This is a genomic window from Oligoflexus sp., assembly GCF_035712445.1.
Classification (GTDB): domain Bacteria; phylum Bdellovibrionota_B; class Oligoflexia; order Oligoflexales; family Oligoflexaceae; genus Oligoflexus.
On record NZ_DASTAT010000081.1, the window covers coordinates 1 to 97,555 of the forward strand.

The following is a 97,555-nucleotide window of genomic DNA, read 5'->3' on the forward strand; positions in this document are numbered from 1 at the left end:
GGAACCACCAAAACCCTCAACAACAACCCAACCACTATCCAACCTCCAACTCCACCCGGGCCCATCTCGAAAAGCCCTCAACGACCCACCGCATCACACCAACAACACGTACAGCTACAAAATGACAACTTGGCGGGGGGCGAAGAAAGAAGCAGGCCGATCAGGAAACATTTCAAATAATTCAATATTCATTTTATTTACTACTCTAGAACTTTTTCCTTTAAATACGCATTACTATCGACAATAAACCAGAATAGAGGCATATAATTTTATATTCATTTTTTTAATCAAGAGGGATATTATGAGGCTATGAATTGATAACGAAGGAGTTTTCAGATGTCTGCAACTGTGAAAAAGCAAATTTTCTTTGACCAGCAAAAGCTTGTAGACAATGCCTTCCGACCATCCTCCGAACTATTCCGAACAAACCTGGAACTATACCTCGTCGAATGGCACGAATATCTTCTGGAGACTGAGAAATGCGTCAATGCCTTCAAGAAGGAGCTGGATTACTATCAGACGCTCGCAGAACAGGACGCTTCCAGCTCGAGAAAAATGAAGCTTGCATCAGCACGCACAACACTATCAAAAGTCGCAAAGGAGTATAATGATCTTAACGGTGGATTTGCTCCACACTTCCATGATGCCTTCGCCGGATTCAAGAGCCGGCATCACAAATTCTCCCAGATTCTGAGTTCAATGAAAGTTTCTTCTCCTAAAGCCTTCAGCGAGTCTCTGGAGGTCGTGTCCAAGAAGCTTCCACGAGAGCTCATTGAAGAGATGAAACAACTCCCCTACCGCCACCCTGCAACTCTCTTCCTCAAGCTCTCATCAGCTCAGTACGAAGAGCTTAACCGTGCGGCTATCAAAGCTACTTCGGTCAAGTCGTCCGAATTTGAGGCTCCTGTCCTGCTGAGGCTCCTGTCCTGGTCGCTACCAGGATCAAGTGCCATGGCGCTAACTTCGGATCAGCGCACAAAGCGAAAACCAAGCGATTCAGCCTCAAAGCCCTGCTGAAGATTTTGAACCCATTTAACCTATGGAAACTTCTGACTCTCGGAATTTCCTGCAACTGATTCATAAATTCCAAGGAGGATACCCGAATGATTTACGCAAAAATACCCGCTTCGTGCATCGAACTGTTCGATAAAACCATTCGAGACAGCTACCTCGCAAGTGACGGAGATATTGATCGGGAGGGCATAGCGAGGGATTTTGGCTTTGAGATTGGGTCAACACCCAGGTTTTCAGTGCTACCGAAGGAGCCTGGCTACCTGTACTATCATGTGGCCTCTGAGCCGTGTGATGAGCAGTCTGACGATTCACTTGCCCATGTAACCGCCTAAGTTCCACCATAAGGGAGCCGGTGTGAGCTGGCTCTCTCTTTCCGCTCAGACATTGTCAAGGTCTGTGAAGTGATGGTATAAACAACTCAGAGGCTACTGAATCTTCGCCAACGTCGCAGCTCGCGTAAGAATCCAAACCACCGGAAATTGAATATAAGGGATGCTCGTGGGGGCATAGATCCACTGCGTTTCCTACACTTCTAAGGAAAACGTTGAAACCGAAGTCTCTGAGAGGTAAGCAAAAATATCTGCCTGAGCTGCATACTGAGTTATGCATATCCAAATTCTCGAAGCAGAAGCAATAATAAACAAATCGTGCTGGAGAACCCGCCCGGGATCTTACTCCCGAACAGCATCTCTGATCAGCTATCTCGTGTGACAAAGGCCAGCTTGCACATCTCAATCCCCATCTTTAATTGACTGTCATTGCCATCACGCTTGCCGAAAGCCCTCTTCCAACTGAAGAAAACGCCTCTGAAGGCGGCAGAACTTAACTCTAGTCGACGCAAGGACTCCTCTCCAAGGAATCCTGGAGCCCTGAGCACATCATGCTAAAGTCGATATTTGATCTTTATTGCGATAGCTTGCAAATATGGCCTTATGGAAATGGCTTCCTATAAAATCAACGGTTTGACATCTTATGACGACTTCATGACGTTGGCAGACAAGAGCTAAACGCCTTTGTCACAACCTCACAACCAACAATCACCGCTCCCAAACTTCACCGAAACCTTGCTGGGACAGCCTTTGACGATAAAAAACTTTCCATCCCATCTTGACGGCTGTCGCAAGGACCATGTAGAATTCAGGCTGCGAGCGGGCTTGCCGCGCGCAACGTGTGTGTCATAATGCCGTTATGAAATGGAAAAAAATGGAAATGAGGAGGTACATGACCTAAAGAAAGGAGAGTGAAATCCATGATCGAAACCATCAAAGCAGCCATCCGCTCGTTCATCCTGCACATTAGTTACCGAAGCAACTTTCAAAGCATACCGCGCAACGTTAAACGCAACTACGATCAAAGAGTTTGCGGACAAAAGCAAAAGATTGCCAAAACCAGAATTGGCAAGGTTCTTCCCGACTTGATTTTGGACAAAGTCGCACGAAATATTGCTTATCGCAAGGTCGTCCTCAGACATCTTCAACAGCAACTCCCTGGTAACAACGAAACACATCTGCTGGCCACACCAATCACTGTCAAAGCCGCCGAAGCCTATAAGAAAGAAAAGCTGATACTGATCGGACTCGAGTTGATTATCTATCTCTTCATCGCGGCTGTTTCAACTTTTGCGCTTGGAAAAACTCTTTCAAACATTGTCCCAGGGAACTGGCCAGTGATCCCAAATACCAATCTGAAATGGTCGATCATCCCCGGGTGCATCATCACAGTGCTCGCTGAAATTGCAGCCCTATGGATTTTTGATATCGGCCTAAACAAAACCTTGATCGCCTTCACCAATCACAAATTGTTCAAACCGTTGATAACCGGACTCTTTCTGATAGGTGTATCAGTAAGTGTTCCGATTTTTGGAATCAGAACAACTCACAATTATACATCACTCAATGCTGCAGACATACAGCAGAAAAATGCTGATGAAGAGGCTAATTGGAACGCCCAGCATGATACCTGGAAGCAAGAGCAGAACGAGGCCAAGCGCCGCAAGCAGGCTGCGGAAGACCAGATCCCAGGTCTAAACGAATCATATCTGGCTGAGCGATGGCCAACTGTCGACATCAAGGATAGACAAGGATGCGAGGATAATAAGCCATTGCCCGGTTTTACATGCCCAGAACCCAAGGCGGGGAAAAGAGTAACGAAGGCTTTTGGGTTGCTGCAAACTCAGAGAAACATCGTCGAACGGGCAGAGCAAGTGCTGGCCAAGGAAGAGCCGAAAAAGCCAGCAGGCGAAGCAATCCCGAATACCAAGGCGACAGACAATCTTTACCTGCTGTGGATCGGAATCGTTATAGCCAAGCTAACCCGGTTGATCGGGTTAAGGTTGGCTGACTCATGATAATCATAGCGAGAGAAGAATCAGCCAACACACGTGACATGCATGAATTCAAAGTTCAGCTTGTGGTTTACTATCTCTGCGAGTACCGGCAAACCAGCACCGCACTACTTGCAAGACTTCTTGATCAAAGCGTTCATTCAGCGTCCGGCTTCATAAGTAACCTGCTGAAAAAGGGCATCCTTAGGCGCCTCAAGAATCCCCACACTAAACACTCCCTGGTCGGGCTTTACGAAGGCGCTAAGCCTTACATGCCTGAGTCCGTGGATTGCTCACTGATATTCAAGAAAACGGTTCGGAAGAATATTGCCCATCATCTGGCGATCCAGGAGGCCACTTTTAAGTACATGCATCAATGCTCACGCATAACCTATTCCTCTCTCCCTAGAGCGATCAGAAAAGAGCATACGCGCAAGCCATTGACCGAAAATGATGTACCGTACCGGCCACACACCATGGAACTCGTGCCCGACACACTGCTGGAGCTGAAGAGCGGGAAAATTGCGGCCCTCGAAATGGAGCTTACAGATAAAGAGTCGCCCAATTATATCTATTGGATTTTTTCACAGTACGCGCGCGAAATCGCAGGCAGCAATCCACTCTCAGCGGTCGTGTTCGTATTTCCACCAGATGAAAAGGGTGGGGAAACTTCAAAAACCATGGACGCCTATAAACGTCTTTTAGCCCAAGAACATTGGCCTGTTATCCAGCGAAAGCTGGTTCCAGGGCACATAATCTACAAGCGGACTGGCGACTATTTCACACCTGATAAAGGGATCCGTAAATGCTTTCTCTTCGATATCCTGTGACCTCATAGCACAACGCATGCATTTTTTTGGCGGAGGGAAAGTAGAGATGCGGCAACTCCAGAAAAACTTCTGGTTTAACGTTGACGAGCGAATGATTTCTACAAAAAAATAGCATCGTCAAAGTATTCCGCGTAAATACCTTGACGATGCTATTGTTCATTTATTTAGATGTTTCGTCATCCGCCTCCGAATTAAGCCGAGACGCGAATACACAACCATCGTCAAACCCGTCGTTGTAGGTGGCATCCATCTCACTCTTGATGGTATTTATTGCCTCTGCAAACATATCCAACAGATACTCGTAAAAAGCGTTAGACATCGAAAAAACCTTTCTTTTTATTGTATGCGTTTTAAAAGCTTGCTTCGCGCAACGGCATACACATTGCTCGCGCAAAGTCGCACATGCAAACATAATCTAATCAAAACACTTAAAGGATTGTCGTTACAAAAGGATGGCTAAAGAAGAATAATGAATAACTGAAAATAGTTACAAGAGGGATGGCTAAAGAAGATATTTATCAACGTAAAATAATCACAAGGAAGCCTACCTGTTCTTTATACCGAAGTCGCATTTCAGCGTCAACTCCCCTGCGCAAACTTTTTTTAAAGCACAACGCCATGCAAAGCGACCAAACTGTTCAAATTTTTTAACACCGAAAAGTTGTCTGTCGACAAAGGCTTGGATGGGTCGATTTTGCGAACTAATTTCAGGCAGATCTCGCCACAGCGCTCGCGCGCATTTTTTCTAAGCATCAAAACCTGATTATCACTGCAACCCTCCACCCAATCCCATTTTTCGGTGCGACCTGCGTAGTTGATAACCTTGGCGATGACCTCTCCTGAATCAACACAAACGAAAAAGATGACTTCCATCACAGCTCCTTTCGTGCGCGGCTCTCTGCCAACTGTTCAATGAGCATGAGAATCGACCATGGAAGCAAACCTAGCGTGGTAGCAAGCCCGGAAGGCAATGATGTGCCACTGTTCATGAGCCACAAACCTCCTCCGCAGTATGTGATGAACACGACCGGGACAAAAAGCTGAACTCTCGAAAGGCGCTTCTCTGCGCTGGCAAGCTTCCGTTGTATCCTCTCATTCTCCTGCTTGGCATCTGCCATCTCCCAGAGAAGTTTCTTAGTTATCGTCAACGATGCGAAGGTGTGTCATAGCCTTATACCTTTGATCCGTTTTATTCATAATCGGCTGCGAAAGATTCGGTTTGATGAAGAGGCGATAAGCCCCAGCATTGATGCATTACTTGGACATCTATACTGGCCGTAAGAAATATCCCGGACTTGTGCTGAGCGGTCGATGCGAGGAAACGAACTCCTAAAATTGGAAGGGGGCCATGGTAAAGACCATGACCCCCTCTGAATTAAGACTTACTTCTCATCAGACTCCTCGTATCGGGCCTCAAGCCCATCGTTGTAGCCTGCTGTCCACGCCTGCTCGTGAAACAGTTCAATGGACTTTGCAAGCTGGTTAACAACACGAAGAAGCATAATGATGCAGTCAACATTCAGGTCACGCATAACGCGTTCCTCTTTCCCCTCGACAATCGAGGCATTGCAGCCTTTTGGCTTTCGCACCCAAGGCGAAGCAAAGGCAAGTTGGTGATGCCATTTTTTTGGGGAATTTTATTGCCATCTTGTTTGTCATCAAGGGCACAAGGCAGGTGATGACATTTCCATTTTTTTGGCCGCGGAAGCTGAAGGGTCGGCTGCGGCCATTTCAATCTACCTGCTCGTCAAGTGGGGTACGAGCAGTTCTCCATCTCGGGTTCATTCTCTCATAGCAGGGCCAGCATGTTTTGCTCCTATGAGCGCGCGAGTAAAAAAAATTGGGAACTCCACCTGACTGAGGGCCCAAGCCAATCAACGATAGGGAGCCGCGACAATCGAGGTCGGCATCTGGTGATCAGCGCCCCCGCCAGACCCAGACGTTTCAGCTGAAGCTTCACCGTCCCACTCATATTCCAACAGCTTCTCCATATAGTCACGCCCCCGCTGAACCATATTCTTCAGCTCGAGGAAGGCTGGAGATGGGATCGTCTGCCCACTCGTCTCACTCTGGTAGCGCGAAAGCGTCTCAGGCTTCATTCCCAAAAATACCGCCACATCTTTGTTGATGATCTTGTGGCGACGCTTGATGAGAGATAGCAGTTCCTCGACGTTGCCCGGAAGTGAGGCTTCCAGACCATTATCGAGAGAGTAGTCTTCCATCTCGATGACCGCTTCACCGCACTTCTTGCAAAGAGGAACTTCGACGTCCTTCAGAAGCTTGACCTTCCCGAACTCGGCGAGAGAGAAGAAACGGCCTTTGGCGTTCTGCCTAGTTATCCTGCCACCACATTCGCAAGTCATTGATTTCTCGACCATTAGGAACACTCCGAGGTGGTCGTTTCAGGAAAGGACACATAGTCCTATCGGCTATTTATGGGGAAAACTTGACGGTCTGTCAAGTTTTTATGGTAAGTATCCAGCATTACTTATCTTCCTTATCCATGATCTGGACTTCAGCCTTCTCACACACCACCTTTCCAGTGACTGCGGACGTCATCGAATGCAGGGGCAGATGGAAGCTAAGGTTGTAGACCGAGCCATCTTCCTTGAGCCTAAACTTAACGTACCAGTCCCAGCCCCTATACCCAGGCAGACCATAGACATCATAGGGCACCTTTTCGCCAGACTCATCATCCTTGATCCAAACGGTCTGGCAGAAGTTTTGAGCCTGGAGCTTCGCGAGACCTTCCAGGATTTCCTTTCGGACCCTTTCCCTGTCCGACGAGAAGTAGCCCATCCTCTGGCGATACATGTCGAGAGCACTCCCCCGAGCCGCCGAAACCTTCCGGGCTCGAACCGCTGCAAGTACCTGTTTCAAGTCGTAATGTGCCATCCAATCCCCCTGGTCCGTGTCACGTCCACCCCAGTACCGTCCGGCAGCAGACCTGTACCTTATCGGGGATCGAAAAAAACAGGCTGGGATTTGTCGAGACGTCGAAGAAAAATCAAAGCCGCCTCTGTCCGGACTGGCGCCGGCCATCTTTATCCTCAGCCGCCGCGGAACGTCATGCGGTTCGCTCGATCATGGCTGGAACGCGGATTCGCCTGCCAGGCGCCACCTGCCGTAAACCAAGTGACTGTCCGGCCTTCCTGGATCGACTGGTTGCCAGGAAGGCTTCTGCGGCCACAATTAAGAATTCAAGCCCCAGAGCGCGCAAATGCCTGCATTTCAGTGGAGCCTCCTCACATATCAGCTGCTCTGTAATATCAGGCATCGGCATCGAGCGGACCCGCTTTCGATCGAAACGCTCGATCCGCGCCACGCGATCGTTGCTAATGACCAGGGTGAAGGAACCCGAATCGAAAAGATGGGTAATTTGAAGCAGATCAAAATAGCTGTAATCGACTTTACAGGCCCTGCAGCGTATGCCCCCTTCCGCCGCGCAGACCGCACACTTTTCCAACACCTTCGACCGGCTACTTTTCAAGTGCCGAAAGCTCACCAGCCGTCGCTCGGGTCCATTAACGATATCGAGGTAGAGCCGGTTTTTGAGCTCGTAGAGCCGCCCGCGCTTACTGGGATCAGCCACGACCTTCGCATGGGCCGAAATGCTGACAGCCAGCAGCATTTTTATCGCCAGGGGACGCCTTTCATCCGGGAAGGAGTTGATGGCTTCAACCGCCCTGACAAGCGGCCCGAATTTGAGCGCGTCCGCCCTGGATTCACTGCCGAGGGCGATCCTGCTTGCGCACACAGAAATCGAAAAGACGCTCATTCTTTGCTGTCCCCTCCAAATATTTAGCAAAGGTTTGCCTGATGACCTTACTAAATTGACCCGGATGAATAGCCTGCAATTGCAGGCTCGTAGAGGGAACATTCAAGTTCACTTGCGGACTTGACGAACCCTCCTATGTCCCCTGGAGGTTAATATTAACATCTTCCGGAGGATTGCCCCATGAACAAGATCACCCGTGAAGACTGCGAACCCATATCCAACCTCACGATTTTCCGCGCCATCTCTTCTGGTCTTCTTCTTCTTGCGCTTGCAGCCCTCTTCATCGTCCCTCCCGTGTTGGATTTTAGAGCTACACTTCAGGAAGGACGCAATCTGACCCCGGAGCAAACTGACGATTATCAGAGGCTGGTGGCCAATCCAACAGACATCGCAATCTCCATGGCCGCCCACAAAATGCTCGAGCGGCCTGACATTGCAGCAATCTATGTTCAGCGCGGTAAAGAAGATTGGCCTGAATACAAGGTGTCGCTTCGCAAAGATGTATCTCCAGTGGACATCAGTCCATCTGCAAATATTGAAATGAAAGGCTTTCAAGTCCAAATCAACTACATTGCCAACAATAAAGTTGAACTCTGGAAAGTCTTTAACTTCATTAAATCAATCGGCTGCTTCATGTTTGGGTTGATAATTCTGTTTTTCCTGCACGATGCTGGACTGAAAACCTGGAGGAATTGGACCCGGAGCCCCGCCCCTCCCGCCAATGATCAGGCCCCCTCACCCGGGATTCGAGTTGTACGGTGAGCTAATGCGGGGCGGCGGTAGCTCATTTACACATCTTGCCAAGGGTCGCGCGTTAATCTTCGTGGATTTTCGTTTACTCCTATCAACTTTCATTGATTTCCGTCGATTTTCGTTTACTGACGTCGATCGGCACTGAGGACAGGGTTCTGCCGCGAAAACGGCCAGTGACATTACTCCGCAGATACCGCACGTAGCATGAATCTCAATGGCCTCGACCAGCCTCGACACCTGACTCTCATTCCATTTCTGACGTTTCATAAGACATCCTCTTGATCAGCGTTTGGCCCGACATTATCCGGCGCCCTGCGCGTGGGCCAGTGACATCGCTCTGGATAGGATGTCACCCGAAAGGAAGGGACGGCGGCGGGAGCCCCGTCGCAAATCTTGCCAAGGATTCTTCGCTTCCTTTCGCCGATTGGGCCAGAAGAGGATCGGAACGGACCGGATGCGCTCCAAAGCGGCAAAAGCGCCTACGCGTAAAGAACCGGCGTTTGGCTTATCCTGCACTAGCCCACTCGAGGCCCGAAAAATTGCGATCCAGCTGTCTCGCATCAGCCCTGCCTTTTTGTTGGGCTTGACCAACAACCGCCGAAGAAGTGCCCACTGGCTTGAAAACAACCCCTTGGTAGTCCAAATAAGCGTAATTTTAAAATTACTAGAATTACCAAATTACATCGTATACACAAAGCAGTCGCTGAAGAGGAGTATTGCGATGGCTCGATATTTTCTGAATCTGTTTTCCCCGGAAACCTGGAATGCCTTTAAGGCCGGTAATAGTGACACTACCGGGTTTAGTATGTCTCGCGAAACCCGCGCCAAATACCTTGTTCCGGGCGATCGCTTCATCTGCTATTTGACGAAGGAAAGTAAGTTTGTCGGTGTTCTCGAGATCGTCTCATCAAGCTTCATCGAGGCCAAAGATATAGGCTGGGGCGAGGGTTCCTATCCTGTTCGATTTCGCGTGAAACCGTTGGTAATCCTCGAGAGCGGCACAGAGGTCCCAGTAAAAGATCTCCTCCCAAGGCTGCTTGAGTATCAAGCTCTTACCCATAAAAACAGATGGTCATCAATGTTTCGCGGAAGCCTTAAGAGGTTCAGCGACACGGACGGTCAAACTCTTGAAGAAATGATTCGCGACGTTTCCGGAGGGAAACGGATCTCACGTCCCCTTGCAGCACAGGAACCGTTGACGTCGCCGTCTGCACCAAAAGTCAGCGATGAAGCTTCAGAAATCCAAAGACGCCTCAAAAAGCTGAAAGAGATGAACGACGCTGGCAAGATATCGCGAGAAGCATTCAGGCGCCACGAGGATCGCCTGATCAATGAGTACCTCAGCCTGCCTGATTAATTAAGTTCATTGAAGCACGCAAAAAAACATTACGTCGATGGAAGTCGAACGTTATCAGAACCAAGGTCCACGGAAGTATACATGGATTTTATCGCGAACGTCGCCAATGGAAAATATTTCATGAATCTCGTCGCTAATCTAGCGCGTTTTGACATTAGCGAGGTGTTATGCGCCGTGGCGTATGCCCAAAGAAAGATGGAAATTTTCGACTACTGCCATCAGAATTCAATCAAACTGAAATTTTGGGGCAGATATGATCACACTGTCCCCGTGTCGACCATGATCCTGGAGTCATTCATCAATCGAAGCTCTGATCTATACAGGTGCTATCTCGTCAAAGAACTTTTCCACCCTAAAGTATACTGGTTTCGGGGTTATGGCGCCTATATAGGTTCCGCTAACATCGGCGACAAGGCTTGGTTCAACAACGTGGAAGCGGGACTCTTCCTGACAGAAGATGATTTGCTGCAAACAGGTATGGGAAACGAGCTTGAGAATTTTTTCGCGTACCTGTCGAAGCCTTCTGTTTCAACCATGCTTAACAGCGACATATTGAAGGAAATCAAGCAGCAGGAAGCAAGGTATTCTGAGGAAAGAAAGCAGCTCGATGCAAAGGCACAGGACCGTGTTTCGCTTATCCCTGACTTCAGACCAGAAATCCTGACGGAAAAAAAGTCATCAGAACGTCGAAAAGATGAGTTCCTGAAGGAATGGAACGCGACGCTTAACATCATTCGCGAAGTAGCAGCTGAGGTCATAAAAGACGAGAATCGCCCCAGCTGGATTCCCAAGGACATTCCTGCTGGCGTTCAGGTAGATCAATTTCTCCACTCCTTTTATTATGCCCGAACCCGTGCAACTGAAGGTCGTAACAAATATCTCTACGAGGAACACTTTGAAAAGAACAAAGGTTCGGTAAAAAATGCTCTGTTACGCGAAATGTCCTGGTGGAAAAGTACAAAGACAGGGCCTGTCGGCGAAGAAAGCTTTATCAAAGACCGATCTCCCCGGCTCAAAGAGCTACTGAGCAAGGAGAAAGTCGCAAGGTTAACCGAGACAGAATTCATAGAACTATGTTCGCTTTTCCACGCATTCAACAACGTTTCGAGGTATTTCCCGCCCAGAGATCTTGGCCTATCGGGCAAGGATGCCACTCTCGAAATTAAAAAGCCTTTGGCTGCGAGATTGGTCTATAATTCTATCGCATCCAACGGTCTCAAAGTCCCAGAGATCCTGTATTTTGTGCTTTATGGAGGGCCGACTGAGCAGGTCGTTCATCGTCTCTATGAAGCATGGAATAATAAGGAGTACCGTATCCCGAGATTCGGCCGCAGCTGTTATGGTGAGCTGGTCGGCTGGGCATTGCCTGAACATTATCCACCTCGCAACGATAGAACCAACAAGGCACTTCGAGGTCTCGGCTATGATGTGGTGGTATGGAACCCATCAGCAACCGATGGAGAATGATCAAGGAAATATGGCAAGCAGTTTGCGTCCAACAGACCGAAGCCAGGACAAGCCTTGACGCTCGTCCCGGCAGATCCTTGCACTGACGCTATTTAGGATGGTGGGCTTTGCCCGTGAACCGGGGATTCTGCCTCGGGGGGTATACCGCTATCTTCCCCGAGAGTTCTCCTGGCTCGCTTTGTAGCGAGGCCCTTCGCGACCCTCCTCGCTTCCTTTTCCAGGTAGGCGTCTCTATATTCTGGATCCTCCTGCATCTTGCGCTCGTGCTCCAGTTTTCGCGCCGCCTTTCTCTCCTCGTTCTCCTGTTCCCTTTTGATCCGCCGTTCCCGTTCCTTTTCGCGTCGTTCGGCTTCTCTTTCCTCGCGTTCCCTTTCCTCCCTCTCGCGCCGTTTTTTGGCCTCTATCTTTTTCTGCTGGGCTTCGTCCGGAGCCAGCATAGGAATAGTGACCTTCATGAAGTGGGCTGGCTTATAGGCAATGTAATACGGGGAGCCTTTTTTGCGACTTTCCGGGATCAGCTCGTCGGGCACTGCTGCGATCAATCCTCCTTCATCAAGAGTAACCTCCTCAATCCGTTCGTAATCTCCAGTCCAGAGTGCCACCTTCTCCTCGTGATCGGTGTATTCCAGGGTGAGGTAAACATTCACCGCCTTTACCCGGACATTGAGAGGGAGATTTTCACGCACCTGACGGAGGGCCGTTGCTGCGAGGATCGCGCGATCCCCCTTGGCCCGGCATTTCTTATCAATAACAATTCTCATGACAAAAAAACTTTCTGGCAGAAAAAATTCTGGATGGGCAGGAGCATAGCACGCGTCAGCCATCGAATCATCTCTCTCGATCCGGGAAGACGAGGCTCGGGTTAAATGGGACGATCGCGCCCAAAATGCCATAGTCTTTTCCTGGTGTTTACTCCGTCGGCTGAAGGAGGTGGACCCGTTCAAGTTCGGAACTCGACGTTTTGGAGGGCCCTTGCATGGACTATGAACGCGTATACGGAATCAAACGATTTCCAAAAGTAACCCCACCGTTTCGGCCCAAGCCGAGTGAGAGAGATTACAAAGAGATCGGGGACTACAATGTCCCCCCTTTCAATGACGACAGGAGATTGTCAGGTCTCGACGATCTTGAAACAGCGATAGCAATCGACCGTCAGGAGTCTGGACAGATGTTCGATGGGGCGCTTCTCTATGAAGTGCTTGAGAAGAAGCCGGATGGAACAGTCGAAATCTGGGAGTATGAGCATGAGGTCAAATTTGAGCTGAAGCGCGTTCGGAAGGTTGACAAGGTGATAACGGAAGCCTGTCACCTCTGTGGGACGAATGTTGCGGCCTGGACCAGATGCGAAAGGATTTCCGACTGTCCAAATTGCCGCAAAGCAACCAGCCATGTCCAGTGTCTTAAATGCGAGCACGAGATTGAAAGTGAACTCCTGAACTAAAATCACGCAACCCAAAGCCTAAGGATAAATCATGGAGACATGTGCAAGATGCGGAGCCATCGAATTTGAAGGCAAGGACTTCATGGAAGTTAAAATGCCGCTTTTTTCGCTTCGTAGCGAAAAAGCCCGGCTTTGGCCGGAGCATATTCTGAAGGTATTTGCCCTGCAGGCCGCCGGCAATGAAATATCCGCGAGTTCGATGTGGCTCGCGGTCTACCTCGCCAGTCATACCTGCTTTCATGCCCCTTCAGGCGATGGCTATATTGCTCTGAAAGCGCGACGAACATTCACTGAGATCAAAAGCCTCGGGATGACAGAAGAAGGTATCAAGCGTGCGCTGGATGAACTCTATGCTTTGGAGTTCGGCAAACTAGGAAAGGATTTCTATGTCTGTTTCTCCGACGAGTTTCTTGAGCAGGAACTGCCTGAGTATCGGGCAGATCTGAAAGCAAGATGGATGCAGGAAATGAGCGAGTGATGGAAACGATCAAGTCAACCTAAACAGCGGAGCATGCCATGAGAGAAGCTAACCTTGAATTTCTTGAATGGATGGAAAAGCAGGGCATTTCCTTCGAGACGGGCGGACATCAGTTTGAGCGGATCTTTGACCATCTGCACCTCCGCGAGTGGAATACGTCAGTCGAAGCGGTATGGGCTCTCCTCAACCACGACTTCGAGCAATATATGGCTCTGCGGTTTTCCTGGATACTTTCCCCAGGCCAGATCAAGGCTATTGTGAAGATGTATCATGAGCTTCAAAGCAAGGACTCACACATTCATGGCTACTACTCAGACCAGCTTGTGCTCGATAGGGACGGGGCTTTTCATCAGACTGCCAAGGCCCTTGGCTGCCAGGGCATAACCACCAAGGGCAGACGCTGCGGCAATAGCCTTGTCGCAAACCCGGAGCAGACATTTCTTAACTGCGGTGCGTTTATAGAAGGAGTGGATGTTCCGGCTGGAAGTCTTTTCCGGTGGTTTTGTGAGCATCATGAGCATCAGAGGAATGAGCTTCGCCCTGGCCCAAACTAACCCGGACGCGGCGTTCGTATTTGCACTTCTCAGCACTCGTCTTCAGAAACTGATCGTTATCTTATAGTTCACTGATAGTTTTCTGATGCTTCTTTCAGCCTTTTCCCTGCACGTTTCCGAACATTACCTAGCAAAATCGCTACCTATCTTTGCATGAAATTGAATTTTAATTGATTAAGAGAGCCGATGATGAAACGATATTAGTGTCTAAGAACACAAAATACGTCTCACGCACGGTGCCGATATGACCAAAGACAAGAAGATCAAGACGAAGATCCCCTCTTTTCGCGAACATCTTTTTACGCCGAATCAACTTGTCGATCTCACTGGTCTCTCCCGATCCACAGTTTGGAGAAAGGCTATGCCCGTTCGCCAAGGGGCTACAGGTGCCAAGACCGAGCTTTCGTGGGAAGATCTGGTTGAGCTGTATAAAGTGGCGGGTCGAAAACGTCGCGAAAGTGACAATAAGATTCTGGTCTTTGGCAACCTCAAAGGCGGAGTGGGAAAGTCTTCTCTCTCGTCGCAGGTGGCAATGCGCGCAAGCTCGCTTGGCCATAAGACTCTTCTGATTGATCTTGACCCACAGGCGCATGCGAGCATGGCTCTTGGCTTCAGCAACCTCGATGAAGATACGCCTACAATCATGGATTGTCTCATTGGCAAAGGCTCTGAGAAGCTGCCAATCAGCGACGTTATTCAAGAGGTCACCCCGTTCCTGTCGATCATTCCTGCCAACCTCTCTCTGAACTTCCTTGAAATTAAGCTGCAGCCGGACCACCGGAGGGCTGAACGACTCCGCTCATTACTCGGCCCTATCCGAGACGAGTGGGATCTGATCATTATCGACACCAATCCGTCGGCCAGCACGGTCAATATCAGCGCGTATTTGGCTGCGGATCAGCTGCTGATTGTCTGCGCCACTGACTATCTCTCTGTTACCGGCCTGCGGCAGCTGTTCGAGATCCTGAAGGATCTTCAGGGCGACTTCGAGGACTTTGCTCCCGATATCAAGGTTGTTCCGAACCTGTTCGATGTACGCGAAGCCATGGCTCAGACGAGCCTTGGTACGCTTAGGCAGAGCTATGGCGACTACCTTTCCAATACGGTCGTGCGGAAGAATGTTGACCTCAAAGAAGCACAGAGCCTCGCCCAGGCCGTGTGGCTTTATAACCGCAAATCGCCCGCGAGCGAGGATATTGTCTCCCTCACCGATGAGCTGCTGGCCGATGGAGCGCGTCAATGACCATCAAAACACGGGAACCTGATGATCGCTTCAAGGCTCAGGTCCCTGACTTCAAACTGAAGACGCGGTCCAAGTACCGCACCTGGAGGGGCGACCCGGACCAGGAGCCGCCGATCGTGGTCCCCATGGAGGGAGCGCCTGAAGCAGTGGCACCGGCAGAACCGCAATCACTCCCAAAGGCTCAGGAACCATCAGAAAACGATCAGAAAACAGTCAGCAATCAATCTGAAAACGACCAGATAACGAAGGTTAAACCATCAGATAACGACCAGAAATATATCAGTGAACGATCAGAAAACGATCAAACAAAAGTCGTTTCGTCAGATAACGGCCAGAAAACTATCAGCAAACTGTCAGCCAAAGCATCAGTGAGCGATAAGAAAGCCACAAGAGAACGATCAGAAAACGATCAGAGAACAACCAGAACAATTGCGTCTGATCGACTTAGCTACTCGTCGCTTGTAGGGCTTCAAAAAATGCTGGTGGATTACTATTACGAGTCCATTCAGGCAAATGGCGGTGAGGTTACTCACGAGATCAGGTCAAAGGATCTTCAGGAGCTGACAGGAAGCAGCCCACAGACGATTATTGATGCCAATTATCAGCTGGCAAAAAGAGGGTATATTCATCGCGCAGAGCGCAAGGATGGACGTGCCGGCTGGACCAAATTCAGTATTGATCGCTCCGTCAAGGAAGAGATCCACAAACTGTTAATGATCAGGGAACGATCAGAAAACGATCAGGGAACGATCAGAAAACTATCCGCCAAACCATCAGACAAACGATCAGATGGGGCCCCTAGTAGTAGTAGTCTTTCTTCTTACTACTCTGAAGACGTTCCAAATCAATCCACCACCCCAACAACTACTACTGGCGAGAGCCCCCGCGGTTTGTCGACCGACTATGGATGGACGAGCCTTATCGACATTCCGACGGAGGTATCGCATCTGATCAATGAAAGCCATCTGCGGCAGCTGGCAAGGCACGGATTCACGACAGACGACATCGAGGTGGTGCAGTCGTCGCTCGACAACCTAGCCTTTGCTCTTAACATTGGGCAGCAGTACAAGAACCCCGCTGGCCTGTTCATGGCTGCGATGAAGCGAGACGGCTACCTGTCACCGGTCGAAAGCCCTGAATTTAACCGATTGCGCGCACGGCAGTTGATGGAGGCAGACAAGGCAAGGTTTGAGGCGGCAGTCCAAAGCGAAGTTCAGCGACTGGCCCACGAGAGGGCAGATCGGAAAGGTGCCAGCCTGGATGACGTGCCGTTCTAAGGCTCAAATTCCGCCGTGGAAGCCTCCACTTGTCAAAACTAGGCGAGAAGGCGGTCGATACCGAAAGATAGAGCCTAAGGGGCGTTTTGGATCTCAAGAGCACACTTTAAAGCCAGTTCCCGCTACAGACAAACATGAGGAATGCATGGCCATTCTTGAGGGATCTGATCCCAAAATTGAGGGTCTGGTCTTCAAAGCCTGGACGACGAAGGGCTGGGAAGACACAGGAATAGTGCGGTGTTTTAAGTAAGGCTACCGCACTATCCGCTAGGACCGCTAGAAAGTAACTTCGGAAAACACTGCGAACGCTTGCATGGGAGGCGTTGCCAAGTAGTCTGGCAGCATCTCTTGAAGCACCTGATCAAAAACTGAACGGAACTCGACATTCTCTCTGGAAAGTCTGACAAGTGCCTCTATAGATCCGCCGCTTACTGCCTTCTTTCGGTTCCACGTCCCCATGCGTCTTGTCGCCAAGCAACGGGTCAGGACTTCCTGGAAATCCAGTCCGAGGATTGCCTGGTCTCGAGCCTCCCTCAGTTCCTTGGCTTTTTGAATCTGAGCCTCTTCAGCGAGCCTTCTAGCCTCCTTCTCAGCCTCAACCGCAGCAAGATCGCGCTGGAACTCTTCCGTGGATCTGCGGGCCTCTTCCGCTCTTTGTTCGATGATATCTGGATGCTCTGGAGACTCACCAGATGCCCAGCGAGAAACCAGGGAAGACCAATTTTCGAGCAGAATCCTCTCGCCTCTGTTCTCACGAAGAGCGGAAAGCCATGTCCCAAAATCAGCCAGCTTATTGGGACCGTGCTCATCAATAAATCCTGCCGCGAGCACTTGAATTGTGCGGTACGAGTCAGGACCAGGGATGTGGGTTTTGCCGTTGCGATATCGGTAGGTAAAAGCAGGCTCCACAGTCTTTTTCACCAGCTCAAGGAGGGTATATTCAAAGTCCGCCCTGGTTGGATCCAAATCAAACGCTGATCCACCTACCTCAAACTGGTGGATGGGTGCCCGGCCCGATTGTTTCACACACCCACTTGTTTCATTAATAGCTGTTTCACTAAGAACTGTTTCACCGGCAATTTTTGCACCCTGGATAGCAGAAGGGGCCAGGCTTTCGGACCCCCTCCCGAGGTTCCCGTTTGGGGTCTGCGAGGTTCCCGTTTGGGGTCTGCGAGGTTCCCATTTGGGGTCTGTTGATATCGTTGAGTAATCTACGAGGTTCCCGTTTGGGGTCTGTTGATATCACAGAGTATTTTGCAAATCGCAGTGCCGGGCAGTTGAAGTCTTTGACCACTTCCTTGGTGTAAATTATAGAGTCAATATGGCACCATCCGTAGCTTTTTCGGGCTATCAGGAAGCGCCACAAGCCTACATCAACTGTATGATGTATCCGAAGGAGTCTGGTTTTCTGGAAGCGGAAGTCTTCTGAGCAGATCATTTGCTTTGCACGAAGAAGCTGAAGATATTTACGTGCTGAGTCAGACTTAATGTCCAGAGCAAAGGCTATTTCAGATTCAGTAGGATGCTCAAAAGTGCAGAGGGAGGCTAGGTAGAGCCAAAGAAGCTTTGCCCTGTATGGAATATCGAGATCCAGTAACAAGCGCGGTGCCTCAACATACCCATAATCCTCTTCAGAATAGGCGTGAGCATCATTGATTCTCGAATCAAGGCAAGCAAGGACTCTGGATTCCCATAGATGTGGCTTTATGATTGGGTTATGCGGGATATTGTAGCTTTGAAAAACACCCTTCCAGTAGTACGGGTCTGTGATATGAATCAAGACCTTCTCATTCAACGGATCTGTGCTAAGGAAGTCAAATACAACCATTCCCCTGACCTGGAGTGAATTAAGAAGCTCACTCACATTCTGCGGACTCATTTTTGCAGTCTTTGCCAGCTCCTTTTTCGTCGGGTTCTTCCTATCACCAATCAAACACAGGCAGATCATAAGCCATTTTTCATCAGCCGGTATTTTTGCTGTAATAAGGAAGTCAAAGATTTTTCCGTAACGACCAAGCGGGCGCCCATTGGAACCTATTCTTCTGAAGGCTTCCGCATGCTCTCGGATACGCTTATACGCTGGGTTCGTTATTAGTCGGACCCCGTTAGGTCCTACCGAGGCGGCCTCATCATTACGGACATCTGAATTTTCACTCTCTGACATACTCCGCGCTCCTTGCTCGGTATAGCATGTTGCAGCGGGAGTGGCTTTGTTATATCCTCAACCTGTAATAGTTGTGAGGTTGGAGCCACTCCTGGCCACGTTGCTGGGTTTAAGGTTTCAACCTTTAGTTTTTGTGTCATTCTCGAAGCCTCGCATTTATTGTTTCGTGTTCCTAAATCGCCAAACTTTACCGCTGAACTAGGAAGCTCCTGACCAAGCAGGATTCGTAACCGATATGCCCTTTACCTCCTTTCGCTATCGTTGAATGCCAAATCTGTCAGCGGTATGAGCGTGAACTTTATCGAAACACCCGAGGTCGCTAATCTCTATGAGATACGCACCTGCCCAACTTTGAGAGTTTATGCTGAGTTCTTTCACAAGCTCTGCGGACGCGAATGCGAGACGGGACGCCATAAGCACTCCAAGAAATGATTCCATAGATGAAGACAGTTTCCGCCATTATAGCGGATTTCCTTGCCGTGGAGATCACTTTTTGTGCGGAATAGTGTTCTCATCGCATCCCGCCTAGCTTGCCCCAACCTGGGCGCACGAACTCCTTTAAGTGACCAAAGGCCACTCGAGGGTTGGTGTCAAAATGGCATTAAACAGCGATTGATGATTTACGGCTTGAAAGCAGCACTGGAAGCGCTGCAAAGAAACCGTGAGCGCACACGATAGCTAGCAGGACCAGCCCGATACGACGAAGGTCTTCGATGTCCCCAAGCCGCTCAACAACCGACGCTGATTTGGAATCAGCGACCAGTCGACGCTCGGCCAGCAGCTGGTTTTCCAGCTCTGTGACCTCGCTTTCGAGCGCTTTGATATCGTTCTGGACCTTGGCGCGTGCAGTTAAATATGTGGCGGGAAGCTTGTTGCGTTCCGTAACAAGCGCGTTCAGAGAGTCTTTCTTTCGCTCGATCTGCGATTCCAAAGTTGTGACACTCAGGGCATTGCTGACCCGGGTTTCAACGAGCTGGGTGGTCCCTGACTCGATGTCGATATGCATCACTAGAAAGCCAAGAACAATGAAAAGGGTTCCGAGCACGCAGAGACCGAGCTTTCTGAGGCCCGCTGCCGGGAACGCCCAGAGCACGACGCCCGCAACTTCGCTCATTATTGCCCAGAAGATCGCGTCAACCGTCATATGCCCAGCTCGTGCCTGGAATATCACCAACGCCACCAAGCAAACCGCCAACCCAACGCCTGAAAGCACCCCCTGCAATTGGGCTTTCTCTGTGCTCATTTGCACTTTTTTCGGTGCGGGAGTCGACGACCAGGAGAACCGGGGTTTGTAACCAGTTTCGGTTAACGTGACGGCCGGGGGCGCAACAAAACCAAGTGGTGGCGCAACATCGGTAGCGGCCGGCGGTGTGACGATCAGAGCGGCTGCGGGTGCAACATTTACGGTCGTTACTGGGGTGGGCGTTGCGGGCGCCGTAATATTATCTATCTGGTCATTTTTATCCTGATACAGCTCTGAGGCCAGACCGGTAGGGACCGCATCTTGTGGCGCCACATTTAAGCCTGTTGCGGGAGCATCGCTTGTTACGGGAGCTATATAGGCATCGGATGAGGCGCCGGCATCAGTATGAGCGACCTCAAAAGTGATGTTGTTTTTTGGACGGGGAAATTCGATCACGCGCCCATAGCTATCCGACCCGGTCTGGGCTACTGGTTCCATAACTGAAACTTCATCCGTAGAGGACGCATGAACTTTGGATTTCGCCCTGGTCTTGCGGCGTGGATTGAGGACGTCGTGCAGGGCTGCTGCGTGAGCTTCTTCCGGAGAGAACTTATGTTTATTGATGTACCGACTTTTGTATGTCCGTAACTTACTTTTTTGTGACTGCGTTAAACCTTGCTGTGAATCCGCGTGATTGCTAGACTTTTCCATAGCTTACATTTCCTTTTCTGTAGAAAAAGGTTTTGTGAGTTAGTTACTGCGAAAGTTGGCGCTTTCGCAGTAACGCTACTAACAATTGTAACACACCCGTTCAGAAATCCCACGACCAATCGAGTTAATTTTTCAATTCCGTAACAAAAAAATCACCCATGAACATAAAATATACAAGAAACAAAATTTCGGATGCGAAACTTTGAAATTTCACAAATGAAACAAAAAAATTTCATTTACGGATCTTGCCTGATATGACACATAGCTATAACATAATAGATAGCACAGGAGAAAGATTATGCCGCGACACAAAAACCGAATCACGATAGGAAACAACAAAGGTGGTGTCGGAAAAACTACAACAACTGTTGAATTGTGTGCGCATGCGGTATATCAGCGGAAAAAGACCCTAATTGTTGATGCAGATCCACAAGCCAACGCCAGCCGCATCTTTCTTGGTTACAAACCTGGTGCAAAAGATACAACCCTGTTCGACGTGCTTTTGGGAGAAGCCGATGTCACAGATGCTTTGAAAAAAGCCACAGATAACTGGCCGGGAGTTTATGTGCTACCCGGTTCGCAAAAGCTGGAGTCGGCACATAAATTCCTCGAGTCGGAACCCGGATGGGAGACCGCCCTGGATGAGATAATTGAAAGCATCGAAGATAACTTCGACCTTATTCTAATCGACTCCCCACCCGCGCTGGGACTTCTGACGAAAATAGCGATCCGGGCAGCTAATAAGGTTTTGATCCCGACAGATACATCCATCTACGGCGAAGAAGCTGTAACCAAAATGTTTGCCCTGATCGAACACATTGAGAAGAAGACCAAGCACAAGGTCGAGCTCGTGCGGGTGGTCCTGGCAGCCATGCAAAAGGGTGGGGCGTATGCGACACGCGAAGCTCTCAGTAAGCTGAAAACCGAATACGGTGACTCGTTTCTGCCAATCGAACTTCCACATACTGTCAAAGTGATGGATGCGCAAAGAGCAGCGGTTCCAAAAGCTGCTGCACAAATCCTGCAAGATGATCACAAATTATACACCGGATATAAGCAACTGCTTGAGTCCATAATCTAAGGAAGGGTCCAGAATGTCTGACAAAGAACAAGCGAAGGAACTGTTCGACGCCGAAGACAACTTCACCATCAAGAAGAAGAACGTCAAATCAGGAGCCCTGGCCCGCTCTAACGAAGCGGAGAACGAAGGAGCAGACTCGGACGACGACTCAGCTGAAGGTAAATCATCGAGGTTCGATGTTAAATCGCTGTTCAGCGAGGAGGTGCCTGAAACTCGCAGTGAAGTTGTTGGATCGGTGCGTCTGAAGCCTTCCACTCGTAAGAAGCTAAAGAAGATCGTGGCGGATGAAATCCGTAGGGGCCGCAAGGTGTCCGAAACCTCCCTAATCTCAGAAATTCTCGAAAAAATCCTCTGAAACGGTGGCAGGTAGCCGACTACAAATAATGCTGGGTGGTATCGAATTTTGAGCGGCAATCAAACTGAGGCTTTGGGTTTGACGTTGATGATGCTATCCGGAGGGCTACTGATCTGGGGAGGAAGGTATAAAGCTGGACTCGTCATCTACCTTATTTCAGCTTTTGCCCTTCTTTGGAAGGTGTCAGAGCGGATACCCATGCCTGCGACGATCGTGTCCATTGTTGGACTCATTGTGTTCAGTCTGTTCATTCTTAGACGCGAAAGACGGGCTCGCAGCAACTAGCTCTTTATTCGAGAAGAGGGCGCGTGGAGTCTGATTCGGATCTCTGCGCGCACAAAAAGATCATTAGTATGGATAAAGGGCATTCCGGGGCTGCCCCCTTCCGGGCGAACACGAGTTTTTTTCAAAACGGCTGCCACGCCCCGGAGCCTCCCCACTTTGATCTTTGCGATCAGGAAAAACACCAACTTTCCAAGTCTAAACACAGTAACGCCAAGAAACAGAAGGGCATACAAGGCCAGCATCGTCCGGTTGCAGGTCATGACCCACATAGTAATTTCCTCATAGACTGTTTTGTTGCATATCTTCTGCGCGGCGAAGAACACTTAGCGCTCGCCGATAAAAGACCGCACGCCTTGCGCGCTCGCGCGACTGCCAACGTGATTTCAACATGAAATGGAAAGCCCGAAGAATCAACTTCTTCAGCTCACAAATCACGTATTCAAGCTTTAAGTCCAGGATGAGGGCTTGCTGCGTGCGTTTCTGTTCAATGCGGGGAACGAGATTAATCACATGCATGGCTTGTCTAATGCCTCATGTCACAGCTGGATGGGCGCCGCAGGTGGATCAAAGTTTGCTTCATAAAAGCATCCGGTTTCGTGCCGGTCAAGCGTTATAAGTTACAAAGATTTACGCTGTTTAAATCGAGACTTCAGCCGATGTTCGTGGTGCGCGTTTTGCTGGCTTTCCTCGCGCATCATCGAGGAACGTCTTGCAGCTTTGAGAGGTACAGAACCACCCATGGCCGCCTTTAGGTCTGCCTGTTTCTTTGTCTTTCCTCTGATACCGTCTTAACGGTGCCGATTGACAGTTAGGGCAGATATGGACTGGAGATTCGACAGGTTGTCCATTGTCATCGTCCATGAAGTGCTTGCAGCCTTCGGTGGAGCAGGCCCAAAGATATCCTTTGCCTGTCTTGCGCTTGTAGCGGCGCATCAAACCCGTTCCGCATTTGTGGCAAGCAAAGTTTTTTCGTTCGACAGGTCTATTGTCGGCATCGTCCATGAATGTTTTGCATTCAACCTTTGTACAACACCAGAAAGGGGATTTTCCCGCAGGAGAATAGCGGCGCAAACCGCTCTGACATTTAGGGCAAGGGAATCGGGGCTTAACCGCGCCGCGGCTTCCCAATGCTTGCATATCGGCCTGCAATTGCTTGAAGGATGGCTCAACTACATTAATGTAACTGCATTTGCCGCTGGCGATGACATCCAGTTTTTCCTCGAGATTGCGTGTAAAAGCGAAATCCATAAAAGCAAATCCGGCATTTACGAGCTGGTCGACGAGCAGCACGCCAGTCTCGGTTGGTTCCAGGAGTCGCTTCACTTCAAGAAGGTAGCCTTTACCCATTATGTTCTGCATGATTGACGAATACGTTGCGGGTCTGCCGATCCCTTCGACTTCCAGTTTGGCTATAAGGCTCGCCTTTGTAAATCGTGGAGGTGGCCTGGTTTCCTTGCGAAGCAGCCTGCCGGAATCAGCTTGCTTCGCCGATCCGATGCTGAGCAAAGGCACCTGGCCATTGTCTTCAGAGTCGCTTTCGGATCTATCCTTCACCGCATCCCTGGCTGTCAGAACGAGCCACCCTGGTTCGATCAATTTGCGGCCCCTGGCTTTGAACTCAAAGGTTTCGGTGCCTTCAGTTGCTTCGAGTGTGACAGTATTCACTTGGTATTTGGCGTCGGCGAGCTGCGAAGCGACGGATCGTTGCCAGATCAGACGATAGAGAGCGCGCTGCTGGTCGTCTTCGCCCGCTTCTCGAACTTCGATGTGAGTTGGCCTGATAGCCTCATGAGCTTCTTGCGCATCCTCCTTGGCCTTAAAGCGGCGCGGCTTTTCTGGAAGCAGCCAGCCCTGGCTCTGTGCGAAGACCCGAATTTCTCTAACGGCGTCTTCGCTGAAGTTCACGCTGTCTGTTCTGATGTACGTAATCGCGCCTTGTTCAAAGAGTCTTTGAGCGAGCCTTGACGTTACCTCTGGATCAAGTTTTAAGCTCACGCTTGCTGCCTGCAGGAGGAGCGATGTTGAGAATGGAGATGGCGGCGGCTCTTTCATCTGACCGTTCCCGGAATCTATGACACGGAAATGGCGGCAGGCAGCCGCTCGAGTCGCCAGAGCTTCATCGAGAACGTAGGGCTTTTCCTCAGCTATGAACGGTTTGGTATTCCACTCAGCTTTCCACGCCTCGCCATCAAACACTACGACGGCTCCGAAATGAATCGTTTTTTTGAACGACTTGATACGCTTCTCCTGGTCGACGACCAGCCGCACCGCTGGGCTTTGGACGCGGCCAGCCGAAAGGGACATGCCGAGCATGTCAGAAACCATCGGCGATACCAAATACCCGTAGATGCGGTCGAGAGCCCGTCGAGCTTCCTGTGCATGCACGAGTTCATAGTCGAGCTTTCGAGGCTTGGCGAGTGCTCCATGAACCGCACCGTGCGTGATTTCGTCGAATGTGATGCGTAGGTACTTTGATTCAGTGAGCCCTAGAGCTTCTTTCAGGTGCCACGCAATCGCTTCGCCTTCGCGATCGGGGTCTGTTGCAAGGTAGACCATCTCAGCATTGCGCAGCTCCTTTCGGATGCGGTTGACACGCTCCTCGCCACCAGGGAACGTGCGGCCTTGAATGGAGGCTGGTGGGATAAATTCGTAGTTGAGCTTGAAATTATGCCGATCAATTCCCAGGTCATTCCGAGGAAGATCACGGATGTGACCCACGCTTGCCATGACCTTCCAATCGCTGCCAAGAATTGATTCCAATTTTTTAATCTTGTTCGGACTTTCGACCACCATGAGTTTCATAAGCATTCCCTTCCGGTCAGAAAACGATAGCTGGGTTGCTCGTTACGGTTTTATCAACAGCGGGCGCCGGACTCTCGCCGGAGGAATTGTTACCAACGGAATTCGGAGGAAGAAGCAGAACAGGCGCATTTTCCATTGATCGCTTGGCCTCTCTTTTGGGTTTCAGAACTTTAAGCGTGACCGGTTCCGTGGAATCGGCTGCCTTGTCGAACTCGGGCTTGGGACCGTTCCCGATCTGAATTGAAGGAACAACGGGGATTGCTTTCGCATTTGCCTCAGCACTAGCAAGAATTTTCTCAACATAACTGGGCTTTCCTGTCTGATCCGGCTTGAATCCGCGCGTAAAGTTTCCTGAATAGTAACAGGAGAAAGCCGCGTTCAAGGCTGCTTGCTGCTCAGGAGTGCGTTTGGAAGCGCGCACATAGCAATCTTCGAGGATTTTTGAGCCTATGCGAAGGCTTGTGCATGGGTCAAATGCCTGCTCATAAGTGATTTCGTATCTCGGGAGGTTGTAGCGGTTGACTTGCGCAATGCCTACGGAGAAATTCCAACCGTCCGAAGCAAGCTGCCTGGCCGTGGCCAAAGCTTCATCAAGACTGCCAGGCTGCCGAGCCAAGCGACCGCCTACAACGCCTATTGCATAAGGGTTGTAATCAGATTCCACGTTAACGACTGCCGCCATAGTCTGTGGGGATACGGTTGGGGCGCACTCGTGCGCGAGTGCTAGGAAATCCAGCATATGTTCGTACCTCCTTTTATTCAGAAGCTTCTAAAACCAATGCGGCATTGTCCAATGAAAATGCGAGACAAAAAAAATAACTCTGACAGTGTCAGACCGAGAGAGGGTGGGCTGAGCGTTTTTTTCGGGAAAAAAGTGATATTTCATCTGAGGCAAGATTCGGTAATTTCGTTGTTTTGCAGGTAATAACTTGATGTCCATAGAAATGGGAGTCGAACAAAAAAAACCATGACAGTGTCAGAAGCCAAGCCGGGGTTTGGATATCGCGTGCAAGTCTTGAAGAAAAGTGGTTGTTTTATACTCTGTTTTGCTGCTGTTATATAGGTGTGAAATCCTTGAGGCGCGTTGAAGTAAATAGACCCCGCAGAATATTTTCGCCAGGAAGGTGATCATCAATGATTCCATCCTCTCAAAGATGGACGAAGCGCAATTCGATCGCGTGGCCGTAAAGTGTAGATGGTCAGAGCGGTCGCTGAATGTTGCAAAGGCTTTGATAGTTGAGGCCGCGTCATTATCCGAAGCGGCGGCGGCACACACAATGTCGCCTCAGCAGGCAAATGTGATTCGCGCCCGATTCCTGGCCAAGGCTGAAAAAATGCGCGTGGAAGAATTCATGCAGCGCGAGAAGCCGAGGTTTGGGTCGGCGTTTTTACCTTATACGAAAGGGATTCAGACTCTTCGAGACTGCGGTTACACGATTAAGCAAATAATCTCCTTTCTCGAGGAAAACGGTGTTTCTGTCTCGCGGTCGGCTGTCGAGGCATTTTTCAGGCACAGGAGCAAGCGATGAAATCCCAGGTTCTGGCAAATCAAAAGGGAGGGGTGGGAAAGTCTGCGGTCGCTGTTCAGATGGCGTATTTCTTTTATCTCCTTATGAACAAGCGTGTTCTTGTGGTTGATCTTGACCACCAAGGCAACACTTCAAAAGCCATTGCAAAGAGCGGCCTTGCGGCTGTATCCCGCATCTCAGCCAGTCAAATTTTGACATCCAAAGACGTTTCGATAGAAGACGGAGCATTTGTCGTAATCTCAGCTGACGATGAGCTGCGGGATTTGGAAAAACAGGGAAGCAGGCATAATGAGTTTGCAAATAACTTTTACTCTTTTCTAAAGGCCATGGACCAGAAATTCGATATTTGTCTCATTGATACAAACCCTAACCCGGACATTCGGCAGCTTGCTGCCCTCGTTGTTTGCGACTTTGTATTGTCACCTATTCAACTGAACCAGGAAGCGATTGACGGTATCGGGGATCTTTTGAACCATGAGCGGACAGGCATCCGCAAAATCAAGGCAGCGATCAATCCAAAGCTCGAGCTCATCGGCATTCTGCCAAATATTGTCGAGCCTACACCGTTCCAGCGTGAAAATCTCACAGAGCTTTCTGCCCATTTTGCTAGGCTTCTGATTCCGCTGCAGAGCGGCGGCTTCGCAGCGATCAAGAAAACTACGGCCATACCCGAAGCCCAGGCTGCAGGCTTGCCCGTCTGGAAGCTTGGTAAAACGTGCGGTCGGGAAGCGTGGACGCATATCAGGCCAGTGTTTGAGAAAATCGCCGCAACTATGGGAGTTCACTAATGGCACTCGATCTTTCGGCACTCAACGAGAAACCTTTTGCGCCGGTTGGTCCGGCCCTGCCGCCATCGTCGATGGGCAAGCCACTCGATATTCCACTGGCCGACATCGAAGAAGATCCAGACCAGCCTCGTAAGGAGTTTTCCGAAGAGGCCATGGAGGAGATCACAGCCAGCATCAGGGTGCGGGGGGTGAAGACGCCGGTATCCATACGCTCTCATCCAAGCAAGCCGGGGAAGTGGATGCTGAACTATGGCGCCCGCCGGTATCGGGGTTCTCTTGCTGCAGGTCGCAGGACCATACCAGCGTTCGTCGATGACGCTCATGACGATTATGACCAGGTTATTGAGAATATTCAGCGCGATGACCTAAAGCCTATGGAACTCGCTCTGTTTATTAAAAAGCGCCTCGAGGCCGGCGACAAGAAGCAGGAGATCGCGAAAAATCTAGGCAAGGACGGTGCGGCAATCACCCACTATCTGGCGATGATTGACCCGCCTGGCTGCGTGGAAGAGGCATACAGGAGCGGGAAATGTGTCTCGCCCAAGACGCTGTATGAGCTCCGTGCTCTGTATGAGAAATATCCTGCTCAGGTTGAGGCGTGGTGTGTCGATGCCCTTGAGATCACCCGGAAGTCGGTCGCTGATTTGGCAGCCGATTTGGCAGACAGAAACGGCCAAGCGCCTGGAGTTGCAATAGACGCTGATGACGGTCCTGGGGTTTCCGGCAGGCAAAGGGCCGAATCAGGCCAGAACCGAATCCCTGGATCGGACGAGTATAAGGGAGCCCAGGAATCAGGCAGCAGTGTCTGTGGCGATCCAGAGAGCACCACGCGAGTCAGGAAGGGTGAGGACGGAGAGCGCGACGGCAGCCCTAAAAAGGGTCTGGAGAAGCCCACATTCTCGCCGGAAGGGCGTCCGTTACTTGAACCAACCCGTATCAGCAAACCCCTTCTTGTGATCGAATACGATGGACGAGCGGCGAATGTGTTGTTGAATCTTCGACCCAGTGCACCGGGCCTTATACACATCCGCTTTGAAGATGGCACCGGGGAGCAGGAAGTCGAAGCCAGGGCCTGCAAAATCAGCTGTCTAACAGAGGCCCCCTGACCGCACGCCTAATCGAAAGGGGACGATGCTCTCCTGTCTCCCGCGATCTCATGGAAGTTTGTCCTTTGCTCCTCAAGGAAAAGGAGCACGGATTTGGTCATGACCAAGAAATTTGCAAGTTGAATGGGTAGCGCAGGATAGGCCAAGCGCCGGTGAATTACACGCGTAGTCGGATTGACCCCTTATTTCAGGTGTCGACTTATGGAGAAAGAAAGCCCTTATCTGAATGTGTACCTCGGTTCCCTCAAAAAGCCGTGGAGTGACTACTGTGAAACCCTCGGAAAAAAACCTGGCGCAGCTTTGAAAGAGGCCATACAGAAACAGCTCGAGAATGTGAAATCGCAGCCCGAGCCCTTGCGCCAGGTCCAATCGTCTTCAGATGATCAAACCAAGCTGCGTGTTGAGATTTTGCTGACCCCATCGGAAAAGACTGCAATCAAATCTCGAGCAAAGCTCGAGCGTTGCTCACAGCGCCGGTGGATCATAGACGCGATCCGCGCGGGGCTTACGAGGGAGCCACAATTCGAGATGAAGGAAATCGAAGCGCTTGGCGAGTCGAACTATCAACTGCTTGCCATCGGTCGCAATTTGAATCAGATGACCAAGGCCATGAATGAGGGATGTCGTGACCCCTCTGTTCTCGAGTCCATCCAGAGCTTGCGAAGGCTCATCGACGCACACACAGCAAAGGTTAGCGATGCCATCCGAGCAAGCCTTGAGAGGTGGAACATTGAATGACAAGGTCAGAGATTGAGCAAATCATTATGACTTCGGGTGAGCGCCTTTATTCCCGGCCATCGACTGGCAAGAGGCAGCGTAATATCCGTAGTGGTGAGCATACTGCTTCGTTGAAGCCAGTGCCCAGGAGAGACCCCACAGGCATACGGGAGATGATTTCTCGAACGGCAAGAATGTCGCCCGAAGTCATGGTTAAGATCTCGGGCGGTGGCCGGAATATGAGGCATATCAAGGCTCATTTCGACTACATATCGCGCGACGGGAAAGTTGCAATTGAGGATGAAAATGGTGATATCTACCTTGGCAGGGAGTCTTTAAAAGAGCTCAGGGATGCCTGGGCCAAGGGAGGGATAGGCATTCCTTTGGAGGGTGAAGGACGGAAAGAGGCATTCAACGTTGTCCTGTCCATGCCTCCTGGTACTGACAGGGAAGGCGTAAAGGCTGCCGTTCGTGGCTTCGCTTCTGAGCAATTTCGGAATCACCAGTACGCTTTTGCTGCCCACGAGGACGAAGATCACCCCCACGTTCACCTAACGATTAAAGCTATGGATCGCCATGGTATTCGGCTGAATCCGCGCAAGGGTGACTTGCGATTCTGGCGCGAACAATTCGCCAGGAAACTGCGCGAGCAGGGGATTGAGGCAAATGCAACGCCACGGCGGGCACGCGGCGTGGTCCAAAAGGCCGAGAAACAGGCACTCAGGCACATGGAAAACGAGTTCAAAGAAGGAAAACGGCAGGTCCCCCCCCGTTCGTTTCAGGCTCAGAGGCAGGACGCGGAGCTGGAAGCAGATATCGGGACGAAGCATCTAAACCCGCTGCATGATCGCATCAGCTCGGTACGGAAGCAGACACTAAAGGCATACGGGGAGATTGCCAGAACATTGGCTGCAGGGGATGATGAAGACAAGCGGCTGGCTCTGGAGATCGTGCGGTTTGTACAGACCATGCCGGCGACCATAACAAAACACGAAGAACTTGTGCAGAGGCTGCGGGAGAAGAAAAACATGCATGCCGAGCCCGAAAAAACAGGAATTCCAGGACACGACAGAACAAAGCCCGGCGTTGATTATAGTCGATGACGAGGAAGGGAGGGCTTAGCCCCCCTTGCCCCTTGGGCTATTGCAGGGATTCAGTTTGGTGGATGGAGCCGTTCCTGCTGTAGTCGTTGTACTCGGCCTCAGCAGCCGCGTACCTGTCAGCTTCAACCCAGAAGCCGCCGCGTTCGGGAGTGCCGACATAGCGAGGCGGTTTGATGTTTGTGGTCTCATAGTAGCTTCTACAATAGCCTGGAAGCTCGCCCCTGATATACCTATCCTGAGCCTCCGCCCCTTCCTTCCAGACGATGAGATTCGCATTCAGGGCTGCATAATCGCACCGATCGGTGCCATTGGTGATGGAGTCCACAAGCGAGGCCATTTTAGGGTCTTCTGTGGAGGAAGGGCAGAGGTTCAGAAAGTTTTTGCGTGCTTTCAGCGTGTCAGAAAGCTTCCACCTTTGGATGCTGAAATAGCGTCTGATAGCCGATCGGCATTCTCTCGGGCGCTTGCCCGTGGAGAGACAAAGAATTGCCTCACATGCGGCCTTTGTATCACCCGTGAACATGGATAGGGCTGGTGCCGAGGCGAATAATGTCGCGGCCAGAACGGAGCTGAGTGCAAAACGATTCATAACCACCTCTTATCTTTGAAAAATCTCGATGTCCACCCTGCGATTGGCTGCCTTTCCCATAGCTGACACGTTATCCGCAACGTAATCACCGGCTGACACATAGTTGACTGAAATGATGGCTGGCGACACTCCCTGGCCGATCAGGTAGCGCTGCGCATCCAGGGCGCGAATTAGCGCGACTTTCTCGTCAACGGCGCTGGGCCGCTTGCCGTCCGTTCGTCCACGCACTTCAACTCGGCGCGCTTTAGCGAGGAGGGGTAGCAGGCGAGCCTCCTCATCAGGGTTCAGCCGGAACCTCGTGCCCTTGGATGGGAAATAGATGCTAATCGTTTGCGACTCGGGGGCAGGTTGCATAGCGAGCGGATCCAAAACGGGGCGGGACTGTTCCTGGCGCAGCCTAGCTTCCGTCTGTGCCAGCTGCTGACGTAGAGCAATAACCTCCGCAGTTTCTGCATTATTGATCGGTTGCCGATTCGAGCCATCAACAACCGGCGGCTTTGGGGCCGAAGCGCATGATGCCAAAAGAAAGAAACCTGCTAGAGTTGCTGTGGTACGCATTATCAAACTCCTATATTGAATATTCTTTGAATCAAGATTCTCGTTGAGCACCGAGTCATCGGGTGCGTTCAGCGGTTCGCTCGACGACAGGCCGTGCAGGTTCCTGCTGGGTTTTGGATGGAGCAGACTTGTCGTACATAGGCACGACAGGAACCTTGTTCGCTCGCTCGCGAAGGGCTACGCGCTCGCCCACGGCGGCTTTCAACGCTTCCCGCTGTGCTGGGTTTTTCACCTTTGCATCAATTAAGGATGAGGCAACTGCTTCCACAACCTTGGCTTTGTCGGACTTCTGAGCCTCCCAGGTATTGCGCATGGTCGTGATTTCTTCTTTTCCAACCACTTTGCCGGCTTTGTCGCGCACCAACGTTTCAACGGTGACCGGGGTATTGCCTTTAAATTCCAGCTTGATTTCGTCTCCGCTTTTCACGTTTCCTTCGGACATGGCACGCTTCAGGTCAATGCCCCAGACAGTTTTCTCTCCCTTGGCCGTGGCCAATGTTACAAAGTAGCTCTGCTTTTCATCTGGATCGTGATTGAAGTTGGCCTGGCCATGATCCAGAACCTGCCCTTCATAAGCGCGAGAAGGGTTTTTACCCTTAAGACCGGAACGCTGAGCCTGGGCATGCTCCCTGGTCTCGGTGTCCTTCAGGCTTTTTGAGTGCGTCAGTTCTTGATTATCACCCACATGCGCAATGCTATTCTGGAACGTGCGATCACGCCTGCCTTCGAGAAGTTCCAAGTCCTGTTCAGTTGGCTTAAAGCCGCGGACGTCGATGCCGCGAAGGGTTGCCTCCATCCAGACCTGGCGTTTGAAATCCGGATGACCCGAGACGCTGATTGTTTTCCATCCCTTCGCATCGGCCATAGCCGCCATAGCCTTTGCAACGCGCTCATCATTCGATGCAGACACGAGAGATTCGCCTTTATCCTTAAATGCCACCTTGGACGGTTGTTCTTTGAAATAGAACCTGGAGCCGGCGACACGAAACTGGTTATGGACCTGATCCATCAGCTCCACTTGGCGACTTTGCTCATGTGCGTCGACAGCCTGGTTTTGAAGATCACCGACTTCCGGCTCTCTTCCCAGCACCGATGTGACGACGTTTGTTTCATCTGGAGTGTCGAGATTCAGCGCGGTTTTCCTGAGCGTTTCCTTGAGAGTGGAAAGGCGCGCATCTTCCTCCGGCGCCAGGCTTTGTTCATTTACAAGAATTTCGCCGTGGTTCATGGCTGCTCTCGTGTTCCTGGTTTCAGCAGAATCATTACGTTCATTCATGATAATGGCTCCTGAAAATTAAATGCGGACTCTTCAAATCTAAATTCACTGCGCGGCTGCGCTTTTGGTTGAATTTTCTGGTTTGCCAAGAACGCTCAGGTCCAGCGCAAACTCACTAGGGTAGGTGTCTTCAGACGCGGGAGTGGAAGACTCTATGCTCTCGAATTCCAAAGCTGCGAACACTTCCGACTCATCCATTATTCCGTCGTCGGGTGCTGAAAACTCCTCGATCATTGCCACCAGTTCGTCTTCAGAAGGCTCGACTTCATCTGGATCCCCTGTATCGGATATAGGGACTAGCTGCCGAGCTAAACCATTATCCTTATAGGAGACGAGGTCACTGACCGGACTGACGCCAGTAGAGGGTATATCCTGCTTGCTATCCACGGTGGATTGCGCACCTGTTTCTGCTGTCCCGAGCCCGTCCCCTTCACTCTCCTCGTAGTCATTGACCGCATCGAGAGCGTCAAAGAAGCCATTTACGAATGCTTCGACCTGCTCTGGTTCAATACCGTCGCCATCTGGCAATGGCACTTTGGAAAGATCCAAAGCCAGCGTGCTCAGGTCTATGCCTTTCGCCACGTCAGCCACTGTCGTTTCGCGCGAGCGGTCCTGCACAATTGCCTCGTGCAGATCAAAGTTCAAAGCAGGAATTGATACGGCGCATTCACCAGATCCCCAAGCGGCTTCAAGCTGCGCTTTTGATGGCAGCCTCCTGCCAAGCTTTGCGAGTGAAGGCGAAACAGACTTCAGGCGATCAATAAACACAGGGTCTGAAAAGTAATTGATCTTCGTACAGCGAATGGCTTTGGTGTTCTCGAGATTGATGATTTGCTCACGCTGGCTCATTTCCTTGAGTTCCTGGGGCATCATGAGAGCCCGCCTCTGATCGGATTCAGACTCACTGCGGCTGCCATCCGTTTTTCCGCCCAGCTGGCGGCTTTTTCCTTTGGCCTTAAACGTATAGTAGCCGAGCGCTTCTGAATATTCGTTCGCGTCACGCTGCTCCCGAGGGGTAAAGAAAATCTGACACGCATGGTTTGTGACAAGAGTTCGAGCATTTTCGCGCCCGTATCCTTTCGGGGGCTCAGCCTCAAGTTGTCCTGGCGATTGAATAATGGTCAGCATTCGGAGTCCGTAGCCGGCCATATACGAATTCGCCTTATCAATGATCCCGATCCTGCCCGGGGCGGTAAATTCATCGTTCAGCATGAGGCAGGTGTATTTGAGTTCAGGCGTTGAGTGCAGCAGCCGGTTGGTGTTGAGGTTCACAAGCTGAGTATAGAACATATTCAATAGCAGCTTGGCCTCTGCCAGCTTGTTGGCCGGAATGCCAAGATAGACCGACATTGGCCTTTTGCGGACGTCTCGCAAGTCGAAGTCATTGGCGCTGGTTGCCGCGTCTACGATAGGGCTGGCCCAGATGGTCAGTGGGACATTGAACGTCGCCATGATGCTTGAAAGCGTGTTGTCGGAAGTTGAAGTGAATCGGTTCAAAGCATCAACACATTCCATAGTCAGCGGAGGCAGGCCAACTCCATCCCATTTGGTGACTGGCACCAGCTTTCGTGCCGTTTTAATGTTGGCGCCAGCTCCTTTGAGAAGTGTTTCGACCCGTTCGATATTGGCCTGGGGAATGTCCTTTAAGATCACTCCAGGTGCTTGATTGCAGAGGGTATCTGCTTCTTCTCTAGTGGTGCCGGAAGCCTCCATAAGGGCTTTTGAGACTCTGTCCCGATTTTTTCCGACATCATTCAGAGTGATTTCACCGAATTCCCTGTAGTTGCGGGATTTTACAATGTTTTGGATGTGGTCTTTGACCGGCAAACCTTTTCCAGATGACTGACGCAGCAGCTCGCCCATGGTACGCGGCAGGTTCGGCGTTTCGCAGAGATATAGAGTTAAGCCGAGGAAAAGGTTGCGTGCGGCATCATCGAAAAAAGAGTCCTTGCCCTCGCCAGGATAGAGCGAATAGCCAATTGCGAGAATATCCGTAACTCGAAGGCGCGGATTGTCGCTGATATATCCCAGCGGATTGTAACGATGCGTCCTGCCCTCGACCGGGTTGCCATCGGAATCCTCAGTGATCGAGAAAGGGTTGAATAGGTAAATCTCCTGACCCCATTTAGCACGGAACTTTGAGGTGATCAGGAAGTTCTCCAGTTTGACATCGAGGGCGACCACCGATTCGGGCCAGGCGAGCAGGTTTGGAATTACGATGCCGACACCTTTTCCGCTTCGAGTCGGAGCTGACAGCAAAATGAACTGCATGCCAGGGAACATCAGAAAGCGATTTTTCAGTTTGCCAATGATGACGCCCGTTGAGCCTAATAGTCCAGCTTCGCTGATCTCGCTGGCATTGGCGAATCGTGCTTCTCCATGCAGCGAGCGGACTTCCCGCATTGATGCGATTACGGCCGCGAGGGTTGACCCATGCACTACCACCGTCGCCACAATCGCAGAGACTTTGAGACGCTTGGCTATCGCGATATCGGCTTGATAGTGTTGCCAGTAAGTCATCCAAGTCCAGAAATCAGTTTTGCCGAAAGGGTTTGCCTTGCTGAACACGAAGAACAAAAACCCGGCAAGCCAGATGGCAGCTGCGGTGGCAACGATGAATAGAGCGATTCCAAGAACCCATTTCAGCCAATTTGGTGCGATCATATTCCGCTCCCTTAAGCTTTGAGCGTCCGCTTTTTCATGGGGTCATACCAGAGTTCCGTAATATGCCGACCGGAACCACCGGCAACATCGTTATGGACATGCACAATGACATCGACGACAAGGTAGAGCAGGCGGCGAACAACTTCATAGGGAAGCGTGCGCCCCTGACGATTCTGTAGGACCATCAAAGCGAGTCTTTCAAACGTCAGCTCGCACGACCCTGCGTGACAGCTGGTTATGCTGCCGCCGTGGCCAGAGGCAGCTACATTGATAAAGTCGAACGCCTCTCCGCCGCGCAACTCGGCAAGCAGAATGCGTGTGGGTTTCATTCGCAGGCAGCTTTTGAGCAATGAGGCGGCTGTAACCGCCGCATTGTCTTCCTCCTTCGCTTCGCTTGGGTAAAACAGGTGGACGTGGTTAGGGTGGCTTGGCAGAAAGAGCTCCGGAACGTCTTCAATCGTGATAATGCGCTGATCACTCGGGATTTCCTGCATCAAGGCTTTCATGAAAGTTGTCTTGCCGGAGCCGGTTTCCCCTGCGACGACAATGACCTTTTCCAGTTGAACAGCACGGCGCAAAAATTCAATGAAATTGCCTTCCTCCTTGAGATTTAAAAGCTCGCGTTCCTGCTTCGTCAAATCCCCGGTCAGAGGCTTGATGTGCTGGAAGAAGCCCTGCTTCTCATAGTCGCTCAGGGTTCGGATATTGAATGATGGTTTGCGGATTGTGATTGAAACCGTCCCATGCTCACAGGCAGGCGGCATCACAATCTGCACGCGCTCTCCAAGTGGAAGAATGGCAGATAGAATCGGGCGGTTTTCTGAAATGTCATTATTGGTAAATTTAGCCGTGGCCGTTGCCAGCGAGATCAGGTGGTCCTGAGTAAGACCTGGAGCCTCATGCCGTTCCCATACGCTTTGGCGCTCGCAGAACACCTCAAAGGGGCGGTTTACGCAGATTTCGGTAATTTCCGGATCTTCCATCCACCTTTTTGCAAATTCAAGGTGATAGTTGACCGAGGCGGCCCGGTTTATTCCAGCGATGTATTCATTGGGCTGCGACATCGTACACACTCGAAAAATCAAGGTCACGGGCAACGTAAATACCGACCTGCTCGCCCTGATTTTTGTAAAGGGTTGGTGGAATGTTGATCGTGTTCTTCAGAGCTTCCGCAGCCATGTCCTGGCCCGCTTGGCTTGTGCTATTGAAGTTGATTTGATTGTTGCCGCCGCCGGTTCCGTTGGATGTGACTCCCCGGGCCACGTCGTCGATCAGGCTCAACATGATTGCAGCACCAAAGCGCTCCCAAAAATGGGTATCAATGTAGCCAGGAACGCCTGCGCCTCCGAGCTGGTCAGTTCCCCCAGAGTCGAGGTTAATAAGGACGCCGTTGGGAGTTTTGATTCGGGTCCAGAGGACGCCTATCCGTGCCTGACCCTGCCGCATGTTCGACTTATACTCGCCAGAAGCTGTAGACCCGCGTTCGAGCAGCAAAACTTTGCCATTGTCGGAGTAAATATTGCGCGTGATAACGCAAGCCGTCATCCCAGGCACAGTTGAGTCAATGCGGGTTTGTAAGGCGCAGTCTATGAAGCTCCCTTTCGCAAGGATAAAGTTCCGATCGCCAAGCATGGTGGCTTTACGCATGGGTGTGCGTGTGCCAGAGAGCATTTCAGCCATGCCACCGCTCTGCTGGCTTAGTTCGTCGCCATTCGACGCCTGACCTCGTTGCGGGCCTTCGCCGCTACTCACACCACCGGAGGCGACTGGCAAAACGGGAGTTTCCTGTCTTCCTCCAATAGCCATAAGTGATGATCCTGCTTTGTCTAAAATTTGTGCAGAATTCCCATTCCCCATAGTCATGGAGCCGGGAAGGGCTGGGGCAGCAGCCAAGGCGTTCGCCGATCCGGGGAGCGGGTCGGGTGAGGTTGGCTGCGGAAGTGCAGGGGGCGGCTCGGAGAATGTGCGGGCCGGCACAGCGCTCGTGAGGTGCGAAACGTTCTGCTTCGCAGTCTCATTCTCCCTGGCTGAATTCGCTTTGTATTTCCAGTAGCCGACACCTATGGATGCACAAAGAAGAAGCAGCAGGCCGAGCACGATCAGGCCTCGCTTTGGCGTTGATAGCCCCGTGTTATTGACGCTTGGCATCCCGCGCTCTTCACCCGGCAGCGCCGAAACAACTTGCTCGTAAGCCTGGTTGGTTGCCATCAGTTATTCTCCCCCGATTTCAGAATCCGCTTCACTCCAGGAACTGTGGTCCCGCCTTCGGCTGGGATTCCATCCGGATCGAAAGAATCGTTGTAGACCCCCACAACGGCTTTCCCGAGGCGTAACACCATTTCCTTGGAGACTCGCTGAAGAACCAAAGTATCTGGAAAGGCTGGATCTATATGACTATTGACGAGGCTTTCCGTCTTGTCAGCGGCCACCAGGAAGGCTGACGGAAAATCGCGATTGTTGGGAAACTTCAGATAGGTAAAACGCCCGTCATCGTAGGCCATCGTCGGGGCGATGTTTTCAGACGCATCGCCGATCTGCATCGAGTAGTTCCAATTTCGCGGCTCAGCTTTGGTGTCAAGGGCAGACCGTGTGCGCTGCTTGTCAGCCAGGCTTCTTTCAGCCGCCGCCTCATCGCCTGGATATTTGAACTCAACGCGGTAGGAGATTTTTTGGTTGGATGGAGCTTTGCCGCTGTTATTCGAGCCAGGCAATAGATAAAGATCCAGGTCATACATTCGCAAATTGGTCGTTACCATCAGGTTTGTGTCCCACTTGCCGGGTTCAGGCGCCATAGCTGGTTGGCCTTGTTCGCCCTTGATCGACTTGGCCTTGATATAGAGGATGTTGCGACGATCTGAAAATTCCCATCCCTGAGTGAAGCCGGAAGCGACATCCAGGATAGTTTCGTTTGGTGCGAATACGATTCGCGTTCCTATTCCGGCGACAGAGCGAATCACAACAACATCGCTGGGATTGTAATTTACATACTGGATACGGTTATCGAACCTGGAACTTTGCGGTACGTCTGCTGCGTATGCTGTTCCGGTAAGCGCAAGAAACGCCACTATGATGGAATGTTGCCTCATAGCGCACCGCCTGCCATTTCAGGGTCAACGCGGTATGTCAGTACCTGAAATCCCAATGGGTTTACAAGACGGGTACTTTCATCGGCAAGTGCGGTCGTGCGATATTCATAGCTGACAGTGGCTATCCAGCTCTTCGTTTCACCTTCCGAATTTTCTGCATCCACTCTCTTGACAGTCTTGCTAAAGCGCACTGTAGCAACGTGATTCGAGTCGGGGAGCACACCAGCTGAACCAGGAATCACGCTAAGAATTTTCACTGTCGCCCGAACTGTTTTCCCGTATTGCTTGTCGAGCGCATCCTTGCCGTCGAAAAGCTGGGCATATTCCTTGCCTGCATTTGCTGAAGAAAGCAGGCCGACAGTATCATAATCAGTTTTGAGGGTGTACCAATCATAGGTTTCGCGGGCGCGCACATACTTGGCTAGCCAATACCTGTCCAGGACTTCATCACCTGTAACCTGCTTATCTTTAAGCGCCGTTACAATATCGACAGCCCCTGTAGCATTATCCACGCGTATTAAAAATGGCGTCGATTCCTTGAGAGGCATCATCAGTGCGATGGCCAATATGGAGAGCGCGGTCACGCCTAGCGCTACTTTCGCAACGGTCCATGCCCGACGCTCCGACTTTTCAAGGGATTCCATCCGCGAGGCTTCCCAATCCATGGCTGCTTCAAAGATCTTTTCAGTGTTTGGTGTTTCCAGCTTTGGATTTCTTGCGAACATGCTTGGTACTCCCCTTCGTATCTTTGTTGTCAGGCGCATGATTCTCAGCCGGAGCCGCGTCCAAAGGCTCGTCGATCGCCAGATTCTGTGGCTGATCGTTAATTTTGACACGCGGTTTCCCGGCAAGCTCGGGCACGATCGGCTTGGTTGTCACGCACCCGGTGAAGCCGGCGATCAGAATGACGAGAAATGTATTTTTCATGGTTCGATCCCCGTTAACACCGTTACCGCTTACTTCGAGACCCTGCCGCCAGAGGCTTTGCCCCAGTTCTTCCCGATATTGGAGATTACATGCTGGCGATAAGCGGGATTCCACATTGTATTACCGGCTATTAAATGACTGCCGCGCCGCGCGGTGACCATCATGCCGGACTGCATGTCGCGGCGTGTTGTCATTGGGTTGGCGTTATTTCGGACGCCGCCGGCGAATTGCTTGGCACTGCTTACGGGTGCCAGCATGTGGCGGATACCCATTGCAGCCATGGATATGCCACCAGCCAATCCGGAAGCCATCGAGGTGGCTTGCAGGATGATCCAACATAGAACCCCTGTAAGCGTGCCGATCTGCATTGAGACGAACATGGGGTTGAGAATATCGGTTCCTGAGAGATCCGCAGAGGCGACGAAGACGTCAAAAGATTTGGTTGCGAAAGTCATGATAAAACCCATTATCACGATCGTCACGATGTAGTTCATCACCTGTGAGAACCAGCTATCAAAAAAGCGGGCTGTTGCGGGAAACATAAGAGAAACGATGAAGAGAGGCCCTAGTCCAAACATTACCGCCAGCGAAAATTTTGCGACGATGACAACCGCACCGCCGAGCAACGCCATGAGGATGGTTCCTGTGGCAACGATCAGTCCAGCAATGGCCCACCCGATGGCAGATCCGAAGCTAACGCCGGCGTCATCCGACTTTTGAAAGCACTGTGCGACGATATCAAGGCCCTTGCCCAGAGATTGATCCAATACTTGGTATATTGACGCAGGCTGGTTCGTGCTGTTCAGCGCTTGTGAGAGACCATTTTCAAGCCCATTGATTGCATCCACGACTCCACCGAGATATCCATCAATTGTGAGAGCAAAGGCCGCGATAATGATGATTTTCAAGCATTGCTTTGCAAACGTCCAGAACGCAGACTCGATGGCGCCAGTCATGATCATGTAGCCCGTGATTGTTATGTAAAGGGTTACGCCGGTAAGAACGAGCATTTGCAACGCAAAGATCAGGTTTGTCGCCGCAGGCTGAACAAACGCGTCTGTAGCATTTTTTACCGTCTCGCCAATAAACTGGAAAACCATCGGGTTCGTGTCCATATTGGGCCCTGTTACTTTTTGTTAATTTCTTCAGAAGTCAGCGGCTTGACTGGGCGCATGCCACTTCTTGAGCTCCATGTCATGGACGACTCGGCGCGATTGGCGTTGAAGCAGTTTGGTGTTGCAATGAGTTCCCCAGGATTGTCATTGCATTTTGCCAGCATTTCTCTGCGCTCTTTTTCGTGTTCCTTGAACCATTCCACGGTTTTGACATCTTTCTCTTTCTCACAGCCGGCTGCAATGAAACTGGTGACGACTATCAAAACTGCAAATTTCTTCATGACGTGTACTCCTGCTTAATTGAAGGTAAGGGGTGCAACCTGAATACCTTTTCTTGAGCTCCAGGTCCTGGCCTGTATTTCACGTTGTCGCTGGGCGTGAAGCTTTTCTTCTGCCGCCACAGCCATTTCGTAGAGCTGCAACTTGATCTGTTCATTATGAATATTTGCCTGCTCTGCTGCGATGCGGCCTTGCAATTCCGCCATGGCCTTCGGGTCCTGCGTGTCGTTAATTTTTCTCATAAGTTGATCAATCTGGTTAATTCGACTGCGAGCGGCCTCGTATGCGTCGAGAGCAAAGGCTTTATTCTGAGCGGGTCTTGCCGCCCCGGCTTCACAGGCTGTGCGCTGATCAGGAACCGAAATATGAGCGCAGCTGTCGAATGCTTTGTTCTCATCGTAAATACTCTTGCCACGAGCGTCGAGGCCGCTATAGCCGCCGTTCCTCACGCCGTCATAGACGGATTTCCAGTTTGGCGGAAGGTAGTCTCTTAGCGCAGGATCGTTCATGATCGTTCCGAGATTGCGTGATCCGGTGAGCGATTCATACTGGCGCTTGGCCTGGTTTATCTGTGCCATCATTTGATCGTATTGGAGTTTCCATTTCGCCATTGTCTCGATTTGGTTCGTCACCTGGGTGGTGATGCTTCCTACGTCGGTTACCGGGATCTGGGCAAGCGCTAGGCTGGATGATAGGGACATCATAATTGCGATGCTCGGAAGAATTGATTTCATATTCACCTTCCCCTTTGGAGTCTTGAAGACGTTGAACGAGCCCGGCGTCGCTCGTGGAAGACTGGAAGCCAGTTGTCCGGATTGTCGCCAACTTCTGAGATAATTTCATCCAGCAGTTCGTTGTTGTCAGAAGATCCTGATAGAACTGCCAGCTCGTCATCGAACCCAGTAAGATCAAGGCGGCCAATCATGGAGGTGTGGCCTTGCTTGATCAAAAACATTCGGCTTTCTTCGCTCAGGCTTTTGATGATCTCATACTCAGCCGAAGAGCATTTGAAGTCTTCTGTGTACTCTTTGAAATCCGCCTTTGGGTTTGGGAGATAAATTTCGGTCGCGACTTGTTGTACCAATGCCGATGCGATCTTGGATTCCAGCAATTGGCTTGGCATCTGTGTGGCAAATACTCCAAGGCCGTTCTGCTTACGTATTGTGACCTGCTTGTCGCCAGCGAAGTCAGCGAATGCCTCATCATCAATCCATTTCCATGCTTCATCCATCCAGTAGATGAAGCGGCGTCCGTCGATCACCGATTCCATGCGATGCAAAAGGTACATTGAAATTGGGGTGCATACGTCAGCGTTATCCAGGAAGTCAGTGCCATCAAAGCCGTAGGTGGAATGAGTGGTAAAATCAATTTCGTCACTAGGGCAATCCAAAACCCAGGCAAACGGTCCTTGTCTACCGCGTCCATCATCGTAGCACCATTGCGAAAGGCGCTTCGCCACGCTGTTTTCCCGCTCTTCCCTATTCGTTCCCTCGGTGATATTTTGCAGGACTGTGGATAAACGGCGCAGCTCCCGCGGCATCCGCATCACAGTGCGAACTGCATGACTGATTCTTTGCTCATCATTTGTAGTGAGGTCTTTGTGCCTTCCGGAAACAAGAGTGCGAACCAGCTTCTCGAGGAATAGAATATTCTCCTCAGTTGGGTCCATTTGCATCGGCTGGAATCCGGTAGGTTTGCCGTTTTTCACCGAGAGATACTTGCCGCCCATAGCCTTAATACAGATCTTTGCGCCTTCGTCCTTGTCGAAGTAAATCGTTGTGAATCCAAGCGGAGCGCTGGTTTTGTATTTCTGGGACTGTACCATCAACGTAGTCATTAGAGCAGTTTTGCCGGCTCCCGACTGGCCGATCACGCGAGTATTTCCCAGCAGCTTTTTGTCAAAGTTGTCTTCGTCACCTTTCGAGTAATGGAAGTTGAAATAAAGCGGCTGGCCTGAAGGGGTTTTGAACAGTGTTACAGCATCGCCCCAGGGGTTGCCGTCACGCTTGCCTGCTGTGAAGTTGTGAAAGCTGGCGAGGCACGCGAAGTTCTTGCTCGTAAGGCCCGCAATGCGGGGGCGATAACGCCAGTTACATGGGAGTTGAGCATAGAAAGCGGCATCGGTCGCCGTCGCGACAAGAGCTGCAAGAAAACCACGATCCTGAATAATGGCCATGGCTGAAGTTGTGTTCCGGCGAACCTTCTCGACCGATTCACCAAAGATGAGAAGCGAATAGTGATACTCGCCCATCGTGAATTCGCCTTGGATCAGCTGGTCAATCGCTGTGCGGATCTGCTCGATCTGGGTTGTGCTGCCGTCCTCCGTGTTCATAAGCTGCTTCATTTGTCTTTCCAGGAACTCCTTGCCTTGTCGCTTGGCCATGAAGCTGAAAGACTGGGTAAGTACGTATTCGTAATCTTCGTACATCAGGCCGTTCAGTATGCCCGGCTCGGTGTGCGCCGTATAGTCTTTGAAATCCAAACACTGAGCAAAACGGGTCTTTGTCGCCGATCGGATTTCGATTGTTTCTGTGCCAACGAATATCCAGGATGTGCCGAGATACTCGTTCAACGGAATCGTCGGCACTCTTACCTTCTGCCATTCACCGGAAAGGAGAAAGTTTAGGAATGTGAGAGCCTGAGAGCACAGAACTCCGTTCTCATCCGTGTAGGTGCTCAGCTCTTCAACACCATAGCGGCGCATGCTCGACTCTATTTGATGTCCGATCTCGTCAAGCTTGCGCATCGAGTTGCGCTGCTCATTCAGGATTTCCGCATGTGTACGACGGCCAATTTTCGCGATTGCCCTGGCCAAGCGGATTGGTTCAGGTCGATAAACGACCGTCAAATATAGTTCGTTTGCCATCATGCGATAACCGGCAAAGCTGCTGAAGTATTTTTGGTCGAAGTCTCGGCAGAAATTATTGTCAAATGTCGAAAGAAGTCTGTCCGAAGTTTGACGGCGAACGTTGTGAGTCCATAGCGCGACGTGGTTTGAGCCGATTGAGCGAAAAAGAGTATTCAGCTGATCTTTGCGCAAAAGCATGTCTTCAGCATCGGATGTCTCGAAACTGATTCCATTCAGCTTCCAGATACGCACAAGGTCACCATCCTTGGTGATCAACGTGTTTGCCGAGATATGGCTGCTGTACGGAACAAAGGGAGCGACAGCACGCTCGTTTGAGACTTGTCGGCGGTATTTCGGCTGTGCAAACATTCGTGCCTCACTTGCGCTTTTTGAACGCCAAAGGACTATAAGCGGATGCTTTCCAGAAACTGCGGTTGTGGTTGTAATTCATTGTTCTGAAGAGCATTTTGAGCCCAAGTAGTCTGAACTGCTGATCATCTGATTTGGCGATTTGCCTCATAATGAGGACCACCGGAAAAAGCAGAGCTGAGAAAAAGATGGTCGTCCAGATACTCACAAGGATGATGCTGCCACTCGCAATAGCCAGCGGTATCAGCGGAACGCCGAAGATCATTGCTGGTCGGGTGCAGCCTTTAAACAGCGGATCGCGTGGGTCGAGATCATGCATTAGTGCTGACATGGTAATGATCCCTTTTGGTTAGCTCAAAAGATAAGCAGCGAGCTCGGCTGCCCCACCGATCAGAAGGCCTCCACCAAGGATTTTGCCCACCTCGGTAATCTCTGCATGTTTGAATAAAAACTTGTAGCCGGCCCACATAATGGCGATCGTCACAACGCTGATTGAGATGCCGCGCAGGACAAGCAGAACGTTCTGAACGAAGGTATTCACTTTCTGCAGACCGCCTTGTGCAAAGACCGGTGAAGCCATCATCAAAGTGAGACATGCCACAAAGGTTAAGAGGGAAAGGATCATTGCGTTGTTTGTGGTACTTTTCTTCATAATGATTCGCTCCAAAAAAAGTCCGCTCGTTCCATTACTGCCAAGGCTTTCAATGGTGTAATTTGTTGACCATTGACTGCCAAAAAAGCTAAATTAGGGATTAGGAAGCACCTAGAGATCGAATTCAGGCAATAGGTGTCCTGCCAGTCTTCCAACTGACCAGCAGGACTGAGACACAGACAGTCCAAAGTCTTTCCTATAGCCAGGTTCTAAAATTCTCCTTGGTGTGTCGAGTGAAATAAGGGGTTGTCAAAAAAAGTTCTGACAGTGTCAGGAAAGTGGTTTGCAAAAGACGCTATTTTCCGTGTTCATTCTGACAGTAGTTGAAAATGCTGTCAGATCACTGTCAGGCATCCAGGGAGGATGTTTATGGTTCCGGAGGTGATTGCGGATGTTGAAAAGTACATCGCAGAAAAGCCGAATTTCTCGAAGGAGAGATTCGCAGAAGTAAGTGGGATCTCTTATCGGACTCTTTACCGCTTTTTGCTTGGTGAGCAGATTTCGCAAAAATCTCTGATCGCAATACTCAAGACGGTGCATGGCGGTGATCACGCTGAAGTTCTAAAAGAGCTTGCTCAGCGATATCCAGGGAACAAAAGTTTACAAGAAGCCGCCGATAATTATAAAAATCAGAAGTTGTCATCGGACGCAGATCCCGAAGTGATAGCCTTTCTTCGCCGAGATAAAGTAACCTTTCGGGTTTACTCTCTCCTGCTCTATGAAGAAGGCGTCTCGCGTGAGATTATCCGCGAGGAGATGGGTAAAATGGGGCTCGAAGCGTTTGACGAACTTTTGAATAAGGATAAGCTCGTCGAAGTTAAACCGGGTTGCTACCGGCTTTTGAATTACAAGCAAGGATTCAGCGATGGCGAAACTTTGCAGATGTCCTGCCTACGGACCTTTGAACTATACGATCCAGATACCTACGCCACGAAAGAGTCTGGGATTGGTAATTTGATCGGTTGGATTTCTGAGGAAGGATTCGGGGAATCAAAGGAAGTTTTGATGGAAGCTGGTGCTAAAATAATTCAAATCCTCCGAAAACATCCAGGCCGGATTCCGTTTTCAGTAGCGACGGGCCTAGTGCGATTATTCGATGAAATTAATTTCAAGAAAAATAGTGAGGGTCTGTCATGAAATATCCGGTATTGGTTGCGATCATTTCGCTGATAATTCCCCTTTCGGCTCACGCAGGCGGATCTGCCGGAGGTTGGGGTGTAGTTGCTGACAACCGCGAACTCACAATGGAGTATGTTGGTGAATTCGATAATCTTTCGCTCTTGAAAGCTAGTAAAAGAACTTTTAGCGCTATCGCAGCTGCCGAAAATCCTAATGTCACTCTTCGACTGCATGACCGTGTGATAAGCGGTCGCATTCTTGAGCCGGAATTTGCGGATGCTGTTTCTATTGAAACCGAAGAAGGCGAAAATGTGGTCATTGTTAAAGAAGCCGGTGCTGAGGAACAGCCTGCTGGCGGGAATTAAGTTTTTATAGTGCCGTCAAAGTTTCGTATCTTGCACTCTGCTCGGATGTTATGACAACCCTATCTCAGGACTGCGCGTTCTCGTGCGGTCCTTTTTCATTTCCCCAGGTCAGGCTTGGAACCTGGGCAATTGACCCTGACATCCCGATGTCAATACGATCGCAGCGGATGCTCGAACTGATGAAAGGGGAAAGGTGGCGTTCCAGATGATTGAAAGCATGGCCCACCGATTGCTCGGTGATGGCTGGTTTATGATGTTTGCCATCCTGGTCGCACTCATGGTTGTGCGCGATAGGATGTTTATGCGAACTCACGGAAAATTGCTCGATGGCATGAAAGCAATGAACGAGTAGTGGGAGAATGCTTTCGCGTCACAGCCGGAGCGCATGGCGGCAGAGTTTTCAGAAAAAATCAGGCTGCTCCAGGAAGCAAAAGGTGTGATCTGGGTGCGGGTTAACGAAAATGGCGAAACGGAATTTGCCAGGACTCCTGAAAGCGAGTCGGAAGAAATTCATTAGGAGCAAGAAACTCCTGACCCAAGAGAGGATGCAGGAGTTGCAATGAGTCCAATTAGGGAAAGATAAGGATTCGGGACTTTTCCGCAATTAGGGCAGTTCACTCCGCTATAAGGGACGCCTTCCCCACGGAAACGACATCTGCCACATTCACATCGCCCAACTCTACGTCAAATCCATAGATAGCTATTGTGACTGCAATTTCGCTTGCGCAAACCACATCAGGAGGGATCACGATACTAGGCATATAATTGGCCCCAGTTTCGCGGTCGTTTGTCAAAAGAAACACTTTCGACTGGGCTATAACTTCTGTTCCGCATTTCGCAGTCAAAAGTGAACCGTTGATGCCGGCACTGCTTGTGACTTTCAATGGTTTAATGGATACAGAGACGATTTTTCCAGCCGCTCTAGCAAAGCCGGACTCTTGCGCCGAAAAAGTGAAGAGCGAGAATGTGGATTTGATTTTCACTGAAGGGATGGACGTCGGCGTAGGAGAAGGAGTTGCCGTCGGGGCTGGCACTGGCGTGGGTGTGACAGTCGGCGCGGGACTGCTCTCATCCAATTTAACAACCTTCGGCTGTTCCTCCGGAACAGGCTTTGCGGACTTTGAATCAGAGCAACTGGCAGCAAATGAGAAGATTAAAAGCATTTGAGCGAGCTTCATTGAACATAACCTATTTGATTGTTTAGCCGAATCACCGTCGATCACTGCGAGACGGATCCAAAGCCTTTATGCTTCTCCATGGCGTCCCAAAACAGAACGCATGACAGGGAAGCGAGCCTGATCTTTTACCTCAAAAATGACAAAATGATCAGGCTTTTTTATCAGTTCCAGAGCTGTACTTCCAAACTTTTAATTTCAAATCTTGCTGCTGGAAGAAACCTGGCGGTCAGAAACAATGGGCCATCGCAAGCTGTGGTGTCAAAATCAAAGCTAAAAGCTTTGTCTATTGGCATCTGCTCGTGATCAGGCCAACGCCAATGCCCAGGAGCTTGCCAGATAGTCATAGGAAAAAATCCCAGAGCTGGGTGTTTCATACCTGTTCTGCCGTCTTTGCTGCATCGCACGTAAAAATGTATATTCCCTTCCAAAGGACGCCTGGAATCCGGTTGCTCCTGGTTTGGACACCTGTCAAGTGTTCCCCGCACCAGGACTTGAAACCGGGCCTTGTTATCAGGAAACAAAGCTCTAATTTCTTCGAATGTTTGGAAAGCCATATCGTAACTCAAGTATTCAGGAATGGAACCGCTCCCACCAGACCCACCCGGCCAGGTCACTTGAAATTCAAGACTGGTTGGAGAGACAGGGCGGTTGCCCAGCTGAACAACAGTATTTCCACTAATATAGCCAGCCATTCCGGAGGAACGGATTGGATTGGGAGTGCAAGGCGAGCTTACAACGCCGACACCATCAGCAAGAGAGAACGACACAGCGTTTGGGCTATATGTTCCAGGTTTTTGTGCTCCAATCTGCTTCATTGCGCTATCAGAGACAAGATCCTGGTGCCAAACCAGAGTATTATCTTCGCTCTTTGCAGCTTGTGACACGAAACAGGAGACAAGGGCTGCTAGACAGCTCACCATTTTCAAACGCATTTAAGTTTCCTTTACCTTTTGTTGAGAAGGACGAAAGGCTTACGCACCAGGGCGTTTATCAATTCCGCCTTCACCTGTCAACCTGCGCCCCTGCTGAAAACGTTTTCAGCTGCGCAACCTGCGGCACATGTTGACATATCTCCAACTGCTTGATATACGGCGGTTGGCTCCGTCTGCGCTTACAAAAACAATCCAAATATGAGAGCGCCTCCATGAAGATTTCCATGATTATTTCCGGTCTCTGCCTCTGGTCGTCACTGGCAATAGCCGGTATTAAACAACCGAGTTTAGACACGCCCGATTTTTCCAAGAGTCTCGATGCAAACTATGAATATGCTTTCAAGGTTTCTGCCACAGTCACTCCCCTTGGCGTCTTTTCAAGCATCAGTGTTCGGACTCCAGTAAAACTTAAGGTCTCCTGCGATGGCAATGAGTTGGGAGAGGCTTCGTTTTTCTATAACAAGACCATGAAAAACCAGGACACACTGCTCTCGGTTACTGTCAGAAAATTCCTGACTATGTGCCCTTCGGCGAATCCTGCCATCACTATCGAACCTAATGGTATCGAGCTGGATATCAGGTCCCCCTTCTATACAGCAGAGACCCAAAAGATAGGTCGAACAGTTTCAGCCTATAAGGAAGACATTGAGAATAAACTGGAGAAGAAGGCTGTTGACCTGGTGAAAGCCCATTCGCTGATGTCGAGCGTATCGGGCTCGCAAGAGTCTTTCCATTGCCTCATCGTTTCCTTCGAATCGGATGCCCTCATTCCGATTGAGTCCGTTGACGAAATCAAAGGCGAATACAAGAAGCTCTATGGAACTTTCAAGAAGGATGCCATTAAATGCCCTGCGACCGGAGTGCTCGCCGATCGGATCGCCACTTGCGCGGTCGCTGAAAACAAGTTCACTCTTTTCTGCGTGCTTTATGATCGCGTTGTCCAGGAAACCGCATGGTTCGCAGCAGCAATGGAAGAAGGCGAGGCGATTGTTGCCAGGGAAAGCGATGCCAACATGATTGGTGAGATCAACTTATTGCTGGATAAAATCAAAAAGAGCAAAGAAGCCGTGGAAAGCCAGTTTGGGGCGTAAACACTTTAACAATTCGGAACATTAAGAGCTGTTTATGAAAAAATTTGGATATGCGGCCCCTTTGTTGATGCTTTTTTGCTTTGGGTGGCCGATCCTGGCCAACTCTCAGGACCAATCCTGTCGTTCTGAAAAACCCTGGCTATCTGAGACTTGCGAGGAACCGAACGGGTCTGACATCAATCATGCTTGTCGATTTGTCATGAAGAAAGAAAAGGAAAGTGGTTGGAAGAAAGAAGATTTCGCCAAAACTCTTCATCACAAGCTTATGTATGAAACCTGCGAAGGGACGACTCGGCTCACCTGTAGTACTTTCATCAACAACCTTGTGGTCTCTTATGATCACGTTCTGAAGACTCATTTTGACGAGCCAAAGTCCGATCTGCCCTTGGCTGTCACGCTTTCCAAGCCAACAGCCCAGGCTGATTATAACCTGGAAAGGAATTTTCTTTGGGTCAAGGAAGCAGAAGGTAAAAGCCTTGATAAGATCCGGGCATTCATTGAGACGTCGAAAAGCAAGGCGACAGGGATCACCGATGACGCTTCACTGAGGAAAGTGAGCAAAGAAATTGACGCGAATCAGCGCGCGCTCAAAAGCGAGTTGCTGACTCTATCGAGGCAGGAAACTGATCTTCTGAGAATGCTGCGCAACGCAGTGGCGCAAATGCAGATCGTAGTCGGCAACAGCCGACAATTGGTTCCTAATAAATGTCGGGATGTAAATGATAAAATCGAAAAGTACAACCAGGATACTTTGGGCTTCATCTATCAGACTCACCAGTTGATAGAATATATCGAAAAAGCTTCGAAAGAAGTCTCGGATCTTTATGTGTTGGCCATCAAGTCGAGCGAGATCACAGTCCGGAATCGCTACGCGGCTGCTGTCAAGGATACTGTCGAGTCTGCGACTGACAGGATCAACCAGGTGTTATTTCTCGATCGCACTCTATGGGATGTCGCGAGCTGGTGGTACGATGCCAACAAGAACGGTCTGGCCAATCGCCTCCATACCCGTTACCTTCTCTACACCGAACCTATGAGATTGCTGAATATTGAGCTTCAAACAGCACAAGGCTTTCGGACCAGACTCAGTCAGGCTGTTCCGAACGCCGGCCCCTTGCGCGATGAGACCCTTCGGAGTATTGACGACAAAATCCAGACTATTCAGGACGAGATAGATGCCCTTAAAAAGAAAGGTTTTGAGGGTCAGCTTGCGTCGCAGATAAGCCTGGCCAGGAGAAGACTGGCAGCTGTCGGAGCGGAGAACGCCAATTGCAAAAAAGTTTCAGACGATTTTTTGGCAAAGGCGGAGAAAGTCAAGTCACTCGCTGATTTTGAACAAACATCCTACCTTTATGCCACTACGGTCGAAACATGCGTGAGGAACGCCCAATGAAAAAGCCGATCTTGAGAAAGAAAATCCTGATCTTTGCTGTTCTTCTCGCCTATTCTCATGCTCTCTTTTCCTCTGATGGCAGGACCGTGATCCTGACTGGCCCTGACGGAACTCAGATAGAAGGCGTGATCACGCCTAATGGTAATTTTTGCGTTGGAAACGCCTGTGTGCCCGTTGATTTTTGCAAGGGTGCCTGCGACGGCTACCTTGTGAATTCTTACGAGCCATCGGAAGGTGAAGGCCTTTTTCCCGCTGTAGGCTCTGACACAGGCAGTGCTGATACGGGAGGCTTCGGCACAGGAACTACCATTACACCGCCAGGCGGTGGAGGACCGATTGACAATAGCTGGGAATCGACGTTTGGACAAAACACAACAGACATCTTCGCCAACAGACAGATAGCGCTGGACCAATCGCTCAAGAACATGGAAGCGGAATGGAACAGCATCGGAAAAGACATCGGTGCCAGGATTATGGGCAATGACCCCAATCCGTTTTCAGTAGATATAAGCGAGATCACAGCTGCCAATGACGCTCAGATCCAGCAGACCCAGCAGGCGATCGTAGCGTATATTATGGCGTATAACGCCTGGTACGATGCTACAACTAAAAACATGGAAGCGACTCGGGACAAAATCGAGGAAATGAACAAGGAAGCTCAAGCTCGACTCGATGAGAATCTAACCAACAAGGTTCCTGTGAAGATCGAGGAAAGAACCAAGCTCTGGAAGGATCTGGAAGCCGCCAGGACCCAGACAAAGGCGAAGGCGGGTGGCGTTATCACCGCCCTGGAAAGTGGCACGCTGGTGACCCAGGGGGCGGGAGGCTTTGCGAGTTCACCGGCGAGTGTCGGCGGAGATAAAGTCAGGCGCCTCGATAAATATTTGAGTTCGGTACAGAGGTCATTGGAAGGCGAAGGACCTCTAAGCCCGCAACGGAAAACGATCCTTGACGATGCCAAGCTTTCAAATATGCAAGCGGACAGCGCCTACGCAAAAGGGGACATAGAAGCAGGAGATGCTCTGGTTCGCATCGGCTATGCGCTTGGGGATGCGGCGATCGCATTGAGTCCTATCGTGGTTGCTGCTCTGGCTCCAGGGGCTGCGGTTGCCATCACTATTACAGGGGCTGTGGCTATAGGAAAATCCTGGTACGAAGCCCGAACGGGGACTAGAATTTGGGATGGCTCTCCTTTAAGTGTCATGGATCGGCAGCTGGCTTATGCTGATGTGGCCTTATCAATGTTGCCGGGTGCCTCTGAGATCTTGAGTTTCAGTGGCAAGGCCGTTGCGGGCATGGTGGATAATCTTTCTGGTGTGATCAAGTTGGGGATGGGCGAAGAATCGGCACTTGCATTGATCAATGGAACTAAAAAGCTAGCGGAGCGCCTTAATTTCGCAACGGCGGACTTAGCGCAGGATTTTATTCGCTGGTTGAAGCGACCCGTTCACCCTAATCTTGAAGCTGGGGCGATCGGTGAAGGGGGTGATCGGGCGCTCGAAGTCATTCGAGGTCTAAGACCCGAAGTTGCCACCCTGGACGCATCGGCTTCCTTCAAAAATCTCTCACCACCTCTAAGAAGGGGCGCCTGGGATATCATGGAGAACCTGCCTCGGGCGTTGAAAGGCGATGCTCAGGCAACTCAATTCATCAACCAATTAAGGCCACATGAGCTGACTGCTAACTACAAAGGTTGGACTTCCTTGGATCTCGTTCCAAATAATCCTAGTGCTTCTCCGCTCCGGTTTCTTTATAAGGTCAAAGCGGACGGAATCATTGAGTGGATGATTAGGGATACCCATTAATGAAAACATACAAGCTGTCTGGTCATAACATAAAAAGTCTCGGCGATTTCTTCAGGGAATTCGCAGAAATGGTTGGGGTTGAATACTTCGGTCACAACATCCAATCTTTCGATGACTGCCTGTTCGGTGGCTATGGTTTGCAATCACCTTGCGAAATTCATTGGCATGATAGTGAGCTGTCAGCAAAATATCTGGATCATCAGTGTCTTGCCGCTTGGTGTCAGGAAGTCTTAAAAAGAAACGATTTTCCTGATGAAGACAGTCGCAGGGAAGTGGAGAAAATTCTCGACGAAGCGAGCGCAAGAGAACGTACTATCCAGGAATTGTTGATTGAAAATATGAGATCAGCTTTTCAAAGATCGGGTGGAACAATCGACATTAATGTGGTCTTGAAATAGCTGCGATACTGACAATGGCCCCCTTCGGGGGCTGCTAAATTTTGAAGCCCGATAACTTGGTATAAGGCCCAAACTCGTGGTCCTAAAATAGCTGCAATATTGCCAGAGAGAATGATACTGCATCTGCTGTTCTTTAAAATTTCTGCCGTATTGGTCATAGGCGTTTCTCCCGCATTTCTATGAAACCTGCATTAGTAGTTGAATCAAAATTTATTGCGCCATTGAAGACTGAAACTGATAGTCAGCTTGGAAGCTTCAAGGTCGAATGCATGTTCGGATTCGACAGCACCTTGGGCTTTCAAAAAAGATCCATTGGCATCTCCCTCAAGATGGAATTGCGTTAGACATATTGAAAGACAAACTGAAATTTTTACCTGACAGCATAGATGACGAGGTAGTGACATTCAATCCATTCATTCCCTCCAATGCAGGCGGAACAGGGATCAGAGATTATTTGGACGAAGCTGCAAGAGTTCATTCATCCGGCGGGCAGCTGAAGATTACCGGATCAAAAGGCAATAAATTTACGCAATTACCTGGCCAAGAGGTGCTGGACCAGCTAGGCCTGGAAACCATTGTTGCACACGGGCCGCTTCTGGCCGAATATCGTAGCTTTGTTTTTCGAAGGATTGATGGCACGATAATTCCGAATGATAGTATGCTTACCAGTGTTTTAAGGAAAAAATGATGCAAAAGGTGGAAGGCCATTTTGAAGACTTGCACTGGACTGAGTGTAACATAAAGAAAACAGTGATTAACCGATCTGAAAAGAATATCGAAGTATGGGCAGAATTTCTGGAAGTCTACCCTCCCCATCCTTTTTCCAGGACCTGTAAAAGTAGCGATATCTTTATTGCCGTTTTTGAAAACGTCCATTCTTCGAAGCTTGCCATTACTGAGTATATCGGAGATGCGAGTGAAGGACAGGTAAAACCAACAGTGACAAAGGTAGACTGTTTTCGGGAAGAGAAAGAAGAAAGTGACTGTGGCAAAGAATTTTCACTAGAAGGCGTCCTGCTGGATGACTTAGGACGAAAACATGCCTGGATATCTTGGGATATTGTAGCGGAAAAGTTTTACCTTGAGCGAAAGTCACAAGAAGAATAAAGGGCCATGTTGGATATCATGGCCATAGCGCGAGTGTGTCGTGTACACTCTTTTTAACCAGTATGTGCTTGAGGTGGAAGCCCCTATGAATATAGGCAGACGTATACTCCTGGCCGGTCTTGTATTTAAGTCTTCGTTGGTTGTGGCACAGGATAAGCTGTCACGTGATGACACTACCATGGAGCTTAATTTCGCCTATTCACAGCAGGAATATGGGACGATCGCACTGGATATTCTTGCTCCTCGAATGGGAGACTGGGGGCGTCTCGGTATAAACCTGGGAGGCACAAGCTATAATGCCACTCTGTCAAGCAACAGAGATCGGTTGATGCATGTTGACCAGAAGGCCCTTGCTTGGCGCATTGATGAACCACTTTTAAATGTTGATATGGCATCATCCCCAGGTATACACACGTTGGGCATTGCCTCGACACTACGGGTTGGCATTCAATCGTATGAAAACTTGCTTGATGAAAAAATTCAACGAGAAGATCACTCATTTTTTGAAGTGGAGAGTCTATTCCAACTCAGAAGCCTGTTGGATGATAAAACAGGATTATGGATCAAGAGGTCTACTTTTGGGCTGGGTACTGGTTTCCGCTTGAATCTGATCGACGAGGCGACATTCATTGGTAACAAAGGGGTGGATAGACTCCACGTTTATCCTACATTTCAGTTTTCCGCTCTTATCTTCTGACTGCTAAAAAATGAAGATAATCGAGCCATATATAGTGCTTTACTAACGATTGAAAAGCAAACGCGATAGAGTTCCTGGCCAAATAGAGCCGAAATACTAAGGCTGGTCAGATTGCTGCAGCTCAAAGTCTAGAAGGTTCGACAGTGGAAGGCTCAATATTAAGCCAGGGGTGAAATTCTGACGCTGTTTATGCCCAGACCGGAATAACACTGGCAATTCTCACAATTCAAATCCAGGGCCGCGCGTTCTCGTGCGGTCCTTTTTGTTTTCATCGGGTGCCATCCGATACGCCTGCGACTTTTCCCTCGTCTGGGGCTCCGCTTTGGGCCCCTCCTGCTCTTTCTCTGGGGGTTGGGTGGGGGTTGCCGATCTTGATGCCATTTCGAGCTCCCAGGGTGCTGCAGAAGCTTTGAAACTGGAGGTCACCCCTGACCTCGATGCTGTTCAATTGTTGAGCAGGGACAGCGGACATACACCAGGGGGGGCATTCCTGAAGCGTGGTAGCGGGTCCTTTCCATCATTCCAGATCCGTACAGGATGGACGTCATCGACCCGCATGATGAGGTCAGGTTCGCTTTCTAAATTCTATCTCCCTAATGACCTTTGCCACCTGCACGAACCCAACGCAGCCTACAATTGTGGCTCCTATGACAGCGTCTGTGCCGCTGAAAAATCCTCCGATAGGGGGATGGTAAGGATTGCTTAAAAAACCCACCATTTCCTCTGTGAGCATTGCGGCTCAGGCGTTATGCTTCCAAGGAAGCCTCAAAAACTTTGTAGGATAGTGGATCCGGGACCTTATCCAGATTGACCGTATAATCCCCAAAGCGGTTGATATGCTCCCTCCTGTATGGAGACAACGCGGCCAAGGCTTCCCTACTAAACTCATGACCTTCGTTTTTAAGCTGCCCGAGCACCTTGCTCATTTCGTTGACCGTGTGGAGAATCACAAGGCTTGAAACAAGGTGATTATATTTGATGACCTTTCTCTGCTCATCACGGTCATTCTCGGCAATAACACCGCCGCCGCCAAAGGCTACCCATTGTGCAAAGCCGTTGAAAGCCTCGCTTTTGTTTGTGGCAGCTTGAATTGTTCGCCTCAGCTCAGCATCGCCGATATAGGAGAGCAGAAAGATTGTGCGGATGGCACGACCAAGCTCGCGGAAGGCAAAATAAACCTTATTTTTGCGGCTCTGAACGCCAAGGCGTCTCAGAACCGTTGCAGCCGTGATGTGCCCGGCCTTTATTGAGACAGCTACCCTGAGCATATCATGGAAGTGGGTTTCAATGAGGTCCCAGTCGATGGCTTCATCAAAAAGCTCATTGATGTGTTCATAGCGTGCCCCCTTTTCTGGCCGGAAAAACTTGAGATCCTTCCAGTTGCGAATCCGTGGCATGAGCTTGATACCAAGAAGGTGCGAAAGCGCAAAGACGGGCGCACTCTGCGCCTGGGTGTCGCCGTGAAGAGTATCCGGTTGGATATCCGAACGGTTTTGAAGCAGACCGTCTAGGATATGGACCGCTTCCCACACGCCGCATGGGATAAAATGGCTGAAAAGGGCAATGTAGGTATCTGAAACATGATAGTAGCCGATTCCGCCATAGCCACCATAACGAATGTGATACTCTGACAGCAGGTTCTGCTCATAGAGATCCCACTTGGTACCATCCGCCGACGCGTGTTTTCCCGTTCCCCAAAGCTTTGGTAATGTGAAGCGGTTATACGCGTTGATGACTTCGACGGTCGCTTCTTCAAGCGTTCCATCGGTGGCATGGCGCTGGTTGACGAGCGAAACTTGCCTTCTGTCGAAGCCCTTGATCGACCGCGCTGTCTGGCTCGGGCCAAGATTACAGCCATAGCAAAAGGTCGTCACGATATAACGTTCTCTTGGGTTTTCGATCTTGGCATCATGGCCCGACAGCGGCCCAAAGTGTTTGGTCCACCTGAGCCAATGATCGGTGTCAGCGAGAATCTCGACAATATTGATCGGAGACATTCTCTCAGCCATAAGCTGATCGAGCTGAGCAAGCCCTGCGGGCATTGCCCGCCTGTCCAGCTTGGCGATCGCCGGCTCGCCGTTCACAAGCCTTACAGCCTCATTATCTGGAAAGGATTTATCTGCTTCTTCGGCAGCAACGGCCATTTTTTTTCGCATCTGATCTACGAATGCTTTGCCATCCATCGGAAGCCCGACTTGCTCGCCGTATATTGCGCGCTCTCTTTCAAACTCTTCCCATGAAAGAAGTTGATGACGGTAGTCACCGAATCTGTCACCCGAGCTTATGGCAAGATCGCCTGATTTCAGCTCCTGCATCACCTGGGTAAAAAGGCAAATCTCGAAATATCGCCGCGAGACTTGCTGAGGCTTCGTGCCTGGCTTGATACCAGGGCCTGCCACCAGAGGCCACCACTTGTCAGCAACCCAGGAAAGATCAATTGCGGCCGTATTATGGAGCCATTCTCCCTTCGACCGGCGGTTTTGTAAAAGGAAAGCCACGGCTAGGATCACAGACTTGTCGCTGCTTGTAGTGATAAGCGGCATCCCCTCAAGAAGCGAGTAGAGTGCCGAGCGGCTGCCCTTAAAAATGCGAGGCAGGAATGCCAGGTAGTTCCCACCCGCATGAGCGCCATAGGCCTCGCACTGTTCAAGGATCTTGTCGGGATCGGCACCAACAGCGGTTGTGATTGCTTCGAGACGCTTTTCGGTTGGTTCTTCAGATTTGCAAGCCGCGACGATGACCTTGCGCAGCATTGCAACCAGACTTTGTGTCTGATCAATATTGCGAAGATGGTACTGGTCGAGCGCTTCCTTTCCAAGGCGGTGCAGCTTTTGCATCCGTTTTACAAACATTTCGGCCAGATCATCAAGAGCATGTGCTGTTTGCAGGCGAATGAGCGTGGCAGCAATTGCGTAACGCTTTTTCTCTGCCAGATCACGCATTGAAGCAGCATCAAGGGACTTGGCTTCTGCGGCGAATTGCCTGATTTTTACATCAGGTATCAAGACGAATGATTCGTCTTTAATGGCAAAATCCCGGAGCCAGCGAAGATGCTCTGTAAATTCCCGCATGTGTCCAACGGTAGGCCGCTGCGGCTCACGTTTTACTTTGTCCCAGGCGCATTTGATATTGCGTGATCCTTTTGCAAATAGGACGTCGATCTTTTTGCGACCATCTTTGCCAAGTTCCTGATAGATCAACTTATGGTAACCGCCATTGACAGTGACGCGAGCTTTCTTGGCAGCTCTAAGTATTGTTGCAAAACTTGGTAGCTCGCAACGCTGTCGCACAAGCTCCTCGATGGCCACGTTAATAATATCTGCGAGGTCATCCTTGGTTGATGCTGCTTCCGTAACGGCAGCAATCATCGCAGCTTCGGAAGCCTTGTCATAGGGAGTAACCCGAAGAAACGCCAGAATCAGGTTCAAGTGTCTCAAGCGAGCGTTGCTTTCATCATAAGCGTGCAAGCCGTTTGGAAGCTTATCGAATCCAATGCTTTTCGCTATGTGACTGACGATTGTTTGAGGGACATCGGCAAGCCGGGAGAAGTAGCCTAGTCGCTGGAACGTCTTGAGCAGGATCAGAAACCCTGTTCGTGGTGCCGGGCGTCGTGCATGGGTGTTGGCAAAGGCAATTTCGTCAACACTTGGTGTATAAATGCTCGCAAGTTCTTTTGCAGTCGGATGCGCCTTTAATCTGGGATAAGCCGTCTCATTGACACCAATCATTGCAAAACAAACTCCGCTAACTCTATCCGACATAGGAAGAAAACGATCGTTTTTGGCACGTGCGAGAATACCTTTGTCTTTGCATGTCAGATTTCAAAGTCGACTTCAGTGGCATTTCAAAGTCCCCTTCATTGAGGGTTAAATGCCGACCTGACATAATGACAAAAAGTCCGGGCCCGAATCATTGTTTAAGAGGGGCGTGAGAAACAGAAGGGAAACTGAGTGCTGCTGATGAGGATTCTTACGACAAGGTCAAGTAGCAATGGCGGGTCCGAACTTTTGACAATAACCTTGACGAACCATTGCTCCCAAAGACTAAGATCCTTCTCTACGGATGGGGAATTTTAGCTGATATTTTTTGTATTTAAGTTGATGCAGCCGACTGCCGAATATATTATTAACCTGCCGGAGGAGAATATTCTTGTTCTTGCGTCTTATTGCCATCTTAGGGATTTTGATATTCACCTGGGGTATGATCTCAGTGGATGATGACGCCCTTTGTATGGATCGGAACGATGCAATTACAACCGGCTCGATCTTAGAATCGTCCTCCTCCTCGTGCTTGCAAGAATTGGCCAATCCCTTGAATCATACTCATCGGGATCCTTGCCATCAGGGTATTTGCCACTTCGGGCATTGCTCGCATATCAGGATGATTTCCACCTTCGCTGTTTCGGAAATGCTGTCCAACTCCAGCTCTCAAGAAAACACCCCCTATTATTTCAAACTCCCTGGCAACAATGCATCCCAGCAGGATCGTCCTCCTATTTCGTTCTCTTAATCCACTCATTCAAAAATTTTTCCTGCTTAGCGTCTGGAACCTTTTAACGGGGTTCAACAGGTATTCGCAGACATTCATTCGTTAAGGAATTTTCATGAAACTGCCTTATCGCATCCTTGCGCTTTTTGTTTCAGCGATCTCTTGCGTCAGCCAACAAATGAACTCGATCGTTGAGTTTTCAAATGTCAATGAAGCGATCGTCGCACTGGTTGAGCCATCCAGCGTCGGCGAGAAAATTCACTTTCTTCGCATCGATTGCAACAGCACCGGCAAATCCCGGAAGTGCATGGAAGTCCCGATCGCAAATGGAACAGTCCGCGAAGACCTGGGGAATGGCCGATTCAAGGTCCAACTTGATCCAGGCGGCAGGATCGAAGCGTATTCGATCGTGAGAAAGCATAAGGCAACTGATGCTTACTAAGGGACTTAACATAATGAAAATATTTAATAATTGTCTGAGACTGCGTTTGGGATCATGGCTCGGCCCATGCTTGCTTCTGACCTCCTTATTTTTCCAGGCCCAGGCCGCCCAGAATCCGAAAGCGGAGCCTTTGGCGGTCAATGCCTACTGCACTTATCTAGGAGGCAGGTCCACAGAGACTGGTAAGCCCGCCGATACCTTGACTCTATGCGATGCCTTATCCAAGGCCCTGTCCGAAGCTCCTGGCGTCAGAGGCGAAGAAAACCTTTATCTGGCTTCGGAGGGGCGCGTTGACCAGGCGGGTCTGATACCCAATCCCGTGCTGCTCGGTGATATGGATAGGTATAACAAGGAAGTCACCGTCCAGCTCAGCCAAACCCTTGAACTGGGCGGCAAACGTGGCGATCGTATTGAACTCGCCAGGCTGGAACAGATGAATGCCCAGGTCACTTTCAGCGGAAGAAGGCTGGAAATCCTCGAAGGAGTGAAGAAGCGCTTTATCGAAGTGCTCCTCATAGAGCAGAAATTGTCCTTTGGACAACGCCGGCATGAAATCGCTCAGCAGATTCTGGCAACCGCCCGACGCCGCGTCGAAGCGGGCCGGGGCATGCCGGTGGAAATGATTAAATCCCAACTCGCAGTCACGGCCAGCGATTTGGAAGTTTCAAGACTCCAGGCACAGCTGGCCAATGCCAAGAGGCAGCTGGCAGCAACCCTGGGAATTTCCAGCCAGTCCCTGACAGCTGTAGGAGACCTTACGAGCATGCCGGTCGATCCTGCCCGCTTTGCGAATTTTCCGGTGGAAAATAGTCCCGCTGTTAAAAAGGCCAACCTGGAACTTGAACAGCGCCAGGCTGCACTCAGTCTTGCCAAGAGCAACGCTGTTCCCGATCTTACTCTCAGTGCAGGGGCACGCCGGTTCCAGGAGGAAGGAATAACAGGCTTGGTCTTTGGTGTTTCCATCCCCATTCCGATTCTCAACAGAAATCAGGGCACGATTCGTGAGGCCAAAGGCGACGTTTCAGCGTCGGAATTCAACCGTGAAGCGGAGAAACTTCGGGTTCAGGCGGAACTTCAGGGAGCAATCCAGGAAATTCAAACTGCCTATGCCGAAGCCCTGGCCTTCAGAAACCAGATCCTTCCAGCCGCCGAGAAAGCGTTTGCTTCTGCGAACGAAATCTTTCAACGGGGAAAGTTGGACTATCTGAATGTCCTTGACGCTCAGCGGGATCTCTTCAATTCACGGGAGCAATACCTGCAATCGCTGGTTGCCTATCATGAGGCTCTGGCAGATCTGGAACGCCTGACAGGCAAAGGTATCACCGAGCTACTCAACAATGGCAGCAGCGGAAAATAGGAGTTTTTATGAGAAGCAAGAGAACAATCGGAATGGTTTTGGGAATTTTCGCTGCAGCTCTTGTGATCTGGCTTATTGCCGGCCGGTCCAAAACCGGGACAATCGCGGGCAACGAAAAGAAGGAAGAACATGACCATGAGGAAGAAGGGCACGATGAAACCGTCCCGCTGACGGATGAGCAAATCAAGGCCGCCGGGATCCAATGGGTGACGGCTGGTCCAGGGGAATTGAATATCGAGGTTTCGTTACCCGGGGAAGTGCGTTTGAACGCCGATAACCTCTCGCACATCGTTCCACGGTTTGCGGGGGCCATTACCCAAATCAGAAAAAATCTAGGCGATAAGGTTACCAGAGGTGAAGTCCTGGCTGTCATTGAAAGCAATGAAAGTCTGGCGAGCTATGAGATCAAATCCTTGACCGCCGGAACGATCATCCAAAAGCACGCGACGATAGGTGAAGTTATTCCAGAAAACAGCGAGGTGTTCGTCGTCGCAAACCTGGACACCGTCTGGATCGATATGAATGTCTATCCCAAAGACCTTCCTTACATGAAGGAAGGGGAAGCTGTCCGCATCCTGGGGCCGGCGAAGGGCCTGGAGTCGGAAGGCAAGATTGCTTATGTGGGTCCAATCGTGAGCGAGCACACCAGGACAGCGATGGCTCGCGTCGTCATACCGAACAAGAATGGGAAGTGGCGTCCTGGAATGTTCGTCACAGCCAAAGTCGCTGTCGATCGTTTGCCTGCTTCCATTGTCGCTCCCAAGGAGTCGGTGCAGAATGTCGAGGGCAAGCCATCGATCTTTGTGAAGACCGAGAAGGGCTTTTTGCCCAAGCCCGTTACTTTGGGACGCGAAGATGCCAAAAATTATGAAATCGTCGATGGTCTGGAGGCCGGCGATCAGCTCGTAACTGAAGGAGCCTTTGTACTGAAAGCTGAAAAAGGCAAATCCGAAGCGGAGCATGAAGATTAACCTTCAAAAATCTTTCAAGAATTAAGGACATTTCATGCTAGACAGAATATTGAAATTTTCCATACAGCATCGATTCCTCATCATGCTGATGTCAGTGGTTGTGGCGATTGCCGGGTTGTTTTCGCTCACAAGGCTCCCGATTGATGCAGTTCCGGATATCACGAACGTTCAGGTCCAGATCAACACCGTCTCGTCAGCGCTTTCGCCCATTGAAATGGAAAAGCAGGTAACGTTTCCGATTGAAACGACTCTTGCGGGGATACCGGGCCTCACCTACACGCGCTCCCTGTCCCGGAATGGATTTTCCCAGGTGACGGCGGTTTTTAAAGACGACGTCGATATTTATTTTGCCCGGCAACAGGTCGCGGAGCGTCTCCTTGAAGCCAGGGAGAATCTTCCGCCCGGAACCGATCCCAAGATGGGACCAATTTCAACCGGCCTTGGTGAAGTCTTCATGTGGACGCTTGAATTCGGACATCCTGGAGGAAAGGATGCCCCTCTCGGAACCCGTGATCAACCGGGTTGGCAGGAGGGAAGCGTCTATGTCACTCCCGAGGGCCAGCGTCTCACGGATAAGTTCGAGCAGGCGGCCTACCTGCGGACAGTTCAGGATTGGATCATCCGGCCTCAACTCAAAAGTCTGGAAGGAGTGGCCGGCGTCGATACCATCGGCGGCTTTGTAAAGCAATATCATGTCCATCCTGATCCAAATAAGTTGATCGCCTTTGGTCTCAGCTTCACCGACGTGATCGAAGCTTTGGAAAAGAATAATGTCAGTACGGGAGCGGGATACATTGAACGAAACGGGGAGTCTTATCTTGTGCGGGCTGACGGCCGTATTGGGTCGCTGGATCAAATAGCCAGCATCGTGGTCGGAAGTCAGAAGGGAACGCCCATCCGTATCGGCGATATTGCCGACGTTCGTCTGGGTCAGGAGCTTCGCACGGGAAGCGCCAGTAAAAGCGGCCAGGAAGCTGTCGTCGGAACGGCCCTAATGCTCATTGGTGAAAACAGCAGAGCCGTCGCGAAAGCGGTCGATGAGAAAATTCAGACCATTCGAAAGAGCCTGCCGACCGATGTTATCATCACGCCAGTTCTCAATCGAACGAAACTTGTCGATGCTACCATCAAGACGGTCGAGAAGAACCTGGCTGAGGGTGCGATCCTCGTGATCGTCGTGCTCTTTCTTCTGCTGGGCAACATCAAGGCGGCGCTGATCACGGCATCAGCCATTCCACTTTCTATGCTGATGACATCCATGGGAATGGTGAGGTGGAAAATCAGTGGTAACCTCATGAGTCTTGGGGCCATTGACTTTGGTTTGATCGTTGATGGTGCCGTCATTATTGTGGAAAACTGCTTGCGGCATCTTGCTGAAAAGCAGCATCAACTCAAACGCGAATTGAATCTCAATGAACGTCTCCATGAAGTCTTTGTCGCCAGCAAAGAGGTGATCAAGCCCTCCGCTTTCGGTCAAGCCATCATCATCACGGTCTATCTTCCCATCATCAGCCTGACAGGCATTGAAGGCAAGATGTTCCATCCGATGGCGATGACCGTTATCATCGCTTTGGCAGCTGCCTTCATTCTGTCGATAACTCTTGTGCCAGCGCTTGTGGCCATGTTCATCAAGGGAAAAATCAGCGAGAAAGAAAACCGCCTCTTCGCCTGGGCCAAGAACAGGTATGAACCCGCGATCCACTTCGCTATCAATCGCAGCAAGCCTGTCGTTGCGGTTGCCGTTGGGATTTTCCTCTTGTCGATCCTCTTGTTCGGGCGGCTGGGTCAGGAATTTATTCCAACCCTGGATGAAAAGGACCTCGCTATTCAAGCCTTGAGAATACCAAGCACCGGGATCACGCAATCCACGAAGATGCAAGGGGTGGTTGAAAAAACCATTGCATCGTTCCCTGAAGTCGCGTTCGTCTTTTCCAAGACAGGCACCGCAGAGATGGCTTCCGACCCCATGCCGCCCAATGCGTCGGATACCTTCATCATTCTGAAGCCGCAAGACGACTGGCCGAACAAGGGCGAAACGAAAGAGGAACTGCGGGCTCGCCTTGAAAAGGCGCTTGGCAATCTACCGGGTAACAACTACGAATTCACGCAGCCGATTCAAATGCGTTTCAATGAACTCATTGCGGGTGTGCGCGGTGATGTCGCCGTGAAGGTATACGGCGAGGAATTCGCCGATATCGAGGCCACAGCGGCGGCGATCGGTCGAATCATCCAGTCAATTCCCGGTGCCGCTGACGTGAAAGTCGAGCAGACCAAAGGACTTCCCGTCATGAACGTCGAGATTGACCGGAATCTCATCGCTCGAAATGGCCTTTCCATGAAAGATGTCCAGGATGTGGTGAACATTGCGATCGGAGGCAGGGAAGCAGGTATGGTTTTCGAGGGCGATCGCCGGTTTGATCTCATGGTTCGTCTGCCTGAGTCCATCCGGGACAACATCGATGAACTGAAATCCATACCTGTGCCTTTGCCGCAGGATAAAGATGACGAACGATCGTCCGCATCGAGCCCTGGCATGGGCCACAGGCACGAAGTCGATGATGATGATCGACCATCATTCATTCCCCTCGGTGAGCTGGCCAACCTCAAGACCAGTGAAGGACCAAATCAGATCAGTCGGGAGAATGGCAAGCGCCGCATTGTGGTGCAGGCCAATGTTCGCGATCGCGACATCGGATCCTTTGTTGCGGAAGCTCAGGAGAAAATTGACAAGGAAGTCAAACTCCGCTCAGGACAATGGCTGGAATGGGGCGGGCAGTTCGAGAATCTGGTGGCAGCTCGGCAGAGGCTTGCCATTGTGGTGCCGGCCTGTTTCCTTTTGATCTTCATTATTCTGTTCAGTGCCTATGGTTCCGCAAAATATGCCTTGATCATCTTCTCTGGGGTGCCATTGGCTTTATCTGGTGGTGTGATCGCACTCTGGCTGCGTGGGATGCCCTTCTCCATTACAGCCGCCGTTGGTTTTATCGCTCTTTCAGGTGTCGCCGTGCTTAACGGCCTCGTCATGGTCAGCTTTATAAACCAGCTGCGCGAAGAGGGATTGTCTCTCGAAGATGCGATCCTGAAAGGATCTCTCACGCGCCTGCGGCCTGTGCTAATGACAGCCCTGGTCGCTTCCCTCGGGTTTTTGCCCATGGCACTCGCCACAGGGACAGGTGCCGAGGTGCAAAAGCCTTTGGCAACGGTGGTCGTTGGTGGACTTTTTACCAGCACCCTTTTAACTCTGCTCGTGCTGCCGGCTCTTTATAAGCTTTTTGAAAGGCGGAAGGTTGAGGAAGCCGACATTTGATCAGTATTGCATGCGAACCCTTTAGGGTTCTCAGGATTGGTATCTGTGCCTTCAAGATTGATTGCGATCTTGAAGGCCATTTTGATAAGGATACTTTGGAATGACAGACAATCATATGGATTCATGCTGTACGCCTGCCGATGGAAAGCAGACCCAAAAGGTTCCTGAGTCCAAAGCTCATGAGGATACCAGGTCCGCGCGCTCGTCTTTTCGCATCCCTCAGATGGACTGCGCAAGTGAAGTGTCCACGATCCAGGGAAAATTGGAAGGCGAGGCTGGTATCTGGAATATGAAATTTGATATCAGCAATCGGTTGCTGACCGTCAATTTCGATGATCAGATTATCTCCAGCGAAAAGATCCGGGAAATGTTGAAAGCGATTGGATTACCCGCCACAGTCCAGGAAAGCCAGACTGAGGCAGAAGATTCTCACAATCATGAGGGTTTTTCCACAAGCTATCTGAGGCTGGCTTTGGCTGGCGCTTGTGCCATTGGCGCTGAGGTCCTGGAGCTGAGTTTCCCAAATCTTTCTGAATGGATCGTGTTTACTCTCGCTGCTGTTGCCGTTTTGCTGTCTGGTATCGATGTCTATAAAAAAGGGTTTATTGCCCTTTCGCGTGCGCAGCTGAATATCAATGCTCTGATGTCGATCGCTGTCACTGGGGCTTTGGCGTTAAGGCAGTGGCCGGAAGCGGCCATGGTGATGTTTCTTTTTGCCGTTGCAGAATTGATTGAAGCGAAGGCTTTCGACAGGGCTAGAAATGCCTTTCGGAAATTGTTGGAACTGGCCCCGGATACCACGACTGTCATGAGTTCGGCTGGTGCCTGGGAAGCGCGTGCCACCAGGGAAGTTAAAATTGGGACTTTGGCGCGTGTACGTCCTGGGGAAAGGATCAGCCTGGATGGGGTGATAGCCAAAGGAAGCTCATCCATCAACCAGGCACCCATAACAGGGGAGAGCGTGCCTGTTGAGAAAACCATCGGGGACAAGGTCTTTGCGGGAACGATCAATGAGGCCGCTGAAATCGAATACAAGACAACGTCCGCAGCGACGGATTCCACTCTGGCCAAGATAGTTGAGACTGTTGACAACGCACAGGGAGCACGAGCACCCACACAAAGGTTCATCGATCGGTTCTCCAAATATTACACACCGGCGGTGTTTTTTATTGCTCTTGCTGTTGCGATCCTGCCGCCGCTTTTTGGTGGCGGTGCCTGGTTCGATTGGCTCTATAAAGCGCTGGTGCTCCTGGTTATCGCCTGCCCTTGCGCTCTTGTGATCTCGACACCCGTGACGATTGTCAGCGGACTGAGTGGAGCGGCCAAACACGGAGTTTTGATCAAAGGCGGGGCCTATTTAGAAAGGGGGTCAAAGCTCAAGATTATTGCCCTGGACAAGACGGGAACACTCACCTACGGCAAACCCCACCAGACCGACTTTTCGCTTCTGGATGGCGGCGATGAAAAGGAAGCGCGATCGATAGCCGCCAGTCTCGCATCGCGTTCCGATCATCCCGTCTCTCAGGCGATTGCCTTGAAAGCTCAGGAGGATGGCGTCCCCTTGCTCAATGTCGATGACTTCGCGGCGATGAGCGGGCGTGGCACAAAGGGAATGATTGGCAGCCGGCAATATTTTCTGGCTAATCATCGGTTTATCGAGGAGATAAAAGTCTGCTCGCCCACTGTTGAAAAACTGCTTGAAGCCTACGAACGGGAAGGCAAAACGGTCACCATACTCGCTACCTCTGAGCGGGCTTTGGCAGTCATGGGTGTGCGGGATGCAGTGAGACCATCCAGCAGCGAGGCTATTGCAAGCCTGCACAAACTGGGTTTGAAGACTCTCATGCTGTCCGGTGACAACCAGTTGACTGCAGAGAAGATCGCCAAAGAGGTGGGGATTGATGAGGCAGTGGGTCATCTCCTGCCGGCGGACAAGATGAAGGCCATTCAGAAGTACAGCCAGAAGAAGCTACTCATCGGAATGGTCGGCGATGGCATCAACGATGCGCCAGCGCTTGCCAGTGCTGACATTGGCTTTTCGATGGGGGTTGCAGGTACGGATGTCGCTATCGAGACATCTGATGTGGCAATTATGGACGATGATCTGCGGAAGGTTCCGGTTTTCATTCAGCTATCACGAAAGACGAATAAAGTTCTGAAACAGAATATAACTGTGGCGATCGGCATCAAGGCGGTTTTTTTCGTGCTGACACTTATGGGGTTGAGTACCATGTGGATGGCGGTTTTCGCAGATACCGGGGCAAGCCTTTTGGTTGTCCTGAATGGATTGAGATTGAATCGATAAACTCTGAAGTTGGGAATGGATGGCATGGAGCAACCAAAATTTGCTACGAGAGTCCTGAAAGAACAGCCTGACTTGGTTGAATTTGTCAGTCGAGCAGGCCAGGAGACGAAAAAGCGAATTACCATGAGCCAATTGAGTCAACAGGAGGTTCATGGCATTTATATTAAGGGAAAGATGTTGGCGGGGTTTGCATTTGAGCCTTCTCCATACACCAATACTTTTTTGGGACTAAAAGAGAATGAAAAAGTTGCCGGGATAGGTTCGTTCTGGATCTCCAGGACTGAAAGGTCTCGTTTGCTGATTCATTATACGGCGGCAATCGTTTTGTCGTCTCTCATCGGGAAGAAAAGGAAGTTGGAATATATCGTTTTTTCTTCCAGCAATTCGAAAGTCCACGATATTTGTGACGTTTTGAGGTTTGAAAGAATCTCTTTCAAAAGTCAGCCGCTGCTGGAAAAAGATCCCTGCTGGGTTTATCTGGTTCGATTGAGCTGGATGAACTTTTTTCGGTTCATGAGATTAATATTCACCAAGCCACAGGTTTGAACCCCATTGTTGACAGCGGTCTAGAGGGGCGCAGTTCGTTTGGTCGAACGGATATGACCAGCTGGCTTATAGCCCTAAGATGCACATAAAATTATACACATCAAATGTGACATTTCCTATCTGGCGCAGTCAGCAAAATTTTAAATCCTAAATTTGATAGAGAAGTTAAGATCACCTTGCCGCGAGCGGCGTTCAGAAAATTCAGTGGCGCGGCTTGAAAGGCCAATCTTAAGATCTATCGGTTCATAAAACGAATAAATCTAAGATTGGAAATAATGACATATGTCCAGAGTACGCAGCAATCCCAACCGCCCCAAAAAAGGACAGGCCATAAAGGTTCAGCCAATCAGACGTCTTGAAGATATTCGTGCCATCAAGCGCTTTTTGGCAGGTGATCCCCGAAACCTCGCCATTTTTACGCTTGGCATCAATTCGGCTCTGCGGGCATCGGATCTTCTTCGCATTCGCATCGATCAGGTGAAAGGGCTCAGGCCCGGCGAAAGCTTCGAAGTGAAGGAAAAAAAGACCGGACAGTATCGCCGCGTGATGCTCAACAAGGTGAGCCATCGGGCGATCCAGGACTGGATTCAAAGCGTCAGGGATTGGGAGGAGAACGACTGGCTTTTTCCTTCGCGCAAGAGCAAAGGAAGGCTCCTTGTGCCCACTCTAACGGCCATGGTCAAAAGCTGGTGCCGCGCGATCAACCTCGCGGAAAACTATGGCAGCCATACGCTGAGAAAGACCTTCGGATATCAGCAGCGGGTGACGTTTGGCCTTGGGACTGCGGAACTTATGTGGATTTACAATCACAGCTCAGAGCGCCAGACTCTTTCCTATCTTGGTATCGAGCAGGATGAGATCAGGGACGTTCACTGGAACGCCCTTTGAGGGAACGAAAGGTTGTGTGGCCTGGGCTTCCAACCATAGCCCCACTTTCAAACCTTACGGGCAATCAGGGCAGTCGCAATTGTCACAGTGATCGCACTGACAGTGTTCGCAGGCGCATGCTGAACAGGGGCAACTCTGAGCGGCCGATGCAACGGTGGCGACTGGACCAAGACTAAAGGTCAAGGTTAGAAGCTGAAGAGTTTTCATTAACATACTAATATCCTTAATTTTTGTGGCCGCTATAGAAGACGGATCGTCTTCCGGGAGGCGGCATTTGCTATCGTCTACGCCATACCCAGACCAGATGTGACAGGGTGAGGTCACGAAATTGAACATCGGGTCGTATACTCTGTTGAAGTATCAGGATCAGGAGCAAGGGGGCATGTGGACAATCGAAGCGACGAGACATTGTTAGACCTCTACTTCGCTGGTGATGCGGACGCTTTCAAGGTGTTCTTTGAGCGTCACGCTGGGCGCGTGGTGGGCTATGCGATGAGCAAGGGATTGAGACAGGAAATTGCACTGGAAGTGAGGCAGGATGCTTTTCTGCGCCTGCACAGGTCGATTCATACCTACGAGAAAGGACGCCCTGCGCTGCCTTGGTTTTTTACTATTGTTCATAACTGTGTGATAGATGCGTTGCGCCAAGTAAAGCAGCTCGGCAATCTCAGGTCGCAAATGATCGGGGAGCGAGGGACACCTGGGGTCGTTACCGGAACAGACTCCCTAATTGATTCGACCGGAACACTGGCAAGCCTTTCAGAGGAACAAAGAAAGGTTTTTGAAATGCGAGTGTTCAATGAACTGTCTTTCGCTGAAATCTCGGTTGAAACCGGCAAAACCGAGGTCTCCCTTCGGAAGGTTTTTGAAAGGGCGAGACGTAAAATACAGGGTATTTTGTCTGGGAGCGATTGATATGGAAACGGAAAAGATGAAAGATCAGGAATTGATGACCTTCATGAATGCAGTAGCGCCGGACCAGAACGGTTCGCAGGTGCCGCTTTCCATCGTCAAAGACCTGGTTATCTCCAAAGCAAGGATCGGGATGGTCTACCTTGTTGGAAGCATTGCTGGGTATTTTTTAACTCTGGTTGTTTGCGCTCAATGCTCGATCGGTCTGTCGCCCTTAGCGTGGAAGACAGCAGGTCTGATTCAGAGCATGCCTGATCCGTGGTGCGCACTCATATGCGGCTCGATCTTTGGGGTCTCCCCGTTTGTGGCATCTCTTGTTCTCCTGACCCGCTTTCAGCACCGTTTCCTGCTTTTTCGTATGACATGGATACCGATCCTTGTCCCGGCCATTGCATGCGCTATTCTCACAGTTTTTGGTGCCGGCCACGACTGGTCATGGCACGGCTATTGGATGCTTGCGGCGGTCCTCACTCCCTATCTTTTGGAAATGTTTGCTGGCACCGTGCTTAAACAAGCAAGGTGGCGGCCTAATCCGGCCTGATCCGTATCCATGAAGTCAGAATGGACGAGAGGTGCTTATAAACGACCGTCTGCATTTTCTGGATCGGACGGCTTCTTTTTAGGAGGAAAAAGCCTGTCCACGAGGCCCGGATCTTCCGCCAGGGCCTTATCCAGTTCCTCCGTAGCGCGAAGCATGCGCATTGCAACTGTCATCTCCCTGAGATGCGCAATCGATTGACCAGTGCCTTTCGCCAGGATTTTCAGAGTTTCGTCAGGGGGATTGAAGCTAAGCTGGTCGGCCTCAGCACGTTCAAGGTTTAAAACCCGAAGGCAAAAAATTTCATAGGAAATGTCATAAGAGTTTGCGATTCGCCGTATCCACTGACGTAGCAGATCATAAGGCCCGGGTGTTGGATGAAGTGGCCATCTATCGCTCATGGTTTTAAAATCCTTTCAACTCCTCGGCAATAAACTTTTGAATCTTCGCATAAAGCGCACCATCTCTGGGTCCCCAGCTTCCAATGCCACCATCCTTCGCCGCGTCCGCGCAGGAAGAGTCATCTCACGCAAGCGCTCGATCGGCTGCCTTGTACCTTTTGAAAGAATCTCAAGGGCTTTATCACCTGGCTTTCGGTCGATCTGGGTTATTTCATCGCGACTGAGGTATAAAACTTTCTGGTAAAATATCCTGGATGAAATGCCATAAGATTCCGCGATCCGGCGTATCCATTCACTCAAAAGCTCATCATCCCATGGCACTGGATGGAGAGGCCAGTTTTCGCTCATATCGGCAAGGGCCACCCTTCCCCGGCCAAATTCTTTGTAATCTTCCAAATAAGCTCTGGATCTCCGCTCCCACCTTTTTCCAGCTCTTTCTCAATCAAGTGTGATTGAGCAGTAACATTCCGCTCTCGCAGCAGCTCGATCGGTTGCCTTGTGCCTTTTGATAATATGTCCAGCGTTTTTTCGCTTGGCTGGTAGTCAAGATGAAGCCTTTCAATTCGATCAAGACCCAAAACCCTTTGACAAAAGTCGTAATAGGAGACGCCATAAACTTTTGCAATGCGACGTATCCACTGGCTCAATAGTTCATGATCGTAAGGTGTTGGATGGAGCGGCCAGCCTTCACTCATATTCTGACACTCTCGTAAACCCGGCGACGGGCCTGGGGACCAAGATATTCGACCCGCGAGAGAATTTCGCAGTCGAGGCATTCGTGCCCGCTCGTGATGGCGAGTTCCGCCCCACGTCTCAGGAATGTTGAAATCTCGCCAATGGTCCCTTCTGTTTTTTCAAGTATCATCTGCCTTACATCGTCCGCCAGAAGGTTTGATGGCTTTTTAAGCGGCAATATCCCTGTGAAACTGGCAAGGAGCCTTGCGAATTCCACGTCGTCACTCCAGGTTGGAAGGACCAGCGGTTCAAACCTGTTTTCAAGCTGGTTATCGGTGCGAATGGCCAGGTACGCATCCTTGATCCCAACCCCGACTATGGAAAGCCGGAGTTCATTGCCGATAAACCTCAGAAGGTTCAAAAACTCCTGCTGTTTTGAATTGGAACCGCTTAATAGATTATGAATCTCATCGATGATCAGAACCCTTGTATCGATGCTCCCGAGGATTCTCAAGACGGTCTGCTCGATGGCTGCCGGTATCCGATAGTTCAGATAGGGCATATTGATGGCTCTCAAGAGGGCGGTATAGAACCGGCCCGGGCTGGGATCGGATGGCATCTGCATGATAACAACGGGTACAATATCGTGTTGGCCACAGCTTGATACCATTTGCGGATGCTTGCGCTTGAATTTTTCCACGATCATGGTTTTTCCGTTGTTGGTCGGGCCGATGATCATAAGGTTCGGCATACGAACACGCTTTGGATGCGCGAGGAGCGCATGCAGCTTGTCCAAAGCCCGGTTGGCTGTTCCATATCCGATCCACCAATCGGAATGAATGGCGCTGATCCGCTCATTTTGAGGGAGTTCCATGAGATCATACACATGAGGTAAAAGATGGTTCATCGCCATGTTTCCACATCTGGAAATGGTTCAACATGGGACAGGGCTGGTGACAGAGCCTTCGTGGAGTTTTCCTGTCCCTGCTTTCTATTTTGTCTGGTAGCAGGCCGCTTCTCCCGTCTGCGCCGCTCCTTGCTGGTCATGCGTTTTCCCTCGTCCTCAATTTTTCGCATTTCCTCAATAGCAGAAAAAATCTGCTCTTCTGTGACATCGGTCTTCGCACGTCTAATGTTTTTGGTTGCAGCGCGATGCTCATAAAGACTGATGGGTGGACGGTAAATGGACCTATAAGGAACTCTGATATAACCATTGCCATCCGGGTCGGAAACATAGACCTGACCAAGATCCCGGGGATCGCGGCGGATGATGAGCTTGCCAAAATCAAGTCGTCTCGGAATGAGTGATGCAAGGCTGTTTGAGTAGTATAAAATATGGTCGAGAAGGATTCCCTCGCGCTGAAGAGTTCGCCTGTATATGGGCAGGAAATCCAGTTTCACACTCGCTTCATCGAAGACTTTTGCTGTAAAGCCACTTTTATATGCTTCGTCCAGCTTCTGGAATGGACTCTGCCCGAGACCTCTGTGGGGTGCATTGTGATAAAATTTCGTGATTGCGACGAGCAGCCATTTCTCAAGCTCTTTTATGGTAAGGCATGCAAGTTTTTCAGAAGCATATGATCCACGTTCCCGAATGTTGGAGAAAGTTGTGCCAGGAATTTCGTGCACCAGTTTCATAAGTGTTCCGAGAACACGCTCCACAATCCCGCCATAGTGAGGTCTGCCGGGTGGCCTGTAATGAATTTTTATACCGTGCTGAGAGCAGCCCCGTTCAAAGGCTTCGCCATGAAATTCACTGCCGTTATCAACGTGGATACATGCGGGCTTGCCATGGAGCGGCCATTCTGCGTCTATCTCATGCTCCAGCAGCCAGCTTGTTTTGTTGGCAATGATGCTTGTGATGCAGAGCGCGACCGAGGTTGCCGACGGCGGGTCAAGGCTTAGATAAAAACCTGGGACGCATCGGCTGAAAACGTCGATGGCCAGCGTCAGATATGGACGACCAATCGGTTTTCGCTCCTGGCTGTCAACGATAATAAGATCGACAGGCGTATGATCAATCTGCACGATATCAAGCGGCTCCGACGCTTCAAGGCTGCTTTGCCTGGAGGATTTGGTCATCTTCGATAGCGGTTCCCGTTTCGCGAGTTCCCCAGGATCAAGCTTTCCGATCCGCCGCCATAAAGTGCAGGAAGACGGTGGCTTCAGGCCCTGGCTTTTGGCCCGCCGGAGAACTTCTCGGTACGCTGCTGCAACCGATGGCCGCTGCCTGCTGCAATAGACTTCCATTACAACCTCGCTAACGAGGCGTTCCTGGTCAACCTTTGTGCGTGGTTTTCCCCTGCCTCCCGAGGATTTACCGGGCACGAGCGAGGACGTTGAGGCATGGCTTCGGTATCGTTTGATCAGTTCATAGACCTGACGGGGGGATAATTCCAGCTCACTTGCTGCGCTTTCGACAGATTGCTGTGAGCATGCGGGCAATCGAGCAAGCTCAGCGATAACTGATACCCTACGCTCAGCCTCCTGCCATAAATCTTTTGGATACTCTGACAGATCCATTTCTGACTCCCCGAAGGGGGGGATTTTTGAAGACGACTTTGAAAGAAAAGCTGCCTACTGAATCCGACTTTGAAAGATTGAAGTCAACTTTGAAAAATCCCCATGTCTTAAGTGATTGAAAATATTGACCCCGTACTGAAGTCGACTTTGAAATCTGACACGAAAGGCGGCGAAGCTCCGCCGTTAATCCGTCCGCCGGAGATCTCGCCCAGGCAGGCTGAAGGCCGAGCAAGCCTGACAGGCCCGAAAAGCCCGGCACGGGCGTCGGCGGCGATGACGGCGGCGGCATTATCCAGGGTTGATGATGGAAGTGGAGGATATCGACAACCTCTCGCGCAACCAAGACATCGCGGTCGGACTGCAAGTGATCTTGAAGCCACGGGCCCGTCCCACCCCGACATGGACCTCGATGCCCGAACGGACGTTAGATTTCGAGTTCTAGGCGTTCTGCGATGAAGGTTGGATCCCAGCCGGGATTGAAAGTGTCGACGTGGGTGAATCCGAGCCGCTCGTATAGGCCACGCAGGTTCGGGTGGCAGTCGAGCCGCAGCTTGGCGCACCCCTGCGTTCGCGCGGCATGGCGGCAAGCCTCGATCAGCGCGGAGCTGACACCCCGGCCCGCATGTGTCCGTCGCACCGCGAGCTTGTGCAGATATGCGGCCTCCCCCTTGAGGGCGTCGGGCCAGAACTCGGGATCCTCGGCCGACAAGGTGCAACAGCCGACGATGCCGTCGCTGCAACTCGCGACTAGGAGCTCGGATCTCAGGACGAAGGTCTCCGCGAATGTCCGGTCGATCCGCGCGACGTCCCAGGCGGGCGTTCCCTTGGCGGACATCCACGCCGCAGCGTCGTGCATCAGCCGCACAACCTCGTCGATATCACCCGAGCAGGCGACCCGAACGTTCGGAGGCTCCTCGCTGTCCATTCGCTCCCCTGGCGCGGTATGAACCGCCGCCTCATAGTGCAGTTTGATCCTGACGAGCCCAGCATGTCTGCGCCCACCTTCGCGGAACCTGACCAGGGTCCGCTAGCGGGCGGCCGGAAGGTGAATGCTAGGCATGATCTAACCCTCGGTCTCTGGCGTCGCGACTGCGAAATTTCGCGAGGGTTTCCGAGAAGGTGATTGCGCTTCGCAGATCTCCAGGCGCGTGGGTGCGGACGTAGTCAGCGCCATTGCCGATCGCGTGAAGTTCCGCCGCAAGGCTCGCTGGACCCAGATCCTTTACAGGAAGGCCAACGGTGGCGCCCAAGAAGGATTTCCGCGACACCGAGACCAATAGCGGAAGCCCCAACGCCGACTTCAGCTTTTGAAGGTTCGACAGCACGTGCAGCGATGTTTCCGGTGCGGGGCTCAAGAAAAATCCCATCCCCGGATCGAGGATGAGCCGGTCGGCAGCGACCCCGCTCCGTCGCAAGGCGGAAACCCGCGCCTCGAAGAACCGCACAATCTCGTCGAGCGCGTCTTCGGGTCGAAGGTGACCGGTGCGGGTGGCGATGCCATCCCGCTGCGCTGAGTGCATAACCACCAGCCTGCAGTCCGCCTCAGCAATATCGGGATAGAGCGCAGGGTCAGGAAATCCTTGGATATCGTTCAGGTAGCCCACGCCGCGCTTGAGCGCATAGCGCTGGGTTTCCGGTTGGAAGCTGTCGATTGAAACACGGTGCATCTGATCGGACAGGGCGTCTAAGAGCGGCGCAATACGTCTGATCTCATCGGCCGGCGATACAGGCCTCGCGTCCGGATGGCTGGCGGCCGGTCCGACATCCACGACGTCTGATCCGACTCGCAGCATTTCGATCGCCGCGGTGACAGCGCCGGCGGGGTCTAGCCGCCGGCTCTCATCGAAGAAGGAGTCCTCGGTGAGATTCAGAATGCCGAACACCGTCACCCTGCTGCGTAACATCGTTGCTGCTCCATAACATCAAACATCGACCCACGGCGTAACGCGCTTGCTGCTTGGATGCCCGAGGCATAGACTGTACAAAAAAACAGTCATAACAAGCCATGAAAACCGCCACTGCGCCGTTACCACCGCTGCGTTCGGTCAAGGTTCTGGACCAGTTGCGTGAGCGCATACGCTACTTGCATTACAGCTTACCAACCGAACAGGCTTATGTCCACTGGGTTCGTGCCTTCATCCGTTTCCACGGTGTGCGTCACCCGGCAACCTTGGGCAGCAGCGAAGTCGAGGCATTTCTGTCCTGGCTGGCGAACGAGCGCAAGGTTTCGGTCTCCACGCATCGTCAGGCATTGGCGGCCTTGCTGTTCTTCTACGGCAAGGTGCTGTGCACGGATCTGCCCTGGCTTCAGGAGATCGGAAGACCTCGGCCGTCGCGGCGCTTGCCGGTGGTGCTGACCCCGGATGAAGTGGTTCGCATCCTCGGTTTTCTGGAAGGCGAGCATCGTTTGTTCGCCCAGCTTCTGTATGGAACGGGCATGCGGATCAGTGAGGGTTTGCAACTGCGGGTCAAGGATCTGGATTTCGATCACGGCACGATCATCGTGCGGGAGGGCAAGGGCTCCAAGGATCGGGCCTTGATGTTACCCGAGAGCTTGGCACCCAGCCTGCGCGAGCAGCTGTCGCGTGCACGGGCATGGTGGCTGAAGGACCAGGCCGAGGGCCGCAGCGGCGTTGCGCTTCCCGACGCCCTTGAGCGGAAGTATCCGCGCGCCGGGCATTCCTGGCCGTGGTTCTGGGTTTTTGCGCAGCACACGCATTCGACCGATCCACGGAGCGGTGTCGTGCGTCGCCATCACATGTATGACCAGACCTTTCAGCGCGCCTTCAAACGTGCCGTAGAACAAGCAGGCATCACGAAGCCCGCCACACCGCACACCCTCCGCCACTCGTTCGCGACGGCCTTGCTCCGCAGCGGTTACGACATTCGAACCGTGCAGGATCTGCTCGGCCATTCCGACGTCTCTACGACGATGATTTACACGCATGTGCTGAAAGTTGGCGGTGCCGGAGTGCGCTCACCGCTTGATGCGCTGCCGCCCCTCACTAGTGAGAGGTAGGGCAGCGCAAGTCAATCCTGGCGGATTCACTACCCCTGCGCGAAGGCCATCGGTGCCGCATCGAACGGCCGGTTGCGGAAAGTCCTCCCTGCGTCCGCTGATGGCCGGCAGCAGCCCGTCGTTGCCTGATGGATCCAACCCCTCCGCTGCTATAGTGCAGTCGGCTTCTGACGTTCAGTGCAGCCGTCTTCTGAAAACGACAAGAAAAGCCCGCGATTAAGCGGGTTTTTCGTTCTCATAAACCTATCTCAAAACCATATTCTCAATTAAACTGATATTTATGAATTTTGAGAAAACAGAGGGGCTTATGGAACACTGCGAACTTGAGCAACGGCGTTCGGATGCTGCTGGCCAGGACAAGTGTTATTCCAAAGCGCGGCTTCGTGATGAGTTTCGGATGAAACCCCGGCCCGGCGCTGTTCCGGTAAAACACTACAAAAATGAGTTCGGCAAGCAATTCGGTATCTATCGTATCTCTGACTGCATTCCAATCCAGGAACGGCAGGCAGCGCCTTCCAAGAAACAGCTACAGGCGCGGGCAATTCTGGCTGTTAAGGCCAAACTGCGCAGTAAGCTGGCCAAGGCATCAGCGATAGCCTGTCAATGGCTCGATGATGATCCGCTTGTACTGGACACTGAAACCACCGGCCTCGGTTATGACGCCCAGGTTATTGAAATAGCCATAGCTGACGCCAGTGGCAAGGTGCTTTTTGACACAAGGATCAAGCCCACCGTGGCCATCGAGGCCGCAGCGCAGGAAGTACATGGCATTAGCCCTGATGCACTTATCAATGCTCCAAGCTGGCCCGAAGTGGCCAATCGCATCGAGGCTCTTCTATCTGGCCGCACCGTTATTATCTTTAATGCTTCCTTCGACAGCCGCTTGATCGCTCAAACCGCCGGGGCTTTCGGATTGGAAACCGGGTGGTGGTCAACTTGTACTACAAGGTGTGCTATGCACTTGGCAGCCTCGGCCTACGGCTCTACCAACCCTTACGGATCAATATCACTGGCCGACGCAACATCAGCGGCAGGTGTACCCTGGACAGGTGCCGCACACTCGGCTGCGGCTGATACGCTCGCCACTGTGGAGCTGGTTAAAAGTATCGCAAGGGTTAAGCCAGCGCTGGATTTGGAGCTGTCTAAATTGCTTGAAGAGAAGGCCGGTTAATGCTGATCGGATACGCTCGGGTCTCCACCGCCGACCAAGATTTAACGCTCCAGCTTGACGCCCTGACGGCGGCTGGCTGCGACAAGATATTCACTGACAAGGCCAGCGGCACCAAGGCCAACCGTGACGGCCTAGCCGAAGCCTTGGCCTACGCCCGGCAGGGTGACTGTCTGGTGGTGTGGAAACTAGACCGGCTTGGCCGCTCAATGAAGGGGCTGGTAGATCTTGCTGCGGATCTCGAAAGCCGGAAAGTGGATCTCCGATCGCTGACGGATGGGATAGATACCAAGACTGCCGCCGGTCGCTTCTTTTTCCATGTCATGGCTGCCCTGGCTGTAATGGAACGTGAACTGATCTTGGAACGCACGAAAGCGGGTCTGGATGCTGCCAAACGGGCTGGCCGTGTCGGCGGCCGCCGCCGGGCAATGACACCGGCAAAGATGGATGCCGCTCGGAAACTGCTGGAAGGCGGAACACCGCCAAAGGACGTGGCCACCTCCATTGGGGTTTCTGTGGCCACTCTCTATCGCTACTTCCCTGCCTCGGATCGGGAAACCTGAGAAGCAAAAAGCCGGGGTCTAGCCCCGGCCATTTACTGCTGATCCTCCTGGTTATCCGACTCTCACGCCGCGCCGTTGCTTCTGTTCTTTCTGCTGCTCCTGCGTCTGAACCTTCCGCTGCTGATCTTGCTGCGCTTTGCTTACTGCCGCCACGACTTGCCGCTTCACGCCCTCCCGGCCCAGCTCGCTTTTCTGCGCCAAATCATTGAAGTCTGTATGTCGCTTCATCGTGGATAACGCCTCTACCTGCTCACTGCTCAACAGTGCAGCTTTCAGCTTGGAAGCCTCATCATCACCCAGTTTCAGCTTGCCTTCCGCTGCATCTTCCAGCCGCTGGCTCGCTCTCAAATGAGCCTTGTAGGCATCCGGTGTGATAGGTGGCAAGTCACTCGGATAAGTGTTTTCGGACGGTGCAAAAACCGGAAAAATAGCCTTTCCGCCTACAGCCTGCGCCGCCGCTTCGGCTTTCTCTCGCCCTGGGTTGTTGCCGTGCGTCATAACCAAATGACGGTCATCGTCACCGGCGACGATAACGGGCTTGTCGGGGTACTTTTCATGCAGCGCCTTAGCTACATTCTCAAGATTACCGCTATCAAATGATGCAACCGTGGCATGGCCAACAGCTTCGGCAAGCTGTGCTGCCGTCGCATAGCCTTCTGCGATTACCAACGCCGGTGCCGCTGCCAAAGCATCCATGCCGCCGACCGGATGAAAGCACCCCTCCTTCTTGCTGTTTTTGGCAAAACGCTTAGTGCCATCTTCCTGAATGTATTGCATCGTCCATTGCTTGCCATCAGTATCGAATGCTGGAATAAAGGTTTTCTGGCCCTCCTGGTCGGTCATCACTCCGGCCTTTGGCTGAACGCCCTTCGCTGCCAAATATGGGGTAGGTTGCTCGATGGGAACCAAGGCGCTCATTTGATTGGTAACACGCTGCGCGGTGGCTTCCTGTTGTTTGGCTTGCTCTGCTGCCCGCTCGGCCAACTTGGTTGCAGCCTCGGCCTGCATCTTGGCGCGTTCCTCGTCACTCAAGGCATAGCCCTTACTTATGTCATCATTTGGAGAAGATGCCATCATGCTTATTGGCTACGCTCGAATTTCAACCATCGAGCAAAATCTTGATCTTCAACTGGACGCCTTGTCTAAAGCTGGATGCAGTAAAATATTTCACGATACCGCAAGCGGTGCAAAGGGTGTGCGTATGGGTTTATCCGAAGCACTTGAATATGCCCGCGAAGGAGACACACTGGTTGTCTGGAGGCTCGATAGACTTGGCCGATCGCTGGCTCAATTGATAGATTTCATGAAAAACCTGAAGGCAAGAGGGATAGGTTTCCGAAGCATCGTTGACACAATAGATACAACAACCTCAATGGGACAGTTCTTTTTTCATGTGACCGGCGCTTTTTCGGAACTGGAACGAAATCTCATCCGTGAAAGAACTCTCGCTGGTCTGGAGGCTGCGAGAGCGAGGGGAAGAAACGGAGGCCGTCCCAAGGCTCTTGACGAACAAGATGCTTTGATGGCTTTTGAGCTTCATCAATCAAACAAAGCCACAGTTGAAGCTATTTCGAAGAGATTCGGCGTTGGGAAACGCACCCTATACAGGTATTTTAGGCGAAGCAGTTTATTAGAATCGAAACTGAATTTTAGTAAGACAACTATCGATGCAAAACAAATCAGCCAGCGCAACACGACAGCTGCTTTAGATCCTTATTAAAGGTCTGCGCCGCCAGTTTCAGGCCCTCAACCATCGTCAGATAGGGAAAAAGGCGATTGGCCAAATCCTCCACTGTCAATCGACAGCTGATCGCCAGTGCTGCTGTCTGGATCAATTCACCAGCTTCGGCTGCCACAGCCTGAACTCCGATCAAACGACTGGAGCCTGCTTCCGCAACCAACTTGATGAAACCGCGCGTATCGAAGTTGGCCAGCGCGCGGGGCACATGCTCTAGCGTTAGAAGGCGGCTTTGGGTCTCGATGCCGGCATGGTGGGCCTCGGCCTCGCTGAAACCTACTGTGGCAATCTGTGGGTCCGTAAAAATCACTGCTGGCATTGCTGCCAGATCAAGGGCCGTTTCACCGCCGACCATGTTAATCGCAGCCCTTGTGCCCGCTGCAGCTGCGACGTAAACAAACTGCGGTTGATCCGTGCAGTCACCGGCAGCATAGATATGCGAGCTGCTCGTGCGCATGGTCTTGTCAATAATGATGGCCCCCTGCGAGTCGAGATTAACTCCTACTGCTTCCAACCTGAGATCGCGTGTATTGGGAGACCGCCCAGTGGCGACCAGGAGTCTATCGGCGTGTATCTCTCCCTGTCTGGTTGTAAGAAAGAATTCGCCATCCGAGTAGCGAATGAGACTTGCCTGGGTATGCTCCAGGACTGTGATTCCTTCGTCACGAAAGGCGGCCGTGATGGCTTCACCAATTGCCGGATCTTCCCGAAAGAATAGAGTGCTTCTCGCCAAGATCGTCACCGTGCTCCCCAGTCGCGCAAAAGCCTGAGCCAGCTCCACGGCGACGACCGATGAGCCGATGACGGCAAGCCGGGGTGGGATGATGTCGCTCACCAGGGCCTCGGTCGAAGTCCAGTAAGGCAGCCCTCTTAGGCCAGGGATCGGCGGAACCGCTGCACTGGCGCCAGTGGCGATCAGGCAGCGATCGAAAGCCAGCTCGCGCTCACTGCCATCTGCCAGACGAACGGCGAGATGCTGACCGTCCCGAAAACGGGCGTCACCATGCAGAACGGAAATGGATGGATTATCGTCCAAAATACTTTCGTATTTTGCTTGCCTGAGTTCATCAACGCGCGCCTGCTGCTGTGCCAGAAGCTGGTCGCGAAGGACTATTGGCGATGAAGCCTGAATGCCTCTATCGAAGGGGCTCTCCCGACGCAGATGAGCGATATGGGCCGCACGAATCATGATCTTCGATGGCACGCAACCAACGTTGACACAGGTGCCACCAATCGTTCCACGCTCGATAAGAGTGACCTTTGCACCCTGCTCCGAAGCTTTCAGTGCGGCTGCCATCGCCGCAGCACCACTGCCTATGATGGCAACATGAAGGCTGCCTGGAGTAGTCATGCCCTGGCTTTTCGTCTGCGCTTCTGGTTGCGAAAAATCATCTCCTTTGGCCTCGCGCAGGCGGTCAACGGCAGAAACTTTATAGCCAAGATCGGTCACAGCCTGACTCAGGATTTCCGTTGAGACACTGGCTCCTGCTTCCACTTCTGCCGTGCCCTTTGGATAGGAAACGATCGCTGACTTCACTTCTGGCAGCTTTTCAAGAGCTTCCCTGATATGTTTTGCGCAGGAATTGCAGGTCATTCCAGAAATTTTTAGCGTAACCATACATAGCCCTCTTTTTAACGATCAATATTCTGTAAAAGAAATTTTGAAATATTCGATAACGGTCTACGGCTTGACTGTTGAAGGGTAGCCGGCGTTCTCCGTTGCTTTGGTTAACTTTTCTGCGTTGGTTTTTGTATCATCGAAGATGACGACGGCTTCACGTTTTTCGAAACTTACCTCTGCCTTGCCTACACCATCGACTTTGGTAAGGGCCTTCTTGATCGTTATTATGCAGGCGGAGCATGTCATGCCTGGCACAGATAACGTTATGGTCTGTGGGGCAGCCCAGATCGGAGAAGCGATGACGAGAGTCAAGAATGCAAGTAACGTTTTCATAGAGACTCCTGAATCAATAGAAGATCGGTAAAACATAGGGAAATCCGAGTGCGACCGCAACCAATGCAGCCACAATCCAAAAGATCACCTTGTAAGTTTTTTGCACCGAAGGGACTGCACAGACCTCTCCGGGCTTGCACTCCGGTCTTGGTCTATAGATGCGTTTCCATGCAAGCAGCAGGGCTATGATTGCTGCAACAATGAATAACGGGCGATAGGGCTCAAGGACTGTCAGGTTTCCAATCCAGGCACCGCTAAAACCCAAAGTTACCAGCACGAGAGGTCCCAGGCAGCAGCTGGATGCAAGAAGCGCTGCGATCCCTCCGGCAAAAAGCGCGCCACGGGTATTGGGATTCCTGGACATGGTGATCTCCTTTCAATTTTTGCATGAACGGTATTTCAAGAGCCATGCAGGTATCAGGCTTTATCCTGTTCAAGCGCTTCGATAATCGGGCAGCTGGACGACGGAATCTCTCTGCTGCAAGTCAAAACCAGCTTTTCAAGTGCCGTTCTGATGGCTATGAGATCTGAAATTTTTTTCGAAACCTCTTCAACCTTGGCCTCGGCTCTGGATTTGACCGAAGCACATTTTGCTTTGGAGCCTGCTCTCAGATTGAGAAGGTCCTTAATTTCTTTCAGAGAAAATCCGAGATTCTTGGCACGAAGGATAAAGGTCAGTTTCGTTACATTTACAGGATCATATTTTCTATAGCCGCTTCCCGGTTTATAGGATGGCCTCTCGATGAGTCCCTTGCTTTCATAAAACCGGATGGTTTCAACTCCTACTCCTGATACCTTCGCCAAAGTGCCTATGGTCATGGGCTCCATCATATCCCTTCCCCCTGCAAAAGACTTTACGGTCCGTACTATACTACGGACTCAAGAGGAAAAATTTAACATATTGTTATCAAAGATTTTTATTGTCGCTAAAGAGGGATTTGCTTGTGGATAGATGTCATGGCGAGATGTCACTTTGTACAACGTGGAATGTTACCAATGTTGACCACATCAAGGAGTTCTTAGTGGGCGTGCTTTTGAAGGTGATACGGCGGATTTTTCCAAAATCCTGCCGGTTATACCTCAATGGCTTGATTGGGACAGGACATAGAACACCTGAACTGCAAGGCTCACAGAGGAAATGGTGGGTTTTTTAAGCAATCCTTACCATCCCCCCGATAACTGCCAGAGCTGCGGGGACACTAAACAAGGCAAGGCCTGAACCGACAGACATCCAAATCTCCTAAAAGTAGCCTCCTGGGGGAGTCTGTCCCCCAGATCAACCATAATCTATTGGTTGGCATCGTCCCGCTGTGTGAGTCCAAGTTCAATAGCGAGTCTCGACGCAAGATCAGTATCAGACTTGAGTACGGCTTCAGAAGAAACAGGATTTTTCAGGCTGAATGTTACAATCAGGCACTTTGCACCATCCTCAGTCTTGAATATGCCCTTTGTGGCCCAGCTATACCCGCCTTCCATGGACTCAACGCCCGACTTTTCCTTGCCAATCAAACCTTTTTTGACCTCAGAATCTTTCATCGACGTGTCGTTCCACGCATCCTGAAAGATCGTTTTTTGGCAGTCGCCAGACCTGGCTTCACTTTGAAGGACATTCTGCTGAGCGTCTTTCGTAAAGACCACTGATTCAGAGCTTCCGGAAGTGATTCCGTCAGCATCCGTAACCAGGGTCATGCCTGCCCCGACCGACGTGAAAAGGAAAGGGCTGATTCGCTGATAGCCTGGTCGGAGGAAATAGAATCTATTGAACTTCATGCCATCGGCGACGAGTTCAAAGTAGCGCAAAAGATCACTATTCTCAGGGACGGCAGCGAAGGATTTATCTGCTGGATGAATCATCAGCTCGATACAGTTTGCACCAAACCTGGCGGTGGCAGTAAAGCCCTCGAACGTGCTGTCAACGTTTCTCAGGAACCAATTCGCACCGCTGTCGGTCTTTCCACCAATTTCTCCAGAAGCTGGTTCAGACTTATAGTTCTGGCATTGATCGGAGATTAACTGGACCAAAAAATCGGCTTTATTACCGCCGTTCGCAGAAACAGCTGATATTGGGATAAGGTCAGTTACAACGGTCTTGCCTAATGTATCGCTGCTCCAGCGATATTCAGCTTTTCTGTCTGTGGCAGGCAGAATGAGTTCCCAGCCGGCGACTGAAACATAACTGCCATCCAGCACCTGTGGATAGACCAGACTGATTGGGTTAGTCGATTTGTTGTCATTGTCGCTCTTGTCTTTGCCACACGCGGTCAAGGCAATTGCGCAAGCGATGGCAATTTTGAACTTCATTGAAATCCCTCTCTTAAAAATTATCGCAGTCGGGGTCGCCATCGAAGTTCGAGGTCCCCGTATATTCGCACGTAAATCGAATGGTCTGTGCCTGCCATGTCCTGGTGCAGGCTGCCTGACAGGCATTTCGGTCATATCCGGGACTAAAAACGTCAATGGCCGGGCAGGTGCTGTCATATATCTCATATACTCCACCGTCGCAGGAGTCGCCCGTACCAAGATTCGCGCCGGTAACCAAAAAAGAGTATCCTACTGGAACGACGTTTGTATCCTTTTGTCGCCCATGCCGTGGTCCGTTGGATGCACCGGGGCGACAGTATTTGCAGGTCAGCCTCTTTCTATCCCAGTCCGAAGCGTTTAGGTAACCTCCTTTCGTGAACTGGCCGAATGAGAACCAAAACGCCTGCCCACTGCCGTTCTTGGGATGGGCGCAAAATTCGGGGGCAGCCTTGATATAGTCCACTGTTTCGCAGCCGGCAAAGCTGACATCACCGACGACATTTATGCCCGGTGGATAGACCAATAGATTCCCTGCCGCAGTGGAACTCTGCATGTAAACGCTTGCACAAAATAGCAGTCCGAAAAGCCTTTTCGACATATGTTTTGTCCCTTGTGTTCGGCTTCCGGCGCACCGGAGCCGCGTATAGCAATAATTTCGGAAAATGTCTTCTGGAATTGGTTACATGAGTCTACCCAGCTTCTGGGAGATCTCTTCCCTGGTCCTGCCGGCCAGGATGAGGCCGGTTTTGTAGAAATACAGGTATGGTTCGCGCCTGCTTTTCTCGACACTCGTGGAAATGAATTCAGCTGCCGCGTCGGGGCGGAATCGTGCGAATTGCTCGAAAACCTGCATGGTGATGTTTGACTGTGATTTTGTCTGTTCAGATGCAGATGGCGAGAAGTCCACAGGACGTGTGGCAATGTCTTCGATGATTTCAAGAGCCAAAGGCCAGTCGCTGGCATTTTTGGCAAAGTAGGCCAGGGTGTCAACGAGTGAAATAACGGTATCGGCCCCGTCTTTACTCCTGGCAAGATCAGCGCTCTCAAAGACAATTACCCGCCCTGCATGCGCCAGGAGCCGGTCCTGATATTTATAGACCAATCCGCGGAACTCATTGGCCTTGTCGGCGTCCATCTTCCCCGCAATAAAATATTTCCTGATCTGCTCCACTACAAGGTCAGCTTCACCTCTCTCGCCTGAATCCAGCGGCTTGTAGGAAGTCAGCCAGCTTTCAGACAAGCCATGCTCCGGCAATGGACCGTTGGCTGGCAAAGCTTGCGACTCTGCGTGGTGGGCCTTTTCAGGGGGATTCGGGGCGATAGCGGTCATGACAGGTGTGGGAACAGGCTGGCGATAATGGATCGTAGCGACAGTAATGAGAGCAGCAATGATGGCTGTTACGACAATGCTACTTTTTTTCATCACTTTTCTCCTCAAATTGCAGCGGGGATTTCTCCCCGCCGCCAACTGGTGGGGATTGAAACTGATTACTCGGTGTACCGAATATTCTCGACCCGCTGAGCGTGCTCGCTCAGAAGGTTTTGGAGATAGAGGTCACCAACCAGGAGACCGTTTGCCGAAACCAGGTGGTCAAGCATGCGCTCGCCATTCGTATTCACGTTATAGACGAGGTTGTTTTCCTTTGGCATTTTGTAAGTTTCGATTGCCGTAACAACCCGATCTGTTCCGTCCTTTGCGATGAAAATGTCCCCTGCCTTGACTTCCTTGGCCAGCCGAAGCTCATATTCACCATCTGCATTCAGAACCATCGGATGCTTTTCAGTTACCGTGATGGATTCGCCTCTGTCCGTCGAGAATCGGTAAATGGGATTTTCCTCTGGACCCACTGTGAAATCGCTTTGCTTAAGCCACGGCGATACCGTGTACTCGGCTACGAACATTTCAGCTTGAGTGATCAAGCGGAAGGGCTCCGTCAATGAACTTTCAAAAAGGCCAAGGATGGACTTCGGACCGGTGGTTGTGTCCAGCACCACGTCCGGTGTGAAACACCCACACGCGCAGCGCATTTGACCAAATCCTCCTGTAACGGATGGGTCAGGATTTCGCTGAAGGAAGAATGCGCCCCTTGGGACGTTGTGGTCGCCGATGCTATTCGGGTCGCCTCCGGCACCGATCTGACACTCGTCCAGCTGAAGCTGACCGCAGCGAATGGCTGCTTCATTTGTCTCGCCCAGAGCGTAGGCGTCTGGAAGCCGACAGATTCGATCAGCGGCAGGTTTTGGATTGGTAAAAGCTTCATCGTGATATGCCAGCCCCTCCTTGCAGTATCCCCAAAGATTTTCAGAGATCGCAAAAGACTTTGATGCAAGACACAGGTTGAATATTGAAAACAGAAGCCAAGCGAATCTTTTCATGAAAACTTCCTTCATCTATTATTTGACCGATTCAAGAACGCGACGAACAAAAGTCCTGAACTCCGATGGAACGCCCAGGTCAACCCTCTGCCTGTGCGGCTCAACCGGATACATCGACACAAAGAGGCACTTGCCAGCAGCCTGATTTCTGAACGCAGCCTCCATAGTAAACGTGTATTCCCCGCCAAAATCGTCGTTCCTGAAGCTGATTCCGTAATCTCTGCTCGTCACGATCGAGAGCGGTGATGAAGACCCAATAATGTTCGCGGCCTTCACACAGTCGTATTCAGAGACATAGGTTGCGACCCGGATCATTTCACCAGTGTCAGACTTCAGGGCGATTCCCTGCCGGTCTTCCAGAGTGTTATTGCCCCCGACAACCTTTCTCGCGAAGGCACTGGCATCTTTCGGATGTCCGAAGGACCAGGAACCGAGATTCACATCCTTCAGGTCGGACATGGAACTGCGCAGGGCCAGCTTTGACCGGTCATACGGCTTAATTCCAGGCTCAGCCGACTTTGAATATGAAATGCAGCTTGATGGAGCATCGAAGCAGGTGAGGGATACGTCTCCAAGGATGGCTGCGTTGTTGAATGTTATGTCCTTGATGTTTGAAATGACCTCGATCTGAGCTTCCTCAAGGTAGTCTGAATATTTTCTGAGGATGTCTGCTGCACGCTGGTAATCGACCAGGTTCTGCTGATACTGAGCTTCGATTTCGCGGCGCTTGGCTTTGGTCAAGGCGTCAATAAACTGATAGCCGCCCGAGGGAACGAGTTCATCAAGGCCCGATTCCTTATAGTTTTTGGTCAGGAACCGCACTGGGACGAAAGCCGCATCACCCGCCAGCTGGGTTGGGACGCTGGTTCTGGCATATCTGATGGCCTGGTTATAGACATCAAAGCAAGGCTTGGGATTGGCCAGGGTGCATTCGACCACATTGTCGCTCAGGAAGGACGTAAGCTGGACAGGGTCGCCCCCGACCTGTCTCGCTCGGATCGACAGCTTGACCGACTCTTTCTTTTTCTGGTCGATTTTGTTCAGCTCGCCTTCGATTTTAACAAGGTCGATGTTCTCTTTGCCCACAGCAAGCTTGAGTTTGCCGCCGATGTCGGTTTTGTCACTATCGTTCAGGAAATCGACTTTCATGGTCACGAAAAAGGAAGCGCCGTAATCCACGTTTGTGATGAACTCATCACCGCAGCGTTCCTGAAGCTGGGATTTGTCACCATTAATAAACTGCTGGCCCTTGTCAGAGACCCGGTACGTGTTCTCGTCAAACGCGACACGTTTTTTTGTCATCTGCCAGTTGAAGACAAATGTGGTCGATGACGAAGTCGCTGCGTTTTCCTTTGCGTATTGAGCGCCGAGACCGGCCCTGACGGCGGGAAGGTTCAGGTCTGCGGTCAGTTTGCCCTGGGTCTTATCCAGAAAATCCTGATAGGAAAGGTCATAGTCGAGCACAAAGTTGCTGTCGCTTACAAGGCTCTCCTTGATGTTGCCGGTTGCACAGGTGACGTTCAGGGTCTTCACCCGCCGTGTGTCATACGCCTGCCCTAAAAAGGAATACCCAAAGGCATCATTGGATAGCGTGGAATCCTTCAGAGCGGATTGTTCGTTATTGTCATCTTTGGAACATCCTGCGACCGCTGCACAGGCCAGCATGGATATCAAAATCTTGGACTTTCGCATGTAATTCTCCTTCCAAATGTTTGGTATTTCCGGACTTCAGGCGATACTCGGTCGATTCACCTCCATATATGGTGGCAAATTGAATAGTGTCGAATGTTTCTGCTAAGTCTTAAAATTCACACAGCCAGGTCTCGTTAGGACCTGAAAAGTCGCATCGGTTTATTCGATCGGTGGCAGCCCCAATTTCATCATTCAAGCGGTTGAGCTTGCCTGTAAGGCTCTGTTCCGTTTCCCCGGCGAATATCCCGGAATGGAGCCGGGCTTCCGTCTTTTCCTTTTCAGCCAGAAGGGCGGCTAGAGTGGTTCTATAGGCTGTGATTGCAGCGTTCTTGAACGAAAGAGAGGACGTTTTCCAGGTGTAGACCGGGAACTGAACTGGAAGGTAAAGCTCATTGTATGGAGTGGTTGTTATGTTCAGCGCAGCAAGTGAGTTCACGTCTGCCGAAGCTACCGAATCCTTGAAACCGTGTCTTGCATAGCGCAGCAGCGCTTTATATGTGTCAGCACAGGCATCAGGATTGCTCAACGCACAGTATTTCCTTCCGTTGGCAAGTATGGCCTTGAGCGCTGATGTATCGCCGCCATACTGATAGGCATCCACATTCAAGACGAATTCCTTGGTGATCTCATCAGACTCCGAGACCTTTGACTTCTTGCTGACTGTGGCTCCCAGGACTTCCGCTTTGACTTTGGATTTCGAGTATTTGTACTCCCTCGTCCCCACATAGACGAAGCGAGCCACAATACTGAGATGGGCTCCAAGGGTGGCCTCGTTCATCACGGACGATCCGCAGATTTCAAGAATTTTATCAGCTGGTCTCGTTAGTGTGCCCTGCCCAAGGGCTGTAAGAGCTGGATGCTTTATCCTGGCCTTGTATTTCGCATAAGTGAAATTTAGGAAGGATGACATTCCTGTTTGCTCATTGGTTTTCGTCTCAACGAAATGGACGCTGCCAGAGGCGCCAGCCACCAGCAGGTTAACGCTGCCCTTCACCTTGCCTGACATGCTGGAAAGGGTGGCTTCGGCCTCCTGCCCTGAGCTGAATTCCATTGAAGCGATTTCCGCAGGTTGCCTTTCAATCTCCCCGGAGACGCAGCCTGGCACTATGGTTTTCGTTGAGTCAATGAATCCTTGGCCTAAAGTCCTGGCGTTGGATTTTTCGGGCATGACAATAACAGATGCGTGAGCTGTACTCGATGAGAGTGAAAGCAGAGGCGCGGCTGTAAAGCCGAAGCAGGCAAGCTTTCTGAGGGACGAAGAAATGACGTTTGAGGATGCAGGAAGTGGCTTTCTTATCGTCATCGGCAGCACTCACTTTCTTGGTCTTGACGGCTTTTAAAAAAATAACCGTCGCGGTTAGCGCTGAGATACGGGAACAGGTTCAGTCCCGCCAGTGCTTTTAGTGAGCGCTGCGAAAGCTTTTCACGGATTGCAAAACAAGTGCCCTACCAATTGTCCGCACTTGAATGTTTTTCAATGATATCAGTCTGTGTCACTTTAGTTTTGAATCAGTGTTTATGGGTTTTTTATCTTTTTCGGGCGCCGCAAAACCAAATTGTCGCCCGGCGTTAGTAAGAATGACTGTGAAAGTCACACAAAATTACCCACCACGGACAAAAATCAATGGACAGCACCCTGTGCCAGGTCTATCAACGTCTTCACGGAAAATTGGTGGGAGTGGCCCGATGACGCAGAGGCTGATTGAATTTTTGCGCGATGAGATCAAGATGCTCATAGCATCGAAAAATGAAAGTTTACGCTGGTTCGTTCGGCAGGTTGGAGTTGATTACTCCGTTGTCTATAGAATCACGACCGGCGAGCAGAAGGGCGTTACGTTCTATCAGGCCTATAAGCTTCTGAAATACATCAAGCCTGATAGCTTCCTTTCGATTCTTGGCGAATATTTCCCCGATGAGGCCAGCGAGTTCTTTCCTGGCGGGAAAACTCTGGACGAAACACAACAAGCAAATAACGAGAAGATTCTTTCTGTAGTCTTCCAGGACCAGCTTCTGTACGAAGTGCTTCTTGCGGTGAACTGTGGAAATCATGACCTCAAAGCCATCGAGTCGGAATTTGGCAGCCGGGGGCTGGGTGCCATTGATGTGTTGCAGGATATCGGAGCCGTCAAAGTCAATACAGAAGCGCATATCGACGCGTTGGTTGATGGTTTCATCCCGACCGATGAAGTGCTCATCAAGCAACAAGCACTGCGAAATCTCGACTTAATTGATTTGAAAACTCCCGGGACTACGGTATTTTCAAATTCGGCAGGGTTAAATTCCAAGGGTATTACTGCCGCGTATCAGTGCGCACAGGCCCATTGGCATCAAATGACCGATATTTTTGACGATGAGCAGTACAAAGGAAATGTTCCTGTCGTCGTTACTGGATTGGTCGGGCCATTGGTTGGGAAGGAAAGGAAGTAACAGGCATGAGAGCTTTAATCATATCGCCATCTCTTTTGTGCGCATTCACAGCATTCGGCGGAATCGGAACCGGCGGCGGAACGCCACCTGCGATGCAGGACGTTCTCGAACAGCTTATGGCCAAGGCCCCAGGGGATGGCGGGTTGTTCATTGAAAAGGATAAACTGGGCCTTGCGGTCAAGGGCGAGCTTAATCCTGAGCTCACAATATCGAAGCTTCGGTCTGTGCCCCAGTCTGTCCGCATGTCCGACATGGATTTTTCAACTTTGTCCTTGAACAAGGGTGATATTGATGCGATCAATGTCGAGGGTGTGAGCCGGTCGTACAAAGTGGAAGATGGGCAAACGCTTGATACACTTACGCTGAAAGATAGGCGCGAACTTATCCGCGATTCAGTAAGCAAGCCCCTGGGAAACTGAACAGCAAAATTGCTGCGCATATTAGGGATATATTCATAATTCCAATCCAGGGCCGCGCGTTCTCGTGCGGTCCTTTTTGTTTTCATCGAGTGTCATCCGATGCACCTGCGACTTTTCCTTCGCCTGGAGCTCCGTTTTTGGCCCCTGCAGCTCTTTCTGTGGGGGGTGGGTAGGGTTGGCGATCCTGATCCCATTTCCAGCGCCTAAGGTGGTGCAGAAGCTTTGAAACTGGAGGTCACCCCTGACTTCGGTGATGCTCCATTTTTGAGCAGAGAGCAGGAGAGCGCCCAGAACGCCGTCGCCGTTGCGCGTGTCGATTACCCTTATAGCTGAGCCACAGTCCGAAAAAGCCAGCTGTCCGGTGGAAAGGAAATAGTTCACGGTTCCGCGGGGAGCTGATCGGGCTTCGTACCCTGGAAGGTTTCGCTTTTGGGGTGGATCGTACGGCCCGACGAGCGTGGGTGACGAATCAAAAACCGGGCCTCTTTGCCAATCTGGAAAGCTCGGGAAGGCTCTGAACCGTTGCCTTAGTTCCTGGCGGTCATGCGCTTGCCTGTCACGAAGTTCAGCCTTCTCGGCCGCATGCTGCGCGGCAAGCTGGGATCTTTTTTCGTTCAGCATTTTGCCCTGGCCTTTCCATGAGCCCTGCAATTCCCGGGTGCGGTGCTCTTTTTGGCTCTCAATCAGCTTCTTTTTCTCAATGGCCTGAGCTGACCGCAGCTCGAGGGTATTGGACTTCTTCTGCTCGCGAAAGCGCCTGCGTTCGGCGGCATATTGCCTAAACCCGGGAGGGGAGGAAGTGATTGCTGGTTCGGATCGGTGCCGGCCTTGATTTAGGCTCTTAAGCCGGCGGCTGGGCGGCTCGAAATCACCCAGGCGCTTTTGCAGCTCCTGAAAGCCGCAATCTTTGCCAGCCTGTGATGCTTTCACAAAGGTCTCTCCGATGCGAAGTACGGCCCCTCGGCCCCTGCGCTCCAGGGTCGCGCCTATTGCATGGAGATTTTCATGCAGCTCTTTCCAGCTCGCGGCCTTCCTGATTACAGGGGCAGCGTCGTCATGGGCAAGCCGCTCGGCTGACTTTTCGCGCGTGCGCAGCTCATAGTCGAGTGCCCCTTGGGAGACGACTGGCCCCCCCATCTCCAGCTGAACCTTGCTCTCGTCCAGGATGCCCTGTTGCAGCTGCTCTGCGATGAAAAAGGATGCAAGCCGGGGTGGTCTGGACCAGCCATGCGCGCGGTCGATTTTATCGCTAAGTCGGTGGCAGGCTTTCTTGTCAAAGCCCTGGTTGATCTTCACAGGGCGGCCCGTCATAGGGTTGACCCTATTAAGCACGACATGCAGATGACGGTTGTCGGTGTCGGTGTGGAGCCCGTAGATGCATTGATGGTCCGACATCCCGAACTCATGAAGCAGGTCCGTGATGACCCTTTCCACCTGATCGGACGTAGGTATCTCGCCTGCCTGCCAGGAAACGACATAATGATTGACAGGGTTGGGGGAGCGTATTCCGTCGACTGCGAGTGCCACCATCTCTGCTTTCCGCGCTTCGTAGCTATCGCATATAAAGCCTCTGGCGCCGACATACGCGGCTTTCTCTGGGTGGGTGATGTAGTCGCAGACTTTATGGATGCGGGCCGACTTTGTCGCGCTCTTCTTGCGATTCTCGATCTTCTTAATGATCGTCACTGGCCGATCTCTTCGATCTTGCGGCGTATTGCTTGAAGGAGAAGAGACGAGGCGTCGGGATCTAGGGAGGGGGATGCATGGAGATGCTTGAGCAGGCCACCCAGTCGCCGAAGCTCGCGAATCATTTGAAGGTCGGTTGCTGCAAGGATCGGACGATGCAGAGAGCGTTTGCGGACAAGACTGGAAAGGCTGGTTCCAGCCACTTCCGCTTGAAGTATCAGATCGCGCTTTTCTTCTTCTGTCACACGAACATTGATGACTTTGTCCAGCATCGGTTTCCTCCCTTACAATCGCATAGCGTCCTCCCTTGAGCTTCGCTCTTTTGTTAATTTAACCTCTGCCGCGCCGTATCGAATTGCCTTCAATTGCGAACATTCGTCATGGGATCAAAGGCAATGCAAAGCCGCTCTGTGCGGTTGTGTGACAAAAGCCAGCTTGCATGTTGAGCATTACACTGATTTTAGTCATTGTCGGCTGAAAAAAACCTAGAAAATTAAGTATGTTGTGGGGGAGGTAATTCATGTGATTGAAGGCCGAAAGCGGTTCGTAAGGCATGGATTTGCAAGGATATGGAGCAGAATTCGCAAGAATTCGGTGGATTTCATTAAATTTCACTGGATTTCAGTATAATTCGCAAGAACGTGTTTTGTCTCAGAGGCTTGGGAGGCATGGAATCGCCCGATTTGTCGCGGTTCGGGCGCCCTGCGTGTCAGTTTTTTATAGCACATCGAGCTGCTTGTTTATGCCGGAAGCAAGGCTGGGCGCGCATGCTAGAGCCAAGCGGGTATTGGTTACCCCAAGCTTCTCAGTGTAGTTTTGCTCATAGTGCTGGAGAGCAGACGCCAAGCGATCTCTTATGTTGTCGTCGGCTTGGCTCAGAATTGCGGATATTTGTTTTTGTCTCTCATCCAGAATGGTCTCAATGATTCTGGGGAGGTTGGCTTCTCCTTGGATCTTGAATTGAAATTTTGAATTCACTTCCAAGTCGTACTTCTCCAGAAAAAGACTCGCTTGTTGCTCAGTGCGTGCGAAGAAGTAAATGCATAGAGCCTGATAAAGAGCCGGCATGCTAAGGGCTGAGAATGCAAAGCCGAGAACCTTTTTAGACGTTTCAAGAGATGTATTGGACGCGCGGGATTTGCTGTATTTCTGAGCTGCGACGAACTCGATTGTGCGGCAAACGTGTTCTGCTTTGCAGATCACTGGTCGACTAAATGTTGAACGTTTGATGGTAATTTTTAGAGAGAAATCGTCAAGTTTCTTGGCTGAAGAAATTTGGAGAATTGATTTTATGGGAAGTCCGAGAACAAGGGAAAGTGCGCAAAGAATTTCTGGAGTGTATTTATTCTGAGGGAATATGATGTAAGGATAGATCGAAGCAATAAGTTTCGGTGCATTGATTTCCAGTTCTTCCGGGGATTTTATGGTCTTCTTAAGATCCTGAAGGAGGTAGAGAACGGGATGCCATGGACGCAGTCTCGTATTTATGAAGTAGCGATCGCCGATGACTTTTAATTCATCCACGATTTTCTGCGCTCTGGCCGGCGTCCTCGCAGATTCCAGGCTGCTGATTAAAGACTTGAATTTCGTTTTGCTAAGTTCAAAGTGGGCCGAGAAGTCATCAAATGTCAAATTGATAAGAAGGGATTTGAAAAGAGGCGAGATATATTTAGCGTACTTTTTCTGGGCCGCTTCCTCCAACTGTTCTATGTTTTCCGCAATTTCATCCTTGTTCTCTTCAATGAATGATTCGAGGTCACTGATCCAGAACTTCTTGCTTATTGCAATGTAGTCAGGGCTTTCTATCGAAGCGTTAAATGCAGCGAACTTTTCGTCAATCTTTTCTACACTTTTCAGAAAACTCTTGGGCGATAACATTCAGAGAATCCTTTCTGTGAAAATTTCATTCGATATCGTTCTTGATGCCCTGCTTTTTGAGGAATTTGAGATAATGGGTCGCCGCCTTGTCCGATGAAATGTCGACCAGCGCACTAAACGAGGGTATTGTCTTTGCTTTCTTCAGCAGCGTGTACTGGATATCGAGCATCTTGGGCTCGTTCACTTTCAATGCGTATCGAAGCAGTGCTTCAATAGTATCCTGGGAGCGGACGGCATCTAGGAAGGATTTGGTCTCTCTGGCTGTTCTCCGCTTTGTCGGGGCAGTCTTCTTTGCCTCATCAGCCTTTAGTGCCTCGGGTTTGGCTTTTCCGCTCCCAGTCTTTGCTGGTTTGGACGGCTTCTTTGCTTCATCAGCCTTTGGTGCCTCGGGTTTGGCTTTTCCGCTCCCAGCGGTCTTTGCTGGCTCGGTCGGTTTTTTGTTTTCGGGCGATGGGCCTTTGCGGCTGGAAGATGGAGCAGATGCAGGAGCTTGTGCTTTGGGCTTTGTGGCCCCGCCCCTTGTTTTACCAGGCTCAGTCCCTGACATTACTGGCTGTTGAGGATTGGGTGGTAATTGCGTAGCTGCATCCTTGTGCTCAAAACCTGGGCTTGTTTCTGCTGATTTTGGCGCGACTTTGTCCTTGGCGTCAGTGGTATCATGCGCTGGATCAGCTTCATCAGTGTGATTCGCTTCAAGCAGTGGGGCATGTCCGGTCACTTCAAAGCGGTCATCAATGCAATTAACATGTAAATAATGTGATGTTGCCTTCAACTTTCCTGGTGTGTGGCCCAGCATGAGATTGGCATATTCAAGAAGTGACATTCGCCCGTACTTCTTGTGCTTTCTAAGTTTGAATAGGGTGTGCCCGAACTGGATATAGACACTTCGGCAGGCGTTGTGTACGGTTAGCTTTTGTTCTTCGGACTCTGGTCCTTCTGCGGGCCTTATGTTGAATTCCTGCGCAAAGTTATTCCTAATCCGCTTTGTATAAGTATCAAACTTGTCGGTATCGAGATTGAGCTTTATCTGTTCCCACTCTTCCTTTTTGTCAGAAAACACCTTCTCATCGAGGAGTCTACGCAGAATAATGTAGAGCTCAAGGATCTGGGGGACGCTGAGGAATAGGGCTGGGAAATCGTGGATCTGCCCTTCGTGATTGGATTTGGAGAAGCGATCAATGAAATAGTGATCTGGCTCCTTTGATGGTGTCAGCGTTGACACGAGTCCAAGATCTGCTCGGCGGCGGCCCGTTGCAAATTGCAGAGCTATGCAGATATCCGCGTAGTCGGGGTCATCGTGCCGCCCTCGGTAAACGCGGTCTACAAACGCGATGACCTTACTGATATTGATGCTTGATGTATTCTGGTGCTTCGCGATTCTTGCTTTCTCTGCCTGCAAATTGAGATCGGCGTATTGTTCAGGCGTTAGCTTGAGGTAAAGAGTCGCTGGATGAAAGTAGGGAAGTTGTTTAAGCTCTGCTTTAACTTTGCTCGTTATATCCTTGTACAGATTTTTGGATGAATCATCAAAAGCTCTTGGAGAGGATGTGTTGAGTGCCTTGAAAAGAGATGAGTAGTTGCTGTGTTTCGCTTTGAACTCTTCCAGTTCCTGGAGGAAATGAGGTGGCAAATCTGGAGACAGCTCATTCTTCACCTTGGTTGCCGTTTCTGAAAGCTGCGTTCGGGCTGAGCCGAGCGTTCTCCTTTTTTGAGATTTTATCAGATGTGCTTCAGCCTCTTCATCTGCGGTAGAAGGATAATAGTCGAGATCATCATGGAAATCTTGGACGCACTTTTCGGTTTGCTTTACATAGTCTTGCCATTGTTTCATATATTGCTGCGGGCTTTTCTTGAACAGGTCTTTGCTTGGTCGGAACTTTTGATCGACAGAATTCAGCTGTGCAAAGAGGCGTTTTTGAAGGATTTTTAGATCTATTAACGGTCCTTTGTTTGGCATTGACCCTATTCTCCTGTCGTGAAAGCCTATTCACATCAATATTACACTAAAAATTAAAAAATTGAACATATAAATTTTTACCAAGAGAGATGGGGAGCCCCCCGCCAAGTTGTCATTTTGTAGCTGTACGTGTTGTTGGTGTGATGCGGTGGGTCGTTGAGGGCTTTTCGAGATGGGCCCGGGTGGAGTTGGAGGTTGGATAGTGGTTGGGTTGTTGTTGAGGGTTTTGGTGGTTCC

The 97,555-nt window shown here is 50.9% G+C and carries 93 protein-coding genes and 1 pseudogene; 45 read left to right on the forward strand and 49 right to left on the reverse strand.

Annotated elements, in window-relative coordinates; genetic code table 11:
• Window positions 1–336: 336 nt before the first annotated feature.
• The 3 genes from VFO10_RS18045 (at window position 337) to VFO10_RS18055 (ending at window position 4,167) form a co-directional block, all read left to right on the forward strand.
• On the forward strand, window positions 337–1,017 hold the full coding sequence (locus VFO10_RS18045) for a hypothetical protein (RefSeq protein ID WP_325142714.1): 681 nt from the start codon (window positions 337–339) through the stop codon (window positions 1,015–1,017).
• Window positions 1,018–2,263: 1,246 nt separating this feature from the next.
• Entirely contained in the window at window positions 2,264–3,361 is a 1,098-nt protein-coding gene (locus VFO10_RS18050; protein ID WP_325142716.1) for a hypothetical protein, read from the forward strand.
• Window positions 3,358–4,167 carry a hypothetical protein gene (locus VFO10_RS18055; RefSeq protein ID WP_325142718.1) on the forward strand — a complete coding sequence of 270 codons (810 nt, stop codon included), beginning with the start codon at window positions 3,358–3,360 and terminating at the stop codon, window positions 4,165–4,167. The genes VFO10_RS18050 and VFO10_RS18055 overlap by 4 nt, the downstream gene beginning before the upstream one ends.
• 603 nt (window positions 4,168–4,770) lie before the next feature.
• On the opposite strand, the gene VFO10_RS18060 is transcribed toward VFO10_RS18055, so the two are convergent.
• The 5 genes from VFO10_RS18060 to VFO10_RS18080 form a co-directional block, all read right to left on the reverse strand.
• Window positions 4,771–5,040 carry a hypothetical protein gene (locus tag VFO10_RS18060; protein WP_325142720.1) on the reverse strand — a complete coding sequence of 90 codons (270 nt, stop codon included), beginning with the start codon at window positions 5,038–5,040 and terminating at the stop codon, window positions 4,771–4,773.
• Window positions 5,041–5,549: 509 nt separating this feature from the next.
• Window positions 5,550–5,699: a hypothetical protein gene (locus tag VFO10_RS18065; protein WP_325142722.1), complete on the reverse strand. Its 150-nt coding sequence runs from the start codon at window positions 5,697–5,699 to the stop codon at window positions 5,550–5,552.
• Between the two features lie 342 nt (window positions 5,700–6,041).
• Window positions 6,042–6,545, reverse strand: coding sequence for a hypothetical protein (locus VFO10_RS18070; RefSeq protein WP_325142724.1), 504 nt, complete (start codon window positions 6,543–6,545; stop codon window positions 6,042–6,044).
• A gap of 106 nt (window positions 6,546–6,651) precedes the next feature.
• Complete coding sequence (locus tag VFO10_RS18075; protein WP_325142726.1) at window positions 6,652–7,209, reverse strand: type II toxin-antitoxin system MqsR family toxin; 558 nt, start codon at window positions 7,207–7,209, stop codon at window positions 6,652–6,654.
• A 25-nt stretch (window positions 7,210–7,234) separates the two neighbouring features.
• Window positions 7,235–7,945 (reverse strand): hypothetical protein, encoded by a 711-nt coding sequence (locus tag VFO10_RS18080; protein WP_325142727.1) that lies wholly within the window; start codon window positions 7,943–7,945, stop codon window positions 7,235–7,237.
• A gap of 180 nt (window positions 7,946–8,125) precedes the next feature.
• Here VFO10_RS18080 and VFO10_RS18085 point away from each other — a divergent pair, with 180 nt between their 5' ends.
• The 3 genes from VFO10_RS18085 to VFO10_RS18095 all read left to right on the forward strand — a co-directional run bounded on the left by VFO10_RS18085 (window position 8,126) and on the right by VFO10_RS18095 (window position 11,522).
• Window positions 8,126–8,707, forward strand: coding sequence for a hypothetical protein (locus VFO10_RS18085; protein WP_325142729.1), 582 nt, complete (start codon window positions 8,126–8,128; stop codon window positions 8,705–8,707).
• A 445-nt stretch (window positions 8,708–9,152) separates the two neighbouring features.
• Window positions 9,153–10,055: a hypothetical protein gene (locus tag VFO10_RS18090; protein WP_325142731.1), complete on the forward strand. Its 903-nt coding sequence runs from the start codon at window positions 9,153–9,155 to the stop codon at window positions 10,053–10,055.
• An 81-nt stretch (window positions 10,056–10,136) separates the two neighbouring features.
• Complete coding sequence (locus VFO10_RS18095) at window positions 10,137–11,522, forward strand: phospholipase D-like domain-containing protein (RefSeq protein ID WP_325142733.1); 1,386 nt, start codon at window positions 10,137–10,139, stop codon at window positions 11,520–11,522.
• 92 nt (window positions 11,523–11,614) lie between these two features.
• Here the strand turns inward: VFO10_RS18095 and VFO10_RS18100 are convergent, their stop codons facing one another.
• Window positions 11,615–12,283, reverse strand: a complete 669-nt coding sequence (locus VFO10_RS18100; protein WP_325142736.1) for a hypothetical protein — start codon at window positions 12,281–12,283, stop codon at window positions 11,615–11,617.
• A gap of 215 nt (window positions 12,284–12,498) precedes the next feature.
• Here VFO10_RS18100 and VFO10_RS18105 point away from each other — a divergent pair, with 215 nt between their 5' ends.
• From VFO10_RS18105 to VFO10_RS18125, 5 genes are all read left to right on the forward strand, one after another.
• On the forward strand, window positions 12,499–12,963 hold the full coding sequence (locus VFO10_RS18105) for a hypothetical protein (protein ID WP_325142738.1): 465 nt from the start codon (window positions 12,499–12,501) through the stop codon (window positions 12,961–12,963).
• A gap of 31 nt (window positions 12,964–12,994) precedes the next feature.
• Complete coding sequence (locus VFO10_RS18110) at window positions 12,995–13,441, forward strand: hypothetical protein (protein WP_325142740.1); 447 nt, start codon at window positions 12,995–12,997, stop codon at window positions 13,439–13,441.
• 38 nt (window positions 13,442–13,479) lie between these two features.
• Window positions 13,480–13,995: a hypothetical protein gene (locus VFO10_RS18115; RefSeq protein ID WP_325142742.1), complete on the forward strand. Its 516-nt coding sequence runs from the start codon at window positions 13,480–13,482 to the stop codon at window positions 13,993–13,995.
• Window positions 13,996–14,239: 244 nt separating this feature from the next.
• Entirely contained in the window at window positions 14,240–15,238 is a 999-nt protein-coding gene (locus VFO10_RS18120) for a ParA family protein (RefSeq protein ID WP_325142744.1), read from the forward strand.
• Complete coding sequence (locus tag VFO10_RS18125) at window positions 15,235–16,515, forward strand: hypothetical protein (protein ID WP_325142746.1); 1,281 nt, start codon at window positions 15,235–15,237, stop codon at window positions 16,513–16,515. Before VFO10_RS18120 ends, VFO10_RS18125 begins: the two co-directional genes overlap by 4 nt.
• 276 nt (window positions 16,516–16,791) lie before the next feature.
• On the opposite strand, the gene VFO10_RS18130 is transcribed toward VFO10_RS18125, so the two are convergent.
• The 3 genes from VFO10_RS18130 to VFO10_RS18140 form a co-directional block, all read right to left on the reverse strand.
• On the reverse strand, window positions 16,792–17,541 hold the full coding sequence (locus tag VFO10_RS18130) for a hypothetical protein (protein ID WP_325142747.1): 750 nt from the start codon (window positions 17,539–17,541) through the stop codon (window positions 16,792–16,794).
• Window positions 17,542–17,584: 43 nt separating this feature from the next.
• Window positions 17,585–18,679, reverse strand: a complete 1,095-nt coding sequence (locus tag VFO10_RS18135; protein ID WP_325142749.1) for a helix-turn-helix domain-containing protein — start codon at window positions 18,677–18,679, stop codon at window positions 17,585–17,587.
• A 601-nt stretch (window positions 18,680–19,280) separates the two neighbouring features.
• On the reverse strand, window positions 19,281–20,573 hold the full coding sequence (locus VFO10_RS18140; protein ID WP_325142751.1) for a hypothetical protein: 1,293 nt from the start codon (window positions 20,571–20,573) through the stop codon (window positions 19,281–19,283).
• Between the two features lie 298 nt (window positions 20,574–20,871).
• Here VFO10_RS18140 and VFO10_RS18145 point away from each other — a divergent pair, with 298 nt between their 5' ends.
• From VFO10_RS18145 to VFO10_RS18155, 3 genes are all read left to right on the forward strand, one after another.
• Window positions 20,872–21,654, forward strand: coding sequence for a ParA family protein (locus tag VFO10_RS18145; RefSeq protein ID WP_325142753.1), 783 nt, complete (start codon window positions 20,872–20,874; stop codon window positions 21,652–21,654).
• A gap of 13 nt (window positions 21,655–21,667) precedes the next feature.
• On the forward strand, window positions 21,668–22,009 hold the full coding sequence (locus tag VFO10_RS18150; RefSeq protein ID WP_325142755.1) for a hypothetical protein: 342 nt from the start codon (window positions 21,668–21,670) through the stop codon (window positions 22,007–22,009).
• Between the two features lie 308 nt (window positions 22,010–22,317).
• Window positions 22,318–22,686 (forward strand): hypothetical protein, encoded by a 369-nt coding sequence (locus tag VFO10_RS18155; protein ID WP_325142757.1) that lies wholly within the window; start codon window positions 22,318–22,320, stop codon window positions 22,684–22,686.
• Between the two features lie 244 nt (window positions 22,687–22,930).
• Here VFO10_RS18155 and topA read toward each other — a convergent pair whose 3' ends face one another.
• Together topA and VFO10_RS18165 are read right to left on the reverse strand one after the other, a co-directional pair.
• On the reverse strand, window positions 22,931–25,096 hold the full coding sequence (gene topA / locus VFO10_RS18160) for a type I DNA topoisomerase (RefSeq protein WP_325142758.1): 2,166 nt from the start codon (window positions 25,094–25,096) through the stop codon (window positions 22,931–22,933).
• Window positions 25,097–25,112: 16 nt separating this feature from the next.
• Window positions 25,113–25,835 carry a lytic transglycosylase domain-containing protein gene (locus VFO10_RS18165; protein ID WP_325142760.1) on the reverse strand — a complete coding sequence of 241 codons (723 nt, stop codon included), beginning with the start codon at window positions 25,833–25,835 and terminating at the stop codon, window positions 25,113–25,115.
• 385 nt (window positions 25,836–26,220) lie between these two features.
• On the opposite strand from VFO10_RS18165, the gene VFO10_RS18170 reads away from it, so the two are divergent.
• The 5 genes from VFO10_RS18170 (at window position 26,221) to VFO10_RS18190 (ending at window position 30,339) form a co-directional block, all read left to right on the forward strand.
• Window positions 26,221–26,625, forward strand: coding sequence for a hypothetical protein (locus VFO10_RS18170; protein ID WP_325142762.1), 405 nt, complete (start codon window positions 26,221–26,223; stop codon window positions 26,623–26,625).
• Complete coding sequence (locus tag VFO10_RS18175) at window positions 26,622–27,413, forward strand: ParA family protein (protein WP_325142764.1); 792 nt, start codon at window positions 26,622–26,624, stop codon at window positions 27,411–27,413. Before VFO10_RS18170 ends, VFO10_RS18175 begins: the two co-directional genes overlap by 4 nt.
• The gene (locus VFO10_RS18180; RefSeq protein WP_325142766.1) at window positions 27,413–28,519 is read left to right on the forward strand and encodes a ParB/RepB/Spo0J family partition protein; all 1,107 of its coding nucleotides are present in this window, start codon (window positions 27,413–27,415) and stop codon (window positions 28,517–28,519) included. Before VFO10_RS18175 ends, VFO10_RS18180 begins: the two co-directional genes overlap by 1 nt.
• Window positions 28,520–28,720: 201 nt before the next feature.
• Window positions 28,721–29,257, forward strand: coding sequence for a hypothetical protein (locus VFO10_RS18185; RefSeq protein ID WP_325142769.1), 537 nt, complete (start codon window positions 28,721–28,723; stop codon window positions 29,255–29,257).
• Window positions 29,258–29,475: 218 nt separating this feature from the next.
• The gene (locus tag VFO10_RS18190) at window positions 29,476–30,339 is read left to right on the forward strand and encodes a relaxase/mobilization nuclease domain-containing protein (protein ID WP_325142772.1); all 864 of its coding nucleotides are present in this window, start codon (window positions 29,476–29,478) and stop codon (window positions 30,337–30,339) included.
• Window positions 30,340–30,376: 37 nt separating this feature from the next.
• Here VFO10_RS18190 and VFO10_RS18195 read toward each other — a convergent pair whose 3' ends face one another.
• From VFO10_RS18195 to VFO10_RS18265, 15 genes are read right to left on the reverse strand one after another with little or no spacing between them, the layout of a single operon-like run.
• Entirely contained in the window at window positions 30,377–30,928 is a 552-nt protein-coding gene (locus tag VFO10_RS18195; RefSeq protein WP_325142774.1) for a TrbM/KikA/MpfK family conjugal transfer protein, read from the reverse strand.
• A 9-nt stretch (window positions 30,929–30,937) separates the two neighbouring features.
• Entirely contained in the window at window positions 30,938–31,486 is a 549-nt protein-coding gene (locus VFO10_RS18200; protein WP_325142776.1) for an OmpA family protein, read from the reverse strand.
• A 55-nt stretch (window positions 31,487–31,541) separates the two neighbouring features.
• The gene (locus VFO10_RS18205; RefSeq protein WP_325142778.1) at window positions 31,542–32,762 is read right to left on the reverse strand and encodes an LPD7 domain-containing protein; all 1,221 of its coding nucleotides are present in this window, start codon (window positions 32,760–32,762) and stop codon (window positions 31,542–31,544) included.
• 45 nt (window positions 32,763–32,807) lie between these two features.
• Window positions 32,808–35,426 (reverse strand): type IV secretory system conjugative DNA transfer family protein, encoded by a 2,619-nt coding sequence (locus VFO10_RS18210; RefSeq protein WP_325142780.1) that lies wholly within the window; start codon window positions 35,424–35,426, stop codon window positions 32,808–32,810.
• An 11-nt stretch (window positions 35,427–35,437) separates the two neighbouring features.
• Entirely contained in the window at window positions 35,438–36,490 is a 1,053-nt protein-coding gene (gene virB11, locus VFO10_RS18215) for a P-type DNA transfer ATPase VirB11 (protein ID WP_325142782.1), read from the reverse strand.
• Window positions 36,474–37,634 carry a type IV secretion system protein VirB10 gene (gene virB10 / locus VFO10_RS18220; protein WP_325142783.1) on the reverse strand — a complete coding sequence of 387 codons (1,161 nt, stop codon included), beginning with the start codon at window positions 37,632–37,634 and terminating at the stop codon, window positions 36,474–36,476. Before virB10 ends, virB11 begins: the two co-directional genes overlap by 17 nt.
• On the reverse strand, window positions 37,634–38,512 hold the full coding sequence (virB9, locus tag VFO10_RS18225) for a P-type conjugative transfer protein VirB9 (protein WP_325142785.1): 879 nt from the start codon (window positions 38,510–38,512) through the stop codon (window positions 37,634–37,636). Before virB9 ends, virB10 begins: the two co-directional genes overlap by 1 nt.
• A complete protein-coding gene (locus VFO10_RS18230) occupies window positions 38,509–39,237 on the reverse strand; it encodes a virB8 family protein (protein ID WP_325142787.1) in 729 nt (242 codons plus the stop codon). The genes virB9 and VFO10_RS18230 overlap by 4 nt, the downstream gene beginning before the upstream one ends.
• The gene (locus VFO10_RS18235) at window positions 39,197–39,439 is read right to left on the reverse strand and encodes a hypothetical protein (RefSeq protein WP_325142789.1); all 243 of its coding nucleotides are present in this window, start codon (window positions 39,437–39,439) and stop codon (window positions 39,197–39,199) included. The genes VFO10_RS18230 and VFO10_RS18235 overlap by 41 nt, the downstream gene beginning before the upstream one ends.
• 29 nt (window positions 39,440–39,468) lie before the next feature.
• On the reverse strand, window positions 39,469–40,554 hold the full coding sequence (locus VFO10_RS18240) for a type IV secretion system protein (protein ID WP_325142791.1): 1,086 nt from the start codon (window positions 40,552–40,554) through the stop codon (window positions 39,469–39,471).
• Between the two features lie 11 nt (window positions 40,555–40,565).
• Complete coding sequence (locus VFO10_RS18245; RefSeq protein ID WP_325142793.1) at window positions 40,566–40,835, reverse strand: EexN family lipoprotein; 270 nt, start codon at window positions 40,833–40,835, stop codon at window positions 40,566–40,568.
• Between the two features lie 15 nt (window positions 40,836–40,850).
• The gene (gene virB5 / locus VFO10_RS18250) at window positions 40,851–41,567 is read right to left on the reverse strand and encodes a P-type DNA transfer protein VirB5 (protein WP_325142795.1); all 717 of its coding nucleotides are present in this window, start codon (window positions 41,565–41,567) and stop codon (window positions 40,851–40,853) included.
• Between the two features lie 2 nt (window positions 41,568–41,569).
• The gene (locus tag VFO10_RS18255; RefSeq protein WP_325142796.1) at window positions 41,570–44,050 is read right to left on the reverse strand and encodes a VirB4 family type IV secretion/conjugal transfer ATPase; all 2,481 of its coding nucleotides are present in this window, start codon (window positions 44,048–44,050) and stop codon (window positions 41,570–41,572) included.
• 7 nt (window positions 44,051–44,057) lie between these two features.
• Complete coding sequence (locus VFO10_RS18260) at window positions 44,058–44,381, reverse strand: type IV secretion system protein VirB3 (RefSeq protein WP_325142798.1); 324 nt, start codon at window positions 44,379–44,381, stop codon at window positions 44,058–44,060.
• Between the two features lie 18 nt (window positions 44,382–44,399).
• Window positions 44,400–44,702, reverse strand: coding sequence for a TrbC/VirB2 family protein (locus VFO10_RS18265; RefSeq protein WP_325142800.1), 303 nt, complete (start codon window positions 44,700–44,702; stop codon window positions 44,400–44,402).
• Window positions 44,703–45,071: 369 nt separating this feature from the next.
• Here VFO10_RS18265 and VFO10_RS18270 point away from each other — a divergent pair, with 369 nt between their 5' ends.
• From VFO10_RS18270 to VFO10_RS18285, 4 genes are all read left to right on the forward strand, one after another.
• Entirely contained in the window at window positions 45,072–45,839 is a 768-nt protein-coding gene (locus tag VFO10_RS18270) for a hypothetical protein (RefSeq protein WP_325142802.1), read from the forward strand.
• Entirely contained in the window at window positions 45,836–46,186 is a 351-nt protein-coding gene (locus VFO10_RS18275) for a hypothetical protein (RefSeq protein ID WP_325142803.1), read from the forward strand. The genes VFO10_RS18270 and VFO10_RS18275 overlap by 4 nt, the downstream gene beginning before the upstream one ends.
• A gap of 217 nt (window positions 46,187–46,403) precedes the next feature.
• Window positions 46,404–46,538, forward strand: coding sequence for a hypothetical protein (locus tag VFO10_RS18280; protein WP_325142805.1), 135 nt, complete (start codon window positions 46,404–46,406; stop codon window positions 46,536–46,538).
• Window positions 46,539–47,044: 506 nt separating this feature from the next.
• Window positions 47,045–47,353, forward strand: coding sequence for a hypothetical protein (locus tag VFO10_RS18285; protein WP_325142806.1), 309 nt, complete (start codon window positions 47,045–47,047; stop codon window positions 47,351–47,353).
• 172 nt (window positions 47,354–47,525) lie between these two features.
• Here VFO10_RS18285 and VFO10_RS18290 read toward each other — a convergent pair whose 3' ends face one another.
• A complete protein-coding gene (locus VFO10_RS18290) occupies window positions 47,526–48,296 on the reverse strand; it encodes a hypothetical protein (protein ID WP_325142808.1) in 771 nt (256 codons plus the stop codon).
• A gap of 212 nt (window positions 48,297–48,508) precedes the next feature.
• On the opposite strand from VFO10_RS18290, the gene VFO10_RS18295 reads away from it, so the two are divergent.
• The 7 genes from VFO10_RS18295 to VFO10_RS18325 all read left to right on the forward strand — a co-directional run bounded on the left by VFO10_RS18295 (window position 48,509) and on the right by VFO10_RS18325 (window position 54,787).
• Window positions 48,509–49,387, forward strand: a complete 879-nt coding sequence (locus VFO10_RS18295; RefSeq protein WP_325142811.1) for a hypothetical protein — start codon at window positions 48,509–48,511, stop codon at window positions 49,385–49,387.
• Window positions 49,388–49,421: 34 nt separating this feature from the next.
• Complete coding sequence (locus VFO10_RS18300; RefSeq protein ID WP_325142813.1) at window positions 49,422–50,780, forward strand: hypothetical protein; 1,359 nt, start codon at window positions 49,422–49,424, stop codon at window positions 50,778–50,780.
• Window positions 50,777–52,585 (forward strand): hypothetical protein, encoded by a 1,809-nt coding sequence (locus VFO10_RS18305; RefSeq protein WP_325142815.1) that lies wholly within the window; start codon window positions 50,777–50,779, stop codon window positions 52,583–52,585. Before VFO10_RS18300 ends, VFO10_RS18305 begins: the two co-directional genes overlap by 4 nt.
• Window positions 52,585–52,983 carry a barstar family protein gene (locus VFO10_RS18310; protein ID WP_325142817.1) on the forward strand — a complete coding sequence of 133 codons (399 nt, stop codon included), beginning with the start codon at window positions 52,585–52,587 and terminating at the stop codon, window positions 52,981–52,983. Before VFO10_RS18305 ends, VFO10_RS18310 begins: the two co-directional genes overlap by 1 nt.
• 265 nt (window positions 52,984–53,248) lie before the next feature.
• Window positions 53,249–53,671, forward strand: coding sequence for a hypothetical protein (locus VFO10_RS18315; RefSeq protein WP_325142819.1), 423 nt, complete (start codon window positions 53,249–53,251; stop codon window positions 53,669–53,671).
• The gene (locus VFO10_RS18320) at window positions 53,671–54,090 is read left to right on the forward strand and encodes a hypothetical protein (RefSeq protein ID WP_325142821.1); all 420 of its coding nucleotides are present in this window, start codon (window positions 53,671–53,673) and stop codon (window positions 54,088–54,090) included. Before VFO10_RS18315 ends, VFO10_RS18320 begins: the two co-directional genes overlap by 1 nt.
• Window positions 54,091–54,175: 85 nt before the next feature.
• The gene (locus VFO10_RS18325) at window positions 54,176–54,787 is read left to right on the forward strand and encodes a hypothetical protein (RefSeq protein ID WP_325142823.1); all 612 of its coding nucleotides are present in this window, start codon (window positions 54,176–54,178) and stop codon (window positions 54,785–54,787) included.
• Between the two features lie 746 nt (window positions 54,788–55,533).
• On the opposite strand, the gene VFO10_RS18330 is transcribed toward VFO10_RS18325, so the two are convergent.
• Complete coding sequence (locus VFO10_RS18330) at window positions 55,534–58,515, reverse strand: Tn3 family transposase (protein WP_325142825.1); 2,982 nt, start codon at window positions 58,513–58,515, stop codon at window positions 55,534–55,536.
• An 875-nt stretch (window positions 58,516–59,390) separates the two neighbouring features.
• On the opposite strand from VFO10_RS18330, the gene VFO10_RS18335 reads away from it, so the two are divergent.
• The 9 genes from VFO10_RS18335 (at window position 59,391) to VFO10_RS18375 (ending at window position 70,544) form a co-directional block, all read left to right on the forward strand.
• The gene (locus VFO10_RS18335) at window positions 59,391–59,717 is read left to right on the forward strand and encodes a hypothetical protein (protein WP_325142827.1); all 327 of its coding nucleotides are present in this window, start codon (window positions 59,391–59,393) and stop codon (window positions 59,715–59,717) included.
• A gap of 13 nt (window positions 59,718–59,730) precedes the next feature.
• On the forward strand, window positions 59,731–61,074 hold the full coding sequence (locus VFO10_RS18340) for a TolC family protein (RefSeq protein WP_325142830.1): 1,344 nt from the start codon (window positions 59,731–59,733) through the stop codon (window positions 61,072–61,074).
• Between the two features lie 8 nt (window positions 61,075–61,082).
• Complete coding sequence (locus tag VFO10_RS18345; RefSeq protein WP_325142832.1) at window positions 61,083–62,045, forward strand: efflux RND transporter periplasmic adaptor subunit; 963 nt, start codon at window positions 61,083–61,085, stop codon at window positions 62,043–62,045.
• A gap of 34 nt (window positions 62,046–62,079) precedes the next feature.
• A complete protein-coding gene (locus VFO10_RS18350) occupies window positions 62,080–65,352 on the forward strand; it encodes a CusA/CzcA family heavy metal efflux RND transporter (protein ID WP_325142834.1) in 3,273 nt (1,090 codons plus the stop codon).
• 115 nt (window positions 65,353–65,467) lie between these two features.
• The gene (locus tag VFO10_RS18355; RefSeq protein WP_325142899.1) at window positions 65,468–67,657 is read left to right on the forward strand and encodes a heavy metal translocating P-type ATPase; all 2,190 of its coding nucleotides are present in this window, start codon (window positions 65,468–65,470) and stop codon (window positions 67,655–67,657) included.
• Window positions 67,658–67,672: 15 nt separating this feature from the next.
• Window positions 67,673–68,203, forward strand: coding sequence for a hypothetical protein (locus VFO10_RS18360; RefSeq protein ID WP_325142836.1), 531 nt, complete (start codon window positions 67,673–67,675; stop codon window positions 68,201–68,203).
• A gap of 282 nt (window positions 68,204–68,485) precedes the next feature.
• Window positions 68,486–69,091 (forward strand): tyrosine-type recombinase/integrase, encoded by a 606-nt coding sequence (locus VFO10_RS18365; RefSeq protein WP_325142838.1) that lies wholly within the window; start codon window positions 68,486–68,488, stop codon window positions 69,089–69,091.
• 384 nt (window positions 69,092–69,475) lie between these two features.
• Window positions 69,476–70,006, forward strand: a complete 531-nt coding sequence (locus tag VFO10_RS18370) for an RNA polymerase sigma factor (RefSeq protein ID WP_325142841.1) — start codon at window positions 69,476–69,478, stop codon at window positions 70,004–70,006.
• A gap of 1 nt (window position 70,007) precedes the next feature.
• Window positions 70,008–70,544, forward strand: a complete 537-nt coding sequence (locus VFO10_RS18375; protein WP_325142843.1) for a hypothetical protein — start codon at window positions 70,008–70,010, stop codon at window positions 70,542–70,544.
• Between the two features lie 35 nt (window positions 70,545–70,579).
• Here the strand turns inward: VFO10_RS18375 and VFO10_RS18380 are convergent, their stop codons facing one another.
• The 7 genes from VFO10_RS18380 to sul1 form a co-directional block, all read right to left on the reverse strand.
• On the reverse strand, window positions 70,580–70,942 hold the full coding sequence (locus tag VFO10_RS18380; protein ID WP_325142845.1) for a hypothetical protein: 363 nt from the start codon (window positions 70,940–70,942) through the stop codon (window positions 70,580–70,582).
• 15 nt (window positions 70,943–70,957) lie between these two features.
• Window positions 70,958–71,290 carry a TniQ family protein gene (locus VFO10_RS31470; protein WP_414697039.1) on the reverse strand — a complete coding sequence of 111 codons (333 nt, stop codon included), beginning with the start codon at window positions 71,288–71,290 and terminating at the stop codon, window positions 70,958–70,960.
• Window positions 71,287–71,637: a TniQ family protein gene (locus VFO10_RS18385; protein WP_325142847.1), complete on the reverse strand. Its 351-nt coding sequence runs from the start codon at window positions 71,635–71,637 to the stop codon at window positions 71,287–71,289. The genes VFO10_RS31470 and VFO10_RS18385 overlap by 4 nt, the downstream gene beginning before the upstream one ends.
• The gene (locus VFO10_RS18390; RefSeq protein ID WP_325142850.1) at window positions 71,634–72,524 is read right to left on the reverse strand and encodes a TniB family NTP-binding protein; all 891 of its coding nucleotides are present in this window, start codon (window positions 72,522–72,524) and stop codon (window positions 71,634–71,636) included. Before VFO10_RS18390 ends, VFO10_RS18385 begins: the two co-directional genes overlap by 4 nt.
• Window positions 72,521–74,140 carry a Mu transposase C-terminal domain-containing protein gene (locus VFO10_RS18395; RefSeq protein ID WP_325142853.1) on the reverse strand — a complete coding sequence of 540 codons (1,620 nt, stop codon included), beginning with the start codon at window positions 74,138–74,140 and terminating at the stop codon, window positions 72,521–72,523. Before VFO10_RS18395 ends, VFO10_RS18390 begins: the two co-directional genes overlap by 4 nt.
• Before the next feature lie 424 nt (window positions 74,141–74,564).
• On the reverse strand, window positions 74,565–75,065 hold the full coding sequence (locus tag VFO10_RS18400) for a GNAT family N-acetyltransferase (RefSeq protein ID WP_000376623.1): 501 nt from the start codon (window positions 75,063–75,065) through the stop codon (window positions 74,565–74,567).
• A 127-nt stretch (window positions 75,066–75,192) separates the two neighbouring features.
• Entirely contained in the window at window positions 75,193–76,044 is an 852-nt protein-coding gene (gene sul1 / locus VFO10_RS18405; RefSeq protein WP_000946487.1) for a sulfonamide-resistant dihydropteroate synthase Sul1, read from the reverse strand.
• Between the two features lie 101 nt (window positions 76,045–76,145).
• Between sul1 and intI1 the strand changes: the two genes are divergently transcribed.
• The 3 genes from intI1 (at window position 76,146) to VFO10_RS18420 (ending at window position 78,890) form a co-directional block, all read left to right on the forward strand.
• Window positions 76,146–77,159, forward strand: a complete 1,014-nt coding sequence (intI1, locus tag VFO10_RS18410; RefSeq protein WP_000845039.1) for a class 1 integron integrase IntI1 — start codon at window positions 76,146–76,148, stop codon at window positions 77,157–77,159.
• Between the two features lie 307 nt (window positions 77,160–77,466).
• A complete protein-coding gene (locus VFO10_RS18415) occupies window positions 77,467–78,330 on the forward strand; it encodes a 3'-5' exonuclease (RefSeq protein ID WP_074508387.1) in 864 nt (287 codons plus the stop codon).
• Complete coding sequence (locus VFO10_RS18420) at window positions 78,330–78,890, forward strand: recombinase family protein (protein ID WP_011117025.1); 561 nt, start codon at window positions 78,330–78,332, stop codon at window positions 78,888–78,890. Before VFO10_RS18415 ends, VFO10_RS18420 begins: the two co-directional genes overlap by 1 nt.
• 51 nt (window positions 78,891–78,941) lie before the next feature.
• On the opposite strand, the pseudogene VFO10_RS18425 reads toward VFO10_RS18420, so the two are convergent.
• Window positions 78,942–79,937: pseudogene (locus VFO10_RS18425) on the reverse strand (toprim domain-containing protein); the annotation flags it as partial.
• A 28-nt stretch (window positions 79,938–79,965) separates the two neighbouring features.
• On the opposite strand from VFO10_RS18425, the gene VFO10_RS18430 reads away from it, so the two are divergent.
• Window positions 79,966–80,610: a recombinase family protein gene (locus VFO10_RS18430; RefSeq protein WP_325142866.1), complete on the forward strand. Its 645-nt coding sequence runs from the start codon at window positions 79,966–79,968 to the stop codon at window positions 80,608–80,610.
• On the opposite strand, the gene merA is transcribed toward VFO10_RS18430, so the two are convergent.
• The 9 genes from merA to VFO10_RS18475 all read right to left on the reverse strand — a co-directional run bounded on the left by merA (window position 80,570) and on the right by VFO10_RS18475 (window position 90,254).
• Window positions 80,570–82,246, reverse strand: coding sequence for a mercury(II) reductase (gene merA / locus VFO10_RS18435; protein WP_325142869.1), 1,677 nt, complete (start codon window positions 82,244–82,246; stop codon window positions 80,570–80,572). The two genes, VFO10_RS18430 and merA, sit on opposite strands and share 41 nt — an antisense overlap.
• Before the next feature lie 63 nt (window positions 82,247–82,309).
• Complete coding sequence (merP, locus tag VFO10_RS18440) at window positions 82,310–82,582, reverse strand: mercury resistance system periplasmic binding protein MerP (RefSeq protein ID WP_325142871.1); 273 nt, start codon at window positions 82,580–82,582, stop codon at window positions 82,310–82,312.
• A gap of 13 nt (window positions 82,583–82,595) precedes the next feature.
• Window positions 82,596–82,946 (reverse strand): mercuric ion transporter MerT, encoded by a 351-nt coding sequence (merT, locus tag VFO10_RS18445; protein WP_325142873.1) that lies wholly within the window; start codon window positions 82,944–82,946, stop codon window positions 82,596–82,598.
• A 53-nt stretch (window positions 82,947–82,999) separates the two neighbouring features.
• Entirely contained in the window at window positions 83,000–83,413 is a 414-nt protein-coding gene (locus VFO10_RS18450) for a MerR family DNA-binding protein (protein WP_325142875.1), read from the reverse strand.
• A gap of 456 nt (window positions 83,414–83,869) precedes the next feature.
• Window positions 83,870–84,883: a hypothetical protein gene (locus VFO10_RS18455; RefSeq protein ID WP_325142877.1), complete on the reverse strand. Its 1,014-nt coding sequence runs from the start codon at window positions 84,881–84,883 to the stop codon at window positions 83,870–83,872.
• Between the two features lie 679 nt (window positions 84,884–85,562).
• Window positions 85,563–86,306 (reverse strand): hypothetical protein, encoded by a 744-nt coding sequence (locus tag VFO10_RS18460; protein ID WP_325142879.1) that lies wholly within the window; start codon window positions 86,304–86,306, stop codon window positions 85,563–85,565.
• A 65-nt stretch (window positions 86,307–86,371) separates the two neighbouring features.
• Complete coding sequence (locus tag VFO10_RS18465; protein ID WP_325142881.1) at window positions 86,372–87,259, reverse strand: hypothetical protein; 888 nt, start codon at window positions 87,257–87,259, stop codon at window positions 86,372–86,374.
• A gap of 18 nt (window positions 87,260–87,277) precedes the next feature.
• The gene (locus tag VFO10_RS18470; RefSeq protein WP_325142882.1) at window positions 87,278–88,951 is read right to left on the reverse strand and encodes a hypothetical protein; all 1,674 of its coding nucleotides are present in this window, start codon (window positions 88,949–88,951) and stop codon (window positions 87,278–87,280) included.
• A 109-nt stretch (window positions 88,952–89,060) separates the two neighbouring features.
• Entirely contained in the window at window positions 89,061–90,254 is a 1,194-nt protein-coding gene (locus VFO10_RS18475; protein ID WP_325142884.1) for a hypothetical protein, read from the reverse strand.
• A gap of 383 nt (window positions 90,255–90,637) precedes the next feature.
• Here VFO10_RS18475 and VFO10_RS18480 point away from each other — a divergent pair, with 383 nt between their 5' ends.
• Both VFO10_RS18480 and VFO10_RS18485 read left to right on the forward strand, forming a co-directional pair.
• On the forward strand, window positions 90,638–91,378 hold the full coding sequence (locus VFO10_RS18480) for a hypothetical protein (protein WP_325142886.1): 741 nt from the start codon (window positions 90,638–90,640) through the stop codon (window positions 91,376–91,378).
• A 5-nt stretch (window positions 91,379–91,383) separates the two neighbouring features.
• Window positions 91,384–91,797 (forward strand): hypothetical protein, encoded by a 414-nt coding sequence (locus VFO10_RS18485; protein ID WP_325142888.1) that lies wholly within the window; start codon window positions 91,384–91,386, stop codon window positions 91,795–91,797.
• A 33-nt stretch (window positions 91,798–91,830) separates the two neighbouring features.
• Here the strand turns inward: VFO10_RS18485 and VFO10_RS18490 are convergent, their stop codons facing one another.
• The 4 genes from VFO10_RS18490 to VFO10_RS18505 form a co-directional block, all read right to left on the reverse strand.
• Window positions 91,831–93,483, reverse strand: a complete 1,653-nt coding sequence (locus tag VFO10_RS18490; protein WP_325142890.1) for a relaxase/mobilization nuclease domain-containing protein — start codon at window positions 93,481–93,483, stop codon at window positions 91,831–91,833.
• The gene (locus VFO10_RS18495; RefSeq protein WP_325142893.1) at window positions 93,480–93,755 is read right to left on the reverse strand and encodes a plasmid mobilization protein; all 276 of its coding nucleotides are present in this window, start codon (window positions 93,753–93,755) and stop codon (window positions 93,480–93,482) included. Before VFO10_RS18495 ends, VFO10_RS18490 begins: the two co-directional genes overlap by 4 nt.
• 445 nt (window positions 93,756–94,200) lie before the next feature.
• Window positions 94,201–95,361, reverse strand: coding sequence for a hypothetical protein (locus tag VFO10_RS18500; RefSeq protein ID WP_325142895.1), 1,161 nt, complete (start codon window positions 95,359–95,361; stop codon window positions 94,201–94,203).
• A 25-nt stretch (window positions 95,362–95,386) separates the two neighbouring features.
• Window positions 95,387–97,318: a protelomerase family protein gene (locus VFO10_RS18505; protein WP_325142897.1), complete on the reverse strand. Its 1,932-nt coding sequence runs from the start codon at window positions 97,316–97,318 to the stop codon at window positions 95,387–95,389.
• Window positions 97,319–97,555 lie beyond the last annotated feature (237 nt).

What these genes read in the sequence shown, in the direction of transcription:
- topA (WP_325142758.1), bottom strand. Translation starts at nt 25,096, where the DNA reads ATGAAACTCATGGTGGTCGAAAGTCCGAACAAGATTAAAAAATTGGAA.
- virB11 (WP_325142782.1), bottom strand. Translation starts at nt 36,490, where the DNA reads ATGTCGCAGCCCAATGAATACATCGCTGGAATAAACCGGGCCGCCTCG.
- merT (WP_325142873.1), bottom strand. Translation starts at nt 82,946, where the DNA reads ATGTCCAGGAATCCCAATACCCGTGGCGCGCTTTTTGCCGGAGGGATC.
- VFO10_RS18080 (WP_325142727.1), bottom strand. Translation starts at nt 7,945, where the DNA reads ATGAGCGTCTTTTCGATTTCTGTGTGCGCAAGCAGGATCGCCCTCGGC.
- VFO10_RS18310 (WP_325142817.1), top strand. Translation starts at nt 52,585, where the DNA reads ATGAAAACATACAAGCTGTCTGGTCATAACATAAAAAGTCTCGGCGAT.
- VFO10_RS18320 (WP_325142821.1), top strand. Translation starts at nt 53,671, where the DNA reads ATGCAAAAGGTGGAAGGCCATTTTGAAGACTTGCACTGGACTGAGTGT.
- VFO10_RS18095 (WP_325142733.1), top strand. Translation starts at nt 10,137, where the DNA reads ATGGATTTTATCGCGAACGTCGCCAATGGAAAATATTTCATGAATCTC.
- VFO10_RS18395 (WP_325142853.1), bottom strand. Translation starts at nt 74,140, where the DNA reads ATGGATCTGTCAGAGTATCCAAAAGATTTATGGCAGGAGGCTGAGCGT.
- VFO10_RS18050 (WP_325142716.1), top strand. Translation starts at nt 2,264, where the DNA reads ATGATCGAAACCATCAAAGCAGCCATCCGCTCGTTCATCCTGCACATT.
- VFO10_RS18090 (WP_325142731.1), top strand. Translation starts at nt 9,153, where the DNA reads ATGCGCTCCAAAGCGGCAAAAGCGCCTACGCGTAAAGAACCGGCGTTT.
- VFO10_RS18450 (WP_325142875.1), bottom strand. Translation starts at nt 83,413, where the DNA reads ATGATGGAGCCCATGACCATAGGCACTTTGGCGAAGGTATCAGGAGTA.
- merA (WP_325142869.1), bottom strand. Translation starts at nt 82,246, where the DNA reads ATGGTTACGCTAAAAATTTCTGGAATGACCTGCAATTCCTGCGCAAAA.
- VFO10_RS18280 (WP_325142805.1), top strand. Translation starts at nt 46,404, where the DNA reads ATGGCCCACCGATTGCTCGGTGATGGCTGGTTTATGATGTTTGCCATC.
- VFO10_RS18505 (WP_325142897.1), bottom strand. Translation starts at nt 97,318, where the DNA reads ATGCCAAACAAAGGACCGTTAATAGATCTAAAAATCCTTCAAAAACGC.
- VFO10_RS18070 (WP_325142724.1), bottom strand. Translation starts at nt 6,545, where the DNA reads ATGGTCGAGAAATCAATGACTTGCGAATGTGGTGGCAGGATAACTAGG.
- VFO10_RS18380 (WP_325142845.1), bottom strand. Translation starts at nt 70,942, where the DNA reads ATGAGCGATAGATGGCCACTTCATCCAACACCCGGGCCTTATGATCTG.
- VFO10_RS18345 (WP_325142832.1), top strand. Translation starts at nt 61,083, where the DNA reads ATGAGAAGCAAGAGAACAATCGGAATGGTTTTGGGAATTTTCGCTGCA.
- virB9 (WP_325142785.1), bottom strand. Translation starts at nt 38,512, where the DNA reads ATGAGGCAACATTCCATCATAGTGGCGTTTCTTGCGCTTACCGGAACA.
- VFO10_RS18415 (WP_074508387.1), top strand. Translation starts at nt 77,467, where the DNA reads ATGGAACACTGCGAACTTGAGCAACGGCGTTCGGATGCTGCTGGCCAG.
- VFO10_RS18200 (WP_325142776.1), bottom strand. Translation starts at nt 31,486, where the DNA reads ATGCGTACCACAGCAACTCTAGCAGGTTTCTTTCTTTTGGCATCATGC.
- VFO10_RS18285 (WP_325142806.1), top strand. Translation starts at nt 47,045, where the DNA reads ATGCCGGCACTGCTTGTGACTTTCAATGGTTTAATGGATACAGAGACG.
- VFO10_RS18340 (WP_325142830.1), top strand. Translation starts at nt 59,731, where the DNA reads ATGAAAATATTTAATAATTGTCTGAGACTGCGTTTGGGATCATGGCTC.
- VFO10_RS18270 (WP_325142802.1), top strand. Translation starts at nt 45,072, where the DNA reads ATGGTTCCGGAGGTGATTGCGGATGTTGAAAAGTACATCGCAGAAAAG.
- VFO10_RS18480 (WP_325142886.1), top strand. Translation starts at nt 90,638, where the DNA reads ATGACGCAGAGGCTGATTGAATTTTTGCGCGATGAGATCAAGATGCTC.
- VFO10_RS18210 (WP_325142780.1), bottom strand. Translation starts at nt 35,426, where the DNA reads ATGATCGCACCAAATTGGCTGAAATGGGTTCTTGGAATCGCTCTATTC.
- VFO10_RS18350 (WP_325142834.1), top strand. Translation starts at nt 62,080, where the DNA reads ATGCTAGACAGAATATTGAAATTTTCCATACAGCATCGATTCCTCATC.
- VFO10_RS18420 (WP_011117025.1), top strand. Translation starts at nt 78,330, where the DNA reads ATGCTGATCGGATACGCTCGGGTCTCCACCGCCGACCAAGATTTAACG.
- VFO10_RS18430 (WP_325142866.1), top strand. Translation starts at nt 79,966, where the DNA reads ATGCTTATTGGCTACGCTCGAATTTCAACCATCGAGCAAAATCTTGAT.
- VFO10_RS18145 (WP_325142753.1), top strand. Translation starts at nt 20,872, where the DNA reads ATGCCGCGACACAAAAACCGAATCACGATAGGAAACAACAAAGGTGGT.
- VFO10_RS18255 (WP_325142796.1), bottom strand. Translation starts at nt 44,050, where the DNA reads ATGTTTGCACAGCCGAAATACCGCCGACAAGTCTCAAACGAGCGTGCT.
- virB5 (WP_325142795.1), bottom strand. Translation starts at nt 41,567, where the DNA reads ATGAAATCAATTCTTCCGAGCATCGCAATTATGATGTCCCTATCATCC.
- VFO10_RS18470 (WP_325142882.1), bottom strand. Translation starts at nt 88,951, where the DNA reads ATGCGAAAGTCCAAGATTTTGATATCCATGCTGGCCTGTGCAGCGGTC.
- VFO10_RS18305 (WP_325142815.1), top strand. Translation starts at nt 50,777, where the DNA reads ATGAAAAAGCCGATCTTGAGAAAGAAAATCCTGATCTTTGCTGTTCTT.
- VFO10_RS31470 (WP_414697039.1), bottom strand. Translation starts at nt 71,290, where the DNA reads ATGAGCGAAAACTGGCCTCTCCATCCAGTGCCATGGGATGATGAGCTT.
- VFO10_RS18195 (WP_325142774.1), bottom strand. Translation starts at nt 30,928, where the DNA reads ATGAATCGTTTTGCACTCAGCTCCGTTCTGGCCGCGACATTATTCGCC.
- VFO10_RS18235 (WP_325142789.1), bottom strand. Translation starts at nt 39,439, where the DNA reads ATGAAAAATACATTTCTCGTCATTCTGATCGCCGGCTTCACCGGGTGC.
- VFO10_RS18265 (WP_325142800.1), bottom strand. Translation starts at nt 44,702, where the DNA reads ATGAAGAAAAGTACCACAAACAACGCAATGATCCTTTCCCTCTTAACC.
- VFO10_RS18355 (WP_325142899.1), top strand. Translation starts at nt 65,468, where the DNA reads ATGGATTCATGCTGTACGCCTGCCGATGGAAAGCAGACCCAAAAGGTT.
- VFO10_RS18175 (WP_325142764.1), top strand. Translation starts at nt 26,622, where the DNA reads ATGAAATCCCAGGTTCTGGCAAATCAAAAGGGAGGGGTGGGAAAGTCT.
- VFO10_RS18240 (WP_325142791.1), bottom strand. Translation starts at nt 40,554, where the DNA reads ATGGACACGAACCCGATGGTTTTCCAGTTTATTGGCGAGACGGTAAAA.
- VFO10_RS18260 (WP_325142798.1), bottom strand. Translation starts at nt 44,381, where the DNA reads ATGTCAGCACTAATGCATGATCTCGACCCACGCGATCCGCTGTTTAAA.
- VFO10_RS18290 (WP_325142808.1), bottom strand. Translation starts at nt 48,296, where the DNA reads ATGCGTTTGAAAATGGTGAGCTGTCTAGCAGCCCTTGTCTCCTGTTTC.
- VFO10_RS18045 (WP_325142714.1), top strand. Translation starts at nt 337, where the DNA reads ATGTCTGCAACTGTGAAAAAGCAAATTTTCTTTGACCAGCAAAAGCTT.
- merP (WP_325142871.1), bottom strand. Translation starts at nt 82,582, where the DNA reads ATGAAAACGTTACTTGCATTCTTGACTCTCGTCATCGCTTCTCCGATC.
- VFO10_RS18460 (WP_325142879.1), bottom strand. Translation starts at nt 86,306, where the DNA reads ATGAAAAAAAGTAGCATTGTCGTAACAGCCATCATTGCTGCTCTCATT.
- VFO10_RS18315 (WP_325142819.1), top strand. Translation starts at nt 53,249, where the DNA reads ATGCATGTTCGGATTCGACAGCACCTTGGGCTTTCAAAAAAGATCCAT.
- VFO10_RS18385 (WP_325142847.1), bottom strand. Translation starts at nt 71,637, where the DNA reads ATGAGTGAAGGCTGGCCGCTCCATCCAACACCTTACGATCATGAACTA.
- VFO10_RS18110 (WP_325142740.1), top strand. Translation starts at nt 12,995, where the DNA reads ATGGAGACATGTGCAAGATGCGGAGCCATCGAATTTGAAGGCAAGGAC.
- VFO10_RS18115 (WP_325142742.1), top strand. Translation starts at nt 13,480, where the DNA reads ATGAGAGAAGCTAACCTTGAATTTCTTGAATGGATGGAAAAGCAGGGC.
- virB10 (WP_325142783.1), bottom strand. Translation starts at nt 37,634, where the DNA reads ATGGCAACCAACCAGGCTTACGAGCAAGTTGTTTCGGCGCTGCCGGGT.
- VFO10_RS18500 (WP_325142895.1), bottom strand. Translation starts at nt 95,361, where the DNA reads ATGTTATCGCCCAAGAGTTTTCTGAAAAGTGTAGAAAAGATTGACGAA.
- VFO10_RS18075 (WP_325142726.1), bottom strand. Translation starts at nt 7,209, where the DNA reads ATGGCCGGCGCCAGTCCGGACAGAGGCGGCTTTGATTTTTCTTCGACG.
- VFO10_RS18055 (WP_325142718.1), top strand. Translation starts at nt 3,358, where the DNA reads ATGATAATCATAGCGAGAGAAGAATCAGCCAACACACGTGACATGCAT.
- VFO10_RS18140 (WP_325142751.1), bottom strand. Translation starts at nt 20,573, where the DNA reads ATGGAAAAGTCTAGCAATCACGCGGATTCACAGCAAGGTTTAACGCAG.
- VFO10_RS18180 (WP_325142766.1), top strand. Translation starts at nt 27,413, where the DNA reads ATGGCACTCGATCTTTCGGCACTCAACGAGAAACCTTTTGCGCCGGTT.
- VFO10_RS18330 (WP_325142825.1), bottom strand. Translation starts at nt 58,515, where the DNA reads ATGATTGGTGTCAATGAGACGGCTTATCCCAGATTAAAGGCGCATCCG.
- VFO10_RS18390 (WP_325142850.1), bottom strand. Translation starts at nt 72,524, where the DNA reads ATGAACCATCTTTTACCTCATGTGTATGATCTCATGGAACTCCCTCAA.
- VFO10_RS18275 (WP_325142803.1), top strand. Translation starts at nt 45,836, where the DNA reads ATGAAATATCCGGTATTGGTTGCGATCATTTCGCTGATAATTCCCCTT.
- VFO10_RS18205 (WP_325142778.1), bottom strand. Translation starts at nt 32,762, where the DNA reads ATGAATGAACGTAATGATTCTGCTGAAACCAGGAACACGAGAGCAGCC.
- VFO10_RS18455 (WP_325142877.1), bottom strand. Translation starts at nt 84,883, where the DNA reads ATGAAGTTCAAAATTGCCATCGCTTGCGCAATTGCCTTGACCGCGTGT.
- VFO10_RS18185 (WP_325142769.1), top strand. Translation starts at nt 28,721, where the DNA reads ATGGAGAAAGAAAGCCCTTATCTGAATGTGTACCTCGGTTCCCTCAAA.
- VFO10_RS18465 (WP_325142881.1), bottom strand. Translation starts at nt 87,259, where the DNA reads ATGAAAAGATTCGCTTGGCTTCTGTTTTCAATATTCAACCTGTGTCTT.
- sul1 (WP_000946487.1), bottom strand. Translation starts at nt 76,044, where the DNA reads ATGTTACGCAGCAGGGTGACGGTGTTCGGCATTCTGAATCTCACCGAG.
- intI1 (WP_000845039.1), top strand. Translation starts at nt 76,146, where the DNA reads ATGAAAACCGCCACTGCGCCGTTACCACCGCTGCGTTCGGTCAAGGTT.
- VFO10_RS18120 (WP_325142744.1), top strand. Translation starts at nt 14,240, where the DNA reads ATGACCAAAGACAAGAAGATCAAGACGAAGATCCCCTCTTTTCGCGAA.
- VFO10_RS18230 (WP_325142787.1), bottom strand. Translation starts at nt 39,237, where the DNA reads ATGTTCGCAAGAAATCCAAAGCTGGAAACACCAAACACTGAAAAGATC.
- VFO10_RS18165 (WP_325142760.1), bottom strand. Translation starts at nt 25,835, where the DNA reads ATGCTGGATTTCCTAGCACTCGCGCACGAGTGCGCCCCAACCGTATCC.
- VFO10_RS18325 (WP_325142823.1), top strand. Translation starts at nt 54,176, where the DNA reads ATGAATATAGGCAGACGTATACTCCTGGCCGGTCTTGTATTTAAGTCT.
- VFO10_RS18495 (WP_325142893.1), bottom strand. Translation starts at nt 93,755, where the DNA reads ATGCTGGACAAAGTCATCAATGTTCGTGTGACAGAAGAAGAAAAGCGC.
- VFO10_RS18065 (WP_325142722.1), bottom strand. Translation starts at nt 5,699, where the DNA reads ATGCGTGACCTGAATGTTGACTGCATCATTATGCTTCTTCGTGTTGTT.
- VFO10_RS18300 (WP_325142813.1), top strand. Translation starts at nt 49,422, where the DNA reads ATGAAAAAATTTGGATATGCGGCCCCTTTGTTGATGCTTTTTTGCTTT.
- VFO10_RS18105 (WP_325142738.1), top strand. Translation starts at nt 12,499, where the DNA reads ATGGACTATGAACGCGTATACGGAATCAAACGATTTCCAAAAGTAACC.
- VFO10_RS18400 (WP_000376623.1), bottom strand. Translation starts at nt 75,065, where the DNA reads ATGGACAGCGAGGAGCCTCCGAACGTTCGGGTCGCCTGCTCGGGTGAT.
- VFO10_RS18190 (WP_325142772.1), top strand. Translation starts at nt 29,476, where the DNA reads ATGAGGCATATCAAGGCTCATTTCGACTACATATCGCGCGACGGGAAA.
- VFO10_RS18475 (WP_325142884.1), bottom strand. Translation starts at nt 90,254, where the DNA reads ATGACGATAAGAAAGCCACTTCCTGCATCCTCAAACGTCATTTCTTCG.
- VFO10_RS18245 (WP_325142793.1), bottom strand. Translation starts at nt 40,835, where the DNA reads ATGAAGAAATTTGCAGTTTTGATAGTCGTCACCAGTTTCATTGCAGCC.
- VFO10_RS18365 (WP_325142838.1), top strand. Translation starts at nt 68,486, where the DNA reads ATGTCCAGAGTACGCAGCAATCCCAACCGCCCCAAAAAAGGACAGGCC.
- VFO10_RS18375 (WP_325142843.1), top strand. Translation starts at nt 70,008, where the DNA reads ATGGAAACGGAAAAGATGAAAGATCAGGAATTGATGACCTTCATGAAT.
- VFO10_RS18360 (WP_325142836.1), top strand. Translation starts at nt 67,673, where the DNA reads ATGGATGGCATGGAGCAACCAAAATTTGCTACGAGAGTCCTGAAAGAA.
- VFO10_RS18335 (WP_325142827.1), top strand. Translation starts at nt 59,391, where the DNA reads ATGAAACTGCCTTATCGCATCCTTGCGCTTTTTGTTTCAGCGATCTCT.
- VFO10_RS18085 (WP_325142729.1), top strand. Translation starts at nt 8,126, where the DNA reads ATGAACAAGATCACCCGTGAAGACTGCGAACCCATATCCAACCTCACG.
- VFO10_RS18295 (WP_325142811.1), top strand. Translation starts at nt 48,509, where the DNA reads ATGAAGATTTCCATGATTATTTCCGGTCTCTGCCTCTGGTCGTCACTG.
- VFO10_RS18125 (WP_325142746.1), top strand. Translation starts at nt 15,235, where the DNA reads ATGACCATCAAAACACGGGAACCTGATGATCGCTTCAAGGCTCAGGTC.
- VFO10_RS18150 (WP_325142755.1), top strand. Translation starts at nt 21,668, where the DNA reads ATGTCTGACAAAGAACAAGCGAAGGAACTGTTCGACGCCGAAGACAAC.
- VFO10_RS18100 (WP_325142736.1), bottom strand. Translation starts at nt 12,283, where the DNA reads ATGAGAATTGTTATTGATAAGAAATGCCGGGCCAAGGGGGATCGCGCG.
- VFO10_RS18060 (WP_325142720.1), bottom strand. Translation starts at nt 5,040, where the DNA reads ATGGAAGTCATCTTTTTCGTTTGTGTTGATTCAGGAGAGGTCATCGCC.
- VFO10_RS18135 (WP_325142749.1), bottom strand. Translation starts at nt 18,679, where the DNA reads ATGTCAGAGAGTGAAAATTCAGATGTCCGTAATGATGAGGCCGCCTCG.
- VFO10_RS18485 (WP_325142888.1), top strand. Translation starts at nt 91,384, where the DNA reads ATGAGAGCTTTAATCATATCGCCATCTCTTTTGTGCGCATTCACAGCA.